This is a genomic window from Pseudoalteromonas sp. OANN1, assembly GCF_024124685.1.
Lineage (GTDB): Bacteria > Pseudomonadota > Gammaproteobacteria > Enterobacterales > Alteromonadaceae > Pseudoalteromonas > Pseudoalteromonas piscicida.
Window position 1 is genome coordinate 1 of sequence record NZ_JAMXSE010000026.1, and the last position, 92,068, is coordinate 92,068.

General features: G+C 42.9%; 84 protein-coding genes and 1 pseudogene. 39 read left to right on the forward strand and 46 right to left on the reverse strand.

What is annotated here, in order from left to right; genetic code table 11:
* From NH462_RS18615 to NH462_RS18625, 3 genes are all read left to right on the forward strand, one after another.
* Nucleotides 1-601 (forward strand): IS110 family transposase (locus NH462_RS18615; protein ID WP_253107150.1); only part of this gene is annotated, 601 nt, incomplete at its 5' end.
* Nucleotides 602-1,173: 572 nt separating this feature from the next.
* Nucleotides 1,174-2,373, forward strand: a complete 1,200-nt coding sequence (locus NH462_RS18620; RefSeq protein ID WP_253107152.1) for an RsmB/NOP family class I SAM-dependent RNA methyltransferase — start codon at nt 1,174-1,176, stop codon at nt 2,371-2,373.
* A gap of 8 nt (nt 2,374-2,381) precedes the next feature.
* Nucleotides 2,382-2,633, forward strand: coding sequence for a DUF2999 family protein (locus tag NH462_RS18625; protein ID WP_039496508.1), 252 nt, complete (start codon nt 2,382-2,384; stop codon nt 2,631-2,633).
* Nucleotides 2,634-2,700: 67 nt separating this feature from the next.
* Here NH462_RS18625 and NH462_RS18630 read toward each other — a convergent pair whose 3' ends face one another.
* The gene (locus NH462_RS18630; protein ID WP_253107262.1) at nt 2,701-3,123 is read right to left on the reverse strand and encodes a hypothetical protein; all 423 of its coding nucleotides are present in this window, start codon (nt 3,121-3,123) and stop codon (nt 2,701-2,703) included.
* Nucleotides 3,124-3,509: 386 nt separating this feature from the next.
* Entirely contained in the window at nt 3,510-4,499 is a 990-nt protein-coding gene (locus NH462_RS18640) for a hypothetical protein (protein WP_253107154.1), read from the reverse strand.
* A 140-nt stretch (nt 4,500-4,639) separates the two neighbouring features.
* Between NH462_RS18640 and NH462_RS18645 the strand changes: the two genes are divergently transcribed.
* A complete protein-coding gene (locus NH462_RS18645) occupies nt 4,640-5,524 on the forward strand; it encodes a DMT family transporter (protein WP_253107156.1) in 885 nt (294 codons plus the stop codon).
* 171 nt (nt 5,525-5,695) lie between these two features.
* On the opposite strand, the gene NH462_RS18650 is transcribed toward NH462_RS18645, so the two are convergent.
* Both NH462_RS18650 and udk read right to left on the reverse strand, forming a co-directional pair.
* On the reverse strand, nt 5,696-6,919 hold the full coding sequence (locus tag NH462_RS18650; RefSeq protein WP_010369948.1) for a NupC/NupG family nucleoside CNT transporter: 1,224 nt from the start codon (nt 6,917-6,919) through the stop codon (nt 5,696-5,698).
* Nucleotides 6,920-6,931: 12 nt separating this feature from the next.
* Entirely contained in the window at nt 6,932-7,561 is a 630-nt protein-coding gene (udk, locus tag NH462_RS18655) for a uridine kinase (protein ID WP_010603723.1), read from the reverse strand.
* 308 nt (nt 7,562-7,869) lie between these two features.
* Between udk and NH462_RS18660 the strand changes: the two genes are divergently transcribed.
* From NH462_RS18660 to NH462_RS18680, 5 genes are all read left to right on the forward strand, one after another.
* Nucleotides 7,870-9,081 (forward strand): phosphopentomutase, encoded by a 1,212-nt coding sequence (locus NH462_RS18660; RefSeq protein WP_010369944.1) that lies wholly within the window; start codon nt 7,870-7,872, stop codon nt 9,079-9,081.
* A 14-nt stretch (nt 9,082-9,095) separates the two neighbouring features.
* A complete protein-coding gene (gene deoD / locus NH462_RS18665) occupies nt 9,096-9,797 on the forward strand; it encodes a purine-nucleoside phosphorylase (protein WP_253107157.1) in 702 nt (233 codons plus the stop codon).
* Between the two features lie 460 nt (nt 9,798-10,257).
* Nucleotides 10,258-11,223 (forward strand): hypothetical protein, encoded by a 966-nt coding sequence (locus NH462_RS18670; protein WP_253107158.1) that lies wholly within the window; start codon nt 10,258-10,260, stop codon nt 11,221-11,223.
* Between the two features lie 69 nt (nt 11,224-11,292).
* The gene (locus tag NH462_RS18675) at nt 11,293-12,033 is read left to right on the forward strand and encodes a ferredoxin--NADP reductase (RefSeq protein WP_253107159.1); all 741 of its coding nucleotides are present in this window, start codon (nt 11,293-11,295) and stop codon (nt 12,031-12,033) included.
* 4 nt (nt 12,034-12,037) lie between these two features.
* The gene (locus NH462_RS18680) at nt 12,038-12,940 is read left to right on the forward strand and encodes a hypothetical protein (protein WP_253107160.1); all 903 of its coding nucleotides are present in this window, start codon (nt 12,038-12,040) and stop codon (nt 12,938-12,940) included.
* On the opposite strand, the gene NH462_RS18685 is transcribed toward NH462_RS18680, so the two are convergent.
* Nucleotides 12,918-13,796, reverse strand: a complete 879-nt coding sequence (locus tag NH462_RS18685) for a tetratricopeptide repeat protein (RefSeq protein ID WP_010369934.1) — start codon at nt 13,794-13,796, stop codon at nt 12,918-12,920. The genes NH462_RS18680 and NH462_RS18685 overlap by 23 nt on opposite strands.
* 77 nt (nt 13,797-13,873) lie before the next feature.
* On the opposite strand from NH462_RS18685, the gene NH462_RS18690 reads away from it, so the two are divergent.
* Complete coding sequence (locus NH462_RS18690; RefSeq protein ID WP_253107161.1) at nt 13,874-14,611, forward strand: transporter substrate-binding domain-containing protein; 738 nt, start codon at nt 13,874-13,876, stop codon at nt 14,609-14,611.
* Between the two features lie 51 nt (nt 14,612-14,662).
* Here NH462_RS18690 and NH462_RS18695 read toward each other — a convergent pair whose 3' ends face one another.
* The 4 genes from NH462_RS18695 to NH462_RS18710 all read right to left on the reverse strand — a co-directional run bounded on the left by NH462_RS18695 (nt 14,663) and on the right by NH462_RS18710 (nt 18,161).
* Complete coding sequence (locus tag NH462_RS18695; RefSeq protein ID WP_253107162.1) at nt 14,663-15,247, reverse strand: hypothetical protein; 585 nt, start codon at nt 15,245-15,247, stop codon at nt 14,663-14,665.
* 237 nt (nt 15,248-15,484) lie between these two features.
* Complete coding sequence (locus NH462_RS18700; RefSeq protein ID WP_253107163.1) at nt 15,485-16,390, reverse strand: histone deacetylase; 906 nt, start codon at nt 16,388-16,390, stop codon at nt 15,485-15,487.
* 39 nt (nt 16,391-16,429) lie between these two features.
* Complete coding sequence (locus tag NH462_RS18705; protein ID WP_010369923.1) at nt 16,430-17,056, reverse strand: response regulator transcription factor; 627 nt, start codon at nt 17,054-17,056, stop codon at nt 16,430-16,432.
* Nucleotides 17,049-18,161, reverse strand: coding sequence for a histidine kinase (locus NH462_RS18710; protein ID WP_010369919.1), 1,113 nt, complete (start codon nt 18,159-18,161; stop codon nt 17,049-17,051). The genes NH462_RS18705 and NH462_RS18710 overlap by 8 nt, the downstream gene beginning before the upstream one ends.
* Nucleotides 18,162-18,390: 229 nt before the next feature.
* Here NH462_RS18710 and NH462_RS18715 point away from each other — a divergent pair, with 229 nt between their 5' ends.
* The 3 genes from NH462_RS18715 (at nt 18,391) to NH462_RS18720 (ending at nt 22,078) form a co-directional block, all read left to right on the forward strand.
* Complete coding sequence (locus NH462_RS18715) at nt 18,391-21,156, forward strand: methyl-accepting chemotaxis protein (RefSeq protein ID WP_253107164.1); 2,766 nt, start codon at nt 18,391-18,393, stop codon at nt 21,154-21,156.
* A 178-nt stretch (nt 21,157-21,334) separates the two neighbouring features.
* Nucleotides 21,335-21,532 (forward strand): hypothetical protein, encoded by a 198-nt coding sequence (locus NH462_RS23075; protein WP_366034090.1) that lies wholly within the window; start codon nt 21,335-21,337, stop codon nt 21,530-21,532.
* 63 nt (nt 21,533-21,595) lie between these two features.
* Complete coding sequence (locus NH462_RS18720) at nt 21,596-22,078, forward strand: hypothetical protein (protein WP_010369905.1); 483 nt, start codon at nt 21,596-21,598, stop codon at nt 22,076-22,078.
* Between the two features lie 71 nt (nt 22,079-22,149).
* Here the strand turns inward: NH462_RS18720 and NH462_RS18725 are convergent, their stop codons facing one another.
* Nucleotides 22,150-22,896, reverse strand: coding sequence for an alpha/beta hydrolase (locus NH462_RS18725; protein WP_253107166.1), 747 nt, complete (start codon nt 22,894-22,896; stop codon nt 22,150-22,152).
* A 63-nt stretch (nt 22,897-22,959) separates the two neighbouring features.
* Nucleotides 22,960-25,548, reverse strand: coding sequence for a M1 family metallopeptidase (locus NH462_RS18730; RefSeq protein ID WP_253107168.1), 2,589 nt, complete (start codon nt 25,546-25,548; stop codon nt 22,960-22,962).
* A 497-nt stretch (nt 25,549-26,045) separates the two neighbouring features.
* Between NH462_RS18730 and NH462_RS18735 the strand changes: the two genes are divergently transcribed.
* The 3 genes from NH462_RS18735 (at nt 26,046) to NH462_RS18745 (ending at nt 29,212) form a co-directional block, all read left to right on the forward strand.
* Complete coding sequence (locus NH462_RS18735) at nt 26,046-26,948, forward strand: LysR substrate-binding domain-containing protein (RefSeq protein ID WP_017217645.1); 903 nt, start codon at nt 26,046-26,048, stop codon at nt 26,946-26,948.
* Between the two features lie 168 nt (nt 26,949-27,116).
* Nucleotides 27,117-28,823, forward strand: coding sequence for an alkaline phosphatase D family protein (locus tag NH462_RS18740; RefSeq protein WP_253107170.1), 1,707 nt, complete (start codon nt 27,117-27,119; stop codon nt 28,821-28,823).
* 152 nt (nt 28,824-28,975) lie between these two features.
* Complete coding sequence (locus NH462_RS18745) at nt 28,976-29,212, forward strand: hypothetical protein (protein ID WP_253107178.1); 237 nt, start codon at nt 28,976-28,978, stop codon at nt 29,210-29,212.
* A gap of 2 nt (nt 29,213-29,214) precedes the next feature.
* Here NH462_RS18745 and NH462_RS18750 read toward each other — a convergent pair whose 3' ends face one another.
* Entirely contained in the window at nt 29,215-29,655 is a 441-nt protein-coding gene (locus NH462_RS18750) for an MgtC/SapB family protein (protein ID WP_253107180.1), read from the reverse strand.
* Nucleotides 29,656-29,757: 102 nt separating this feature from the next.
* Here NH462_RS18750 and NH462_RS18755 point away from each other — a divergent pair, with 102 nt between their 5' ends.
* The gene (locus NH462_RS18755) at nt 29,758-29,916 is read left to right on the forward strand and encodes a YqaE/Pmp3 family membrane protein (protein WP_010369885.1); all 159 of its coding nucleotides are present in this window, start codon (nt 29,758-29,760) and stop codon (nt 29,914-29,916) included.
* A 45-nt stretch (nt 29,917-29,961) separates the two neighbouring features.
* On the opposite strand, the gene NH462_RS18760 is transcribed toward NH462_RS18755, so the two are convergent.
* The gene (locus tag NH462_RS18760) at nt 29,962-30,567 is read right to left on the reverse strand and encodes a LysE family translocator (protein WP_253107182.1); all 606 of its coding nucleotides are present in this window, start codon (nt 30,565-30,567) and stop codon (nt 29,962-29,964) included.
* A 218-nt stretch (nt 30,568-30,785) separates the two neighbouring features.
* Here NH462_RS18760 and NH462_RS18765 point away from each other — a divergent pair, with 218 nt between their 5' ends.
* Nucleotides 30,786-32,138: a hypothetical protein gene (locus NH462_RS18765; protein ID WP_253107184.1), complete on the forward strand. Its 1,353-nt coding sequence runs from the start codon at nt 30,786-30,788 to the stop codon at nt 32,136-32,138.
* A gap of 100 nt (nt 32,139-32,238) precedes the next feature.
* Complete coding sequence (locus tag NH462_RS18770; RefSeq protein WP_253107187.1) at nt 32,239-32,691, forward strand: GNAT family N-acetyltransferase; 453 nt, start codon at nt 32,239-32,241, stop codon at nt 32,689-32,691.
* A gap of 12 nt (nt 32,692-32,703) precedes the next feature.
* Here NH462_RS18770 and corA read toward each other — a convergent pair whose 3' ends face one another.
* From corA to NH462_RS18790, 4 genes are all read right to left on the reverse strand, one after another.
* Entirely contained in the window at nt 32,704-33,660 is a 957-nt protein-coding gene (gene corA / locus NH462_RS18775) for a magnesium/cobalt transporter CorA (RefSeq protein ID WP_253107189.1), read from the reverse strand.
* A gap of 85 nt (nt 33,661-33,745) precedes the next feature.
* Nucleotides 33,746-34,237 carry a GNAT family N-acetyltransferase gene (locus NH462_RS18780; RefSeq protein ID WP_253107191.1) on the reverse strand — a complete coding sequence of 164 codons (492 nt, stop codon included), beginning with the start codon at nt 34,235-34,237 and terminating at the stop codon, nt 33,746-33,748.
* On the reverse strand, nt 34,234-34,857 hold the full coding sequence (locus NH462_RS18785) for a TetR/AcrR family transcriptional regulator (RefSeq protein WP_029215706.1): 624 nt from the start codon (nt 34,855-34,857) through the stop codon (nt 34,234-34,236). The genes NH462_RS18780 and NH462_RS18785 overlap by 4 nt, the downstream gene beginning before the upstream one ends.
* A gap of 3 nt (nt 34,858-34,860) precedes the next feature.
* Nucleotides 34,861-35,721: an alpha/beta fold hydrolase gene (locus NH462_RS18790; protein WP_253107193.1), complete on the reverse strand. Its 861-nt coding sequence runs from the start codon at nt 35,719-35,721 to the stop codon at nt 34,861-34,863.
* A gap of 415 nt (nt 35,722-36,136) precedes the next feature.
* Between NH462_RS18790 and NH462_RS18795 the strand changes: the two genes are divergently transcribed.
* The 7 genes and pseudogenes from NH462_RS18795 (at nt 36,137) to NH462_RS18825 (ending at nt 41,448) form a co-directional block, all read left to right on the forward strand.
* Nucleotides 36,137-37,012, forward strand: a complete 876-nt coding sequence (locus NH462_RS18795) for a helix-turn-helix transcriptional regulator (RefSeq protein ID WP_253107195.1) — start codon at nt 36,137-36,139, stop codon at nt 37,010-37,012.
* A gap of 272 nt (nt 37,013-37,284) precedes the next feature.
* Nucleotides 37,285-37,530, forward strand: a pseudogene (locus tag NH462_RS18800) (helix-turn-helix transcriptional regulator); the annotation flags it as partial.
* A gap of 177 nt (nt 37,531-37,707) precedes the next feature.
* Nucleotides 37,708-37,875 (forward strand): hypothetical protein, encoded by a 168-nt coding sequence (locus NH462_RS18805; protein WP_156150909.1) that lies wholly within the window; start codon nt 37,708-37,710, stop codon nt 37,873-37,875.
* On the forward strand, nt 37,872-38,498 hold the full coding sequence (locus NH462_RS18810; protein ID WP_045965562.1) for a hypothetical protein: 627 nt from the start codon (nt 37,872-37,874) through the stop codon (nt 38,496-38,498). The genes NH462_RS18805 and NH462_RS18810 overlap by 4 nt, the downstream gene beginning before the upstream one ends.
* 258 nt (nt 38,499-38,756) lie before the next feature.
* On the forward strand, nt 38,757-39,620 hold the full coding sequence (locus tag NH462_RS18815) for a helix-turn-helix transcriptional regulator (protein WP_253107197.1): 864 nt from the start codon (nt 38,757-38,759) through the stop codon (nt 39,618-39,620).
* Nucleotides 39,621-39,665: 45 nt separating this feature from the next.
* Nucleotides 39,666-40,529 carry a helix-turn-helix transcriptional regulator gene (locus NH462_RS18820; protein WP_253107199.1) on the forward strand — a complete coding sequence of 288 codons (864 nt, stop codon included), beginning with the start codon at nt 39,666-39,668 and terminating at the stop codon, nt 40,527-40,529.
* 40 nt (nt 40,530-40,569) lie between these two features.
* The gene (locus NH462_RS18825) at nt 40,570-41,448 is read left to right on the forward strand and encodes a helix-turn-helix transcriptional regulator (protein WP_253107201.1); all 879 of its coding nucleotides are present in this window, start codon (nt 40,570-40,572) and stop codon (nt 41,446-41,448) included.
* Nucleotides 41,449-41,519: 71 nt separating this feature from the next.
* Here NH462_RS18825 and NH462_RS18830 read toward each other — a convergent pair whose 3' ends face one another.
* Both NH462_RS18830 and NH462_RS18835 read right to left on the reverse strand, forming a co-directional pair.
* On the reverse strand, nt 41,520-42,107 hold the full coding sequence (locus NH462_RS18830) for a Fic family protein (protein WP_253107203.1): 588 nt from the start codon (nt 42,105-42,107) through the stop codon (nt 41,520-41,522).
* Complete coding sequence (locus NH462_RS18835) at nt 42,097-42,252, reverse strand: hypothetical protein (RefSeq protein ID WP_171039512.1); 156 nt, start codon at nt 42,250-42,252, stop codon at nt 42,097-42,099. Before NH462_RS18835 ends, NH462_RS18830 begins: the two co-directional genes overlap by 11 nt.
* 231 nt (nt 42,253-42,483) lie before the next feature.
* On the opposite strand from NH462_RS18835, the gene NH462_RS18840 reads away from it, so the two are divergent.
* Nucleotides 42,484-42,984: a hypothetical protein gene (locus tag NH462_RS18840; RefSeq protein WP_253107205.1), complete on the forward strand. Its 501-nt coding sequence runs from the start codon at nt 42,484-42,486 to the stop codon at nt 42,982-42,984.
* 146 nt (nt 42,985-43,130) lie between these two features.
* On the opposite strand, the gene NH462_RS18845 is transcribed toward NH462_RS18840, so the two are convergent.
* Nucleotides 43,131-43,364, reverse strand: coding sequence for a hypothetical protein (locus tag NH462_RS18845; RefSeq protein WP_010369844.1), 234 nt, complete (start codon nt 43,362-43,364; stop codon nt 43,131-43,133).
* An 88-nt stretch (nt 43,365-43,452) separates the two neighbouring features.
* A complete protein-coding gene (locus NH462_RS18850) occupies nt 43,453-44,352 on the reverse strand; it encodes a LysR family transcriptional regulator (RefSeq protein ID WP_010369842.1) in 900 nt (299 codons plus the stop codon).
* 110 nt (nt 44,353-44,462) lie between these two features.
* Here NH462_RS18850 and NH462_RS18855 point away from each other — a divergent pair, with 110 nt between their 5' ends.
* The 3 genes from NH462_RS18855 to rsgA all read left to right on the forward strand — a co-directional run bounded on the left by NH462_RS18855 (nt 44,463) and on the right by rsgA (nt 47,927).
* Nucleotides 44,463-45,326, forward strand: a complete 864-nt coding sequence (locus NH462_RS18855) for a type 1 glutamine amidotransferase domain-containing protein (RefSeq protein ID WP_253107207.1) — start codon at nt 44,463-44,465, stop codon at nt 45,324-45,326.
* A gap of 10 nt (nt 45,327-45,336) precedes the next feature.
* Entirely contained in the window at nt 45,337-46,491 is a 1,155-nt protein-coding gene (locus NH462_RS18860) for an iron-containing alcohol dehydrogenase (protein WP_253107209.1), read from the forward strand.
* Nucleotides 46,492-46,883: 392 nt separating this feature from the next.
* Nucleotides 46,884-47,927 carry a ribosome small subunit-dependent GTPase A gene (gene rsgA, locus NH462_RS18865; protein ID WP_253107211.1) on the forward strand — a complete coding sequence of 348 codons (1,044 nt, stop codon included), beginning with the start codon at nt 46,884-46,886 and terminating at the stop codon, nt 47,925-47,927.
* A gap of 174 nt (nt 47,928-48,101) precedes the next feature.
* Here the strand turns inward: rsgA and NH462_RS18870 are convergent, their stop codons facing one another.
* Nucleotides 48,102-48,857: a hypothetical protein gene (locus tag NH462_RS18870; RefSeq protein ID WP_045965579.1), complete on the reverse strand. Its 756-nt coding sequence runs from the start codon at nt 48,855-48,857 to the stop codon at nt 48,102-48,104.
* A gap of 436 nt (nt 48,858-49,293) precedes the next feature.
* Between NH462_RS18870 and NH462_RS18875 the strand changes: the two genes are divergently transcribed.
* Entirely contained in the window at nt 49,294-50,478 is a 1,185-nt protein-coding gene (locus NH462_RS18875; protein ID WP_253107214.1) for a serine hydrolase domain-containing protein, read from the forward strand.
* A 67-nt stretch (nt 50,479-50,545) separates the two neighbouring features.
* On the opposite strand, the gene NH462_RS18880 is transcribed toward NH462_RS18875, so the two are convergent.
* The 16 genes from NH462_RS18880 to NH462_RS18955 all read right to left on the reverse strand — a co-directional run bounded on the left by NH462_RS18880 (nt 50,546) and on the right by NH462_RS18955 (nt 65,896).
* Nucleotides 50,546-51,517: a transposase gene (locus NH462_RS18880; RefSeq protein WP_253107215.1), complete on the reverse strand. Its 972-nt coding sequence runs from the start codon at nt 51,515-51,517 to the stop codon at nt 50,546-50,548.
* Nucleotides 51,518-51,681: 164 nt separating this feature from the next.
* Nucleotides 51,682-52,455 carry a M48 family metallopeptidase gene (locus NH462_RS18885; protein WP_253107217.1) on the reverse strand — a complete coding sequence of 258 codons (774 nt, stop codon included), beginning with the start codon at nt 52,453-52,455 and terminating at the stop codon, nt 51,682-51,684.
* On the reverse strand, nt 52,418-52,804 hold the full coding sequence (locus NH462_RS18890; protein WP_010369828.1) for a membrane protein: 387 nt from the start codon (nt 52,802-52,804) through the stop codon (nt 52,418-52,420). Before NH462_RS18890 ends, NH462_RS18885 begins: the two co-directional genes overlap by 38 nt.
* A 19-nt stretch (nt 52,805-52,823) precedes the next feature.
* Entirely contained in the window at nt 52,824-53,048 is a 225-nt protein-coding gene (yidD, locus tag NH462_RS18895; RefSeq protein ID WP_010369825.1) for a membrane protein insertion efficiency factor YidD, read from the reverse strand.
* Entirely contained in the window at nt 53,041-53,265 is a 225-nt protein-coding gene (locus NH462_RS18900) for a DUF4177 domain-containing protein (RefSeq protein ID WP_010369821.1), read from the reverse strand. The genes yidD and NH462_RS18900 overlap by 8 nt, the downstream gene beginning before the upstream one ends.
* Before the next feature lie 374 nt (nt 53,266-53,639).
* A complete protein-coding gene (locus tag NH462_RS18905) occupies nt 53,640-54,356 on the reverse strand; it encodes an aspartate/glutamate racemase family protein (protein WP_010369817.1) in 717 nt (238 codons plus the stop codon).
* A 63-nt stretch (nt 54,357-54,419) separates the two neighbouring features.
* Entirely contained in the window at nt 54,420-55,553 is a 1,134-nt protein-coding gene (locus tag NH462_RS18910) for a PepSY-associated TM helix domain-containing protein (protein WP_253107219.1), read from the reverse strand.
* Nucleotides 55,554-55,704: 151 nt separating this feature from the next.
* The gene (locus NH462_RS18915; protein ID WP_253107221.1) at nt 55,705-57,810 is read right to left on the reverse strand and encodes a TonB-dependent siderophore receptor; all 2,106 of its coding nucleotides are present in this window, start codon (nt 57,808-57,810) and stop codon (nt 55,705-55,707) included.
* A gap of 64 nt (nt 57,811-57,874) precedes the next feature.
* On the reverse strand, nt 57,875-58,717 hold the full coding sequence (locus NH462_RS18920) for a response regulator transcription factor (RefSeq protein ID WP_253107223.1): 843 nt from the start codon (nt 58,715-58,717) through the stop codon (nt 57,875-57,877).
* A 93-nt stretch (nt 58,718-58,810) separates the two neighbouring features.
* Nucleotides 58,811-60,676, reverse strand: a complete 1,866-nt coding sequence (locus tag NH462_RS18925) for a S8 family serine peptidase (RefSeq protein WP_017217619.1) — start codon at nt 60,674-60,676, stop codon at nt 58,811-58,813.
* Between the two features lie 455 nt (nt 60,677-61,131).
* Nucleotides 61,132-61,287, reverse strand: a complete 156-nt coding sequence (locus tag NH462_RS18930) for a hypothetical protein (RefSeq protein WP_253107226.1) — start codon at nt 61,285-61,287, stop codon at nt 61,132-61,134.
* A gap of 159 nt (nt 61,288-61,446) precedes the next feature.
* Entirely contained in the window at nt 61,447-62,232 is a 786-nt protein-coding gene (locus NH462_RS18935) for a DNA-binding domain-containing protein (RefSeq protein ID WP_253107227.1), read from the reverse strand.
* Complete coding sequence (locus NH462_RS18940; protein ID WP_253107228.1) at nt 62,225-63,055, reverse strand: DUF692 domain-containing protein; 831 nt, start codon at nt 63,053-63,055, stop codon at nt 62,225-62,227. The genes NH462_RS18935 and NH462_RS18940 overlap by 8 nt, the downstream gene beginning before the upstream one ends.
* A gap of 85 nt (nt 63,056-63,140) precedes the next feature.
* Complete coding sequence (locus tag NH462_RS18945; protein WP_253107229.1) at nt 63,141-63,599, reverse strand: hypothetical protein; 459 nt, start codon at nt 63,597-63,599, stop codon at nt 63,141-63,143.
* Nucleotides 63,600-63,995: 396 nt separating this feature from the next.
* Entirely contained in the window at nt 63,996-64,988 is a 993-nt protein-coding gene (locus NH462_RS18950) for a helix-turn-helix domain-containing protein (protein ID WP_253107230.1), read from the reverse strand.
* A complete protein-coding gene (locus NH462_RS18955; protein ID WP_253107231.1) occupies nt 64,988-65,896 on the reverse strand; it encodes a GGDEF domain-containing protein in 909 nt (302 codons plus the stop codon). Before NH462_RS18955 ends, NH462_RS18950 begins: the two co-directional genes overlap by 1 nt.
* 349 nt (nt 65,897-66,245) lie before the next feature.
* On the opposite strand from NH462_RS18955, the gene NH462_RS18960 reads away from it, so the two are divergent.
* The 3 genes from NH462_RS18960 (at nt 66,246) to NH462_RS18970 (ending at nt 72,042) form a co-directional block, all read left to right on the forward strand.
* Complete coding sequence (locus tag NH462_RS18960; protein WP_253107232.1) at nt 66,246-69,035, forward strand: TonB-dependent receptor; 2,790 nt, start codon at nt 66,246-66,248, stop codon at nt 69,033-69,035.
* A gap of 201 nt (nt 69,036-69,236) precedes the next feature.
* Nucleotides 69,237-70,496, forward strand: coding sequence for a metallophosphoesterase (locus NH462_RS18965; protein WP_253107233.1), 1,260 nt, complete (start codon nt 69,237-69,239; stop codon nt 70,494-70,496).
* A 139-nt stretch (nt 70,497-70,635) separates the two neighbouring features.
* Complete coding sequence (locus NH462_RS18970; protein WP_253107234.1) at nt 70,636-72,042, forward strand: hypothetical protein; 1,407 nt, start codon at nt 70,636-70,638, stop codon at nt 72,040-72,042.
* A gap of 76 nt (nt 72,043-72,118) precedes the next feature.
* Here the strand turns inward: NH462_RS18970 and NH462_RS18975 are convergent, their stop codons facing one another.
* The 5 genes from NH462_RS18975 to NH462_RS18995 all read right to left on the reverse strand — a co-directional run bounded on the left by NH462_RS18975 (nt 72,119) and on the right by NH462_RS18995 (nt 79,089).
* Nucleotides 72,119-72,721, reverse strand: a complete 603-nt coding sequence (locus NH462_RS18975) for a hypothetical protein (protein ID WP_253107236.1) — start codon at nt 72,719-72,721, stop codon at nt 72,119-72,121.
* 33 nt (nt 72,722-72,754) lie between these two features.
* Nucleotides 72,755-73,696 carry a hypothetical protein gene (locus tag NH462_RS18980; RefSeq protein ID WP_253107238.1) on the reverse strand — a complete coding sequence of 314 codons (942 nt, stop codon included), beginning with the start codon at nt 73,694-73,696 and terminating at the stop codon, nt 72,755-72,757.
* Nucleotides 73,697-73,709: 13 nt separating this feature from the next.
* The gene (locus tag NH462_RS18985; RefSeq protein ID WP_253107240.1) at nt 73,710-77,618 is read right to left on the reverse strand and encodes a hypothetical protein; all 3,909 of its coding nucleotides are present in this window, start codon (nt 77,616-77,618) and stop codon (nt 73,710-73,712) included.
* Nucleotides 77,615-78,640, reverse strand: coding sequence for a DUF4150 domain-containing protein (locus NH462_RS18990; RefSeq protein ID WP_253107242.1), 1,026 nt, complete (start codon nt 78,638-78,640; stop codon nt 77,615-77,617). The genes NH462_RS18985 and NH462_RS18990 overlap by 4 nt, the downstream gene beginning before the upstream one ends.
* A 233-nt stretch (nt 78,641-78,873) precedes the next feature.
* A complete protein-coding gene (locus NH462_RS18995; protein WP_233525271.1) occupies nt 78,874-79,089 on the reverse strand; it encodes a heavy-metal-associated domain-containing protein in 216 nt (71 codons plus the stop codon).
* 172 nt (nt 79,090-79,261) lie between these two features.
* Between NH462_RS18995 and NH462_RS19000 the strand changes: the two genes are divergently transcribed.
* Together NH462_RS19000 and cueR are read left to right on the forward strand one after the other, a co-directional pair.
* The gene (locus tag NH462_RS19000) at nt 79,262-81,640 is read left to right on the forward strand and encodes a heavy metal translocating P-type ATPase (RefSeq protein WP_253107244.1); all 2,379 of its coding nucleotides are present in this window, start codon (nt 79,262-79,264) and stop codon (nt 81,638-81,640) included.
* Nucleotides 81,641-81,645: 5 nt separating this feature from the next.
* Nucleotides 81,646-82,056 carry a Cu(I)-responsive transcriptional regulator gene (gene cueR / locus NH462_RS19005; protein WP_010369762.1) on the forward strand — a complete coding sequence of 137 codons (411 nt, stop codon included), beginning with the start codon at nt 81,646-81,648 and terminating at the stop codon, nt 82,054-82,056.
* 78 nt (nt 82,057-82,134) lie between these two features.
* Here cueR and NH462_RS19010 read toward each other — a convergent pair whose 3' ends face one another.
* From NH462_RS19010 to NH462_RS19020, 3 genes are read right to left on the reverse strand one after another with little or no spacing between them, the layout of a single operon-like run.
* A complete protein-coding gene (locus NH462_RS19010) occupies nt 82,135-83,430 on the reverse strand; it encodes a pyridoxal phosphate-dependent aminotransferase (RefSeq protein ID WP_253107252.1) in 1,296 nt (431 codons plus the stop codon).
* Between the two features lie 49 nt (nt 83,431-83,479).
* Nucleotides 83,480-84,688 carry a cysteine desulfurase family protein gene (locus NH462_RS19015; protein WP_253107254.1) on the reverse strand — a complete coding sequence of 403 codons (1,209 nt, stop codon included), beginning with the start codon at nt 84,686-84,688 and terminating at the stop codon, nt 83,480-83,482.
* 58 nt (nt 84,689-84,746) lie between these two features.
* Nucleotides 84,747-85,607 carry a hypothetical protein gene (locus NH462_RS19020; RefSeq protein WP_253107256.1) on the reverse strand — a complete coding sequence of 287 codons (861 nt, stop codon included), beginning with the start codon at nt 85,605-85,607 and terminating at the stop codon, nt 84,747-84,749.
* Between the two features lie 634 nt (nt 85,608-86,241).
* On the opposite strand from NH462_RS19020, the gene NH462_RS19025 reads away from it, so the two are divergent.
* From NH462_RS19025 to NH462_RS19035, 3 genes are read left to right on the forward strand one after another with little or no spacing between them, the layout of a single operon-like run.
* Nucleotides 86,242-88,116, forward strand: a complete 1,875-nt coding sequence (locus tag NH462_RS19025) for an FAD-dependent oxidoreductase (protein WP_253107259.1) — start codon at nt 86,242-86,244, stop codon at nt 88,114-88,116.
* On the forward strand, nt 88,103-89,866 hold the full coding sequence (locus NH462_RS19030) for a thiamine pyrophosphate-binding protein (RefSeq protein WP_253107260.1): 1,764 nt from the start codon (nt 88,103-88,105) through the stop codon (nt 89,864-89,866). Before NH462_RS19025 ends, NH462_RS19030 begins: the two co-directional genes overlap by 14 nt.
* Nucleotides 89,859-91,634, forward strand: coding sequence for an FAD-dependent oxidoreductase (locus tag NH462_RS19035; RefSeq protein ID WP_253107261.1), 1,776 nt, complete (start codon nt 89,859-89,861; stop codon nt 91,632-91,634). Before NH462_RS19030 ends, NH462_RS19035 begins: the two co-directional genes overlap by 8 nt.
* Nucleotides 91,635-92,068 lie beyond the last annotated feature (434 nt).

The window sequence follows — 92,068 nt, forward strand, 5'->3', positions numbered from 1 at the left end:
TCAAATTCGAGGTTTGCTACTTGAGTACGGCATTGCCATTACTAAAGGTATCGAAAATGTTCGCAAAGAAGTGGCTGCTTTGTTAGGTGAGGAGCGAGTATTGACCGCGAGCTTTAAACAAGTGCTTAGCCAACTCTATAAACTCCTACAAGTGCTTGATGAAAGTATTGAAACGTACAATCAACAGATAAAAGAGCAAGTTAAAAACAATGAGATATGCGTCAATTTACAGAGTATTCCGGGCATAGGGCCAATAGTTGCAAGTAGTTACTTTAACGAAGTGGGTAATGGTAGTGGTTATACAAAAGGGCGAGATGTTTCAGCCTCATTAGGTCTCGTGCCCAAGCAACGTAGTACGGGTGGAAAATCAGTTTTGCTCGGGATAAGTAAGCGTGGTAATCGATATTTGAGATGTTTACTTATTCAAGGGGCTAAATCGGTTGTATCGAGAGCAAAGTATAAAACAGACCAACTGAGTCTTTGGATAAATCGACTTGTACAAACGCGAGGGCATAATAAAGCCTGTGTCGCTTATGCCAATAAAATGGCTAGAGTGGCCTGGGCAATTACAGTATCAAAAGAGGCATATCAAGCAAGATAAGTAGATTTCTTTCACCGAATTGCGAAAGTGACTGAAGTAGATGACATAACAGGTCAAACCGGCATATTGAAAACCTGTCGAGCTCAGGGGTAGCTAAATACCGATAACCTGATTAGGGCAATATGCGCGATTTACATCTAGGTCAGAGTTTCAAATAAAACTCATTAACAGACCGTATATATGACAGCAATCCTGTCCCTGTTATTTACTAAAGAAACCTTGCAATAAGGGAGGAGACCATATATGAGCTGCGGATAATTAATGTCTTTCTAGCAGCCAGTTTTAGCGCTAACTGCGTTGAATTCACTTCCAATAGCCAGCTATTGGTGCGTAAATTCGCCTTGTTTTCCCTAAAACTCTCTGGCTAGACAAGGAAATAATTTAATATTATTTTAAAAACAATGAGTTAGTTCATTTCTTATCCAAACCTCAGGTTAAATAAGCTAATAGCTGTGGGGCTTACTATATTTGCCCCACAACTTTTAAGATTCTTGCCAAAGATCATAAACTCCAATTGAAGCCCTTTGGTATGCGCGCTAAAATAGTGTTTTAGCAATAATCGAGACCATATCGTGTCTGTAACTCGCTCGTTAGTCCAAACTCTGTCTGAGTGCATTGAACATGTGCTAGATACTTCTCTTCATGCCGATAAAGCATTAACTCAATTACTACAGAACAACCCTCAGTGGAACCTTGATGAAAGGCAGTATGTGGTGAGCAATTATTACCATATCTTCCGCTTTAAACGGTTACTGGCTTACCTACTTGAGCATGAAGAAATGCCGCTAGATGGCTTTGGCTACTGGTTAACTTGCCAAGTCGTTACAGCGCAGCCGCTTCCAGAGTGGGTGGATACCGAGCGTTATAATCTGGAAAAGCTGCAAAGCTTAATTGAGCAGGCGCCTCAAGCCGTTCGTTTATCTTTACCTGATTGGTTAAACGAGGTCGCGCATGAGCAACTGGGTGAGCAGTGGCCAGCGGTTGCATCCGCGCTAAATCAAAGTGCTCAACAATATTTGCGAGTCAATAGCCTAAAAAGCGATATTGCGACAGTAATAGAGTCCCTAGCAAAAGAAGGGATCAAGGTTTCACAGATTGCGCTTGATTCTCATGTCGCGCTAAAAGTAGAGTCCAATAGCCATCTGTTCCGCTCTCAAGCATTTCAGTCTGGTTGGTTTGAAATGCAAGATGCAGGTTCTCAGCAAATAGTGCCTTTTTTAGAAATACAGCCCGGCCATAAAGTGGTTGATGCCTGTGCAGGCGCTGGTGGCAAGAGCTTACATATAGCTGCGCTAATGGAGAATAAAGGTCGCTTGTTGTCTATGGACATCCATGAACATAAGCTTGAAACACTAAAACAACGAGCGAAACGTGCAGGTGTGCATGTTGCTGAAACGCGCGTTATTCAAAACAATAAAACCATTAAGCGCCAAAAAGAGAAGTTTGATCGCGTGCTATTGGATGTGCCTTGCTCTGGTCTTGGTGTATTAAAGCGGAATCCAGATGCAAAGTGGCACTTGAATTCGCAAAATTTAGACACACTTATTGCTTTGCAAACCGATATTCTGGCGCGTTACAGTCAAATGTGTAAGGTGGGCGGCAAACTGGTGTATGCAACTTGCTCCATTCTTCCTTCTGAAAATGAGCAGCAGGTTGAACGCTTTTTGGCAAATAACCCCAATTGGCAGCTAGAAGACTCACTACGTTTACTTCCAGGAGTAAATTCAGAATTTGACGGTTTTTACGCCGCACGATTAGTAAAAAATAGTTAGGAAACAAGATGAACCCAATCATTGCATTACTTAAAGAGCACAATATTTCGGATGAACAGATCCAAGCGGTATTTACCCAGCTGACTGAAAATCCAATGATGGCGATGGCGACTATTCAGCAACTCGGTATTCCACCCGAAAAACTTCAACAGTTGATGGCTTTGGTAATGCAAAATCCTGCACTGATCAAAGAAGCAGTTAACGAATTAGGTCTTGATTTTGAAAAGGTTGAGGCTGCAAAAGCACAGCTAAAACAGTAGTATTAATGGCTATGCCCTAGACAAGCTCAGACTTGTCTAGGGCATAGCTAAATAATTCACATGCAGATCAAATCTTGTGAGTAAAACCACTGTATACCCCAAATAAAAATGTAAGAATTGCCGAAAATAGTGTCGAGCCTATCGCGTAGGCAAGTATTGCCTTACCCCAATTTTTCCACTTTATTAGCTCATTTTCCGCCATTTTATAGTTAAGTATTATGCTGTACAAACCAGAAAATAAGAGCGAAAAAATTGCGTAAAGCTGCTCGGCGAAGATACCCAGCATTAGTGGAATTGAGAATATCAGTATGCTTAGGGTTAGAATGAGTAGGTGTCCTATAGCGTACTCCAGCATTGTGTAGGGCGCAGAACGATACACTAGCTTAGAGGATAATCCGAGTAAGAATGCCAGAATAAAGACGCGATAAATGTGCGTTGCTTCATATAGTGCGATTTCAGATTGCCATTTGAGCTGCTCTTTCGATTCCAAAAGTTGACTGCTGGATATGAAGCTGATTTCAAGTAGGTGCGAGGCAAGCACGATCACGGTGAGTAGAATAAAACTAAACTTGAAGGGATTACCAAAGCGACTTCTCTGTCCATTTAAGTATCCAAGAATGGTCTTAAAAGGTCGAAGTAATAATCCAAAAAGCAATTTAAAAAAGGGGGACTCGAGTTCAAGCAGTGCGCTTTGAAGCAAAATGCGTAAGTGTTTAAAGGTCAATCTCGACGCTTTTTTCTGTCCGCAACCTGAGCAGTACTCGCCAACAAGTTGAGTGTGGCAATTTAAACAGTGCGATTGATTGTCAAAATTTGAGTGTTCCATAGATGTATTTATTATTTTTTCTTATCGACGAATGCTACCTTTTTTTGTCTCTAATAATCAAACAATATAGGTGTTAAGGCCCACTTTTCCAATACCCCATCTGAACTTATCGTCGTAAGCACATTACTATCGGAGATGTGTACATCATAAACGGTGCTGCCCAGATTCAGTTGTGCTATTGGCCAACTGACAATTTCTTTTCCCAACGTTAATTCCCATAGCGAAATATATCCCTTGGAAGAGGTGGTTAGCAGAAACTTGTCGTTAGCGACGAACTGTGCACTTCGAAAAAACTTGAAGCGCTGAGGATAGGATAGAGATAACACTGCTTGACCTGTGCGCGTATCAATGAATTTTTGGTCTTGCAGGGCGTCTGATACGAACAGCCAGTTTTCATTTTGCGATAATGCCAAACTGGTAATACGATGAGGCAGCTCATAATCTACAGTGACTTCTTTACTAGTTAACTCAAGCTTTTTAGCGTGACCGTCTAAAGAGGCCGAGTAGAGCGAGGTCAAGTTACGATTAAAAATCAAATGTGTAATGCTGCTTTCATGAAGGTTTATTCTGGTGATGATTTGCTCATCTAAACTCAAAAGTAGTATGCTGCCGTCATTGTAGCCAAGGACGATAAACTGCTCGTCGCTGGACCACAGGGCTTTGGTAACGCGGATAAACGAGTCAAACCCAGGTAATGGATAACTGACAACTTCGTTTGAGTGCAATTGCCAGATGTTGAGTTGGGTGTCCGAAATACTCAGAATACTGCGCTTGCTCGGCGCTATTAAAGCGTCACGAAAAGTAAGTTGGTATTTACTTCCTTCGATTTGTCTAATCAGCTGTTGGCTTTGGTTATCCCATACTTGTAGTAAATGATCGTTAATGAGTAGTAAGGTTAGCGCAGCGTCACTAGAAAGTTGGGCGAGGCTAACCGGCAACTGAGTCAATTGTATTTGCTCTGTTGGCGCTAGAGTTTGCCTTTTGCTACATCCTGTGAGGATAATCAAAGCGACTATCATTGTGTAAAAAGCGAGTCTCATTCCATACCTTAAGTTTTAGCTTTTCCCTCTTTCTCAAAGAAAGTTAAACACTTCCTAATGACAGTACCAAAAATGGCTTGTGCTGTATTTATATATCGGCGTAAGGTAAAGCTTCATTAATATTAACCTTGGAGTATGTAGTGAAAGGGTTTCTTGGTTTAGTGTTACTTGCCGCAATTTGGGGTGGCTCATTTTTATTTATGAAGGTGGCTGCCGGTGTCCTTGGTCCTGCTGTACTCATTGAATTTAGAGTCTTATTTGGTGCGCTAACGCTCGCCGCGGTTGCTTTAGTATTAAAGCGCAATTTACATTTTTGGCAGTACAAAAAGCACTTTCTAATCCTCGGACTGTTTAACTCAGCGTTACCTTTTATGTTATTTGCTTATGCAGTGCAAACGCTTGATGCTTCTATGCTCTCAATTTTAAATTCAACCGCGCCATTTTGGGGTGTGTTAATCAGTGTGTTTTGGCTAAAAGTGCCGACTCAAAAGTCGGTGTGGCTAGGTTGTGGATCTGGGATTGCAGGTGTTATCACGCTAGTTGGGTTGGATAGCACCGTATTGAACGAAGGTGCATGGTTACCTATTATTGCAACGCTGTGTGCGACTCTGAGCTATGCAGTGGCCTCTCATTACACCAAAACGGCACCAAAAATGAGCGCATTTAATCATGCCCATGGTAACTTATGGGGCTCTGCCCTATTGGTATTGCCTTTTATTTGGTTTATGCCAATGAGAGAAACGCCTGACTCTACAGTGATAAGTGCAGTAGTTGGACTTGGCATATTATGCACGGGTTTTGCCTATATTCTCTATTTTAAATTAGTCGAGGATCTTGGCGCTGCGTCTGCTTTATCCGTTACCTTTTTAATTCCAGTGTTTGGGATTTTATGGGGGCATCTTTTTTTGCAAGAGCAAATCGGTGCTAACACAATCCTTGGCAGTATTTTAGTCTTGCTTGGAGTCAGCCTAGTAACTGGGTTACAAGAAAAGATATTTCCACCAAAAGCGATGAAGGAGCTGTAGGTGAGAGGTGCTGGTCACTTAACATGGTGCTGTCAAAAAAGCGTTTCTCAGAAACGATAAAAGGGCCTAAAAGGCCCTTTGGTGAAGTATCGTTCAAGTTAGTGTGGTCACTTTAACCCCTTAAAGCAACCAACCAATTGTTTTGCAACTGCGGCTTATCTCAATAAGTTTCTAAGCTAGCGAGAGGAAGAAACCTGCAATTGCTGCACTCATGAGGTTAGCCATAGACCCTGCTAACACTGCTCTGAGCCCTAGGCGAGCGATATCCTTTCTACGACTTGGGGCCATACCACCAAGTCCGCCTAGTAAGATGGCAATCGACGATAAGTTAGCAAATCCACATAAAGCAAATGTGACAATCGCTTGAGTGTGCGTGCTCAACGTATCGCGATAATTCATATAATCTAGGTAGGCAACAAACTCGTTAACCACCAATTTTTGGCCGATAAAACTACCTGCCGTCACGGCTTCCGACCAAGGTACCCCAAGTAGCCAAGCAACAGGGGCAAAGACGTAGCCTAAAATTTCTTGTAGCGTCAGTGTTGGGTAATCAAAAATTCCACCAATACTGCCTAGTAGACCGTTTAGTAGCGCAATAAGTGCCACAAACGCAAGTAGCATCGCACCTACGTTCAGTGCTAAGTGCATACCGCTTGATGCACCAGATGCTGCAGCATCAATTACGTTTACTGGTTTATCATCACCACTATCTACATCAGATAGATTTTCGTGTGGCTTCTCGGTTTCTGGCACAATCATTTTTGCCATTAAGAAGCCACCCGGGGCTGCCATAAAGCTCGCGGCAATGAGATATTTAAGCTCAACACCAATCGCCACATAGCCCGCCATAACGGAGCCTGCCACCGTCGCCAAACCGCCAACCATAACTGCAAACAACTCTGATTGCGTCATTTTTGGAATAAACGGTTTTACGATCAAAGGGGCTTCCGTTTGACCGACAAAAATATTTGCCGTAGCTGAAAGCGACTCTGGTCGTGACGTTTGTAGCAGCTTTTGCAAGCCACCACCTAAAATTTTAATGATCCAGTTCATGATACCAAGGTGATACAACACAGCAACGAGTGCTGAGAAGAACACGATCACTGGTAACACCTGAATCGCAAAGATAAACCCTAGCGAGTCTTGTTTGGCTAATGGCCCGAACAAGAAACCGATACCGTCGTTAGCATAGCTAATCACTTTGGCAACCGCGCTAGACATTGAAGCTAATACATTTTTGCCCGCTTCAATAAAGAGTACAAAGCCACCAATAAGGACTTGCAATAAAAATGCAACGCCTACGGTACGCTTATTAATAGCACTGCGATTTGTTGAACACGCAAATGCTACGCCTAGGAGCATCATCATGCCCACTAAGCTCATAATTGTTGTCATGCCAATTTCCCGTTATTCTTGTAGCAAATATTTTATTTTACTTTTAATAATATCAATCGCAACGCGATTCATACCGCCACGGGTCACAACCAAGTCGGCATTATGCTTGGATGGCTCGATAAACTGATAAAACATCGGTCTTACCGTCGCCTGATATTGTTCTACCACAGATGACAGACTTCTTCCTCTGTGCTCTATATCTCTTTGCATGCGACGCAGCAAACAAATATCCAAAGGTGTATCAATGAACACCTTGATATCAAACTCTTCACTTAATGCAGGATCGCTCAGTAGTAATATACCCTCAACGATTAGTATCTTAGCAGGGTTTACTATTCGGGTTTTATCACTACGTGTATGCTGTCCGTAATCGTAGGTAGGAACCTCTACGGATTCACCTAGGCGAAGCTTAGTTAAATGCTCGCGTAACAACTCGTGTTCAAACGCATCAGGATGATCATAATTCGTTTGAGTACGATGCTCTATAGGTAAATGCGATTGATCTTTATAATAGGCGTCCTCTTCGATTACCGCGATAGTGCCTGAGGCAAGCTCATTTACTAATTCGTTGTAGATCGTTTGACTAAAAAGAGACTTACCAGACGCAGATGCGCCAGCTATGGCTATAATAGTTCGTGTCACTAAAGTTCACACCCAGCAGTTGTTTATGTTGGAAGATCACAATAGCAAAAAAGACACGATTAATCTCTTTTGCCTCGCTTAATGAGCAAATTTAACGGGTTTGGCGGACTCAAAACAGGACTTATGTCCGCTTAAGGGCGACAGAGCTAAATTAGCAAGATCGCAGCTTTTCGTGAATTTTGTGACTATTTTATGACAGCGGACTTATGTCCTGTACGATTTTTTTAACCAAACATAAAGTAACCAACGCTTAAGGTAACCATGTATTTAAGAATAAATAACAGCCTGAGCAGTATAGAGAGGTATCTATGGCAAGAGCAATCATTTTAATGGCGGATAGCCTAGGCATTGGCGCAGCACCGGACGCAGAAAAGTTTGGAGACGTAGGCGCTAATACTCTCGCTCATTTATTGCAGGCGTATAAAGAAGAAAAAGGACAAGCGTTAGACTTACCTAATCTTTCTAAACTAGGCCTTATTGCAGCATGTGAAGCTGCAGGTAAAGAAACTTGCGCTGTGGCGCAAACCATAGAACCAAGTGCTGCTTGGGGATATGCAAAAGAATTATCGAGTGGTAAAGACACACCGTCTGGCCACTGGGAAATGGCAGGGGTGCCAGTATTGTTTGAGTGGGGTTACTTCCCAAATACTAACCCATGTTTCCCACAAGAATTTATAGATGAATTGTGCAAACGTGCAGACATCCCTGGCATTTTGGGTAACTGTTACGCATCGGGCACAACGATTTTAGAACAGCTGGGTGAAGAACACGTGCAAAGCGGTAAGCCGATTTGTTACACCTCAGTTGATAGCGTCTTTCAAATAGCCGCTCATGAACAATCGTTCGGACTTGACAAGCTTTATCAAGTATGTGAAATCGCACGGGCACTGCTTGATGAAATGAATATAGGACGAGTGATTGCGCGGCCATTTATAGGCACTTCAAGTGCCGACTTTATTCGTACAGGTAATCGCCGAGACTATTCGGTATTACCACCTTCGCCGACTGTGCTAGATAAGCTAGCCAATGACGGTGGCGAAGTAATTAGTATTGGTAAAATTGCAGATATTTATGCGCATCAAGGGATCACGCAAAAGCATAAAGCGCCTGGTCTTTTGAATCTGCTAGCGAAGACAAGCGAAGTGATGGAGACAGCGCCAGACCATAGCCTTATCTTCACCAACTTAGTTGACTTCGATGAAAAGTTTGGTCACCGCAGAAATGCAGTGGGATATGCAGAAGCACTTGCTGAATTTGACGCATTTTTACCGGAAATTATTGCCAAACTAAAAGCTGGCGATTTGCTTTTAGTGACTGCCGACCACGGTTGTGACCCAACCGCAGAAGGTACAGATCATACGCGAGAGTACGTGCCCGTATTGGCATATACACCGGGTATGAACAATACTCCGTTAGGAGAGAGACAAAGTTTTGCTGACATAGGTCAAACGCTTGCCCAGTGGTTTGATTTAGATGCAACGCAGTACGGTGAAGGCTTTAAGGCCGAGATAAAAGCCTAACTAAAGGAAACAATATGAGCACTCCACACATTAGCGCAAAGCCAGGTGATTTTGCAGAAACGGTATTAATGCCGGGCGATCCACTAAGAGCAAAATACATTGCTGAAAACTTTTTGGAAGATGCTCGTCAGGTAACTGACGTTCGCAACATGTTTGGTTTTACTGGTACTTACAATGGTAAGCCAGTGAGCATCATGGGTTCAGGCATGGGTATTCCATCTATGTCAATCTACGCTCGTGAGCTTATTGTTAGCTTTGGTGTTAAGAACCTGATCCGCATCGGTACATGTGGTGGTATTAGTCAAGACATCAAGATCCGCGATGTGATCTTTGCGCAAGGCGCGAGCACAGACTCAAATGTGAATCGTGCTCGTGTACGTGGCTATGACTTCGCTGCAATTGCTGATTTTGGTTTGTTAGAAAATGGCGTAAACGCTGCTCGCCGTTTAGGTATTGAAGCAAAAGTTGGTAATGTTTTCACTACAGATACTTTCTATCAAGCCGATGGTGAATTTTATAAAGAATTAGACAAGCTAGGCGTCATGGCTGTTGATATGGAAACAGCTGGTTTATATGGCGTAGCGGCTGAATATGGCGCCAAATCGATGGCACTATTCACAGTAAGTGACCATGTTATTACTGGTGAAGCAACGCCGCCAGAAGAGCGTCAAAGCACGTTCAATGAAATGGTTAAAATAGCGCTAGAGTCAATTTAATACAATTTAAAAAAGTTCCTTGGTAACGTAATCGCAGAGTTTTGGAGACACGCCTAAAACAACGCGAATCACACCCAAAAAAGCCGCTTGAAGCGGCTTTTTTTTTGATCTTTGTCCATCCAAAATTCCTTCGACTAGGGCCTGTTTATCTTTCAAGTTTGTTTTTGCAGCAGTTTGGTTGGTATTTATACAAGGCAGAGCCTGCGTAGCATAGTTGTTCTATGTGAGTCAGGCGATAACAAAGTAGAAATGCCAATCAAGCGCTGCCCTTTGGGTTCACCTGAGTGCGCTTTGTTCATTGTTGCTCAACTTTTGCCTAGATTACTAGGCGGCAAGTTGAGCGCCGCTACCAAAACACACTCAGGAGAACAAAAGTCAAACAGCAAAGGTCAAAAGGCCCTAGTTTACACTACATAAAGGTGGTAGAGTTTTTCTAATGATAAGGTATTGGTATTGAGCGATGACGATTTTTGTTCTGGGCTTTTTAGCGTTGATGGCGAATGCAGAAGTTGACTTAAATGAATTTGAGTCGCTGGTCAAAAATTCGCCTGGTGAAGCGCTTAAGGTATACCAAAACGCGATTGCTCAGGAAGATCTTCCGGTTCAAGATTTATATCAACTTCATTATCAAGCGATTAGAGCAAGTGCCAGCACATTCAATAACGCCATTTTTATTAAGGCACTAGATACGCTTAAAGCACCACCCTTCAAGACTTTTGCGGACCAAGATAAGGCGAAAATTCTGACTAATATAGGTGTAGGCTATCGTCGTCGTAATCAAAATGAGCAAGCGATTTGGCATTATCGATGTGCTATGAATGCTTCAGTCAGCTCCCAGCACAAGTCTGCATTAAAAGTGAATATAGCAATTGCCTATACTCGGATTGGTCAGCCAGCTGTCGGATATAACCTTTTAAAAAGTGTGGATCAAGAACGGTTGCCAAATTTTATGCAAGCAGGGCTGTTAACTGCACTTGGTAATGCAACCTTTGCAAAAGGAGAGGCTGATGAAGCACTTAGCTATTTTATTAACGCGGCGACCCATTACGCAAAAGATGACAACTATAGAGCCGTGAAACAAGTGTCAATCAATAGTCTTGGGATATACGTACTCAACTCTGACTTCTCCAGCTATCACAAAGCGCTTGCTAATATTGCTGCGGAACCTGCCCTAATAGAAGATAATCAGCATTACCTTGGTTGGTTGCGGGAGTTGGTACAACAGCTAGAGCAAAACAAACAAGCCTTAACCGTGTCGACAACAATGAAAGCCTATTCGCTTGGCGCTGCGAATGCAGGATATGCGTCCATGGTGAATGCGCATATCGACAAGTTTAATCTGTCGCTGCCGAAAGTCACTTCACAGATTATCGTCAGAGATCCGCTTCCAGTTGAATTAGGAAAAACCTGGTGCCCGAAACTTTGACAAAGCCAATTTTTTTGCCATGGTTATGTTATCGTTAAATAAATACGGCTTGTGAGTTTTGGAGAAATAATGTCGCAATGGGTAAAAGGAGAAATCGTCGAAATCACACATTGGACGCCCACATTATTCAGTATCAGATTTAAAGTGGATATCGCACCGTTTAAGGCTGGTCAATATACTAAATTGAGTTTGCAACAAGGGGAAAAGCGCATCGCGCGAGCATATTCTTTTGTAAACGCGCCGTCAGAACCAATTCATGAAGTCTTGTTAGTTGAAGTGCCCGATGGCAACCTTTCAGTGCCTTTACATCAGCTACAAGTCGGTGATGAGCTCAATGTAGCTTACCAAGCAAACGGTTTTTTTATACTAGATGAACTACCACCTTGCGATACGCTTTGGATGATAAGTACAGGTACGGCGGTTGGCCCATTTTTGTCTATGCTCAGAGAAGGTGACGTGTGGCAGAGGGTTAAACAGGTGATCCTTATTCATGGTGTGCGCCTAAATGCAGATTTGTGTTACCATGAAGAGCTTGAGCAGTTGCAACAACAAAGAGATGGCTTTACTTATGTGCCGCTTGTTACACGGGAACAGCCTGAAAACGGTTGCCAAGGCCGTGTCACTGAACTGATCGAAAACAAGCAATTATTAACCTACCTAGGCTATAAGCAGTTTCCGGATAATAGTCATTTTATGCTTTGTGGTAACCCCGAAATGGTGAAAGAGCTAAGTGCTCAGTTGCAGAGTATGGGGTACGAACGCCATAGGCGAGCCAAGCCCGGGCAGATCACCGTTGAGCAATATTGGTGATCCTATGCAGGCTCGTGTTATGTATCTCTTATGCTTATTATTGCTGGTAACCGCGAATACTGTTTCTGCAGAGCCAAAGGTCATTAGGGTCGTGGACGCAGCAGAAGAAAATGGCACGCCGCAGAATCAATATTTTTTGTCAGTCTTGCGCTTAGCTTTAGATAAGTCACGAGAGCAATATGGCGAGTACTGGATAGAGCCGATTGATTTACCAATTAATCAATCACGGCAATTTAAGGAATTGCTAAAGCACAATGTCGATGTATTCTGGACGGTCTCAACAGCCGCTAGAGACACTCAAGCAAAGCCAGTGGCCATTCCCATAGCGTTTGGCAGTTTTGGTATAAGGGCACTGGCAATGAACGTGGCCGACAGCGGCAAGCTGAATGTGCATTTATCATTAGCTGAGCTACAAAAGTTCAACGTTGTCTTGGGGCAGGACTGGCCTGACGTTCAGATTTTTGAAAAAGCGGGTTTTACGGTAGAGAAATATGTTGATGGGTTGGCAGTTTACAGAGTGCTTGCAAATAGCGCTGGTAAAATTTTTCCACGAGGTGTCATTGAAGTCGTTCCTGAGCTTAAGGCGTTTGATAACAAGCAAGTGACTTATGGTGAGAAAAACCTGCTACTCTACCCTTCAATGGTGTACTTCTATGTCCGTAAAGACGATATTAAACTGCATAAACGTCTGGAATATGGTTTAGCGCAAGCATTTGCAGACGGCTCTTTGGCTGCACTTTTCTACGATAGTAATATGATGGTTGAGCTGAAAAAACACTTTAATTTGCAAGGGGCTACAATCCATCAAATTGAAAATCCGTTGGTTATCTCTAAAAAGCAGCTCGACGTGATTACACAATTACAAATCGAGCTGCTAAAACAACTTAACTATTCACCAGCTCGTTAAAGCTCTGGTTATCTGCAAGACTTGCAAACGCTGGCTCGTGTTGTAACTCGTTCTTTAAGTTAGGCGCATATTCTAAAGCCATACGGATGTCGGCCATCGCATCTGCATGCTTATATAGCATGGAGTAAGCACACGCGCGCTGCCAATAGGCATAGCCATAGTCACTGTCAATTTCTAATGCTTGATTACACAAAGCAATTGCAGTGTTGGTTTGACCAAGCTCTAATAACGCATCGGCTTTGTAGGCAATCGCCTCAACATCTTCCGGTTTGCGATTTAGGATCTCATCGTAAATTTCAATTTTAGAATTCATGTCACTCTCAAGATTTGCCCGCATCCACAGAGAGTGTACTTCATTCGTTATAGATATTTTCTTCTGGTTATTGAGGATTTCCTCAGAACGTTCGCGTAATTTCTCTTCAATAACCTGAAGGCGCTTTTCATATTCGTCGGTGATCGTGCCAACGCGCAGGCTAACGATATCTTCTACTTTACTCTTAATATCTCTAAAAGAAGTCCAACCAACGACAACTAAGATAGACGCAGCTGCTGTGATCAAAAAGAGCACATTATTGATGGTATCTGTGGTGTAGGTAATTGCGCGATCTGCAGTATCTAGCTGAGAGTGGCTGATTTTTTTCTCTATATCAGCTCGTAAGCGCATTTGATCTTCTCTGACTGCTCTTAATTCATCAAGAATATAACGCTCAATTAAGGGCCTATACATGGGCTCTTGTAATTGTGATAAAGCTTGTTGTTGTTGGTTTTCTGTCGGCTTTTTTGACGTTGCCTGTTCATTCGCCATGCTCGTAAAACTACAAGCGACGAGAAGGATAAATAGTACTATGCTTTTCATATTGATGTTCTTGAAACTTTATATTCTTAATATGGTGCATGAGTTAAGGTGGAATTGCAAAAAGCGGAGAAGAAATATTGGCTTATGTAATAAAATTAGCGATTTATAGCCTGATTATACTCTCTTTAACGAGTTTGAGTGCCTTTGCAAAAGATCTACTCGTGGTAACCGAAGAGTGGAAGCCGTACAACTTCACCAATGACAAAGGTGAGGTTGTTGGGAGAGCAACAAAAAAGGTAAGGGAAGTGCTTGCTGCTGCTGAAATTGACTACGAGATAAAAGTTTACCCTTGGGTACGGGCAATGAAAATTGCCAAAGAGCGCCCAAATACAATGATTTACTCTATTTATCGTACCGCTGAGCGTGAAGCTGACTATGAATGGGCATGCCCTTTGATCCGCCCTGTGGGCGTGTATTTCTTCAAGCTTAAAACGCGCAAAGATATTCAAGTGGCTTCATTGGAAGATGCCAAGCAATACACTTCTGCAGTAGTAAAAGGCAATATCTATTATGATTTTTTGATTCAACACGGGTTTACTCAAGGAGATCATTTGATGGTCGCCGCCGACTCCAAAAGCTTTTACAAACTCTTTTTCAAAGGACGGATAGACCTTGTAATGTCAACGGAATACATCATGAGTGAAGAACTTAAAACCGCAGGGCTTAACGATGACGAAGTTACGCCGCTTTTAGAAGTGACGAAGGCAAGTCAGCAGCGTGGATGTATGGCATTTAGCAAGGATACAGATCCGATGCTCATAGACCGAATTAGGCGTGCACTGGTAAAGCATAATCAAGAATTTGTTGGACCATAATAGGCAATCCTTAGGGAAAGATTGCCCATAGTGACAGGGCACTAATCAATATTAGTAGCTAAGCTCAATTTGACCAACTGCCACGCTGCCTTTATCCCACGTTGTTCTGCACTTGAGGTCCAAAACAGCGCCACTTTCGTAGTTATTATTTAAAGTGGTGGTATGGCTAACAAATTGCTCTTCTGCTACGTTTGGATCAGATATATCAGTCCAATAGAAACCTTTACCTGTCTCTCTAAACTTGAACCATTTATCGATACCGCCGTCGCTCACTTTACGAATCTTTGAAACCAAACAAAAGGCATTAGTACCAGTTAGTCCTTTAGTTGTTCCATGAACGGTTAGCGTAAATTGGCCAATATTGGCATTTAGCGGCACGCTACAGTTGAAGTAACGCTCTGTTCTTAAGTAGGCAGGATTGAAAATAAAGTAGCCATTTTCCGTGGCGCCCGCTTGTTCGCTGTGTTTTTGTGTTAACGCCTCTAAGTTACCAACCGCATTCGCATGTTTAGTGAAAGCAGCAGCTTCCAGTTTACTGTCTAAAGCACAGTTATTTGCACCTGAGTACAACTCCACAGTAGCGTAAGCTGAGTTCGCAGCGAATAATGAAGCGATAATCGCAAGTTTGGTTTTCATACTAATTCCTTGTTTTAGTTAGCGAAGTGGGTACATTAGCAGGGTGAGCTATTCGTGTAAATTAAATGTTCTTTAAATATTGATGAATGTGTTTTTTTAGGAAAGTAAGAAGAAAAGCGCACCACACGGTGCGCCTAATCAGTGCCATGGTGAAGGGGAAATTAACTAAAGGTGTTACACCAATCAAACCCTTCATAATGATAAACGAATGAGCAAAATAAAAAGATCATCATTTTTTTAAAGTTTTGCAGCTTGTTGCACTACAATCGCGTGGCGCTTTGCTAATCTTTGGTGATCTTTATCGTATCCGCCACCAATTACGGTCGCGACAGGGACACCATGCTTTTGGCATAAGGTCAGCACCAGTGCATCTCGTTTCGCAATGCCAAGCCATGAGATATCCAATTTACCTAAGTTATCACCTTGCCAAACATCGACACCAGCGTCGTACAGCACAATATCTGGATTTAGATCAACCAATAATGACTCAAGCGTATGTGCGACTATTTCTAGGTAGTGTGTGTCACTGATCCCTACTTCTAAGCCAATATCTAAATCGCTAGCATGTTTACGAAACGGAAAGTTTTTCTCGCAGTGGATCGAGCAGGTATAAACATACGGGTTGTGCTTTAGCATAGCGGCAGTGCCGTCGCCTTGATGAACATCCAAGTCAAAAATGAGGGCATTGGTGATTTGATTATTTTCGAGCAGATGTGTGGCCGTAAAGGCGAGATCGTTTACCATGCAAAAACCAGAGCCAAAATCATAGTGTGCGTGGTGCGTGCCTCCGGCTAAATGGCATGCAATACCATGTTTAAGCGCAAGCTCTGCAGTTTTTAGCGTTCCAAGAGGCGCAGTAAAAGTACGTGCCATAAGCTGCTCCGACCAAGGCAAGCCGATACGGCGCATCATTTTAGCGTTGAGTTGATCACGCCATAAGTCCCAAATATATTGCTCGCAGTGCACGCTTTCAAGTGGCGATGGGTCGCCGGCTTCAGGGCTATAAACATTGTTGTGAATGAGCCCTAATGCGTCTACTTCATGGTAAAGACGCGCAAATTTACTCATCACGAAGCGGTGCTTTGGATCAAAATTGAATGAGTAATTAGCGTGATAAACTAGTGGTAAATTTGGGTTGTTCAAAAACGGCTCCGCAAATGGCGATATGGCAGTGTAGCAATATCAATCCCCGAAGCCGAGCGCTTTAGCTTTTAGTGTTGCTTGTGTTCTGTCTCGTACCTGTAGTTTTGCGAGCAAGCAAGAAACCGAGTTACGGATGGTACCTTCCGCTTTATATAAAGTATTGGCGATTTCCTTATTGGAATATCCTTTCGCGATTAGTTTTAAAATATCCTTTTCTCGTGTGGTGAGCTTATCTAAAGTGGGGTCAGGTTTTAGTAAGGTCTCAGCAAGCTCATCTTGGATGATGAGTTCACCTTGATGGACTTGTCGAACGGCATCAATTAACTCTTCTAAGTCCACGTCCTTAAGAAGACAGCCTTTAGCACCAAGCTCAAGGGCTAATTTTAGCTTTGCAGTGTCGTTGAAGGTAGTGAGGATTATGACTTTAAAGTTGATTGCCAAAGGCAAAAGCTCGGTGAGTACATCGACACCATCTAGCTCAGGCATTCGCATATCTAAAAGCACAATGTCAGCTGTAATTTGGTTTAATTGAACCTGTTGGATGAACTCACTGCCGCTGCCACAACTTCCAGAACAAACAATGTCACCACTTAGCGAAAGCAGTGCTTGCATACCCTGGCGCACAAGCGCCTGATCATCGACTAGGTAAACTGATATTTTAGCCATTTGTCGTCCCAAAATGGATAGTTAATGTTACGCCTTGATGAGTTGACACATCAAGACTGCCGCCGAGTTCTTGGATCCGTTCCTGCATACCAGCCAGACCATTTCCAAATCGAATACTATTTAAGGTAATGCCGTTGTCGCTTATTTGTACTTTTAGTCCTTGTTGACAATACACTCGTACTTGCATTTTATCCGCCTTGGCGTGCTTCAAGGTATTGGTGATGGCTTCTTGGCAGCATTTTAGGATGCAATTGGCATAACTTAGTTTCTCGAGTAACGGGTGATGTTCATAGTCGAGTTCAATGTTAAGACGAGGGATAGATTCAGTGAGCCTCAGCAATGCATCATGGAGATCGATATGCTCGTTGCTACGCTTGTCGCTGACTAAATCGCGAATACATTTTAGGGTGTCTTTAGCTTGCAAATAACAGCTATCTAATAGCTCGGTTAATGGTGCAGCCGCAGTTCGTCTTGCGACATCTAAATTTACAATTAGACTGGTTATTTGATGTCCAACGTCGTCATGTAACTCTCGTGCTAATTGAAGCCGCTCTTGTTTAGCAATACTTTGGCTTAACAGAGATTGCGTTGCAGATAGCTGGCTGTGGGCGAGTTGTAGCGCTTCTTTGGCTTCTTGTTCTTTTTGCATTCTTTTACAGACCACGTACGCAAATAACTGAAAACAAGCAAATAACACAGCGTTGAGATATTCAAAACCATGTCCCCAAAAAAAGTATTGCGACGCAACATATAAGCAGGAGGTAATTAGGATATACCCAAGCGCAAAACTTAAAGGAACATAAAAAGCAAGGATCCCAACGAGTTTTACGTTGTAAATGAGATGAATTGCGGCGGGGGAAGTAAGGTTAATTGACTGGATCAAAAGCGCCAATACAAACAGCATTGAATATCTAACCTTGTAGCCATAGTACTTTTCGGATTCATTGATACATAAAAGCACGAGGACTAAAACACCGATATGCTGTACCCAAGGCAGCCATTGTGCTTTTTGCTGAGCATAAATCAAACTTGGTATTGCAACGGCTAACCAAGTGAAAATGGTTGTTACCAACCAAGCCGTCGGATAGCGAAAAAACGCCGACATCTACTTACTCCGCTAAAAACCTGCTCCGCAGGTATTATTCCTTTATTCTCTTGCGAACCTATCCTAGCAGATATTTGTGACTCTGTGATGATGACGAATGTCATAAGTTTTACATTGTAAATCAAAGTGCAATAACGGTTTTTCACCCTTGATACTGCATTGATTTGTAGCACCACTATTCCTGTTCTATCTTTATGTAACAATCTTTTCATAATTAGGGATACTCAGAATGAAAAGTGTTAAGGCAAAACTTATTTCTGCGGTAACTGCGGGTTTAGTGGTAATGCTCATCGGTGCGATGATTACTGTTTGGGTGATGAAACGCGTCGCGGAGCAGTATGACAGCATGATAGACAATGAATTGGCTGCTCGCGAGCAAATAAACATAGTGCTCGATGATTTCAAAACCCAAGTACAAGAGTGGAAAAATGTACTCATTAGAGGAAGCGATCCTGCCCAGCTAAATAAATATTGGTCAAGATTTGAAACCAAAGAAGCTGAGGTACAAAAGCAACTCAGTTCAATTGTTTCAGCCTATACGTTACCAACTACCCTAGAAAATAAGTTGCGCGAATATCAAAAAGAACACCTCACCTTAGGACAAAAATATCGTGAAGCGGTGGAACTATTCAAAAGTTCAGGCTTTGATATTAGCCTTGCTGATGCTTCAGTAAGTGGAATAGACCGCCAAGCAAGTGTTTACTTACTTGAAATTAATAAGCAAATTAACGCGTTAGTAGACACGAGAACGAGTGAAATTGTCGCGACAAAAAACCAACTTATCTTTTTTAGTACCCTAGGACTCTTTATTGTTGCGCTTGTGACTTTAGGATTACTGACTTGGTATATGCAGCATTTAATCACTCGTCCAATCCGCCGTGCATCTGATGTGGCAAAGGCAATTGCGAGTGGTCGATTAGACAATGAAGTCGTTGTACACAGTGACGATGAAATAGGTAACTTACTGACAAATTTACGACAAATGCAAACTAGCTTACTTGATGCGACTCAAAAGTTAGAGCTACAAGCAAAAGAAAACTTACGGATCCGTTATGCGCTAAATAACGTGGCCGCGCCCGTGCTTTTATGTGATGACAGTAATCAAGTGATCTACGTAAATGCACAATGTGATTCTTTATTTGATCGTTACCGCACTGCGTTAAACGTGCCGATTGAAGTCGTTAACCATCCAATTCCCAAAGCTTTACTTCACAGTTCTAAAGCACTGAATCAGGCTGCGGGTCAATTAGTACGACAGTTAGAATGGGAGTGGTGCGTAGGTGACATAATCATTGCGGCAACCGCCAACCCGGTTTCCGATCAAAATGGTAGGGTGTTAGGTACGGTATTTGAATTTAAGGACTTAAGCCAGACAAGACGTGCGGAGCAACAGGTTGAACAGCTCATCAAGTCAGCTTCCGATGGCAAACTAAGCGAACGTCTAAACCTTGAGGGATACGTTGGCTCCATGAAATTAATAGCCAGCGGACTTAACAAACTACTTGATGCTGTTGAGCAACCCATTAGCCAAACAAAACAATATCTTACTTCGCTTTCAAAAGGAGAAATTCCCGAGCGGATTAGCGGTGAGTTTAAGGGTGAATTTGCACAAATACATATGGCCTTACAGCGCGCCACCTCATCACTATCGTTGCTTATTGAAGATACTTACAGCTTAGTTGCTGCAGCAGGAGAAGGGGAGCTCTCTACTCGCGCAGATGAAGCCAAGCATCAGGGGGAATTTCGAAAAATCATTCGTGGTGTCAATGAAACACTTGATGCGGTCTCTAAACCCGTAGCTCTTACTAGCGGGTATCTAGAAAGTATCGCAAAAGGAGAGTTACCCGCCTTAACGAATGATGGTTATAAAGGAGAGTTTGATAGCATCTATCAAAGCCTCTTTGCTTGTGTTGGTGCGATAAAATTGATGCTAACCGATGCTGAAAAGCTTGCTGAAGCGGCCAGTGAGGGAGACTTGCATCATAGAGCAGACGCCAGCAAACATCATGGCGCATACGCCAGCATAATCACAGCCATGAATGAAACGCTGGACTCAATTGAAGCTCCACTTAAGGAGTGCATGAATGTGATGGATGGGCTGTCTCAGGGAAATTTAACTCGCCAAGTTGAAAAAAGTTATGCGGGTGATTTTGCGCTGCTGAAACAATCGGTGAATACCAGTGTTGGCAACTTAGCTAATATGATGCAAAAGCTACTCGCCATGGCCGAATCCATCACGGTTTCGGTACAGCAGATCACCACAGGCATCGAAGAGTTAAGTGAACGGTCCTCTTCTCAAGCCGCATCTATCGAAGAAACACGGGTATCAGTTGGTGAAATCACCGAAACCGTGCACTCAAACGCCAGTAATGCGCAATCGGCTAATCAATTGGCAATTGAAGTGAACCAGCAAGCACAGCAAGGTGGAAAGGTAGTTGAGTCAACGATTGAGGCAATGACCGAAATTAGTAAGAGTGCTAAAGAAATACTTACCGTCATTGAGGTTATTGATTCTATCGCGTTTCAAACTAACTTATTAGCGCTAAACGCCTCTGTTGAAGCTGCAAGAGCCGGAGAAAAAGGAAAAGGTTTTGCGGTCGTTGCCTCAGAAGTGAGAAATTTAGCGCTGCGCAGTGCAAGCGCCTCAAAAGACATTTCTGAGTTGTTGGGAAGCAGTAACATCAAAGTGAAGCAAGGGTCTAAGCTGGCCTCAGAATCCGGCGAGACGCTAAAAACCATCGTGGAAAGTGTGTATGGACTTGCATCGCAAGTGCAAACTATCGCAGAGGCCTGCAATACGCAATCGAGTGGTATTGAGCAAATTAATCTAGCCATTAAGCAAATTGATGGTATCACGCAGCAAAACAATACTTTGGTAGAGATGACGAATGCATCGGGGCTGTCATTGTTGAGTAAAGCCAATGAATTGCGAGAGATGGTTGAGCAGTTTGATATCGGCAAGACTAAAGCGGAGTTGATGAAAGTGGTGAGCTAAAGATCAGCAAAATCTAGGGCCTGTTGATCTTTCAAGTTTGTTTTTGCAGCAGTTTGATTGGTATTTATACAAGGCAGAGCCTGCGTAGCATAGTCATTCTATGTAAGTCTGGCGATAAAGACTTTGTGCTCCTGCAAAGTCACCTTACCCCACATCCTTGTGGGGCAACACAGAAGAAATGCCAATCAAGCGCTGCCCTTTGGGTTCATCTGAGTGCGCTTTGTTCATTGTTGCTCAACTTTTGCCTAGATTACTAGGCGGCAAGTCGAGCGTCGCGACCAAAACACACTCAGAAGAACAAAAATCAAACAGCAAAGGTCAACAGGCCCTAGCACATACGGTTGCTAACTTTATTGTTTTTAGGAACATCACGTGACATGATTGGATAATCTTGGTGGCTTTTTAGCCGCTAACAATGTTTAGGGATAAGGCATAAACCATGGTTACACCGATCATCATTATTCTGTTACTTTGCAGCCCGTTATTACTCGGTATTATCTATTCAAAGGTAAGAGGCGTACAGGTAGAGACAACAACGCTTGCTTGTTGGGGTCTCGGTATCGCATTTATGTTCTTTTTTATTGGCCATATCGTAAAAGCACAGGGAATGGTAGAAATGTTACCTAGTTGGGTGCCGTATAGGCTTCCTTTGGTGTACTTCACTGGTGTCATCGAACTCGTAGTAGCGATTCTGTTATTTATACCTAAATATCAATTGCCTACAGCAAAAGCGGCTATTGCCATTTTTATCCTGTTTTTTCCTGCAAATGTGTATGCCGCGCTCAACAGCGTTGGCCTGGGAGGACATCAGTGGGGGCCAGTTTACTTGCTAATTAGAGCACCACTGCAAATCATATTGATTGCTTGGGCATATTTTATGTGTGTAAAACCGCTATCAATGCCAGTGGCTGAAATTAAATAAAGCTCGGCTTAAATAGAACATATAAACAAAAAGAGGAGTGAAATTTCCTCATTTCTCTCTGTGTTTTGCGACTATTGGTCTTTTACTTTTTCATTCCCTAGGCAAGGTTTTCCAGCTAAATGATCAGCCAAAATTTGTGCTATTTTGTCTGTTAGCCAGCTCGGACCTTCGTCAGTCATGTCGTTGTGTTTTGCATTCGCTATCGTGACAACACAATCCTGATATTTTTGCTTTTCTGCACGACTTGGCAACACTCCTTTGTCTGCCGGAAAGTCACTTGCTCGTATCGACAATACCTTTACATCAAGGCTTCTCGGTAATGGCACTCTGCGATGGTCTAGCGTAATGATATGGTTTACAAATATAGCGCCGTGATTGATTAACCATGCTGAAATGTCACCGCCATTAGAATGGCCAATTAAAAGGGCATGCTCAAAATCAAAGGTGGTGAACTTTGGCTTAAAGTAATCGTGAATAAACACTAGCGTATCAGCGCCCCGTTGCCAGTTTTCTGCGCGTGTTTCATATAAGTTCCCTTCGACGGAAAGAGGAGGATCAGTTGCAAGCTCATGGCCTACAGTAATAACCAAATATCCTGCTTGGTTTAGCGCCTTGGTCAAAAATTGATATTCGGTATGAGACACACCATAGCCGGCGCTTAGCAGTGCAACGGGACAAAGCGCTGTAGTTGAGCAGTTATCGGTATTGGATGGTTGATGAATTTCTACAGGAATTGCTCTATCACGAGCGGGATCAATCACGGTTTCAGCGGCTAAGGTGAATGGCAGACATAGCAATAATAAAAATGAACGTAACATATTTATCCTAAAAAATAGTGGCGCCCAGCAAAAGCCAAAAGCGCCACAACTGGTTGGAGTCTTTTACAGATTATTCAAAAATTGGTTAACTGAAGCCAGCTCTCTTTGCTTTTGCATAATGCAGGTATTTGTTGCCAATTCCAGTTGCTTAAGTGATTTACTTAAGCCTTCTATCTCGTTTTGCATTGGCCCAAAAAACTGCTGCGCTTGTTTTAGCGCATCTGCGTCACAGTACGAAAATAGGTAAAAAGGTAGCTGTGGCTTGGCAAAAGGAGGGAAGCGTTCCTTTAAGCGCTCAAAGTGCTGATAAAACCACTTTTGATAAAGCGCTTTTCGCTCATCGCCTTTACCATTCCCGCTTAATATGTAATTAAAGTCGGAGGCAGTTACATGCTCGCTTAGGGCATAATCTAGTACTTGTTGTTGCAATTCTTGAGGACCAAAATAACCCATGGCAAGCAATAGATTAGTACGTTGAGTTGGGTTATTAGTAGTTTCAAAAACCTTTTTGTACGACTTCAACAGCTCAGCATCACCGTAGTAAGCGGCTATTTGCAGGAAACTTCTCGCCAAGTAGGGGTCAACTTTATCAGGTGACGTTAAATATAAACTCGCTTGTTTTTTGGCATGCGTAATAATGGTTTGATGCTTGGTCTCGAAAGCCAGTGCTCTAACCAATGCTGCACGTATTTCCGATGTGGCAGCTGGTTCATTTGCATTTGCCTCAAGTCCATATCGAGAAAACGCAGGCTCAACATAAGTCGTAAAAAGCTTTTTCCAAAGTAGCTTATTTGAATCGTCTTCATACTGTTTATGTTGTGATAGTAATTGAGTAAGAGCGGCCTTTGCTACCTTGGGATGAGTATCGTTAATAAACTCACTGAGCGTTAACATCAACGCGTTGGCGTTTATTTTTCCAGACTCCATCAGCGCGTCAACATTGCTTAGTAAGTCTAATCTCTCCCGCTCGTTTAGCTTGTTTGGGGCATGTGATATTAGGCTTGCGAGTTGAGACTCAGAAAGATCCCAGCGGTAATAACCTGTCGCATTGTCGTTTGGTAAGATCCACTCTGGCTCAAAGTCTAATTTAATCTGTTGTTTCTTGGAGTCTAGAAGTATTGTCTTAGTGGCCGTTTTGTCACCTTTACCATAGCGCAGTGTGATGGGGATATGCCAAGTTTGTGCTGCCGCTTCTTGCCCTTTTATTACAAAACGTTGTTGGGATAAGGTGGCATTCTGACCATCTAACTTAATCGTCAAAAGTGGAAACGAAGCTTGTGATACAAATGAGTTTAGCACTGTCGCAACATCTTTATTAGACACTTTACCCAGCTCATCCCAAAGATCTTTGGCTTCTGCATTTTTATAAGCAAATTTACGGATATAATTGCGCATGCCTTGCTTGAATACTGCTTCCCCAAGCCACTGCTCAACCATGTAAAGTACCGCGCTACCTTTGCTGTACGCAAGTCCCAAGCCGTCTGTTACATCAGACTCTGTAATAACCGGTTTGCGGATCGGTGAGGTAGTTGCTTGAGCGTCATAGGGCATGGCCCTGTGTTGAGATAAGGATAAATTTGTCTCTAGCTCAGGAAACAGCTGTAATGTGATCTTTGCAGCCATCCAAGTGGCAAATGCTTCGTTTAACCACAGGTCATTCCACCATTTCATCGTAACTAGATTACCATACCATTGGTGTGCAAGTTCATGAGCAATAACGTTTACATGCGAAGTTTGGGCTTGTCTTGTCGACGTTGCTGGATCGATAAGTAATATGTCTTCTCGGTAAGTCACAAGGCCTGCATTCTCCATTGCACCAAACGGAAATTCAGGGACTGCGACTTGGTCTAGTTTTTTATAGACATAGGGTAAGTCAAAATAGTCTTCAAGTGCTTTGAGTATCTTTGGTGTGTTTTCGATGGAATAAGCGGCGAGATTTGATTTCTTTTGTGGGGTAATAATATTACCCGGAACCGACATCCCTTTAACATCAAGCACTTCGAATGGACCAACGGACAAGGCAACTAAATAAGAAGGAAGGGGCGGCGTCTTGTCGAAATAGTGGGTGGTCATGCCATTTGACTTTTTGATCTCTAAAACAGGCGTGTTAGCGAATACTTTTTGATCGTCAGGGGCGGTAATAGTGAGTTGGAATGGAATTTTATACTCAGGTTCATCGAACGTTGGTATTGCTCTTCTTGCATCACTCATCTGAAACTGAGTAAATAAGTAAGGCACGCCATTGTCTATGGTTTTATAGAGACCGACGCTGTTGCGATTGTAAGGGGCGGTATAGTCAATAGTAAGCGTGTAGCGACCCGGTTGCAGTGTTTTTTCGCAACTCAATCTCACTTTACCGGTTTCGAGCATTTTATCTCTGAGCTCACACGACGCTTTTCCGACTAACTCAGCAGTGTTGATCGCATAGTCTAAACCGTTGAGCTCAATAAACTGAGTGGCTTTGAGCACCTCAAGTTTTATAGTCGTGTGTCCTGAAAAACGCTCCTTAGATGGATCTAAGTTAAATGTGACTGCTTGTTCTATCGGTTTAGCTACGGTGGCTAAACGATGAAGTTCAGCATTAGATTGGGCATCAACAGAAGCGCTAGTAGCTAGTAAAATAGCACTGCATATCAGAGATTTAGATAGCATAAAAATCCTTTGTCCATATTTGTTATTGTTGGTTTATATTGCTAATCAATGTGCTGTATGTTGTCACTAGGTGTGAACAAAACATAATGAGCGCAATGTTCCATTTACTTTAACAAAACTTGTTGCAAAAAGAGTGTGGATAAAGGTTTACTATCCGATCAATATTTAAAATGTTAATTAATATCAATGATTTGTAGCGGTGGGCTAGTCGACTTTTTGTGTAACAAAAATTGTAACAGGCTCCACTGTACTTGATTATGTTCCCACATATTGAAACTACTTATGTTTCACTGTGTGTTCTAACTTCAGATAGGCTCCGATTATATTTAACCAGTGTAATAACCGTGACTTTGGCTTTGGTTTGCAATAATTCATTGTTGCTCCTGTCGTCGTAGTGAGTAACCTGAGTTCAGGTTAAGTAATTTATGACTGTATCTTGGATCAAAATATGGCAGGATACCAACGATAGTTAATTACAATTAATATAAGTTGAGCTTATGGATAAGAGGTTAAGGCATTTAAGTGCACTACGCTGTTTTGAGAGTGCAGCTCGGCTCCAAAGTTACACCCAAGCTGCACTCGAATTGAACATTACGCAAGCGGCAGTAAGTCAACAAATGCGGCAACTGGAAAATGCACTTGCAGTTAAGCTTTTTGTAAGAAAAGGCCGCAATATGCACTTAACTGAAGCCGGCGAAGTGTTGTTAATGTCTACTCAAAGTGCGTTTAAGCGCATTATTGGGGGATTAAATCAAATTCAAACGCAAGAATTGGCTGGTAGCTTGACCATAACGTCAACCCAGTCTTTTTGCTCTTTATGGCTAATGCCTAACCTAAGCTCGTTTTACGAAGCTCATGACGACATCCAAATTCGTGTGCTTGGCTCTAATCGCTTTGAAGATATTCGTTTAAATCATATTGATATCGCGATCCGGTTTTCTACTAAGAAAGAGTTAGCGTGTCCCGCCGGACTTGAGCAGTTATATCTGGGGGAAGATAGCAACTATCCTGTTTGTTCACCAAGCTACAAAGAAGCGCTGCAAATTAAGTCTCCCAGTGATTTAGCAAGATGCAACCTTATTCACCACGACGATGACAAAGTAAGCTGGGAGCAGTGGTTTGAGTCTCAGGGGATATGCGGCTCAAGTATTTGTGCCAAAGGCCCACACACTCGAGTCTCTTCTAATGACATGGCACTGAGTGCAGCGCTTAAAGGCCAAGGTGTTGCAATCGTCTCCAAAGAGCTATTTTTAGACTTTCAACAAGCTGGACTTATTGTGCAGCTTTTTGATATCCCTCACCCTGTGGTATGGCAACGCTATGTGTTATTCGATCCCTATTCACCAAAAAGAGCTCGGATCCAAGTATTTATTGATTGGCTTATTAACCACTTGCCATAAGACCTAGTTATGACTCATTAATTGAGCCACTTTCGTATTATTTCATGAATGCGGAAGCAAATGTGAACTTGAAATAAATATTAAACTAAAATTTAACATTGCCGAATTAGACTCCGTTCCCGCAAGGAAAACTAGCAAGGATGCCAACATTCAAATACCGAGGAAACGATGAAAACTTATACTCTCACGCCAGCCGTGTTGATGCTCATGAGCAGCGTCGCCAATGCAGAACCTGAAGTTCACTACGAGTCTTGTAAATCTACTTTTAACTATCTAGCCGCACAGTATCAAGGGACGACGGATAAAAATAATTCAGGTTCGCAGTGGTGCTATTTAAAACAAAGCATTGAAGGCGCAACATGGGGTCATGTCAGAACAGAAACCATTCCAGAATTCAAAACGGTAACTGGAAAAGCGTGTAAAACGCCATCGGAGTATCAAGGCGAAAAATATTATGGCTGTACAACCCGAAATCACACCGCACCTTGGTGCTATGTTGAAGAAGGCGGCTGGGAAGAATGCCAGCCAGAAGCGCCGCCAGCGCTTTTAGCTCACACTCAACCCCTACAAAGTAAGCGATTAGATAGAGTTGCACTTGGCTCATGTTTCAAAACCAAAGGAGATATGCCCGAAGCGCTTGCTAAACTAATTGGTCAACAACCGGACCTATTTCTTTGGTTAGGGGACAATATCTACGCAGATACCACCGATATGGCAGTGATGCGCCAGAAGTACGATGATAAAAAGAACAATAGTGAATATCGCAAGTTTTTAGAGGCTAAGATCCCAGTGATGGCGACTTGGGATGACCACGATTTTGGTTGGAACAATGAAGGCAAACATTATCCACAGAGAGTAAACGCACAGAAAGAATACTTACGCCACTTTGATGTTGATAAGGCTGACCCAAGACTAAACGGTCAAGCTGGTATTTACGAAGCCAAAATGCTGGGTGGCTCGGGCGAAACCACACATGTGATCACATTGGATGCCCGTTACTTCCGCTCTCCAACCTTTTCAAGTTACGGTGCGTGTGAAGGTGAAAGTAGCACCATATTGGGAGAGGCGCAGTGGCAATGGCTTGAGCAAGAGTTACAAAAACCATCAGAAATCAAGCTCATTGCAAGCGGCATTCAAGTACTGCCTCCGCTGCATCAAGGCAGAAGTAAAACTAACTACTGTGCTTATGGAGACGGCAAAACATTTAATGCTGCCATCGCGTCATTAGAAGAAACAAATATGTCTGGCACTAGTTATGAGTCTTGGGCTGAAATGCCAGCGCAAAGAGAGCGTTTGCTTAGGTTGGTACAGAAATCAGTGAACGAAGGTAAGACTAAGGCCGTTGTGTTTTTGTCTGGCGATCAGCATTGGGGAGAGCTTTTGCAAAAGACTATTCCCGCAAGCAGCACATATGGTCAAGCAGTTAACGTCTACGAAGTGACCGCATCAGGGTTTGGTCAAAACTGGCCTTATCATATCGAAAACCCATTAAGGTTACCGATTTACGCAGATGACAAAGGGGATGGCAATTTTGCCAAAGCATGTCAGTTACCGTTCAAATATGCAGGTGTAACCTACCAAGGTTGTATCACGCGAGACAACGATAAGCCTTGGTGTTATACCCAAGTGGATGATAACCAAAAAGGCATCGAAGGTGAGTGGGGCAACTGTGCGCCAGCAGGTGCCAGTATTCCAACCGGACGAGTTGGTGCAATAAGCAAAGACATCGCAAAGTTAACAACATCTAACCGCCATTTGATTAATAAATCGGGAAGTAACTACGGCTTGATAGATATAGATTGGCAAAATCGTGAACTGAAAATGTCTATTGAAACGGCAAACGAGGAAGCGGTTTCAACTATTATCAAGTTTTGATGTTTCGTTATTAGCTGAGCTTAGTGCTCAGCTAATAAGATAGTAACTCTTTGTAAACTATCGAAATAAAATGTATATTGCGTGCAATCTAGGAAGAAAGCAGGTAAACTGCACTTCGGATAGTACCTCAGGCAAATTAAAAGGACATTAATTTGAAATTTGTTATTTCACTTTTACCCGCACTTTTTTTGACTAAATTAGTTTTTTATCTTACTGGTTTTGAATATTTTTTATTCGAAGATCCCTTTGACTTCGGTAAATTGCTTATCGATATCAGCGTTTTTGGATTCTTTTATTTTATCGCTATTTTAGCTTACGAGTACTTCTTTGGTGAAAAGTTAGAGCTCAAGCGCCAAGTCTCAAGCAAAAGAACGAAAGGTTCAACGTAAGTCTATTGAGAGCTCGAAGGTTTTTTATAAGGCTCTAGTAGGCGAAACACCAAAAACCCAACCGCGCTTAATACAATTGCGATTTCATATCGTTGGTATGCGCTTGAGATCCCTATTGCCCCGGTTAACCAAATACCTGCTGCGGTTGCTGTACCATGTGTGGAATTATCATTTTTCACAATAGAGCCGCCACCAATAAAGCCAATTCCAGTAATGACACCGTACATTACTCTTGCTTGTGCTTCATGTGATTCAAAGACGTCCATACTTGTTAAAATAAAAGCACAACAGGAAATAGCGACTAATGGGAACGTTCTAAGCCCCGCGCTATCGGAACTACTTTCTCTATTAATAGCCAAAGGTAATGTAAGTAAAAACGCAAAAACAATTTGGTAAAAGTGATACCAAATGAGTGCTAAATCAAGATTAACCCAATCTGGCATTTTTTATCTCCTATACTGTTATTGGGTTAATGCAAAAGGCATTCCTTTGAATTGGCATAACCCATGCAGAATGAAAGCGTCTATAACTTTTAGGAGAGAACAATGGATTTATTGAGGATCATCATTGCAATTCTGCTTCCACCACTTGGTGTATTCTTACAAGTCGGTCTTGGCGGGGCTTTTTGGTTAAATATTTTGCTTACATTGTTGGGTTATATACCAGGAATTGTGCATGCAGTGTGGGTGATTGCCCGTCGGTAAAAAGCGGACAACAAGTAACAATAACACGGTAATCTTTGCAGGGGATTATCCTGCAAAGATCTCTAACACGATTGGCATTACTGAAAGCACAAGTAATGTAGCCATCACAAAATTAAACCATCTAAGGCTTTGCTCATTTTTTAATACATGTTTCAGCGACGAACCAAACACCAACCAGATCCCAACACAAGGAAATGACACCAACAGAAAGACAATGGTGATCATCAAATTTTGACTCATAAAGTCTGCGCCAGCGGAGGTATAAGTTGAAATAGCACCTATTGCTACAATCCATGCTTTTGCGTTTACCCACTGAAATAGCGCGCCTTTTAAAAACGAAAAAGGTTGAGGGTTTGAGTCTGCATCAGTTGTGGGTGAAGATATCGCGACAAGGTAAGCAAGATATAGAAGATAAATGACGCCAATGCACTTTAAAATAAAGTGCAAACTAGGAAATAGCTCAAATAGCCGCGCAAAACCTAAGCCGACCAGCAAAAGCATAATCGAAAAGCCCACACAAATACCGCTTAACAGCGGAATGCTCCTCTTTAAGCCAAAATTAACACCAGACGTCATTACCATAATATTGTTTGGCCCTGGCGTTACGGAAGACGCAATAGCAAATAAAGTGATAGCAACCAAATAGTCCATTAAGTAGTCCTTTTTAAATAGTCTGGGTGTTACATCAAGGCATTTGTTATCTTGAGAGTGTCTTTTGTCTGGTAATGCCAATTGGATTTCATACTTCACTATTGGGTTTGTGTGTAAAATAGTCAATAGGTGATTAGTCGAGGTGTTGTTTTTAGTTTTGTTATAAGATAACATATTTAAAGTTATGGTATAACATAAATAAAAATAGGATCTCTCTCATGGTATTAAAAGGTAAACTTTTGGCAGTTGCCATTTCTGCAATTCTTCTTTCTGCATGTGGTGGTACTGAACACACAATCGTAAAAGTAGACCCGCCAGCCCAAGATAATGGCAACGATGACGATGGTCATGATGATCACGATCATGGAGATACTATAGCAGACGCAAATGGTCGTCTGTTAGTTACTAGCGCTGAAAGTAACGTTGTGAATGTGTACTCAACGGCGGATAAATCACTTATCGACTCGATTGGCGTTACCCACTATCCAAAATATGTATATAGCTCTGAAAATCACCGCTTTGCTGTCTTGGTACAACGTGACCAAGGTTTAGTGGAATTTATTGATGGTGGCTTATATGAAGAAGAACACGGCGACCATCACCATACTCATGAAGAGGCGCCAGCTCTTGCTTCGTTCCATTTAGAGTCAGTGAAGCCAACACACGTTACGGTGGGTGAGTCTGGTATTGCTGTGTTCTCTGATGGTGACAAAGACAGCCAACAAAATGCCAGTGCTGCAATGTTTAGTGAAGCGCATATTAGCGGCGAGCAAAGCGAAGTTGCTGCATTACATTACGACACTTACATGCACGGTGCGGCGCAAGCTAGAGGCGAATTTCTAATTAGCACGATCAGAGACCCTCAAACTGAAACTTCTCTACCCTCGCAAATTGGTTTGTATCATGCGCATGGTGACCATTTTCATCAAGAGCAGGTATTTAACGTAAGCTGTCCTGCACTTCACGGCAGCGCACAAAATGAAGAAGCAGTGGCATTTGGTTGCGGTGACGGTGTTGCGCTTATCACTCAGCAAGGCGAAAGCTTTAGTGCAGTAAAACTAGCCAATCCAGATTACTTTGCTGACGGACAGCGAATTGGCACCCTTAAAGGCCACCATGATGCAGAGCAGTTTATCGCATCAGCAGGTAATGATGTGCTGATGGTTGACCCAGAGCATGGCCATATTGAGAAGCTTGAATGGCAAGTAAGTGATAACTATCGCATTGCTAGCTTTGGATTTAGCTTTGCGGGTGAACATGTTGTGGTGATGGATACCGCAGGTAAACTCAGCATTTTTGCCGGTCATGATCATGATGGTGAGCACCATTTTGAAGCAGCAGGTGAAGTACAAGTTAGCGATGCCGATTTAACTACGATGCCAGAAGGTCACGGTTTCCAAATTACATTCTCTCATTCAGAGCAAGCGGTATATGTGAGCGATCCAATTGCAAAACAAATCAAAAAGTTTGATTTAGAAGAAGCCAAACTAGTAGACACGTTTGAACTAGATTACGTACCAGAAAAACTAGTATGGCTTGGTATTGCAGCAGAGGAGTCTCACGACCATTAATACTTAGCTAACTCATGTAGTCCCTGACAATTTTTAACACTGTAGATAGTGGCTTTGCCACCTTAGTTAAGCTAAGGTGGCTTTTTTTAAGGAAAAAAATATGAAAATTAGACCAGCCACCATCAACGACTTAACCACTCTTCTAGACCTAGAACAGCAAGTGATCGAAGCGGAGCGTCCGTTTAACCCAACAATCAAATCGCAAGACGCCAAATACTATGATCTCGAAAAATTACTCACTTGTTCGAATACGTTAGTGGTGGTTGGTGAAGTGCCAGAGCAAATAGTGGCGACAGGGTATGTGCAGATAAGAGCATCTAAACAGCAGCTACAGCACACGCAGCATGGTTATCTTGGGTTTATGTATGTAACACCTGAGCATCGTGGTAGAGGTTTGAATCAAGCGATCATGGAGCACTTAATCGCTTGGTGTAAAACCCAAAACGTCAACGACTTTTACCTTGATGTATACAGTAGTAATGCCGCTGCAATCCGTGCTTATGAAAAAGCGGGATTTACACCTTGCCTGCTGGAAATGAAGCTACACCTCTAGATTGACCAAAGATCACAGCCAACCTTTGTGTTTAAAGAATAAATAAGGCGCAAAACCAGACAGCAGCATAATAGCAATGGCAAAAGGGTAGCCCCAGGCCCAGTTTAGCTCTGGCATATTATTAAAATTCATCCCATACACACTGGCAACCACTGTGGGTGGCAAAAATACGACAGAGGCAATGGAGAAGGTTTTAATAATTTGGTTTTGTTCGATATTGATAAAACCCTGCGTAGAATCCATCAAAAAATTCACTTTATCGAAGAGAAAGGCGCAGTGCGACATTAAGGTTTCGATATCTCGTGTAACCTCCCGTAGCGTTTCTCGCTCCTCAGATTGCACCCCCACATGACGCATTAAAAACGAGATATTGCGCTGCGTATCCATCAAACATAAGCGCACTTTACCGTTGGCATCTTCTAGCCTTGAAATACGACTAACAGCTTCTTCTAGATCTGAGTCTTCTTCCTCAAGCACATAGGCACTGAGCTTTTCAAGCTGGTGGTGCATATCCTCAAGCATGTCCGCATGGTTTTCGACTTTTTGGTCGAACAAAGTCACTAACAGCTGTTTTGGGTTATCGCACGCCACTTGCCCTTTACGCGCACGCAGTCGCAGCAACCTAAAATCCGCAAGCTCGTCATCACGAATGGTTAATAAGCAGTTCTTTTGTAATAAGCAGGCCACGGTCACCGTATTAAAACGCCCGTCATTGGGAGACATAAATAAAGCGTGTACATGCAGACCTTCGCTGTCGATAAAACAGCGCGAAGAGGCTTCGATTTCCTCTACGTCATCCGCACCAGGAAGGGTAATATTTAGCGTGTTTGCCAGAGTAACTCGCTCCTCCTCAGTGGGATTAATAGTATCTATCCAATGGGCGTTTTTGATTGCTATTTCAATCGGGGTGTCGGTGCTTGGTTCCATTTCGGAAATTACACCGTGTTCAATCGAAAAAAACCTTAGCATCTCATTACTCTACACGACGACTCTTTGGCAAAGTATAAGAGTGAATGTAATAATCAACAATGACAATCCAAGGATTATCCGCAGATTATTCAGCTTGATAGGTGTAGATATTACGCGCCGCAACCGAGTTATTCATGATTGTTGTGTAATTAGCAATCAATTTAAAACCATGGCGCTGAAATAAATGATTTACCGCTAAGGCATCTACTCGACAACGAGTGTGGATAGGTTGGCGAGTAGCGGCTAAGGTGTCTTGTAGTAATTGCTTGCCAACTCCTTTGCCGCGAATATTCGCATCAACCATAAAGTTCGAAATATATAGGCCTGACGTAAGATCAAAGCGCGCCTTATCTTTAAAATGCGCGATTGGCACTAGCGACAAACTGCCTATAAGTTGCTTTGTTGAGTCATCAAAAATAACACGTACTTCGCCTTCTTCGATTTCCTTTTCCATAACCACGCGAATGGCTGCTTGGTCTATTTCTTCATTACGTGGTGGCGCTGAAAAGGTCGCGATGTATAGCTCAGTAAGCTGCTCAACAATATCAGGGTTTGGGGTAGAGATTATTTCAATCATGCAGATACGCTCCGTGTTTTTGGATCAGCTTGGTAACTTTCAAGTAAGTGCTCAATATTACGTTTAAACAACTCGCTGGCATGTTCTGTTAGTACCGTATTTTTCGCTATCGCATGGCCTAGATACAAGTTGTATAGCTCGTACGCCGCGCACTGCGCATCAAGCTCAGGATGGAAAATACCGCTTTCTATCCCTTGCACGATTTTATGCTTAATATAGCTAAATAATCGGTTATGTTGCTCGGTAACTTTGGTATGAATAGGGCTGTCTGTATGGCAATTAAACTCAACCAACGCTTTGATAAACGGGCAAGTTGAATGTGGCTCATTAAATAGTTCACGAGTCCAGTCGGCCCAAATAGAAAAGAGCATTTTGAGTTGTACAAGGGGATCTTGGTGTCGTGCCGGTGCGACGACATGCAGCATAAATTGATCTTCACAGTAATCGAGGATCGCCAACTGCATATCTTCTTTACTGTCAAAATGCGAGATAAGCCCGCTGCGAGACAAGCCACAAAGCTTGGCCATAGAACCAATAGTGACCTCTATTAAGCCATATTGGCTACTAAAGCGCATACCTTGCTCTAAAATGGTTTGTCTCGTTCTCTCGCCTTTATTCATCACTTATGCAGTTATTCTTTGAGTAATACGTTGAATAACGCCAGTATCGCCTAAAATGCGGCGATGTCCAAGGCCTGAGGTTTGGATTAAACGCTCAGGAGCGGCTGCGATAAGCGACTCTACGTGTTCAAATGGCGCAAATCGGTCCTCGGTATCGTGAATAAATGTCGGCTCAAACTTACGTACACCGTCGTGGAATTTATCTCGGATCAAATGCCAATGCGTGCCATATCTTGTGGTGATAGCGCCCAATACTTGGTGTAGCATTTTTTCAGAAATGCCCGCTCGCGCGACGCGCTCAAACATCAGCTCAAAAAACTGCACGGGAGTTGCAACATTAATAACCACGCGATTTTCTAGGCGATAATCTGGTAAGTTCATCAGCGCCACAGCGCCCATAGAATGCCCCACCAAAGCCACGATATCATGGCGATCGGCTTCTAGCTTCTCAATCAGGGTATCCAGTGCTTCAACAAAAGCCAGCAAATGGGCTTGCTTACCATGAGATTGTCCATGACCAACATGATCAATCGCCACAACGCAAAATCCCGCTGCAACGAGTTCTGGGATCAAAGTATCAAAGCAACTGCTGTTATCGGCCCAACCATGACTTAATACGACGGTCTTCGGGCCAAGGCCAAACACGTTTACATGAACGCGACCAAGCGAGGTAAGAATATTGAACTCACCATTGGGTTTTTTATTTTTAAACTGATACTGACGCTTACCATGCGGACTCATCAGTAGTACCTGGCCTAACCTCGCAGTAATAGGTGGCGCAAGCGTGCACATAAGCCCTGTGACACCCCGACTTATCTTGGTAATAAGTGAGCCGTCTTTGTCGTTAAAGTAGCTGAATTTCATCCTGACCTCTAAAAAGAACACTTGTACTTTTATTAAAATAGAACAACTGTACTTTTTTGTAAAGCATAACAATCACCTTTTAATATTGCAGCTGGTTTACCCTGCGACACACCTCCGCGTAGGAGCTGGTTTACCCAGCGATCTTTTTAATACGCCGGCTGCGGATTACTCACAGCTTATCAGGTTATATAAATACTCACGGCTATGAGGGCATATCCTCAATAAGGTTTGTCTTTAAAGAACGGTTAAGCGTGAAAAACGATAAAAATATTTCAAATTACGTAAAGTTGGTGAAGTATTGAGTGTTTTATTGTTTTTTCATTGCAATTTATCGAGAGAAGCTTGTCTTTATATTTAACTAAATGTAATGTTTGGGTTAATTTCAAGGGAGCTAACGTAAAACAATGGTGGACAGATGCAAACGCCAGAGGAATATGAGGTAAGCCAGCGGATAGGTAGGTTAATACTTGGGTTAAAGCGTACCAGAGGTATGACCCGAGAAGATGTCTGTAAACGTTTAGGTATAGGCTCGCGCACGTTAGACAATTACTTAAACGGAGTGAGCTCATTTAAACTTGGGACATTGTTAAAGTTTGCGGATCTTTGCAAGGTAAAGCTGGCTGATATTTTGGATGATACCGAGGCGCTGAAGCGCTTGTATCCTGAGAATTTTAAAGACAAAGGCAATATCTTTTTACTATTTATGAGTTCTATTGTCAGCGTTTTAGTATTTGAAGTTATCTTCATTGCACTACTGATCTTGTTATTTTTTTATGCGCGTAATGACAAGAATAGCCAAAGCATTGTTGCAATTTTTATATTTGCTTTTTCGTTGGAAATCGCCGTTGTTTACTGGCTTACATTTGTATTGATCCCAGCTATTGAAAGCTATTACATTGAAAATATCTATGCTTTTGCAACTCAACTTTTACTGAGTTTACTGCTGGCGCTAATGATCAAATACAGAATGTTTTTAGGTGCGTGGTTTACCAAAGGGAATTCAGCCAGTATTTTTGAGAACAACCAAGTAGATGCGCCGCTTTATGCACTCGCATGTACGTTAGCTTTGATTGATTTTGCCGCATTGATGGAAAACTTTATCCGTAACCTAGAGCATTTAGGTATAGATGAAGAAGTTGCCAAACCATTTTGGGAGCTGACCTTTATGTTTGATTACTTTGCTTATATTAAGGCCGTGCCTTATCTGCTCTGTATGTTTGTTTTATACGCAGGAATAACAGCGCGTCGTAAGCAGGTTTTAAATAAAGCAAATGCTGCGCCTACACAATAAGGTGAAGATTTTCCCATAAAAATAGAGAAGTTTGTGTGTTTTTTAATTATTGATTTTAATGGTCTGCAAAACAACAAATAAGCAGGTTTAGCGAGGGTTGCTTAAATCAATTGATACCAAAAATTCAAATGTAATGATAAGTTTGTTTCTGTTTTGGGTTGTTTTACGAGTATGCACCTAAAAATAGTACTGTCATCTACTTGTCTTTATATTTAACTGGATGTAAACTTTTGGTTAACTTGGTTGGGGTGATTGAGAGATATGGTGGGGCGATGCAGACGCCAGAAGAATACGAGGTAAGCCAACGTATCGGCCGACTGATACGGGGGCTAAAGCGCAAAAAAGGGATGACCCGAGAAGAGGTTAGCCGGCGTTTAGGTGTGGGTGACAGGACCCTTGATAACTATTTAAATGGCTCTAGCTCCTTTAAGCTTGGGACATTGCTTCGGTTTGCTGAAATCTGTAAAGTAAAGTTATCAGATATTTTAGAAGATACAGATAAGCTCTCTGGCCTGTATGGAGAAAAAAGTGAGGAAAAGAACAATGAAGGCTGCACAGAAAAAACTAATAAAAATAGCCCTTAGTCACTCATTGTGTAAGCAAGTTGCTGGTGGCGTAGGCATGACCACTGGAGGGGGGCCAGGAGAACGACGGGAAGCCTCATCACTAGAAAAGTCGAATTGTTGAGGTGTATTTTGAAAAGTTTATATAGCCTGATGTTGCCAACGAGTCAAAAGAAGCCCACATATAAAACTCTTTGTCGCTCGGTTTGTGAGCAAATCTATGGTGGCACGGGTTACGGTAAAGGGGATGGTGCCAAGCCACAGGCAACTGAAAAACCTGAAAGTGAGGTAGGTGCATGAAAAGTTTGTTTAATTTAGCTTTGTTAACGAGTATTGCAGCTGCACTATCGATTACTTTTATTAATACCTCTTTGATAGAGCTAGCAGTACCCATAGCTCTGATTATTTTAGTTTTTATGTCTAAAAATGATCATAACAGTCAGATGCTTACGCTTTGTTTTGCCTTCGTGTTTGTAATAACTTCAGTTGCCATGTATGTGTTAGATGCAGTAATTAAACCAGCAGAACCTAATGTGTTTTATCAGAACATTTATGCTTTCTTGATAAATCTATCATTGAGTTTAATCTTGCTTTTTCTACTCAAGCATAGAATGACAGTTGCTGTATTACTCACACGCGGCAAATCAGCTTCTGTATTTGAGAAAAATTATGCTGAAGGTCCACTTTATTTACTGGTTTTGTTTCTTGTGTTCGTAGACCTGATGGCTTTGTTAGAAAACTTTATCCGTAACCTTGAGCATATCGGCGTAAACGAGGAAACGGCGAAGATTTTCTGGGAGTGGACTTTCTTTTATGATTACTTTGAATACCTCAAAGCAGTACCTATTTTCTTGTGCGTTGCACTTTTATACGTTGGATTGATTGTCCGGACTAGAAGACAACCAATCCAAAGCCAACCTTAAACCCAAGGAAGCGCAGTATCCTCACTTGTCGTGATACTGCGTTTTAGTATTTGTAACTGAGATGAAATTTACTATTTAAGAACAAGAATTTTTAATTTTCCTTGTTTGTAATTTCGATTCAATATTGTTCGCTTCTCTCAATCCTAAGATATGAACCGCTTAATCATAAACTGCCCTGAACATTTACTTGTCTTTATATTAAACAAAATGTAATGTTTGGGTTAATTTGGTGTTTTGATTAAAGGGAAAAACGGGGCGATGCAAACGCCAGAAGAGTACGAAGTAAGTCAGCGCATAGGGCTATTAATAAAGGGTCTTAAGCATAAACGCGGGATGTCACGAGAAGATATATGCCGCCACCTCGGGATTGGCATGCGAACGTTAGACAACTACCTCAATGGTGTTAGCTCTTTTAAGCTTGGTACGTTAATGAAGTTTGCCGATCTTTGCAGAGTTAAACTCGCCGATATTTTAGATGATACCGAAGCGCTCTCACGACTGTATCCAGACAATATGAAGGACAAAGGGAGTATTCTTACACTGCTTTTTGGTTCTCTTGCAACGGCAATGCTTTTTGAATCAATCACTTTGTTTTTGTTAATTATATTGCTTTGCTATTCATACAAAGATAAAAACAATCAATGCATGGTCGCAATTTTTGTAGTGATCTATGCATTAAGTAATGCATTTGGTTACTGGCTTAAATACGTTGTTTTTCCCGTTGCTGCTAATTACTTCATTCAAAATGTATACGCTTTTTCAATAAACTTGGCACTAAGTTTATTTTTGCTCTTTTTAATTAAATATAGAATGAAATTTGCGGTGCTTATTACGCGAGGAAGGTCTTCCGAAGTATTTGAGAAGAGCCTTGTTGAAGCTCCACTTTACTTCCTTGCTCTGATCCTAGCCGTTGTTGATTTTTGTGCGCTAATAGAGAATTTTATTCGCAATTTAGATCGATTAGGAATGGATGAAGAGAAGGTAAAAATATTCTGGGAGTTGACCTTCTTCTATGATTATTATGAATACCTTAAAGCCCCGCTGATGTTGCTTAGTATAGCACTTCTCTATGCAGGAATACTCGCGCGGAAAAGAAATACGCAGCAGCCCCAAAGCGCGTAGTAATAAGTTGATTAGTAAATTACGGGATAAGGAGGTGGCGGGCTGATGCAAACGCCAGAAGAGTACGAAGTAAGCCAGCGCATAGGACTATTAATAAAGGGTCTTAAGCATAAACGCGGGATGTCTCGAGAAGATATATGTCGCCACCTCGGGATTGGCATGCGAACGCTAGACAACTACCTCAATGGCGTTAGCTCTTTTAAGCTTGGTACGTTAATGAAGTTTGCTGACCTCTGCAGAGTCAAGCTTGCCGATATTTTAGATGATACCGAAGCACTCTCACGACTATATCCGGACAATATGAAGGACAAAGGGAGTATTCTAGCCTTGCTAATGACTACGGTAGTAAGTGCTACAGTTTTTGAGCCGATCACCTGTATTTTACTTTTTGTCTTAGTTTATTTATGTAAAGAAGATCAAAATAGCTTATCGCTAACTTTGATTTTTGCTGTTGTGCTTTCACTAGATGCAGTAATGGTATTTTACTTAAAAAATATTGTTTTTCCGGTGGTTGAAAGCTATTACATCGAGAATATTTATGCCTACGGTGGTCAGTTAATCTCAAGCCTACTGCTGTTATTTCTGCTCAAGTATCGAATGTCACTTTCAGTTTTTTTCACACGTGGTAAATCAGCCTCGGTATTCGAGAAAAATTACGCGGAAGGGCCATTATATTTCTTAGCTATAACGTTAGTGTTTATAGACTTCTTTGCATTGATGGAAAACTTTCTTCGTAATTTAGAGCGCCTAGGTGTGGATGAGGAAGCTGCTAAAATATTCTGGGAAGTTACGTTCTTTTTTGACCACTTTGCGTATCTAAAAGCTTTTCCGACACTATTGTGCATCACTCTGTTGTATATTGGATTGCTCGCACGTAAGAAGAGCCACCAGCAGCTATCATACTTTTAATAACAATAATTAATTATTAGATTCAGGAAATGGTAGGTCGATGCAAACGCCAGAAGAGTACGAAGTAAGCCAGCGCATAGGGCTATTGATAAAGGGCCTCAAGCATAAACGCGGGATGTCACGAGAAGATATATGCCGCCACCTCGGGATTGGCATGCGAACGCTAGACAACTATCTCAATGGTGTTAGTTCCTTCAAGCTTGGTACGTTAATGAAGTTTGCTGACTTATGTAGAGTCAAACTCGCTGATATTTTAGATGATACCGAAGCGCTCTCACGACTGTATCCAGACAATATGAAGGACAAAGGCAGTATTCTTACGCTAATCTTGGGATCGGCTTTTGGCGTAATTATTTTTGAATCTACTTTATTTATCTTATTATTGGTTTTGTTCTTTTACTCTTACAAAGACAAAAATAGTCAGCTGTTGACGCTTTGCTTTGTAGTAGTATTTTTGTGTTCAACGGTAGCTGTTTATGCGCTGGTAAATGTTATTTTCCCAATTCTTGATAGTGGATATCATAAGAATATCTGTGCGTTCACCATTCAATTTTCGCTCAGCCTTTTATTACTCTTTTTGCTAAAACATCGGATGGCTTTTGCGGTGTTGCTTACCCGAGGAAGAAGTGCCTCTGTGTTTGAAAAAAACTATGCGGAGGGGCCATTACATTTCTTAGTTTTGACCTTAGCGTTAATAGATTTTTTTGCGTTAATGGAGAACTTTCTGCGCAATCTGGAGCATTTAGGTATAAACGAAGAAACCGCAAAGGTGTTCTGGGAAGTAACCTTTTTTTATGACTATTTTGCTTACTTAAAATCAGTGCCTATGTTGCTGTGTGTCGCGGTACTTTATATCGGGTTTATAGCTCGAAGAAATGCTCCGCTACAAGTTGGGTATCTTGAGTCAGCACCAAAATAGGGCTGTTAACATATCGTGCTGTATGTGGATTAGCACTCGCTACAATTAAGGCATTAAACGTATGGGGTAAGCTATCTCGTCGCGAGTGTTAGGATGGTGTTTAGTGGATTTAAATTACCGTAATAGCCATCTATATTTGCTTGAACCCATTCATCTTTTGATATGTCTGGCCAATTGACAGAAAAGCCTAAGAAAAATAGTAGCTCTTCAAAGAAAAAACGTTGAGTTCTACCATTGCCCTCTCTAAAGGGATGAATAATATTTAATTCACAGTAGATATCTGCAAGCTGGGCTAAGATTTCTGGTTTAGCTGCGTTTATATCCAATGTTTCAATTTGCTGGAACTGCTTTTGTACTTCAACATTGATTCGTGAACAAGTACAAAACCGAGTTTCCCCTTTGGAAATGTCAACAGTTCTAATCTCACCAGCCCAATCATATACATCTTGAAATAAATACCAGTGGAGATGTCGTAAATGATTTAAACTAAATTGGTGGAGGGATTTGATTTTAGAAGAGTATTTACTATATCTAAAGGCGGTAAACGCTAGCTCAGCTTCCGCTAACTCATTTGCATCTGTAATATTAAGCTTATTAACTAGTACGTCAGATTTTGTATAACAATAACTATCCTGAGCAACGCCGTATTTATCTCGCATATTTTGCTTTTAAATCAGCAATTGATCTGCTCAAGCTCTCTTGTTTAAAACTTAGACCTTCGTATTTAGCGCTTATTTCAAAGTTGCTCATTTTAGGTATAAATGTTTGAACATTTTTTGCTTTTTTCACCGAAGTAACAGCCATAAATCCACCTCTTGTCTGACTTCTTAAGTATAACTTAGCACTATAGTTATGCCAATAGTTCAAAACAGCCCGCTTCTTTTACTTACACCCTAGCTTAGCGTATATGAAGCACCATTCGACTTTGATAGTTTGATATGATATTTGACAATTAATGATGACTTAGGCTCTTTGCAAAGCTAGCTTCCTGTGTGGGTCACTTTGTCTATGTGCCTAAAAAACTCAGAGGACAACATGTCTAATAAAAGTCTTAGTGCTCGAATTCTTGCCTATAAAATGGCATTTGCAAGTGGCGAACTGCAGAGAACCTATAAGGATCTCGTCTCTATTGTTCAAAGTCTCAGAGCTGAATTCAGTAAGCAGTATAAAGGCCAGTTTACAGTCGCAAACGTGTTACACGGATATATTGACTTTACATACTTTTATCTACAAAACGATTACCTTAAAAAACACAAACTCAAATTGGCAGTAGTGTTGAACCATCAAGAGGTGCAATTCGAACTTTGGCTCCTTGGGCAAACAAAGGATGTTCAAATTGAATATTGGACAAAGTTACAGGGTATCAAATGGGTGAATCAAGAGGTTATGCCTGAGTGGTCAATCTTTGAAATTTTAATGCTTGCTGACCCTGATTTCGACAATGTAAAAGCGCTATCTGAGCGGATCCACGGTGTGTTTGCAGAACTGTCTGAGGAGATATTTGCTACATTGAAGGCCTATCAGCAGCACACATAATATTATGATTTTTCGCAGGTTATCTGCGCCGTAAAGCTTAAGTTGCTAATTTCTTTTCAAACTTTAACTCTATTTCTAGCGAAAAAAAGAGTGCTAGTAGTAGCACTCTTGTCAATGCAAAACTCAACAGCAATAACCTTTAGTTGCTAGTCCATGCTTGGGGCACTGGAGTACACCAACTCAATTAGGTTATTCATCGTTCTTGATTTTTGCATATAAGCTTTTTCCATATGGGCAAGCTCTTGTAGTTCAAATAAGGTCGTTTCTACGAGTGCCAGCCATTTTTCTGTGGTGTCTGGTACCGCTTCACTTTGCTTTGTTGCTTTTTTTAGTGCGTCGTAATAAATAGTTAAGTCACGATATTGGCTTTGATAGTCCATTGTTGTTCCAACCCGTCTCTTTTAATTTACAGCAAAGTAACAGGAATTCTCAGCAGAAATCTGCGGAAAATAATTTTTTTACAACTTTTTAATTCGAAAGATAATTAATATTAGCAAAGGCGGAGATCACATCTTTCGCAAAAGCAATGCGAGGGTGTTTTAACGCGCCCTTTTTCCATACCAAATAGATGTTGTTTTCAGGGCCTACGGGGCCAAGTTGGATCAGTTCACCTGCTTTTATGAGATCTCGGCAGAGATAATCGGGGAGGACGGAGTAACCTATTCCAGAGCGAATAATGTTAGCAATTGCTCTAATGTCTGGACAAATAGCGATGACGTTAGAGTTGCAGCTCGCATTAAATACACGGTCAAAGTATTGTCTAACCAAAGGTAAGTCTTGATCGTACGTGACGACATTATAGCTTGAGAGTAAGTCGGCGGTAATATCGCTGTCTTGAATTTCTCTGCCCTCTAAACGGTTCATCACTAGCCACAATTGCTCTTTGTCTAGAACGAGATAGTCAAAGGTTGTGGGATCTGGCGCAGAGGCGGCAATGGCGATGTCTGCGGTGTCGTTTATTAGTGCGTCGAAAATGTTAATTTTATTGCCAATATGAAGTACCACGTTAATGTTGCCCGCTTGCAATAAGTTGGCGATTTGTGGACCGGAGACAAAGCTTAAATACTCCGCGGGGCCAGCAATATTTAGTGTGCCAAACACCGCATTGGAGCGCGCTCTAATTGAGGTGATCTTCTGCTCTAAAATATCGATATGACCAGATACCTGCAGCGCTAAGTCATGTGCCGTTGGCGTCGGCTTCACGCCTCTTGCTTGGCGTTCAAACAGGGCTTTTCCTACTACTGCTTCCATGGTTTGAATATGTGCCGTGACAGCCGGCTGCGACATCCCCAAATTAGCTGCAGCCTTGGTGATATTTTTGCAGCGGTATACTTCCACAAAGGTTTTTAGTTGGGTGAGATGAGACATAAAACACTTGAGCCATAAATATTCTGATTGCTCTTGCCAATTTATCCGAATTCTCCTGCGCCTGCAAATCGCCTAAACTCGTCGATATTGAACTGGTATGAGGAGCCGGGATGAAAAAGGGTATAGTGAATACGTTGGTGTGGGTGTCATCGTTATTGGGTGCAGCACTTACGCTTAGCGCTCATGCAAGTGAAGGTGAGGTATTAGTGTTACTTTCGAGCGAAACCTCGATGGAACTTGCCAGTGGTGAGACAATAGAAACAGGTTACTACCTCAATGAGTTCGGTATACCTGCAAAGGCGTTGGTGGATGCTGGATATAAACTGGTATTAGCAACACCAAAAGGCAATGCCCCTGCTGTTGATCAAAAATCAGTGACGGTTGATTACTTTGGCGGTGATGAGACTAAATTACAAAGCATCAAAAAATTTATTGCTAACCTGCCAGATATTAATGATACCGCAAGTTTTAGCGAGATCCTTGCAGCGGGGTTAGACGAATTTGATGCGGTATTTATTCCAGGCGGACACGCACCGTTAATTGATTTGGCGAATAATCCGCAGGTGGGTGAAATTTTGCGCCATTTTAACCGTGAGAATAAACCAACAGCCGCGATTTGCCATGGCCCGATTACGTTGCTTTCGGCACAAAGTGAACCAAAAGCGTATTATAAGAGTTTAACAACACCGTCACCTGTTCAAGCGAAAAACTGGATTTATGACGGATATCAAATGACGATATTTTCGAACCCAGAAGAACAAGTATTTGAAAGCACGTTAAATGGCGAAAAGCTCAACTTTTACCCAGCAGCAGCTATGTCTCAGGCTGGAGGAAAAATGCAGTTTGCAAATGCATGGCAGCCAAAAGTGGTTGTTGATAGAGAGCTAATTACAGGGCAAAACCCGTTTTCAGACACATTACTAGCAGAAAAGCTGCTAGAAATGTTAGCGAAAGAACCGAATATTAAACAGTAAGGAATTGAACATGCTTAATTTTGTATTTAAAAATCAAACCGAAATTCTTTTTGGTAAAGGCCAAATGAGTGAAATCACCTCACGTTTACCAGAGGCTGCAAAGGTGCTGCTACTGTACGGCGGTGGTTCGATTAAAAACAATGGCGTATACGACCAAGCCATGAGCGCATTGACAGGTGTTGAGGTTGTGGAATTTGGTGGCGTGGAGCCAAACCCAACATACGAAACGCTAATGCAAGCGGTCGCGACGGCAAAGCAAAATGATGTGAACTTTATTCTTGCGGTTGGTGGCGGCAGTGTGATTGACGGCGCAAAGTTTGTGGCGGCAGCTTTTAATTTTGACGGTGAGCCTTGGGACATTTTGGTAAAAGGCGCAAGCTTTAGCAACCCATTGCCGATTGGTGCTGTGCTTACTTTACCTGCGACTGGCTCTGAGAGTAACGGCAACTCAGTGGTTACTAAAAAGGCAACCTCGCAAAAGCGTGCGTTTTCGTCACCAACAGTGCAGCCGCAGTTTGCGGTACTTGACCCAGAATACACCTATTCACTGCCGCCTCGCCAAGTGAGTAATGGGGTAGTGGATGCGTTTGTTCACGTGATTGAGCAGTATTTAACGTATCCAGTAAATGCGCCACTGCAAGACAGATTCGCAGAAGGTATTTTACAAACGCTTATCAGCGAAGGACCAAAGGCGTTAAGCGAGCCTAACAATTATGATGTAAGGGCAAACGTTATGTGGTCTGCAACTATGGCGCTAAATGGCCTTATTGGTCAAGGCGTACCACAGGATTGGTCAACGCATATGATTGGTCACGAGCTAACGGCGTTGTATAACCTTGACCACGCGCAAACGCTTGCGATTGTATTACCTGCGGTGATGTATGTGCAACGAGACAAAAAAGCCGAGAAAATCAAGCAACTTGGTGAGCGTGTATTCGGTATTACAGCCGCTGACGAAGCACAGCAGATTGACCAAACGATAAAAGCAGTTCAAGACTTTTTTGAGTCGATGGCGGTGCAAACGCGTTTAGCTGATTATCAATTAGACGAAAAAGTAGTACAAGAAGTTATCGCTAATCTAGAAAAGAACGGCATGACGGCGCTAGGTGAGCACGGCGATATTGATTTAGCGAAGGCGAAAGAGATTTTAATGCTGGCGTTGTAAGCTTATTAAAATCACAAGAGCAGGCGGATCAGCGTCTGCTCTTATTTTAGCCCAGATAACATACAAAAAAATTGCGTGATTGATATCGCTTTAAACACAAAACTTTTATCTATTATTGAAATTAGTTGCGTGAAATACTTGGTTTACCTCGCCTATCTTCAGTGCTAATCTACGGCGGTATTCAAAAAAGTTTAAGGAGAATTTGATGATTGTTTTATTGAGCCACCCGGTAAAAGTTGTAGCTAGGTGTGATTAGTAGACTCTAACTTTCGTCTCTTCTAAATTCTTACTCCTTTTACCCGGTGTGATGCCTAACAGGCTTCTCCGGGGTCAATGATATTCATTAACCCTGCTTGATTTTTGCAGTCTTTCTGCATTTTTGAGATTTTATAATGAATACATCTTATTCGCCAACACAGCTTGGTTGGCAAGCATTTTTTCAACAGCAACTGACACTAACAGAATTGGAATCATCAAATCTTGGCCGCGTGATAGCGCACCACAGAAGTAATTATTTAATCCAGTTGCAATCTCGGCAAATTTCTTTAGCTACTCATGTATCACTGCCTAGTATGACGGTTGGTGATTGGGTTTTGTTAGATGAAAATTATCAATTTATTAGGCTATTATCCCGCAAATCGGTTATTTCAAGGAAAGCTGCTGGCAGTAAAGTCGCGGAGCAATTGATAGCCGCAAATATCGATTGCCTGTTTATTGTTTGCTCGCTAAATCGGGATTTTAATCTAAACCGGATCGAACGTTACTTAGCACTGGCTAATGAAGCGCAAGTGGAGCCAATTGTTGTTTTGACTAAGAAGGATTTGGTTGACGGTTGGCAACAGCAAGTACAACTCGTTCAGGAGTTGGACCCATTTTTGACAGTCGAAGCGATAAATGCGTTGGAGCAGAGCTCCGTTGAGTGTCTAAAAGCTTGGTGTAGCACGGGAAAAACGTTGTCATTTGTAGGTTCATCTGGTGTGGGTAAGTCCAGCTTGGTGAACACACTGTTAGGGTGTAAAGAGCAGCTCACTGGTTCAATCCGTGAAGATGATGCAAAAGGGCGGCACACGACAACCGCTCGCTCGTTACATTTTATGGGCAATGGCTCAGTGTTGCTCGATACGCCAGGAATGAGGGAGATCCAACTAGCCGACTGCGAACAAGGGGTCAGTAAAACATTTGCTGAAATTGAAGTGTTAGAAAGTGCCTGCCGTTTCAGTGATTGTTCGCATCAAAATGAGCCCGGATGTGCTGTTCAGCAAGCGATAGAGAATGGAGAGCTTGAAGTTAGGCGCTTCAACAACTTCATAAAACTAAGAAGTGAACATCAAAGAAACAACGCCAGCCTAAAAGATAAGAGAGACAAGGAAAGAGCACTTGCAAAGAAGTATCGTTTTGTACAAAGCGATACTAGAAGACTAAAAAAGGGCTACTGAGCAGTACTAGCTAGTTCTGTTTTATCTTAAACCAAAGTGGACTCGCTCCACTTTGGTTTCGTTTTTCTACGCTAAAGTACGGCTAAAGCGAAAGCGGCTAAAAAGACACCCATTTAAATTTAGAAGAAACAGGGTGAGGCATTTAACGCTGTGACTACTCAAAAGCTATGTAAACTAAAAAGTAAACTCTAGATCTTTAATAACCCTTGATTGGATACCCCTAATTAAACTATTGTCTTTAAGTGCACCAGAAAAGCTGCCTGTTCTAACTCTCTGAACTTCCATATCAAATTCACATGGTTTTGAAGTTGCAATCTGCTCTAGATCTATGAGGCTAGCGCTTTTTGCATTGAATGTATTGCTTGTCGAGTTTCCAAACTGTGTTGAGAAAGAGCCTGTCACTAACCCGCCCGTATTATTCGGGCATGCATAGTTAACGATAAGAGATGTCTCACTCGCTAAGTCTATTCCATCAATATGAATTTCAATATCTTCATCATATCGAAAAGTTTTCTCTGCTTCGGGGGTAAGTATCAGGAAGCCTAAGGGAAGCTCAACTGACGCTGAAGCATTTTCTTCCTTCTTCCGATTTAACTGGATAGTATATAGGCTGTTACCAGTTACAACAGAGGATCTGCCCTCGTAATCAATATCTAGAATGTCAGTATCTTTAATCAATTGGATCGTCTGACCATTTACGATCGCTCTTAGTGTATCGCCTTCGCTTAAATTTACATTAGAGCCGAACGAGTCCCCAACATTTAACTCGGCCACAATTCGGGCTCTTTCTCCATTTGAATTTATTGATATATCCGCACTAATTGCGTTTGTTTTCAACAGATCAGATTCTGTTTCAGATGTGCAGGCCGTGAGAAATGTGCTGATACTGGCTACTGTTATAGGTAGTAGATAAAGTTTAGATGGTTTCATTTTTTACCCGTGATTCATTTAAAAACAGATTCTCCAATTTAGAAACATAGATTGCAAGTTAAAAAATGTAATGGGATTGTACGGTATAAGGAAACAGTCAGTGTTAATAGCTGGAGTTATTTAACAACTTTTCAGTGCATTAATGCTATTCCTGTTTATGATTCACGGCTTTTGCCGTAGCTGCTCAATGCGCTGCTCAAAACTTGGGTGTGTGCTTATCCAACTATGTTGCTCATCGCTTCTCGGAGAGAGAATGTTAAAAAGACACCCATTTTTAAACGGTGACGCTAAAGTGGGTGTCTGCATATGCCAACAATACAGGCGATAGAGTTAGTTTGATGTTTGAAACTTAATTGTCGTCAAAGCAAACTTTTTAAGACCTCAATACGACAATAATATTTTAGCGTTTGAATATTAAGGCTGATATATGAGAGTCATGAAAATCACACTGGTGGCAGCTCTGGTTACTGTGGTGAGTTGTGCAGAACAAAAGTTGAAAGCTGTAGCACCAGATTATGTAAATAAACAACGAGTGTTCGAGCAGAGTATTCGCGAAATTAATGATAGCGGAGTGAGTAGTGAAACAGCGAGTACACTTCAATCCAGAATGAGCACATACCGCGTCCCTGCGGTTAGCATTACAGTTTTTGATAATAATCATATTCTTTGGTCGAAAGGTTACGGCGTTACAGATGAGTACTCAAAAGTGAATGTAACGCCGGATACGCTGTTTCAGGCTGCTTCTATTTCTAAAGCTGTAACGAGCTTTGGTGCTTTTAAGATGATAGAGCTAGGTCGTTTTGGACTACATGAAGATGTAAACAGTAAGCTTACACGCTGGCAGGTCCCCAATAATAAATTTACTAAAGAAAATAAAGTGACACCCAGTCGAATTATGAGTCACACTTCAGGGCTCAATGTACAAGGGTTCGCTGGTTATGGCAGAAACCAAAAAACTCCTTCGCTCGTACAGGTTTTACAAGGGAGTGAGTTGAGTAATTCCCCATCAGTTAGAGTGTTTCAAACACCAGGGAAGTCTGAGTTTTATTCAGGTGGTGGCATGACAGTTTTGCAACTGTTGATGGAAGATAGTAGTGGGCTGCCATTCTCTGAGTTATTGGAAAAGCAGGTATTAAAGCCCCTAAACATGAATAACAGCTCTTTTAAGCTAGCGTCGCTGAATCTGCCTCAATATAGAGTTGCTAAAGGTCATGATTTACAAGCAAATATGATCGCTGGAGGTTATCGGCTATATCCTGAAAAGGCAGCTGCGGGGTTATGGAGTACTCCTTCTGATTTAGCATTATTTATGATTGCTCTAGGTAAGTCCTATCGTGGTGATGACGAAAGCTTATTATCTCCACATCTTGCGAAAGTCATGCTTACTAGAGTTCCCGGTGCTGGTGGCACAGGAATAGGACTCGATGGAGAAGGTAACGCTTATAGATTTAGACATAGTGGTGGGAATGCTGGGTATACTTGTTATGCCGTGTCTTTTGCTAGTGTTGGCCGAGGTTTTGTCGTTATGACAAACTCAGACAATGGCTTTCAATTAATCCATGAAATCTCTAGAGCCATTTCTGAAGTTTATGATTGGCCTGCATTATGGATGCATGAATAAGCAAACTATGTTGCTTCTCGCTAAGGCGCAATTGGTCTAGGTTCTCAATTATCAATTGATTTGATGATTAACCAAAAAGTACTACGCAATTGGATATATTTGAACGCCGTTGAATTGAGAGTGAATCACAATATTTTTGCTTTGCTGCTGAGTTACCAGCAGCTCCATGGATCACAGTACTAAATTGTGTTGTCAGGGTTATCCAGTTCTTAGAGGTTAGATTTAACCTGTCTAAAATCGGTTGTTTGTTTTTAATGTAACCTATTTTGTCACTTCTTATGCAACGCCCTGTGAGTTCGACCAGTTCGATATATGATGACAGCTCAAGCGGTATACCTTTAGGCATATGCTTTCTCGGATTGCCAGCAAATCGGAATAGTGAGCGAGGTTGCTTACCTTGTTTGGCTAATTCAATACGCTTTTTTACACTCGTGTATTTAGATTCTTCAGGTAGCTTAGCTAGGTTAGCGCGAATGGGATTTAGATCAACATAAGCCATGCACGCAGCAAGTGCAGCTTCATCAAGTAGTGCTTGTGATTTGAAGCGCCCCTCCCAAAACCGACCTGTACATTGGTCTTCTCGATTTGCTCGTCGTGCAATATACTCATTAAGAGTTCTCATAAACCAGCTTATACAGGTTATGCGTGATCGATATATATTGATAGTGTTATCAAGTATTGATCTTTCCGCATCTGATAATGGCTCATTACGAATAAACTTATGTGTGAGCCAATTGCCTTTAAACTGCTTGTGCCAGCGAATGATAATAGCTTTGTCAGTTAGACGTTTGGCTTTTTGAATATCAACGTGCAGAACTATATGAGTGTGGTTATTCATAACCGCATATGCACAGACATCAATGCAAAACGTTTTTTTAAGGGCGAGTAGCTTTTCTTCGACCCAATCTCTGCGATGCTCGTAAGAACGCCCAGTGGCTATGTCCTGACCGCAAAGGTAGGCTTGCCTAACGCAGCGAGAAATACAGTGATAATATTTGGTTTCTGATAGACAAATTTGTCGGCAGCGTGCAGTGGCCATATTAGATACCTTCAATCCTTTGAATGTATGTTAAGAGTAGATTGCCTTAGTCAATTTAACAAATGAAATACTAAATGGTAAATGGGTGGGTGTCTTTTTAAAAGTTGTTTTAAAAGCTTGTACTGAGCAGAATTTAACAAGACACCCACTTTAACCTGTAAGGATCATGGCTTTTGTCGCAGCTGCTCGATGCGTTGCTCAAAGCTTGGGTGTGTGCTTAACCAACTATGCTGTTCGTCGCTTTCCTTGGCGAGCTTTTCGAATATAGAGATCATTGCGTTACTATTACCATACAGCGTCATTAGCTTGTTGTGCGCGTACAAATCAGCCTCGAGTTCAGCTTGCTGAGAGTAATTTTGGTTAATACCTAACATTGCGCCCTGCATCATTAGATCTGAGAGCGCAGAGATGTCACCCAATACGACACTCAAACTGACAAATACGATAGACGAGCTCACAAGAGATTCCATTACGTGATTATGCTCAACATGGCCAATTTCGTGGAGTAACACTGCGCTAAGCTCTTGTTGAGTCGATGCCAGTTCGACCATGTTATCGGTGATCACAATGCTACCATTGGCCAGTGCCATGGCATTGGCTTTATCTTTCCATTGCCTAAATTCAAGTTTAAATTCACGTTCACTCGATGCATTGGCGCTAAGCAATGAGACAAATAAAGCGCGAGTCTCTTGCTGTTTGATTTCACTTAATTTTGATTCAGAAAATTCCGAGTTATCTAGCTCGTTTAGGCTTCCTTCGTCGATGATTTGGTAGATTTGTTTGGGCAATGAGGCCGAGATCTCTTTAGCGAAGTAAGGCACGCCTTTGGTATAAAACTGATAACCACTAAATAAAACGACCACAACCGTGGCCGCTATAATCCAAAGCCACTGCGTTTCTTTAGATTGCTTGATTCTGTTGTGTATCTTTGAGCTCATCTAGTACTTCTCGCATTACATCGATGTTGTATTTTCTCACTATTTTTTGGCTGTTAAATAACTGAGGTAGCTCAATTAAACACACTAAAATTAGCAGAACCCAGCCATAAAAGAGAATAAATACAAGCCCTAAGAGCATCAAGGTGAGGTTAATTACACCTCGTGCTGTTTTACCCAGATAAAAGTGATGTAAACCTGCGGCAAAGAAGTAATTGAGTACGGCGTAAGTATCAGGATCTTTTACTAGCTGTTCTTCTAGTTGGTAGTACTGCTTGCGCGCTTCAGGACTTAGCTGAGCAACTTGGTTCCTCAACGCTTCTTCTTGTTCTCTTAATGCTATTTCGTCCATGCAAACTCCTAGGATTAGGTTACGGTAGGGGGTCTGACTTTATTTCAATACAATCTGGGTCATTGCAGCGCTTGATACGGCAAAAGCCGATACGCACGCCTTTAAAGAAGCCGTATTTTTCGATTGCTTGATAGGTATATTCAGAACATGACGGCGTAAAATTACAACTTATATTGAAGTGGGCTTTTGCTCCACCATTCGCTTGATAGCGGCGAATGGCAGACAGAGCAAAGCGTTTAAGCACGTTTACGACCAAGTGTTAAGATCACGGCTTCGCGGCTCCAAAACAGCATAAAACGTTTGTTTTCGATAACTTGGAAAACAAGCTGCCAGCCATCTTGCGCTTCCATATTTAAAGTTGCTTCAAGCTTTTTTAACGGTAATCCACTTGAGCCAAGTAATAGTGTGCCGCAGCCACCTTCAACTACATGGATAACTTTATATTCGTCGTATTGGGTCATAATACATCCCTGATTTAATTAGGCCTGTTGACCTTTCAAGTTTGTTTTTGCAGCAGTTTGATTGGTATTTATACAAGGCAGAGCCTGCGTAGCATAGTTATTCTATGTAAGTTAGGCGATAACACAGTAGAAATGCCAATCAAGCGCTGCCCTTTGGGTTCCCCTGAGTGCGCTTTGTTCATTGTTGCTCAACTTTTGCCTAGATTACTAGGCGACAAGTCGAGCGTCGCGATCAAAACACACTCAGGAGAACAAAAATCAAACAGCAAAGGTCAACAGGCCCTAGAGTAAGTGAGATTTTATTCTATAGGAGCCAAGTAATCGCGACAATAGCGATTTCGTTGTTATTTTTTTAATTACAACAAAGTTTGATATTACTCATAAATAAAGCAAGACGTTACCCCAAGTGACCACTCTACAACGGCTTCAGCATGAAGCTTGGTAGTGTCGTAAAGAGGAACTTGAGTATGCACTTGTTGAACGAGCAAACCTATTTCTGTGCAACCTAAAATTACCCCTTCAGCCCCTTGTTGATAGAGTGCATCGATGATGTCTAGATAAGTTTGCCTTGAGCTTGCGTTGACTTCACCGCAACATAATTCGTCATAAATTATGTCGTGGACCAAAGCTTGCTGGTCCCCATCAGGTGTTATGACCTCAATGCCGTGAAGGTCTTGCAATCGTGCTTTATAAAAGTCTTGCTGCATCGTAAACCTCGTACCTAATAGTGCGATGCGTTTTACGCCGTCGTCTTTAAGTCGCTTCGCGGTTGCGTCGGCAATATGCAGTACCGGTAATCCTGACGCTGCGCTAATTTCATCTGAAATTTTATGCATGGTGTTGGTACAGATCACAATGGCATCTGAGCCTGCAAGCTTCAACGACGTAGCAGCGCCTGCCAAAATGGTGGTCATTTTCTGCCAATCACCAGCTGCTTGAAGCTCTGCAATTTCGGCAAAGTCGACGCTATACAAGCAAAGCTTAGCACTGTGTAGCCCGCCAAGCTTTGCTTTAACGGTTTGATTGATAAGCTGGTAGTAGTTTTGTGTTGACTCCCAACTCATACCGCCAATTAGCCCAAGTTGTTTCATAGTGATTGCTCGTTATTTGCTGATAATAACGACAATAACGGATTTGGATCGAAACTTGAACCGTCAGCTTAAGGCGAGTTGACGGTTTTTCTTACTCTTGAGTTTTTTACGCTTTCTTTGCCACCATAAATATAACCCAGTAAAACCAAGCAATACGGGGGCGAGTCCCATAATGCACCAAATTACTTTACTGGTAAGCCCTGCAAAGTGGCCAAAGTGAAGTTTTCTAAAACTGTCGATTACCCGGTCTACAGTAGACGCCGTTCGAATATCGTAGGCAAAGGTTTGTTTACCAGATTGCGCGTCAAAGCTAACCGTTGCTGCATAGTTACTAATGAACGGGTTGGCATCGGCAACGCTACCAAAAATGGTAATGTTGGTTTGCTCTGGCTCAAATGGAAATAGCCAGTAGGTTGGTTTAAGTCCGTTAACCGCACGATGGCTTTGGGTCATCATGGCATCAAAATCTAATGAGTGATTAAACATTGCGTGGCTGACAATATGGTGCTCATCTTCTTGGTGTTCAAAAGCCTCGTGATAATACTCCACTGCATTAAAGTAAACGCCAGTAATGCCGAGCGCGAGCAATACTGGCGCACTCCAAATGCCAATTACCTTATGTAGGTCGCTCATCATGACGAGCCGAGGAGCTTGTCGCCTAAAGCTAAAGAATCGCCGCCAAAAGCGTCGGTATATCACTAAGCCAGATACACCGAGCAAGGTAAAAAGTATAGCCACTGCTAAACCAATAACGACACCCATGTGTGGAAAGGTTTTACTCACATCATCGAGTAGTAAGGTGTAATGTAGGTGAAGAATAAAATCGGTAAAGTCGCTGTGAATACCCACAGGCTCGCTTAGCATTTTGCCTGCGTACGGATCCAGATACGTTTTAAACCACGTGTCTGTGCCATGCTTTAATAAATAGACTCTATCAGCTTCGTAGCTGTCATCGAATATTTCCCAGCTACCAATTTCATAATTTGGATGGGTGTCTGCGACATAGTTAACGAGCGCATTCATGGGCTGACGTTGGACGTTTTGGTCCTGATAAGTCAATGTCGCTTGCTTTGGAAGTAATAGGCTATCTATCTCGAATTTAAACACCAACATGCTACCTGTGACAGACATAACGGCGAGCGGCAGTATCGCGATTAATGCCATTGCACTGTGCCATTTAAATAGTGTTTTACGCATTGTTTTCCTTTGAGTTAAAGCTAAATGAGAATGAATAAAGAGATGAATTAATAAGGACACCCACCTCAATGCTTGCTGGAGCGTTAAGGTGGGTGTCCGTTTAAATCATCCGTCCCTTTAAATCCTTTCGTAAGCTCTCTTAGGTGAGAGATTAAAAGCGGTAATGGAGACCAACATCGGCTTTGCGCTCAGCACCCATCCAGCAGTTGCTTTCGTCATAGCATGCGCCAACGTATCGCTTGTCACTGAGGTTACTAATACTAAAAGTGATCCTAGCTTGCTCGCTGAGTTCATAATCAAAGGCGATGTCGAATAAGGTATAGGATGGCACGGTATCTGAGTTGTATTTACCAACATAACTCTCGCCAACATACCGAGCACCAACACTCACTTTAAGTGCGTCTAGCAAGTTTGGATAATAGTTCAACCACAGCGATGCGGTGTTATCAGCCACCCATACTAAGCGTTTCCCCACCAAATCGTGGTCTAATTCATTTTTAGTGACTTTCTGGTCTAGATGCGTGGCATTAAACTGCACATCGAGTTGTTGGTTAACGGTGTGAGAAGCCTCAAGCTCAATACCTTTGGACTGGATTTCACCGGCTTGAGTTTTCGTGACAAAGTCTTTGCTGTTAATGATTTCGTTCTGCTTGGTGAGATCAAATACCGCAAATGTTAGCTGTGTATCGCGAGATTGATATTTAACGCCAAGTTCCCATTGTTCTGCTTCAGTTGGCTTGAAGGCTTGTTGAGTTACGCTATCTTCTCCTGCAACGGGTTCAAATGACTGACTATAGCTTACGTAAGGTCGCCAACCAGAATCCAGCTGATAAAGTGCGGCAATTCTTCCGGTGAGTTGGGTGTCATCAATATTTGATTCCGTTTGCCACTCGGTGCCAGCGTAGTTTTTATCAGCAGTAACATCACTGGTGAAACTATCGTATCTAAGACCAGCCAAGAGGGTTAGCGCTGATATTGTCACTTCGTCTTGGATGTAAAACGCACGGTTACTTTGTTCAATATCGTGCGCTTCGGTATAGAAGTTAAGTGGCAAAGCGCCTACATCAAACGCTGCATAATTGGGCGCTGCTAGATTAATACTTGGCGTGCCAGTCCCGAGTGTATCCCAATATCCTACGGTTGAGCTTAAGGTTTTGTATTCAAAACCCAAGAGCAAGTGATGTGATGAGCCACCAACCGTAAAGTTAGTAGACAATTGGTTGTCTAAAACATAGCCATGTTGCGTTTCATCGGTTTTATAGGCTGCACGGGCAAGTATGGTGTCGCTATCAGCAGTTAAGTTTTGGTTGTAGGTATTTTGCTGCAGGCCTTCTGCATCGGTGTAACGCCAATTAGCAAACAAAGACCAATCGTCGGATAAATTATGCTCCAGCTTTAGCCCTGCCATTAGCGTTGTTCTATCAAAATTAGACCAATTGATATCGCCTGCAAATGCATCGGCATCTAGATAACCGTAACTTGCACGAGTGAGTGTACCAACACTATGTAGGGGAGTGGACGGTATGGCTTTGGGATCATCTTGGTAATAAAGTTGTGCTGTTAACGCCGTATCATGATTCGGTTGCCAGCGCAGTGAAGGTGCAAATACCGTGCGCTCTTCTTCAGTTGTTTTTTGCTGGCCATCACTTGTTCTTGATAGCGCAATGGCACGATAGCTTAATTCATCGGTGATCACACCTCCATGATCAACGCCGATTTCTTTGAGCGCTCTGCTACCGAGTCTTAGGCGAACCTGGGTTTGCTCAGTGCCATTGGCAAGCTTTGCGATTTGGTTAACCATGCCACCTGGCGGTGCTGAGCCATAAAGTACTGACGCTGGACCTTTTAGCACCTCAATGGTTTCGGTGGCAAAGGCATCAACTTGAGGATATAAATTCCAAAGATTGTTAGATTGCAGTTCTAGGCCATCGTAATAGTTTCGATAAGATTCAAAACCGCGAATAGTGTATTGGTCAAAAATGGTGACTGTACTGCGGCTTTCTGGTGTGATACCAGAAACATAGCGCAACGCAGCATTGACCGAGTCAGCTTGGCGTAGCTGCAGGGTGTCTTGATCTATATGAGAAATAGAAAAGGGCGCGTTGATTGGTGCTAAAGACGACTTTGTTCCGGTACTTTTGTATTGGCTGCCCTGAACTTCTATTCTTTCTAACTCATCTTTTTGGCTTTCATTGGCGCTGGTGGTTTGAGAAAGCAGTGAGAGGCACACTGCAGCATAGAGCGTGTTAATTTTCATTGTTCTACTACTATGGATAATGAGAGTGATTCTTATTATATATATTTGTATGGTTCAGTTTTGTCTAAGAGTGCACTCGTTGTGAAATTTGCTTGGGTGAAAGAGAAAATAATTGCTTAAAACGGCGGCTGAAGTGCGCCTGATTTTTAAATCCGCTATCAATAGCAATTTGATTTAATGATGAGGAACTATTGAGTAAGTCAAAATAAGCGTGAGTGAGCCTGGTGCGGATCAGATATTCACTGGCACTCAGATCAGATGCGGCAAAGAGTTTGTGAATATAACGTTTTGACCAGCCAGAGTGCTCACATAGCATGTCGATACAAAATGCTTCATCACTTGCATGTGTAGAGATGAGCCGTTTTAAATCCGCCAGTGGCGACCTTGGTAATTGGGTCGGCTGGCAAGCGCTTAGCTGCAGTACAATTTCATCTTCAAGCCATTTTGCCGCTGTTAAATTTAGCGTTGTGGCGGTTAAGGCGCTTTTGAATAATGTTGATAGACCAGAGGGAATTGTCAGTGCTTGTCCATGCAAAAGCCGCTTGCCGGTTCGAGATACGAGCCAATTGATTGGAAAGTTGAAGCTAACGGCGTGGTATTGTGTAGGAAGGTGAAAAACATGTTTTTGATTTGCTTCAAGATAGATTAACTGCGTTAGATCCGCACGCTGCAAGGATTGCTCAGTCAGCCACCAACCATTTCCTTCAGAGATAAGGATCAAACTACCATAGTTTTCAGGCATCATCGCCGCAGTTTGCGCAGTGCGATGGTAAATAATGCCATCGAGCTTTACTTGCGAGATACTACTACAGATGAGCGGCACTTCGGTGTGTAGTTCACCGTCAGACACATGGTCATAAAACCCTTGATGTAATAATTGGCTGTAGAGATCTAATACAATACTCATTAAAAACAAAAATGGCGGCTCAAACGAGCCACCACTGTACTTGTTTTTTCAATAAACCCCAAACGAAATGAGATTTATTTGTAATAAAGCCAATTAGTAGCTTGCAACAAGCGTTACGCCAGAGAAGCTAGAGTAGCCACGTAACTTGATGTAATAGGTTGCACCTTGACCTGAACTTAAACTACAAGATTCATTATTACCATTTAAGAATGGACGACAGTCATAGGTTGATGTCGTAGGTGCCGCACCTTTACGAACATACAAGTCTGCATCGCCAGAACCACCAGAGCTTGCTACTGTTAATGTTACATTTGCTGGAACATCAATGGTGTATTGCAACTCTTGGCCAGATGCACCAGCTAGACCACTTACTGGGATGCCATTTTCTAAGCAATTACTACCACAGCCACCTGGATCAGATGAGTAAGTACCTGTGAGGGTCGCATTTGCATACGCAGCGTAACCATTTAGCATCACATACCAATCACCTGCAGTCGGATTGGTGAAATCGCATGATTCATTATTACCATCCAGATAGGGGCGGCAAGCGTAACTATTCAGCGTTGGTTGAGAGCCTTGCTGTACATACAGGTCGGCATCGCCAGTACCACCAGCAAGTGAGAAGTTCAGTGCGCTAGCGCCTGCTGGAACAACCAACTTATAGAAGGTTTGCTGACCAGATGCACCAGATGCACTGACGCCTTGGCCATTAACTAGCTCTGTGATTGGATCTGGATCTGGGTCCGGATCAGTGCCATCAGCTAGTGTATAAAGTAGCTCGTTAGGTGAACCGCTTTGTGGGTTAGAGACTTTACCTTTTGATGAGCGTTGGCTCAGCAAGCTATCAATTTGTGACGGGCTTAGACTTGGGTTTTCATCCAAATATAGCGCAACAGCACCCGCAACGTGCGGTGCGGCCATCGAAGTACCGCTGATGGTATTGGTTGATGTATCTGAGTTATACCAAGCAGAAGTAATACTTGAACCCGGTGCATAAATATCTAGACAGTTACCATAGTTTGAGAAACTAGAACGGGCATCGCTGCTTGTGGTTGAACCCACAGTGATTGCATTGGCTGCACGTGCTGGTGAGTAATTACAGGCATTGCTATTGTCATTACCCGCCGCAACAACAAAGCTAACGCCTGAGGCAACTGCGTTATTTACTGCGTCATCAACCGCTTGAGAAACGCCACCACCCAAACTCATGTTAGCAACAGATGGGCCTGATGCATTGTTTTTAACCCAATCGATACCAGAGATAACGCCTGAATATGAACCCGAGCCGTTACAACCCAATACTCTTACGCCAACGATATTGACGTTTTTCGCTACCCCATATTCACCGCCACCAATTGTGCCTGCAACATGGGTACCATGACCGTTACAGTCTGTTGCATCATTATCATTATCAACAAAGTCATAACCATGTGATGCACGGTTACCAAATTCATTGTGACTAATGCGAACACCCGTATCGATAACATAGGCCGTTACGCCAGTACCATCAAAATCATAATGGTAGTTTGAGTTTAGCGGTAGATTACGTTGATCGACGCGATCTAGACCCCAAGTTGGATTAGCTTGGTCGCCGCTTGCTGTGATAGCTGGGGTCACTGTAACCACTTGGTCTTGTTCGATATAGTCAATATTTGGGTTATTAAGCAGACCTTTTAGTTGCTTTGCCGATGCGTTAATCACCACACCGTTTAGCACGCCACCAAACTCTTTTGTAATGCTTACGTTATGTTTATTCTGTAACGCTTTAGCTTGCTTATTAGCGAAGGCTGCAACCGCTTTACTGTCTTTGACATTTAAAACAGAAGGTGTTGTGAACACCACAATATACTGATCATCGATTGCTTTGTTTGACTCTACGCTAAGTATTTTAGCGGCTTGTGCGTTGACTGAAGTCAAACCCGCTAATACTGCAAAACTAATAGCACTTAATTTACGCATTTTGTTGTTCCTTGCATGTTGTTTTGTTTAATTGTGTTTACCAATCTCAAGGTTATGAACTTATCTAGCTGCTGTAGATGCGTTATTCACCAAAGTTCAACGCTTGATTGCGTTTGTTTTGAGATAATGAACAACGCCAGCTAAATAAAAATTGCACATAATTTCGACTGGTTACACTAGGATAGAAGTAAAGTTTAAAAAATAAACAAAAAATATAAAAAAAATTTACAATGTGTTTTTTAATGCATAGATTAGCTGACCAAATAAGCGAGAGATTTATGCTTGTTCTTTATATATTGTAAATAAATACAATTAGTTAATTTTGATTTTAGGGAGGGGTAACGCGACAGGGTAAGAGGAATAAATAGGCTAGAAAAATTCCAAATAAGTATAGGGTATGTGATTTTTTGTTAATTTATCTTTACATTTAAGCTTGGTTTTTGACTTTTGAATTGTTAACAAGGACAATGCCAATCAAGGTGAAAACCATGCTTATTATCAAACTTGGTTGATACAGCTTTAACTTCTCTTTGATCCTCATTTTCCATGCCGCTTTGTTGAATATCGCGGTTATATAACCTGAGGTTTGGATAAGGAATGTTCCAACTCATTGTTTCTAAAGAATAACTTAGTTTTTTCCTTGTCTAGCCAGAGAGTTTTAGGGAAAACAAGGCGAATTTACGCACCAATAGCTGGCTATTGGAAGTGAATTCAACGCAGTTAGCGCTAAAACTGGCTGCTAGAAAGGCATTAATTATTCGCAGCTCAGGTTATATAGCAACTTTAAAGCCACTAAACCAACCCAAATTAAGCCCTTTTTGCAGTAACTGCATCACCATTGCTGTGCCTTGTGCTAAATCATCACTTTGCTCAGCTGCGTATTCACAGACAAAACTAAACGGCAGCGCGTTCTTCATGCTTTGTAGACAAGCAAATTCGGCTTCCGTTAACGAGTGATACCCAGTGCGCATATCGCGCTCTCTGGCGAGTATCCAGTAGTTTGGTTTTGTCGACACTTCAGGGACCGGTGTACTGTTCTTTAACGCTTGCCAGCTGTCGACCGCATTATGTGTAAATTCCAATAAGTGAACGCTGGGGTGAAAAGTAAACTGCAAGTTTGGAAATTGTGCTGCTGCAATTTTTTGTAGGTGCACAAGTCCCAATTGAGGCGCATCTTCTGCGTCAAATGCACTGAGTAATGTACGTTCAAATTGTGCGATTTCAGTGAGAATAGGGTAGAGCTTAAATGGCTCAAATTGACTTAAATATTCAGGAAGCGCGTCGCCAAACTGGCGCAATGAAGTCGAACGCGAAGGAAAGTGCTCTAGATAGCCCGAGAACATCTCATCAAACAGGGCATCACCCAAATAAAAGCCAAGAATTTCATGATCTTGTTCTAACACTTTTTTTAATCTGACGTGGTAAGCGTTAGTGTATATTTGCGCACGTTGTGCGACATTTAGGCCACTTTGATATTCAATTTCAGCTATTAATTGGCTGTCATCGCCTTTTAGCATTGCAATAAAGGCGTGTTGCAGCGCGGCGAGATCAGCCATATGTTCTCCAACTGCTAGGGGCTATTCCTTTGGCTAAGTTCAGCTCTTGTAATAATCCCGCGAGTTCAGGAAAGTTATCATCACGTTCAATCATGGTGTTAATAGGGGATCTGTTTTGAGTGTATTGGCGATACAAACTCCACACCTCTTCGCAAATAGGTTGGTCATGCGTATCAACAATATGTGTCCCAAAATCGCTATGGCCAGCCAAGTGAATTTGTGCGACCGCTTGTGTTGGTATGGCGTTTAGGTAAGTCATTGGGTCGAATTGATGATTGCGTGAGCTTACATATACATTGTTGATGTCGAGCAATAACTGGCATCCGGTACGCTGGTGTAATTCGCTCAAAAACGCCCACTCTGTCAGCTCAGATTGTTTGTAGTTTAAATAACTTGAGACATTTTCAAAGATCATTGGACGCTCAAGGTAGTCTTGCACTTGTTTGATTCTTGCGGTGAGATGTATCAGCGCTTCTTCAGTGTAGGGAAGTGGCAATAAATCATGGCTATTAAATTCGCCTAAGCTGCTAAAGCAAAGGTGATCTGACACCCATTCGGGTTCAACCCGTGCGATGGTGCGTTTAAGTTGCGCAAGGTAATTCATATCTAGGGGCGAAGTACTGCCTATCGACATCGATACTCCGTGCATCACAATGGGGTAGTGCTCTTTAATCTGCGAGAGGTAATACCAAGGCTTGCCGCCGTCGACAAAGTAATTTTCAGAGATAATCTCAAACCAATCTACTTGGGGTCGGGTGTCGATAATAGCGTCAAAATAACACGTGCGTAGGCCAAGACCAAAGCCCAGAAAGGGTACTGACATAATTGCGCTCTTTTAATGCATTGTGCGTGTTTATCTATTGCAATAATAATCTTGATAGATAAACACGCGCCGAGGTTAAAGCTTATTAGCTTTCCGCTTTACCACCAATGTCAGCACAGGCCTTTGCTGGCATGCTGACAAATCCAGTCCCTTTGCAAGAAGCGTGTCCCGCACAAGCATTACTTGCTGTTTTACAATCGTTATGGCCTCCGCAAACGTTGACATCGTGGCAGTGCACAAGGTCGGCCTTTGCGACACTGCCAACCCATGCGTCTTTTTGATTGCCACCGACATCACTACACGCTTTACTCGGCATGGCAACAAAGCCAGTGCCTTTGCAAGAAGCTTGTCCTGAGCAGGCATTACTCGCGGTTTTACAATCGTTATGCCCGCCGCAAGTATTGACGTCATAACAATGCACTAAATCTGTTTCAGCTGTCGCAGCTGTCGCAGCTTGTGCGTTTGTGGAATTGTTTTCTGTGCTATTACAACCCACTAAACCCGCTACCATTATCGCCATTGCAGCGCCCGTTAATGCTTTCATTTTTTTAATCCTCTTTGTTATCTATTAACGTGCTTAGCTTCGGCCAAGGGGCTGCTTATCTTTCAAGTTTGTTTTTGCAGCAGTTTGATTGCCATTTATACAAGGCAGAGCCAGCGTAGCATAGTTGTTCTATGTAAGTCTGGCGATAACACAGTAGAAATGGCAATCAAGCGCTGCCCTTCGGGTTCACCTGAGTGTGCTTCGTTCTTTGTTGCTCAACTTTAGCTTAGCCCACTATGCGGCAAGTCGAGCGCCGCGATCAAAACTCACTCAGAAGAACAAAAATAAAACAGCAAAGGTAAGCAGCCCCTGGGATTATCGAAACGTAGTCACGTTATAAAAGACCTAGTAACCGCAAGATCCATTTCAGTGTAGAAGAAAAAATGGGGGATAAAGTTAAATCTTACGAAAATAGGAAGGCGTTAATCCCGTCCAGCGCTTAAATGCACGGCGAAAATTAGTAATGTCGCTAAACTGTAAAGCGGTTGCAATTTGTTCATTGGAATAGCCTTGCTCGGTCACGTAAAACATGGCTTGTTGACGATGCAACCTGTCTTTTTCGTTAATAAAAGTAGTCTGATGTAGCTTGAGTTTGCGTTTAAAAGTTGCAGCGCTCATGCCCATCATTTCAGCGATTTGCTCACTATGATATTTAGGATATTTTAATTGTAAGCGGTGCAGCTGGGCGAGAAACCCACGCTGTGGTGAGGGCAAGCCCTTTAACTGCCGAGCCACTAAATAAGGGAACGTACCAATTTGTTGCTGAGCTAAAGCTTGGTTACTCATTACAACGGCAAAATCACTGTGATCAAAGCTGTAAGCTAGATGTATATGGCTTAAGTATTGCGCGATTTGTTTTGGCTTTGTATACGGAAACTGCAATGTCAAGGCGGTTTCTGGGCTGCGCCACTTAAGATAGCCACAACAAAGGCTTGCCATGGTTTCGCATAAAAATCGGGTGATCGCAGGCTTACCTTCTGCAATGGCGGGTGAAAACAGTAAATGGCAGCTTGTTTCTGTCTGGAGTTTTCTAACGTGGTAAAAAGGCAATATATCCAAACCTTTAAGCAGAAGTACTTTGAGTAATTGCTGTATGGTGTGGCAATTAAATAGCAGCTCGGCATGGTGACTGATCAGCGTATTAAGTAGGTATTGGCCGTAAATAAAACTGACTTCCTGACAGCTCGCCTGACTGACAAGGTTGCTTACTATTGTTTCAAACTGCTCATAACTAATGCAGGTTGGATTAGCGTGCAGATCGGTATAAAACAATTTACTGCCTTTCAAAATGATGTCTGCATGTACACCGCGCTGAGAAGCCAGCTCCACCAAGGGGAGTGCAAAATAGCGACTCGCAAGTTGTTTTGTTTGGCACTCAAAATAGGACATTAAGCCGCGGCTTCCTTGGCCTGATTCAGCTCGTTCACAAGCGCTGCTATCAGAGATTCAAATTCACGGTGTTTGTCATCAACTTCGATACAGCTCCATCTCACTGCACTATATTGCGGCTGGTTTTCACCGTCATCATAGTTGGCATGGCGAGCGATAAATTCTGCCGCACGGTTGGCAAAAGCTTGGGCTTGAACATGATTGGTTTGTGGGTGAACGACCACAAATTTATCCGCTGCAAAACGGCATAGCAGATCACTCTCACGCATGCTCAAAGAGAGCATATCGGCAATATCGCGCAGTAACTGATTACTTTTTTGCATACCATGCTGGCGAGAATAAGCGGCAAAATCACATATATCGAATAGCGTTAAGCAAAATGGGCTATTGCCATTGGCAAGGCGGGATTGTTCGTGGCGAACTTGATTTTGCATATACTCTACGCTGTAAAGGCCGGTGACAAAGTCGGTCATGCTGTGGTCACGATAAAAACGCTCTTTTTTCATTAAGGTTTGATTGAATATGCTTTGTTCTTTATACCAGTAATAGGCTGAAATACTCATCAGCACCATGCCAAAGCAAGCAGGGATCGCTTCAAAACTGGTTAAATAATGGGGCGTGAATACCACCATCTCATCCAAAAAATCCCACAGCATAGAAACATACATGGTACTCAACCCTGCAAACAGTAGGTTAGTGACGAGCCCTTTTGGTCGAGTGAGCAAGGTCACCGCAATCCAAATCAGTGTCATCAGTGTGAGGCCGCCTTCACCAAGGCTATCGAGCCAATTGACGTCCGACAGTGGTCGCAATACTGAGGTATAGGCCGTGATGGTAATGGCAACCAGTGTGAGTAGCACTAGTAGCAACCACCGCGATTGATGCAGTAAAAAAGGCTGAAGTTTCATATTTGTTGTCTAGTCAAAATGTAGAGCGATATAGTAAAAATTTGCGCTTGGTGCTGATAGGGTCAATTTAGCTCAGTAAAGGCGATGTTTTTATGACAAAAACTGCAACACTTTTGCATAACAGCAGCTAGCAAACCGATTGTTATTCAGAGTTCAGGTTAAATATCGTTGCCAAAGTCCTAAGGGCTGGGGGTCATATCGGCTCAAATTCACGAGTTCGGCTGGCATAAATGCCCTGTTAAAGGCTGCAGCGCACTCAAGTGAAATAAAAGCGTCACGTTTTCGCACTAGGGTAGTCGCGACGTTTTAGCGGGGCGCTAAAATCCTACTCAACCTGTGCGAGCAAATAATGAAAAAAAATCTACCGACACGCTTTACGCTTTCTGCCGTTGCGATGATCTGCGCTGGACTGACGTTAAGCTCAGCTGCAAATGCTAACACCCTAACAGGGCAAGTTAGTTCCGCATCGCAAAAGAGCCACTTTCAAGGAGCAAAAGTGGTGATCAAAGAATTAGACAGAACCCTTATCTCTGAGCGAGATGGCCGCTTTACGGCAACTAATCTCCCGGCGGGTAATTATACGCTTGAGATAAGTTATCTTGGCGCTGAAACAGTGACTAAAAGCATCACAATTACTGATAATCAAGTCACCGATGTTCAAGTACAGCTTGGTTCTCAATCGGGCCAAATGGACGATATTATTGTTGTAGGGCAAAGAGCCGGACAAGCAGGTGCACTAAACCGACAAAAAAATGCTCTGTCACTTAAGTCGATCGTCAGCGCGGATTCCATCGGTCAGTTGCCGGATCAAAACGCAGCAGAAGCACTGCAACGTCTACCTGGACTTTCTATTCAACGAGATCAAGGTGAAGGCCGGTTTGTGGCAATTCGTGGGATCGACCCAAATCTCAACAACGTGACCATCAATGGTGCCAACGTGCCTTCTCCTGAAGCGGGCGTGCGCTCGGTGGCGATGGATGTCATCCCAAGTGAATTGGTGCAAAGCCTAGAGGTGAGCAAAACGGTCACACCGGATATGGACGCATCAGCTGTGGGCGGTAGCATCGAAGTAAAAAGCCTCAGTGCTTTTGACCGAGAAGGGCAGAGCTACAGTGTAACTCTACAAGCGTCACACAATGAACAGGTGAGCGAGACCAGCCCAAAAGCGTCGTTTAGTTTCACCGATATTTATACCGCAGGCAAAGAGATGGAAGTTGGGGTTGCAACGGCGGTATCTTGGTTTGAGCGTGAGTTTGGTTCTCATAATATGGAAACCGACGGCGGCTGGATGGAACTAGAAATGGACGATGTGAACTCAGGAGAAGAAGTGAGCTTCTTTGGTGCTGAGGAAATGGAGCAGCGCCACTATCGTATTACGCGAGAGCGTTTAGGAGCGGCACTGAATCTTGATGTGCATCACAAAGGGTTTAACAAATACTACTTACGCACGCTCTACAGCAAGTTTTCTGACGATGAATTTCGTCAACGCAATGAGTACAAGTTTGACAAAGGCGATGTATTTGCCGATGAGCTAAGCCAAAATGCGGCCTATTTCTCAGGTGCAGAAATGGATAGAGATACCAAAGACAGATATGAAGAGCAAAGCATTTTATCTGTGGTTTTAGGCGGCGAAAACTTAGTGCAGGATTGGTTTATTGAATACAGTATTGGCTACTCGAAATCAGATGAAAGCGAGCCAAATCGCTTGGATACCTCATTTGCTGGAGAAGATTTTGCGTTAGGGTATGTACTGGATGGTAAGACACCTACGCTTGCAGCGGATGAAGCTTCCCAGCAGCTTAGCAATTTTGAAATCGATGAAATTGTATGGGAGAACAACCTAAGTGAAGATGAAAATACCAGCTTTAGACTGGACTTAACTAAAGACTTCACTTTACTTGGTCACAATGCGCAAATTAAATTTGGTGGTAAATATGCTGACCGTGAAAAGTTTAACCGCGTTGACGCCAAACTATATGACGGCGGCTTTGATGACCTAACGGCGAAAGACTTTGCCGCCAATGAGCCTAAGTATGAGCTTGGGGCCTTTGGTCCGGGTTTAAGTCGCGGCCAGATCCGCGACTACTTCTACAGTAATCGCAGTGCCCTTGAGCTAAACCAGCTTGAAACTGACATTGAAACACAAGGCCGCTCATACACCAGTGAAGAAACCGTCACCGCGCTCTACGCCATGCTGACGGTCGACATTGATAAACTCAATGTTATTGCAGGCTTTAGATACGAAGACACAGATTATGCAACGAGTGGTAATCGCGTTGAACTCATTAATGATGAAGTGAATGACGTTGAGCGCGTCGAGATCAACCAATGGCAAGTTGAAGATAGCTACGACCATTTATTACCAAATTTAACATTACGCTATGAAATCAGCGACAAGCTGATCACCCGTTTTGCCTATACACAAACTCTTGCGCGTCCAAGCTTCGAAGATGCAGCAGCATTTCAAATCATAGAAACAGAGACCACAGAAGACGATGGCGAAATTGAAATTGAGCGTAAAGCCGAAGTCGGAAACCCAGACTTAGACCCATACAAGTCAACAAACTATGACTTTTCCGTAGAATATTACCCCGGTGCGATAGGCGTGTTATCTGCAGGCGTTTTTCACAAAAACATCGATAATTTTATTGCCAAAGCTGAGGTGCAAGATAACGGTCAGTGGCAAGGCTATAAAGAAGTTATTCAAAGCGTTAATGGCGGCGCCGCTGAACTTACAGGGGTGGAGCTTGCGTACACGAAGAACTTTCAAAACGGTTTGATGCTCTCAGCTAATGGTACATTTATTGACGCTGATGACAATCTACCAAATCAATCCGACACCGTGGGCAACCTGATGTTTGGTTATGAAAATAGCCAAATAAGCGCAAGGTTAAGTGCGTCGTACAAGAGCAAAAGCTTTTTGTTTGAAGAGAACAAGCAGCGCGTTTTCCAAGACGACCATCTGCAACTCGATTTCAGCATGAAGTACTTTTATACCGAGCAAACTCAGCTTTACTTCAACGCGATTAATTTAACCGACGAGCCGATGAGTATTTATCAAGGCGACACTCGTTACAACTACCAATACGAAACCTATGGTCGTTCATTTGAGCTTGGAGTAACGGTAACGTCCTTCTAAGAGATCAGTAAAGGTGGGTGTCCTAGTAAAAGCATTTCTTATATTTATTTAAAAGGTGTATTAAAAGGACACTCATCATATCGAGCTAGAGTCTTAGGTATAGGATGTATTAAAAGGACACCCACCTTATTCAGGGTATTGGCAGCGGGGTATTGGCAGGACACCCACCTTATTTATATGCAGGAGGATGCAGTGGTAACAATGAAAATAACATCAATAGCATTACTATTCGCGCTTAGTGGCGCAGCGCAGGCCGCAGAAAATATTAACTTTCTGGCTTTTGGTGATGGCGGCTATCACCCAGATTATCCAAAAACAAAGCACATTAAATCGCCTAAAAATAAGGCTGAATTTATTGCTGCTGAAAAGGCGGATTGGTTAGAAGAACATCGCCCGCTCGAAGAGTTTAATCATGCGCCTATCTATATTTATCCGGGAACCGAAACCGCAACGGAGGAAACCGGTGCGTTGGTGGTTGGACAGGCAATGGCCTCTTTGTGTGAGAAAAAGCCATGCGACTTTGCTATTCAGCTTGGTGATAATATCTATCCTGATGGTGCGGCGGCTAACGATGGCAAAGATGACCAAAAGCGTATGGATGACTTGATTTTAGGGCCGCTAAAGCCACTACTTATTCAAAACCCAGAGTTGGTTGTGTACTCAGCATTAGGCAACCACGATTGGAAGACGTCTCGTCGCGGCGTGAAATTACAGACCGAATGGATGGCTAAGCAAGCTAATTTTCACATGGATGGCAAAGGTTATTACAGCTACACCTTTGGTGAGACAGGCAATAATGTCGAGTTTTTTGTACTTGATACCAATATGCTACTCTCAGGTCAGCATTATTACGAAATTCCACTAAAACCGGACGGTAGCGAGCAGGGATTGGCGAGTGCACTGGCAAGCGGACAAGCTGAAGTAGAAGACATTGAGAAGCACGAGCAACCTGTCAATGGGGAAGATCACAGGCAATTGGCTTGGCTTGCATACGGGCTTAAAAACTCAACCGCAAAATGGAAAATTGTATATGGACACCATGTACTTTGGTCGATTGGTGGCACTAAATATGACGAAGCACATGTATTACGCCGCTTAATCTTACCCGAACTATGTGAGTACGCAGATGCATATATTGCAGGCCATGAGCATGATCTGGAACTGTTAACGGACGACTGCTCGCGTGTACTTCCCGGAAACACAAAGCCTAAGTTACCACTTATTATCAGTGGCGCCGCATCAAAAATGCGCGGTACGCATACACCGCTTGCTAACTATCAAGAAAAGCGTTATCCAGAGTACGACCTAGTCTGGAATAAAGCTTTTACTTGGGGCTTTGCGCATATCGAATTAGACAACCAAAAAGACATGCTCAATGTGTCGTTTTACTCAACGCCAAACGATTTAAGCGGTCAGCTGGTGCCAGAGCAAAGCTTTAGCTTCGCTCACCGCAGTAAGTAACGGATCAGCAGGCGATAAACATGCGGTTTTAAGCATTTAAAAAGGGTGAAATACAGATTAAATGTAATGCTGTGTAATTGATGACTTCCGTTTTGATGAACTAGATTTAACAGGAGTTTTACATCTTAAGGAAAGCATCATGCTACCGTCATCAATTACACGCACTAAACTCCAACTACTTGGAATGTCATTATTGCTTGCTACAAGTACACTGGCTGCGCCAAGTGCGCTTGCTTACTCGAACGATACTTCTTGTAAACCGAATAACGATTGGTTTGGCAGCCCTGTGCCAAACCCTCCTGAAGGTGCAAATAGTCCGTTTGCATTTAAAGACGGTAAAGATCTCTCGACAAACTGCGATTTTCATCAGTGGTCGTGGAATAAGTTTCTTTATTTAACGCAGCCTGACAAGCGTGCTCCTGGTGGCTTGTTGATGTTTGGTTCTGGGTTTTGGCAGGTTGATAATGCGCTAAAACCTTATTTTGCCCCTTGGAATGATTTATTAAATCCAACCGGACTTCGCCCCGCAAATGTGTTGATCCTTGAAGATATAAATCAAGCTGGATCAGATGGCGTTATTTACAGCAAGTTTGGTGGGACGCCCGTACATTATTCGATCCACGTTAACGACACTTATATGAAGTCAGCAACCTCCCACCCTAAAGCAGATAGCAAAGCTGAATTTGCTGTGGGGTCGGTTGAGTTAAAGGTTGCTTGGATGGATGTCAAAGCGCTGCAGCAAGTCTATCCAAAGCTTGATTTAGCTGAGCATTTTTATATTCGTAAAGCGGTTTACCAAAAAGACAATAAATATAGCGGTACGGGAGAAGTAGCGCTCGTTGGCATGCATGTTGTCGGTGTGGTTGAAAATCACCCAGAGTTTATTTGGGCGACGTTCGAGCATAAATTGAGTGCACCAGATTACTACAGCTCTGAGGGAAAGTTTAAGAAAAGCACGGCTTACTTACAGCAAGATAAAGTAGTGAGTAATAGCCATGATCTGCTATTTTATCGGGGCGGAACTGAAGTGCAAAATGCACATTTAACGTATCCAGCTTCTGAAACTACGACCAACACGTTTCGTTTATATCAGTACGGCGTGCCAAACGGCAATCCATATATAGCGGGTAATAACCCTGAGCTGGTGGGGAGTCAGACACAACAAGCTCAAGATGAAACTAACTTCAATAATATTACTGAACTAAATAGCTTAGTGAATGTAAAACTGGAACAAAGGAATCCAGTTTGGAGTAACTACTTTTACGCCGGATCAATCTGGCTGAGCACGCAAGATTACGATTTTGCAAATGGCATTAGTGGCAATATCGTGGGTAAGGGAGCCAACGAGGCGTTACGCGGCTCATTGGCGGTTGCCAATATTACTATGGAAACTTATACCCAAACTTTCAGCGATGTCACTGGCAGCGAGCCACAAATTAAACCAGCTAACTGTTTCAGCTGCCATGGTATAAGTGCAGGTAAATCAACGATGCAAGTAAGCCATATTTACAACAACTATTTAAAGTTAATGCAAAAGAGTCAGTAAATCAGGTTTCCTGAATGCGCACGGGCTCATAGTAGTAAGCCACCGATTTTAGCGGTGGCTTACTACTTCAAGGAGTTTAATCAATTTGCTTTGTGGGTTGCTTTATCTTTTGCATTAGAAAGAACAAAAGTCCTATAAAAACGATATTGATGAAAGCCATGATAAGGGCTACTTGATCCTCTGAGTGCCCGCGAAAGTCAGACAGCAAATCAGCAAAGATAAACAGGCTATAAAACGTACCTGCTATATTTAAGCCCCATCCTACAAAACGGGATGTCTTTACAAGCTGAGTGTAATCGCTAAGCTTTGCCATAATAAAGTGATACCCATACATCACACCTACGGCCGCCATCATTAAGCCGACTGCTGCATTGTCGCCTCGTTTATTTAAATAATATGCATCAAAACATAAAGCACCAACTGCAAATATGCCTATCAAAATAACAATGGCCTTAATCAAAAATTCAGCGACTGGGTTGGGCTCTCGCTTTGTTGAAACTTGAGATCTTGTCATCGTAACTTGCTGACCATTTCGTATTACTTGTTGCGGCTGTTGTTGATAAGCTTGACCATATTTGGGTTGTTGATTTTGCACACTCACATCAGTGATTGCACGAGTAGGCGTTCCTTCATCTAGAATATGCTCAACGCATTTCTTAATTAACTTTTTTATTGTCACAAAAACTCCTTGTTATAGAGATTAATTCGAGTATTACCAAAACACTTTATCTAACGGACGGTTATTTTTTAAGTCATAAAAGGGGGCTTGTTTTACTAAATCTTCGCCTAATATTTGAATATGGTCTTGGTGGTCAAGATAGGGGCTCTCTATCGTTTCTTGCCAACCCTTATAAAACGAACTTGGTATGGGCTGAGTGGTATCCATAAAACGGTGGATTTCACTCCACAGCTGCACGCTGCTATCCATGTCCTTTGGCTCCCAATCGGTGGAATAAAGCGTTTGGCGCTTAAGTGTTTTTGGGTATCGCTGTGGGGCTAAAAACGCCAAGTTATGCATCACACCTTTACCCGAGGAGACCTTTACAATATACAGTTCAACTTCATCAAGTGTTAACGAGAAGCTCCCTTCGTTATTGCCAATGGGAAAAGTGACAAGGCCTGTATTTCGGAAGAAGTCGACCCTTAGCACTTCAGAAGTATAGTGTTTAATTCTATGAACTCTATAAAAAACGAAGCTCGCAAACGCCACTAACCCAATCATAAGGTAAAGGATATGAGGCTCAGACTCTTTCAAGTATACGGGGAGACAAACAAGCGCAAATATTGAGGCCATATAAGCAAAAACGATATTCGCTAGTTTCCCAGCTCGCGCAAAGTCAGCTCCGCCTAATGCGATACGTTGGTTCGATGAGAGCACGTTATTATCTTGCAAGACAAAGTCTGCTTTACTATTTACAGCCACTTTTTGCATGCCTTTACTAATTTTAAAGTCTCGTGGTATCGAGTCTTCTATTTTTAGCAGCGGTGTTTCTATTATCGGCCGATCATGCACTACCTTATCTACAGGCGCCGGAGGAGCTAACGTTTGTGTCTCCTTTTTACCCTCAGTTTCCATCACCTTTTCAACAATTTTCTTTACCAAAATTGCTATAAAAGCAAGAACTGATTGATTAGATTTTAACTTGTCTCTCATGGGTAGCCTTTCGTTAATTTAGGATTCGCTGCAACACGCCCGCAGGGCTCATGCCATAATCTTCGATTTCGACGTTAATAACTTGCTCAGCCCAAAGGTCTGACTTTTCTATATTTCCTTCTTCGTCTCTTTCTGATGCAGGTAACCTTAACTCTTGAGATGAACCAGAGTATATTGTTGCTCCTTTGCCTTTAGGATATTTTCGACACCGCATTCTGATTTGAATTTTAGAATGATTGAATTTATCAAAATAGGGATAAAGTGCACTTTCTTCAAATTCAATAATTAAACCCGTTAAACTAGGATTAACGATGATATTGGTATTTTGCCAAAAGTAATCTAATGCGGTTTGAGCTTGTCCCGTGGGTGCAACAGCAATTAACGAGCTCCAAGGTTTTCCAGCTAATAGTGGGCGAATGTCTAGCTGAATGTCTAAGTAACCAAGCTCTGATTCTGGAATATGACCTGGAATTTGCACATTAAACTTTGCAACTTGGAACTTGCCTTTGGAGGTTACCTTGTCATATATCCGAGAGGGAGTGTGTAATTGTACAACAGATACGTCACTAAATATTTTTGGAGAAAATAACTGATCATAGAGACTATGAAGTGCATATTCGGGGTTTGTCTTCCAGCAGTAATAGGGGTTGTCACCAAACCAATCACGCTCGCCACCACCATATGCGTCACTGCCCCACGGGCAAGCTTTAATCCAAGCTTCTAGTGGTTCATCGCGTAATAGATAATAAATACCGTATCCAAGTACTACCAGAATGAGTCCTACATAGCCCAGTTTACTCATGGGATTTAAAATAACGCCTCTGGTAATCGTGGCAAGTATGGTTGGCGCCGTTTCAACTGCTAGCGCGACAAAGCCTGCTGTTGCAATACTCAGGCCTGCAGCGCCACCAGAGTCACCGCGTTTAAACGCGTAATAGGCATCAAAGCCTGACAACCCAGCACTATATGCAGATGCTAGGAGGTTTAATCTAGCTGTCCATGTAATGATGTTTGCTTTTTTTGCAAACTCAGGACCAAACTTACGAACGGCGCTGAGATTTCCTTTCGCCATTTTGTACTGTTGAAATTCTTGATATTGGCGCAGGCTAGGTAACCCAACTTTCATCTCTGTGACCATTGAGAGAGTAGAGAAATGAATCGCCGCTAGATCAGCAATACTACCCATGAAGTCAACGAGTTTTCTATCTCCACTAATATCCCAATTCAAAAAGGCTTGTCTAAAGTTAGCGACTTCAAAGATATATACAATACCGAGTATACCCGCCATTCCCCCCTTTAATGACTGCCCAGATACAGATTCTGTAACGGCCGCATTTTGCCATTTTTGTAAATTTGCGAGCCTATCAGACAACTTTTTAAGTGTTGCATGTTGATTATCTAGCTCTGTTGCATACTGTTTTGCCTCTTCTACAGCCGTATCATAAATTGCTTGGGCTGTTGATTCTGCTGACTTGGCTGAGACATCAGCACCAGTAATTTTTATCAAATATGCAATGGTTTTGTTTTTGCTTTCTATCGTTGTGATGGTTTCCGCTTGATTGAGAGACTGGGTTAGAAATTCAAGTCGTTTGTTTAAATTTAGTACGTCTTCTAACGATAGTTTGAGCTTAGAACCTCTATATCCAACGTCTATTTTGCGTTTATTACTGCCGCGAATAATTTGGTTGAGTTCTTTAATTTGCTTTTCTGCAGCCAATTTTCGAGACTGAGGATCAAGTGGCATATACCCTTCAGGAAAATTCCCGTTGAGGTAATCTTGCACTCTCATTTCCACTTCAACTAAGTACCCAGGTGCTGATATATCGACCAAGCGCATCAAAGGTTGCAACACGTCCGCTTTTGCATCAATGAGCTTTGCAAACGGATACTTCTTCCAAGCATTGTTTACCTTCACAAAAGAGTTGACCTGTTTTCTAGAACGACTGACTGCAACTTTTGCTTTAGCAAATTTAGCCTCTAACTCTCGTAGACGCGCACGTTCCAGTTCTAATTGTTGATCAAGCTGCGCTCTGCTCATTCCGTGTTCTTGCTCTGTTAAGTTTTCAAGCACACTCTTCTTATACTCATACTCAGCACGCTTTTCTTGTAACTCTTTAAATGCTTTTGCTTTTTCTCTTTCAGCGTTGATAAGGGCTTGTTCTGACTGCGCTATCTCATGTTGTGTTGCATCCATTGCCTCACGAGTTTGGGCCTTTTGTTCCCCAAGCGTTCCCGTATGTGTAGAGAGGTTATAAGCGGCCTCTGGAATTTCGAATAAACTGCCAGCTAAACCCATAATCACTTGGGAGAGGCGGCGCCCCATTTGCTCACTCTCTTCTTGTGGCAAGACGGCTTCTTGATCATGGATCTTTTGTATTTTGGCGCTAGTTAAAGGCAATGCAAAGCGATCATATTCCGCCTTTTCGTAGTCATGTAGTTTGTCGCCTGTGGGCTTTGGAAACAAAAATTGGGTGATTTGCTTAGCTGGTTTTGTTGGGTGTTGACCCAGACATTGCAGGATAAAATCTTGCCCCTGATAGCCTGAACTTAACTCATGCCAAAACTCTTTGTCTGTATTAAGGTGTGCAAGCGGTGCGGCTGGGTGAGGCTTTAACGCGAGAAATACATCGGTGACCAAGTCGTATGCTTCAAAGAACCTCAGATCTGATTGGTAGGCATAGTCTTTGAAGCATTCAGTAAAACCTGCACTAAGAGATTCTTGGTTTAAGAACTCGACTAGTTCGTCAGAGATTTCTGCAATGCGGCGAGCAAGTTTTTGGAAGGTCTTTTCTTCCAAAAACTTAAAGAATTTATCTTCCTCTAAATGAGAAGTGCGCCAGTCTTTTAATTTATTGGCAAAGTCGACTGCGTCTTCATCTGACTCTACAAGCTTCTCTCCACTGCTTTGAATTTCAATGTCTTTATCTAAAATCGAATCGGCTTGGTGGTAAAAAACCTGCGCCATAAAGCTGGCGAGCTCATACTTAGCTTGTTGTTGCAGATCAATTTTACCGGTTGCACTATCTAACCCTGATAACTTGTTGAGTAAGTGCTGAATATCCGTGGTGAGATCTTGAATTTGTGACATGAAATATCGAGCCACATGGATCCCGTCAAAAATCGGCACTTGGGCGATTTTATCGCGCTCGGGAAGGTGCAGCTTTTGATGAAGTGTCGGGGTGTTAACAACTTTGCCTTGGTCGTTATAGCCTGTGGCAAATTGCCCTAAGTTATCCAGCTTAGTCATGCGCTGTGCTCTGAGCGCTGCTGCACCTTCAGGGGCAGGGCAATGTCTTTCTTCGTCAGCGAGTGGCGTGCCGGTATTTAAACGCGGATCCTGCTCATTAAACCCGCCAAACAACAAGACTTGCTCCCATGACCACTGTACTTCAGACCATGCGATTTCTACGCTTACTTCGTTGCCATTTAGTTTATGCGGGACGAGAATGCTGCTGGTTGGCTTACAAGTTGCTGCACGCGTGCCTTGCGGTCGTGAGTTTGGCTTACTGGCCGACTTTTTCCAACTTAAAAAACCTTTTTGCCAATACAAATTCACATCTGAGAATAGCGCCGGAGCGTCAAAGTCTTCAGGTTCGATAACTTGTAGCTCACGCCATAAATAGCCATCGACATAAATATAGATAAATCCGCTGGTTACTGGAGAGGCTGATTGTAGTTGCTGTTCTGGCGTGTCGTATAAAAATGGATAAATGTGCACCAGCTCAATGTCGGCATCGCTGCTTTGTTGGTCTACCGTGTTTGAAGTGTAAAGGGGGACCTTATAATAGCCTTCTTTTGTGCCATCAACCGAGGTGTCTTTGAGCATCAAAGAGACCACTTCTTTGTCGCTTGCATAGCCCTCAAAAACAAGTTCTCTAAAATTACTGTTAGTATTGGTTTTGGTTGGTAAAGTGTGGCTCATCCTATCTTCACCTCTTCATCGCTAGGTTTGCTACTACCCGACACTTTTATATTGATCTTATTCGTACCGTCTTGGTTTAATGGCTCAGCGCCAAGCACTACATCAAAGCCTGCAGGAGTCGCACCGCCGGGCTGGCTCAATGGTGCGGGGGGCGTGTTTTTATTATTAGATACCATTAAATCTCCCTGCCTAACCGCCGGTTTTCCCTCGATGTAAACATCAAAGCTGCCTTGCAGAAACTCTGCTTTTTTACCCAATGTTCGGCTAGCGATACCTTTTTTATTACCAGGTTGATCTCCCGTACTTTTTGAAAAGTTAGACTTGATATTGGCCGCACCGTTACCTTGAATTTTTACTGAGCTGGCAACGCTTGCGGCGTCTGATGAGCGGGCGATGTTGCCATAAGGAATAGGCACAACCACTTTGCCTATCTTAGTCAAACAAACGTCTACTGTGCATAACACACCGCCGCTGCCGCTATGCACAGCGGTTCTACCGTTAATGAGAACGTTCGCGTTTGACACGATAGACGCTTGTCTGGCTTCGGCTTCAAAATCTCTGGCAACATCACTCTCAGTTCCTACTTGCCAACCCAGCTTAAGGGTTACCAAGTCTAAGAATGCTTGTGGGTCGCTAATTGGCAGACTCACATCCATCCCCGTTATTGGCTCAATATGCGGTAGAACAGCCGTTTGGTTTTGTTCATCCCACTGTGGTGGGTCGATGATGTAGTCAGGAATAAACGCATTGACCATTTGGCCTAAGGTAAAATCGCCGTATTTGGCTCTTTCGATTTCTTCTAAAAAGGCTTGCTCTCCCGCAGCACGGTCGGGAAATATCGCAATACGGTAGGCTTGTCCCAGCGCTTGATTTCGCTTTGCACTAATATTTAATGGCAGTAGGGCTGGATTGTTGTGTCTCCAAGAAGCTGAACCTGAGGTTCGTAATTTGGCAGTTTGCGCGTCGACATTGTATTGCACGCTCTGGGCTTCGTTGCCTGCACCGGCGCCGATAAAGCTCATTGTGTTGTCCTTAAATTATTCCTTTAGTCGCAGTTGTATTGATTTCACCTAATACAAACGGCGTAATTGTTCCGCATTGTCTGCGCTTTGTCAAAGTGTGAATTATTGTGAGCGTTTATTAACGTGAGCTGTATAAAACAAGTGCGAGTGGCAATAAAGGTGGAAGTGAGTGGATAAACCACCTTACTAATGCAAAGTGGTTTGGGTCGACTTGGATTGATAAGTTCTGGGAGTTAGGCAAAGCTTTCGTTGATGAGTTCTGCGTTATAGCCTGCATTACGAATAATAGCGATAACCTCGTCTTCTCCTTTGGTGCTTGAAATTTCAACGATTTTATCATCGAGGCGGACATTCACTTGCGCTTGGCTATCAGCCGCTTGCATTGCTTCTGTGATTGCTTTTACGCAGTGACCGCAGACCATTTTTTCTACTCTTAGTCTTAACATCATTATTTCCTTTGTGGATTAAAGAGCTTGCACTGTGAAGCTTCCCTTGATGGTAAGGTCAACTAATATTTAACAATAAGCTTCTGTTAGATGAATGAACAATTTTGTTTGACCTTACCATGAGGGTAAGGGTTAGTGTCCAACAATGAGAATTAACGCGTTTGCGGAGATAGAAATGGACAAGGTAATAAAATTTAATGTATCAGGCATGACATGCGCCTCATGCGTTGGCCGAGTTGAGAAAGCCTTAGAGAAAGTGTCTGGCGTTGTCAGTGCTAGTGTTAATTTAGCAATGGAAGCAGTGTCGGTAGAGGGCAGTGCGGAAGTATCAGCGTTGGTGAGTGCGGTAAAAGATGCCGGCTACAAGGTCAATACCAGTGAAGTGCAATATCAAGTTAAAGGCATGACTTGTGCGTCTTGTGTGAGCCGAGTGGAAAAGGCGGCGCAAGCATTACCGCAGGTAATTAAAGCTGAGGTCAATTTAGCGACTGAAAAGCTCACCTTAACTTTAGTGGCAGAATTACCGTTCGCTGAAATAGAAGCCCAGCTTAACGACGCCGGTTACACCGTGGTGCAGCCACAAGCAGGCTCGGATGAGTCAAGCGAACAAGTGGCAGCAACTCCCTTTTATCGCGCTGATTGGTTCCCAGCAGTGGCGTCACTGACACTCACCCTACCTATGGTGTTACCCATGTTTGCCATGCTGTTTAACCAAAACTGGATGCTTCCGGCATGGATGCAATGGGCACTGGCAACACCTGTTCAGTTTTATTTTGGAGCGCGTTTTTATCGTGCCGGATGGGGAGCGATAAAAGCAGGGACGGGGAATATGGATTTGCTGGTGGCTATCGGCACCAGTGCAGCGTATGGCCTTTCAGTGTATTTATGGTGGACATTCAGCGGTGAGCATGACGCTCCGCATTTATACTTCGAAAGCAGCAGTGCCGTGTTGAGTTTGGTACTGCTGGGTAAGTACCTTGAACACAGAGCCAAGCGGCGTACAACCAGCGCCCTTAGAGCGCTTGAAAGCTTAAGGCCAACAACGGCTATGGTCTGGCGTAATAACAGTTGGCAAGAAGTCCCAGCTGGGGCAGTAAAAAGTGGCGAACGACTATTGATCAAACCTGGTGAGCGTATACCGGTTGATGGCGTTGTAGTTGAAGGTCACTCACAGGTAGATGAAGCGCTTATCAGCGGTGAAAGCGTGCCTGTTTATAAAGCACAAACAGATAAAGTTACTGGTGGTTCGGTGAATCTTGATGGCGTGCTTGAAGTGGATGCAACGAGTGTTGGCGCAGAATCGACCCTAGCCAAAATTATTCGTTTGGTTGAACAAGCACAAGGCGCGAAAGCACCAGTGCAAGCGTTGGTGGATAAAGTGAGTGCGGTATTTGTACCAGCGGTATTGGTGATTGCGCTCATTACATTTTTTGCATGGGGGCTCAGCACAGGAGATTGGCCAACAGGTATTCTGAATGCGGTGGCTGTTCTTGTTATTGCTTGCCCGTGTGCGCTTGGTTTAGCTACACCTGCCGCGATTATGGCAGGTACAGGCACTGCCGCGCGCTATGGGATCTTAGTAAAGGATGCTGGTGCATTGGAGCAAGCAACTGCCATCGATATGGTGATTTTTGACAAAACGGGCACGCTTACGGTGGGCAAACCTGAGCTTAGCAATATGCACACTTTTACGTATCATCAAGACGACGTGTTACAGCTAGCGGCATCGTTACAGCAATACAGCGAACACCCGCTTGCCAAGGCTGTGGTCAATAAGGCACAAGAAAAGCAATTGTCATTACTTCCTGTAAGCGACTTTAAAGTGGTGGTGGGTAGAGGCGTTAAAGCACAATACCAAGATAAAACAGTCTATTTGGGGAGCGGTTTTTGGATGCAAGAGTTAGGCTTAACCTTGCCTGCGCTACCAGAAGAAATACCCGGCGCTTCTTTATCTTGGTTAGTGAGCCAAAATAGTGAACTGAGTTGCGAGTTTTTGGCGCTATTCTACTTTACTGACGAGCTTAAAGCTCATGCCTATACCGCGGTCAAACAGCTTAAGCAGCAAGGAATTAAAGTTGCAATGTTGACCGGAGACAGCCAAAGTAGTGCACAGTACAATGCTAAATTGCTGGAGCTGGACGATTATAAAGCGCAAGTACTGCCAGAGCACAAAGCTGAGTATATTGCTAATGCCCAACAGCAAGGTTACTGTGTGGCAATGGTCGGCGACGGGATCAATGACGCCCCAGCGCTGGCACAGGCTGATCTGGGTATCGCAATGGCAACCGGTACGGAAGTGGCGGTAAGCGCGTCGGCAATGACGCTGATGCGTGGCGAGCCAAGCTTAGTGGCATCTGCTTTAGCGATGGCAAAATTAACCTATCGCAAAATCAAGCAAAATCTATTTTGGGCATTTATCTTTAATGTCATTGGCATTCCATTGGCAGCACTGGGTTACCTTAACCCTATTTTTGCAGGTGCGGCGATGGCGGCCAGTAGTTTACTAGTCATTAGCAATGCGTTGTTATTGCAACGTTGGCAACCAAAGGAGTAAACGTCATGGAAAAACTGATCACAATCGGTGAAGCCGCGCAGCGTACAGGACTCTCTGCAAAAATGATCCGCCATTATGAGGCAAGCGGGCTACTAAAGTGCAGCAAAAGAAGTGAAGCGGGTTACCGGCTGTACGACTCGCAACAATTACAATTACTAGGTGTGATAAAGCAAGCACGAAAACTGGGGTTTCCTATTGCGCAGATCCAGTCTTTACTCGATTTGTTACAAAACCCAGACCGTACTAGCCGTGAAGTCAAATCGATAGCGCAGCATCATTTGAATGAGATTGAGCATAAAATCAATGAACTTCAGCAAATGCGTGAGACCTTGAAACAGCTGTCGGACAACTGTAGTGGTGACGAAAATGCAAACTGTCCAATTTTAGATGGGCTTTGCCAAAATAGCCTAAAGTAGCCGAAGGTTAGAATAGGCAAACGTTAAAAAGCCAGTCTTCAATAAAGAAGACTGGCTTTTTTGTTGTCCAGAATAGCGCTAAGCCTCAAGTAATAGTCTTGACTGGGTAAGTGCGAGCAGTGCACTTTGTAATCTTGGCAGCGCCGCTTCAATTTCACTCGGTGAAATAGTGCAAACGGCAGCGCGATACCAAAGCTGTGACGCTTTAGAGCGACAGCCAAAGCTGGCGAATGGCACAAGTGCTAACCCTGCGCTATCAATTAAATAACGACTAACTTGAACTGCATTTTCGAGTACGTTTCCGTCGGGTGTTTCCATATTGATGGCGTCGATCTTCAAGGTCATATAAATGCCGGCATTTGGTATAAATGAATCGATTGCCATGCCTGCGCTTTTCATATCCTGAACACCCTGATGCAGTACCGCCATTGAGGCTAATATTTTTTCTTTAAAGCCGGCTAAATAACTTTGTAGGTAGGCTTCATTTTGAAATAACACCGCAGTGGCAAGTTGCTCTGCCGTCGGGGCCATTGCACCTATATGTTCTTGGATCACCTGCATTTTTGCTATCACTTCGTGTGGGCCTGTCGCCCACCCAACTCGAATACCTGTTGCGGCAAAAGCTTTGGTGCCGGCATCAACCACTATTAAGTAAGGCTTGATATCTGGGCAAAGCGACGCCGGATGATAATGCTCAACCTCTTGCATTGTCAGCATCCAGTACACTTGGTCGTAGATAACATAGAGTGGTTTGGCGTTTATCGCTCTGCGGCGCGCGTTTTCTGCGACAACCATGTCGCAGATTTCACTGAGCTGTTGCTTTGAAAACATGGAGCCGTTAGGGTTTTGCGGTGAGCATAAGGTGATAAGGCGCGCGTCAGATATATGCGCTTGGAGCTGTTCCGCTGTAGGTAAAAACTGATTTGCTTCGCTGGTTTCAATTGGCACGTGCTTGCCACCACACATGGTGGTGTAAAACATGTTATTCCAAGAAGGAACAGGGTAGATCACCTTGTCATCTGCGCTCACTGTAGCGAGCATTGCAGAATACAGCAAAGGTCTTGCACCGCCAGAGATCAGCATCTCTGTGTCTGGGTTGTAGCTGACGTTAAAGCGCTTTTTAGTTTGTTTTGCTACTTCATCGCGAAGTGATAACACCCCCTCAAGCGGGGGATAATCGTTATGCTTGTTCTCGTAAGCTTGCTGGATCTGTGCGGTAAGGTAGTTGGGCATCGGAAATTGTTGCGTGTCAAAATCTCCAATGATCAAATCACAAATTTCTTTCCCCTTTGCAAGCTGCTCCTGCACGTAAAACTCAAGGTGAATAATGTCTGAGTAATCAAGTGCATTGGCTAAATTCGATAAGTTTTCCATTGTTATATTTTTCTCCTTAAGTATTTGATTGGGAATAATTTAGTATTATTTAGAGAAGTAAAGTTAGCGCCGCGACTTCTCTAACCTTGTTGAGTGCGAAGTCAATTTCGGCTTCTGTAGTATGCCTGCCTAGACTAAAGCGTATGGTTGCCTGTGCCAGTTCATCCGATAGCCCAAGTGCGGTTAATACGTGGCTTGGCGATAGGTTGCTTGACGAACAAGCTGAGCCAGTACTGACCGAAATGCTTTTCTTTAATAAGCTCAGCATTTTTTTACCGTCGGTGTCATGAAAAGAGACGTTACAAACATGCGGGAGTCTTTCTTCGCTTATGCCATTGACTTGCACCTGTTGTAGCTCCAATAAACCATCTTCTAACTTGTCCCTTAGCTGTTCAACTTTGTCAATTGCGCCATTTCTTAGTTCTCGCTGTGCAAGTTCCACTGCCTTGGCAAAACCAACAATGCCAGGTACATTTAACGTGCCACCGCGTAGCCCTTGCTCGCTTCCACCACCGGTGATCTGCGGTCTAATATCAACCACTCTACTGCCATGCTGATGTCTTAAATACAGGCCGCCAACCCCTTTAGGGCCATAAATTTTGTGTGCCGAGCAAGTTAAAATATCAATAGGGCAAGTGGTTAGATTGATATCGACCTTGCCTAGCGCTTGTGTGGCGTCAGACATAAATAGAATGCCATGTTGCTGTGCAATAACGGCAATGTCGTCGATTGGATTAATGGTGCCGATTTCGTTATTTGCGTACATCACGGTGATTAAAATCGTTTCAGGCGTGATTGCGGCCTTCATTGCGTCGATATCAAAGCTGCCATCTGGTAACGGCTCAAGATAAGAAACGCGAGCGCCTTCCTGTTCTAGATCTCTAAGTGTTGCAAGCGTTGCTGGGTGTTCAATCGACGAAGTAATAATGTGCTTGCCTTTGTGATTACAAGCACGAAACACGCCGCGGATCCCTAAGTTGTTGCTTTCAGTCGCGCCAGAAGTAAAGATAAAATTTTCAGGTTGTGCGCCAAGGGCATCTGCAATTTTTTCACGCGCTTGTTCGACCGCTTTATGGGCGTTCCAGCCATGTAAACCATACATGCTTGCAGCATTACCAAAGTCGTTACAAAAGTAAGGTAACATGGCTTGTAAGACAGCTTCGTCGCACGGTGTTGTGGCGTTATGATCTAAATAGATAGGAAAGCGTAGCGACGCTTCAGTAGTGGACTTACTCTCTAGTGCTGTAATGAGTGACATAAAAAATCTCCGTATAAAATTGGGGCAACAGTCAAATTGAAGCGGATAAATGCGTGCGTTACGCTTCGCAAGTTTCGGCTAGGGTGCTGGTTTGGGTGTTAATGGAATAATCTTCCATATCAAAGTCAGACAAGAAGATATTGGAGATCTTAACGATATTGTCGCCAAGGCTTTCATCTTGTAGGAAAATTCCTAACGCTACTTCAGTACCGTTTACGACTTTGTGAAAGTCATCCATTTCAGAGAAGTCCATAATGTGGAATACTCCTGCCTGAGGGTTCATTTTCAGTGCTTTTTGGTATGTATCTTTATAGTGCTGCGCCATGATAAGCGGGCATTTTGCCGTCCATATATCCTTATCTTTTGATTCAGCTAAAACGATGTCTACTCCCTTACTGTTTTCGAATAGAATTTTAGTTACACCGTTGCTCGTTGCGAGTGACAATTGTGGGAAACTTGCTAAATCTTGCGCGATGATTTTACGTAAAGATTGGATCCCGCGGTTTTTACAATTGCGCTCACCTTGAAGTACTAAACGGTCGCGTTTTACAATGCTGTAATCATTTAATACGGCTTCTAGCTCGTCAGGTAATGGCGCAAGTCCTTGGCTGTCGGTGGTCATTGCTGGGGATGCAGAAATATCACAAGACTCACTACCGCACTGTAAGCCCAGATCGTCTATCAACACGCCAAGCACCACTTTAAGTTTTTTCTTGTGCTCTAGAATCGCGTTGTTCGCGACATTTAACACCTTTACCATTGAATCTATTGAGAATTCGGTAGCGGAATAACGCGGATCAAAATGCCCACCTTCTAGATAAAAGGCGGAGACAGTCGGGTAGTGTTCAGCGACATCCATACGGATCATCTCTAGGAGCTTTTGCTCTACTTTTCCAACCATTTTTTCTTTTAATTTCATTTCGTTAGTCTCTATCTGTAGTTGTGTTAAAGGTGTTTAATACCTTTGAGTAACGGCCTAATTAGTTTGTTTACCGACAAGCATGTGCCAAAGCGGTAACGCACGAAGTAATTAATTTCCATGCCCTACTAACAAAGTGAGGTTAATAAAAAGTCAACTTCACCTTAAGGATGAATCTGCCAAGTTAAATAACTGTAAAGATTGCCACGGTGGTAAGGTCAATGTTTGTTTGCGTAAAAATTGAGTTTTTTAGAAGTTTTTTTGTGAAACTTTCATTTCAATTGTTTTAATCGAGTCAGCGCCAATTGGTGAAAAAGAAAACCAAGATTATGCTAAGTGACTTGTTTGATTAATAAACATCTTTTAGGCGGAATAAGAAATCAGTAGGACTATGCAGATTTCTTCACCGAGTTGAGTCATTGCCGTTTGCACGGCATTTGCGTTAATCAAAATAAATGCGATTAGCTAAGCATTTTGGCTAAAAACATTGGGTTACATATCTATGCTTGTTTAGGGAAAAGTGGTTTTTGCAGTTGCTGTAATGTCTCTGTAATCTCTTGTAACTCGGTGTAATAGATAAAATCACGACCCTTAAATATGCTTTTAAAGTAATAGCTTAAAGGAGCATATTAAAATGAATAAAGAACTAGATATTGCCATTGTGGGTGGCGGTGTATCGGGTGTATATAGTGCATGGCGTCTTCAGCAAGAACTTGGTGATACACATCGCATAGGCTTATTTGAATATAGCGATCGTATCGGTGGTCGTTTGTACAGTCGCACGCTTCCGGGGTTGCCCAACGTTGTGGCTGAGCTTGGTGGAATGCGCTTTATTCCTGACGATCATGTGATGGTGAGTACGCTGGTGGATGAGCTAAAACTCCAAACCAAAGACTTCCCAATGGGCTCAAAGCTGCCGTTATACCCCTCAAATGCAGAAAGCTCTCCTGAAGCAGGCAGTGAAAACAACCTCTTTTACCTGCGCGGACAATATTTTAGATATCGTGATTTCGCCGAGTGTCCAGATAAAATCCCATACAAGCTTGAAGAAACAGAGCGAGGCTATGGACCGGAAGATCTTCAAGTTAAAGTCATGAACCTCATCTGCCCGGGATTTGCCGATATGTCTCTTGCAGAGCAGATGAAAGTCAAAGTGTTTGGCAAGGAAATCTGGCGCTTTGGCTTTTGGAACTTGCTTGAGCATGTGTTGAGTAACGAAGCATATCTTTTTATGAAAGAAGCGGGTGGCTACGATGCTAATGTGGCGAATGCCAGCGCGGTTACTCAGCTGCCTGCCACTGAATATAGTGATGATACGGTATTTAAAACACTCAAAGATGGTTTTCAGGCGTTACCGCTGAAGCTATGTGAAGAGTTTGCAGCGGCACCGGGCTGCCTGGATCGCTGTAAGCGCGTTAATATGTTGCATCGACTTGCAAAAATTGAGCTGCATGATTGTGGCGAGTATCGTTATGAACTCACTTTTCAACCAACACAAGTGAATGGCGGTGGAAAAGTGGTCGATAAAGATGCTCCAGCATATAGCATCAAAGTGAAGCGGCTTATTTTGGCTATGCCAAGGCGCTCGCTTGAGCTGATTGAATCGCCGTTCTTTGACGACCCTTGGTTGAAAGAAAACATTCCATCAGTACTTATCCAAAAAGCGATTAAGATGTTTATGGCTTACGAGCAACCTTGGTGGCGCAGTTTGGGGCTTGTTGCTGGTCGCTCTGTCACTGACTTACCAATCCGTCAAACTTATTACATGGGCACGGAATGCGATCAAAAAGAATGCCTTGAATACGAGACCAACGAAAAAGGCGAACAGGTATGTAAAGTAGAGCATACCTATGGTGAGCCTAATACCAACTCGCTGCTAATGGCTTCTTACAATGATATTGGCACTATCCCTTACTGGAAAGGTTTAGAAAAGGGCGAGCATTACCAAGGCTATATGCCAGCCTATGGGGCACAAGGCTATACCGAAAATGAGATAGTACCTAAAAACCAGTATCAAATTACCACCGGGATGGTGGAAGCGGCACATCGCCAAATTCAAGCGTTACATAATCAAAAAGCACTCCCAATGCCATATTCAGCAATCTACCAAGAATGGGGAGATGATCCTTATGGCGGTGGCTGGCATGAGTGGAAAGCCAATTATCGTCTCGATGAGATCATGTGCAGAATGCGCCACCCTGTTGCGAGTGAAGAAATCTATATTGTTGGCGAAGCGTACTCCTATGAACAAGGCTGGGTTGAAGGGGCGTTAAATACGGCTGAATCAACATTGGCTGAGTTCTTTGCTTTACCAACGCCTAATTGGTTATCCAAAGACAAAGCCCAGTATGAACAGTGGCTTGAGTCACACCACAACTACTTACCAGTAGATTGCCGTAAAGGTGGGTGCTCATGTCAACATTCTGAGCAACAGCCAAATGCCAGTTCAGATACGCTAGACGAAGTCACAGAGTTCGCTTATCGAGGTATTAATCATGAGTACCGCTAATTTTACGGTTGCCGACCATTTACTGTGGCGATTAAAGCAGTTGGGCCTTGATAAGGTGTTTCAAGTGCCAGGTGACTATGTGCAAGAATTCATGACTGCTCTTGATAACTTTCCTGGTATTGACGCAATAGGTGATGTAACCGAGCTAGGGGCAGGCTACGCGGCGGAAGGATATTCAAGATACCGTGGAATTGGCGCGGTGTCGGTGCAATATGGCGTTGGCACGTTCAGTGTATTAAACGCCATCGCAGGCGCTTATGTCGAGCGTAATCCTGTTGTCGTTATATCGGCAAGCCCATCGGCTGAAAACCGTGTAGATATTGAAGAAACAGGCGTGTTATTTCATCACTCTACCGGTGACTATAGCGCTGATAAAAAGGTGTTTGAAAACGTCACTGTCGCCAGTGAAATTCTTTCGGATCCTGCTTCTGCTCCTGAGATTATTGATAATGCGTTACGCCTTGCCATGAGTGAAAAGCGGCCTATTTATCTAGAAGCATGGCAAAACGTGTGGGGCGCAGCTTGTGATAAACCAGATGGCCATTTAGTGATCCCAAAACCTGCATCTAATCCTGCGATGATGGCAAGTTTACTCGATAAAGTAATCAACCGGCTCAAAGAGGCTGAGAAGCCATTGGTATTATTAGGCATTGAGATCACGCGGCTTGGCATACAAAGGGAAGTCGAGAGCTTGCTCTGTAATCTCAATATTCCGTATACCACGACCACGCTAGCCAAATCAGTATTAAGTGAGGCGCAAGGGCTTGGGAAGGAGTTGTTTGTTGGCACCTATGCGGGTGAAGCATCATGGCCTGAAACGTTTGATTTTGTTAGCAAACGAGATTGCATTTTAGCGTTGGGAGCGATATTCACCGACGATTACCTGACCATGTTAAAAACGCAAGGTAACGAATTGATCCGCGTGAATATGGGTGAAGCAAGAATTGGTAACTGCGAGCGCTTTAGCGGTATCGATTTAGCACAGTTTATTGATGATTTAACGGTGTATATTGAGCATTATCCGATGCAGCATCGTGCGCATTGCTCGTTGCCGGAAAATCCCTATTTGAATAGTTCCGTACATGATTGCGATGCCATCAGCTACGAAAACTTCTTTTGCACATACCAAAAGCAGCTAGCCCAATGCCAAAAGGTGCGTGACTTCAACCTTATTTTAGGTGAAAGCTCTTCGCTTTATATGGCGGCGCGTTTAACTGGTATTGAAGAAAGTCGCTTTATTAGTGATGCAGCTTGGGGGTCGTTAGGTCATGAAACCGGTTGCTCACTTGGCACAGCCTTGGCTGATAATCGACGTAGTGTTGTGGTTGCCGGCGACGGTGGGTTTATGATGATGTGCCAAACACTGTCTAGCATTAGTCATAACAAACTCAATACTGCAGTGTTTGTAATGAGTAACCAAGTGTATGCAATTGAGCAGTCGTTCGTTGATATCTGTGCGTTTACTCCTGCGGGGGCATTTGCACCATTTGATGATCTGCATCGTTGGGACTATAAATCATTAGCGAATGCGTATTTTGTCGAATATTTGAATGTAGAGACCGTCGCAGATCTAAATGAGGTTTTTGCTGCGCTTCATGAAAACCCATGTAAGCCGTACCTCATTAAAGTCAATATTGATAAAAAGGATCTCGCACCGGCGATACAAGATCTCGCCGAAGCCATTACGGGTAACAAAGTGGACGACTGTCCATGTGGAAATAGCACAGCGCAAGGAAACAACAATGCCTAAACAATCCAATAAACCAATCCCTGAATCTCAGTTAGAAGAAGCACAAAAGCGTATCGACCGCTATTGGCGCGCGACACAAGGATTTATACTCGCGTTAGAAAGCAAACATGGTTTTTCCGAAAAGCAGTTACTTACGTTATTGCCAACGGGTGATACTTCGATGGAGCGCTTTAGAGAATATCAAGCTAAAGCGCTTATATTTAACACACGATTTCAGTTTTCGCCCTCGGTGATTGTGATGTGTAATAACACCGATGATGTGATGCGCGCCTATCAAGAAGCGATAGCCTATAACTTACCCATTCGAGTGCGCTCTGGCGGTCATGATCACGAAGGGGAGTGCAGCGGCACTGATGTGGTGCTACTGGATTTAAGCGGTTTAAAAGACTTCTCCATTGAGAAAGAAGGCGATGACTATATCGCACATATTGGCTCGGGCTATCGGTTCTATCAATTAGTACCAAAGCTTGCTGAATCTGGTTACAAGGATATTCCGCCGTTAACTATTCCGCACGGCACTTGCGCCACGGTTGGGTTAGCTGGGTATATTCAAGGCGGTGGTTGGGGCCCGTGGACGCGAGCAAAAGGGATGTGCTGTGAGTCACTCGTTGGTGCGACTGTTATTTTGCAAGATGGCTCAAGAGTTGAAGTCTCTGAAACCGAAAATAAGGAGATTTTATGGGCACTGCGCGGAGGTGGGGCGTTAAGTTATGGGATTGTGACAGAGTTTAGAGTCAAAGCTTTTGAGCTACCTGACGAAATCCACCGCTTTGAAATTAACTGGAATAATGAGGCAGTTGGCTCTACAGACTTAGCAACTTGGCAGCTGCTCAGCCAGTGGGAAGATGCGATTAACGATACAGGAAAGGATACCGAGAACTTAGTTGGTACTAACCTAAAAATCAACGCCATACCAGATATTAGCGAGAGTGAAAAATCATCTGGTTACGAAAAAACGTTAGCGCACCCAAGCACTATGTACGGTTATTGGCAAGGCTCCGAAAAGGCGCTGCTTCAGTTTGCTAAGCAGTATTTTCCCACTGCTAAAGTGCAGGTGACGGGCACGGACACCAAGCAGAATTATAGCGAAGCATTGATGTCTGACTGGTCACGAAACTCCTTGGCTAATCTCAAAAAAGTGGGATTAAAAGGAACGCTAGCTGCAAGCCTTGATGGCGAACCATTTACACCAGATTTTGATGCCCCAGCGCCACACAAGATCACCTCAAAGCTAGTGCGTGAGTCTGGCCTTACCGAACAAGGCAAGTTGGCGCTATTGCGTTCACTCACATCGCCTTTACTGTTTGCACAAAATGCTCCACTTGGACTATTTAGTTATGTCACTTTAGGTGCGATAGCGGGTAAGTTTTATGCTGAAGACACCCGAGAAGAGGCTAAAGACCGTGTTGCCTTCCCGTATACTACAGCGCAGTACACCATTCAATACCAAACTTGGTGGAATACCGAGTTAAAATACGACGGCAGTTACGACAGCAAACGCCTCGGTCAAGCAAATCCAGTATACCGCTATGTAAACCGTGCGCTTGATTGGATTGACGTTAGCCGCGACACCACCATTGAAGGGGCATACGGCGCGTTTATCAGCTTTAAAGACGCATCCATCCCGACGAAAACCTACTTCCAAGAGAATTATGAAAAACTCATTGAAATCAAAGAGGAGTATTCGGGTTTCACAGTTAAATTAGACTGTGGTAAAGAGGTTTACGTTAACTTTAATCGCCTAAGAACCCGTAAGACAATTATTTAACAGTGCTAAATGTGAAGAGCAAAAAGCCAGTATCGGCTTTTTGCTCGGTTTCATCTTTAGGTAGGAGCTGTTTGACACAGCGATCTTGTTGTTTTTATGTCGGGCTTTGGGCTTAGGTTAGAGGGATAAATTCTTCAACGAGTATTTGTCGAAGCACATAAACCCTCGGTGGATAAACCGCCTTATATGGACTCCTCCAATTGTACAAGCCATTTTTTGCATCATTGGTGTGATTGCGTGCTTATATCCGGGCTCTTGATGAGGTGCTACCTCGGCCTCTTTGATGTATTCGCGCCCTTGTACCTTATCTCCCACGCGGTATTTGTATACACCTGCGGTTTAACAGGCTCTCAAGGGTGGGTCTCACCGCTTAATGCTCTATCTTGGCTTGTTCAATACTGGGGGTAATCTCAGTATGCTTTCTGCTTTTACGT

What these genes read in the sequence shown, in the direction of transcription:
- NH462_RS18855 (WP_253107207.1), top strand. Translation starts at nt 44,463, where the DNA reads ATGAAAAAGGGTATAGTGAATACGTTGGTGTGGGTGTCATCGTTATTG.
- NH462_RS18990 (WP_253107242.1), bottom strand. Translation starts at nt 78,640, where the DNA reads ATGAGCTTTATCGGCGCCGGTGCAGGCAACGAAGCCCAGAGCGTGCAA.
- NH462_RS18955 (WP_253107231.1), bottom strand. Translation starts at nt 65,896, where the DNA reads ATGAAACTTCAGCCTTTTTTACTGCATCAATCGCGGTGGTTGCTACTA.
- NH462_RS18945 (WP_253107229.1), bottom strand. Translation starts at nt 63,599, where the DNA reads ATGAAAGCATTAACGGGCGCTGCAATGGCGATAATGGTAGCGGGTTTA.
- NH462_RS19010 (WP_253107252.1), bottom strand. Translation starts at nt 83,430, where the DNA reads ATGGAAAACTTATCGAATTTAGCCAATGCACTTGATTACTCAGACATT.
- NH462_RS18670 (WP_253107158.1), top strand. Translation starts at nt 10,258, where the DNA reads ATGACGATTTTTGTTCTGGGCTTTTTAGCGTTGATGGCGAATGCAGAA.
- NH462_RS18780 (WP_253107191.1), bottom strand. Translation starts at nt 34,237, where the DNA reads ATGATTGAAATAATCTCTACCCCAAACCCTGATATTGTTGAGCAGCTT.
- NH462_RS18650 (WP_010369948.1), bottom strand. Translation starts at nt 6,919, where the DNA reads ATGACAACAATTATGAGCTTAGTGGGCATGATGATGCTCCTAGGCGTA.
- NH462_RS18905 (WP_010369817.1), bottom strand. Translation starts at nt 54,356, where the DNA reads ATGAAACAACTTGGGCTAATTGGCGGTATGAGTTGGGAGTCAACACAA.
- NH462_RS18965 (WP_253107233.1), top strand. Translation starts at nt 69,237, where the DNA reads ATGAAAATAACATCAATAGCATTACTATTCGCGCTTAGTGGCGCAGCG.
- NH462_RS19015 (WP_253107254.1), bottom strand. Translation starts at nt 84,688, where the DNA reads ATGTCACTCATTACAGCACTAGAGAGTAAGTCCACTACTGAAGCGTCG.
- NH462_RS18765 (WP_253107184.1), top strand. Translation starts at nt 30,786, where the DNA reads ATGGTATTAAAAGGTAAACTTTTGGCAGTTGCCATTTCTGCAATTCTT.
- NH462_RS18875 (WP_253107214.1), top strand. Translation starts at nt 49,294, where the DNA reads ATGAAAATCACACTGGTGGCAGCTCTGGTTACTGTGGTGAGTTGTGCA.
- NH462_RS19025 (WP_253107259.1), top strand. Translation starts at nt 86,242, where the DNA reads ATGAATAAAGAACTAGATATTGCCATTGTGGGTGGCGGTGTATCGGGT.
- NH462_RS18850 (WP_010369842.1), bottom strand. Translation starts at nt 44,352, where the DNA reads ATGTCTCATCTCACCCAACTAAAAACCTTTGTGGAAGTATACCGCTGC.
- NH462_RS18920 (WP_253107223.1), bottom strand. Translation starts at nt 58,717, where the DNA reads ATGAGTATTGTATTAGATCTCTACAGCCAATTATTACATCAAGGGTTT.
- NH462_RS18815 (WP_253107197.1), top strand. Translation starts at nt 38,757, where the DNA reads ATGCAAACGCCAGAAGAGTACGAAGTAAGTCAGCGCATAGGGCTATTA.
- NH462_RS18910 (WP_253107219.1), bottom strand. Translation starts at nt 55,553, where the DNA reads ATGCGTAAAACACTATTTAAATGGCACAGTGCAATGGCATTAATCGCG.
- NH462_RS18980 (WP_253107238.1), bottom strand. Translation starts at nt 73,696, where the DNA reads ATGAGAGACAAGTTAAAATCTAATCAATCAGTTCTTGCTTTTATAGCA.
- NH462_RS18740 (WP_253107170.1), top strand. Translation starts at nt 27,117, where the DNA reads ATGAAAACTTATACTCTCACGCCAGCCGTGTTGATGCTCATGAGCAGC.
- NH462_RS18785 (WP_029215706.1), bottom strand. Translation starts at nt 34,857, where the DNA reads ATGAATAAAGGCGAGAGAACGAGACAAACCATTTTAGAGCAAGGTATG.
- NH462_RS18835 (WP_171039512.1), bottom strand. Translation starts at nt 42,252, where the DNA reads ATGGCTGTTACTTCGGTGAAAAAAGCAAAAAATGTTCAAACATTTATA.
- NH462_RS18705 (WP_010369923.1), bottom strand. Translation starts at nt 17,056, where the DNA reads ATGGCTAAAATATCAGTTTACCTAGTCGATGATCAGGCGCTTGTGCGC.
- NH462_RS18825 (WP_253107201.1), top strand. Translation starts at nt 40,570, where the DNA reads ATGCAAACGCCAGAAGAGTACGAAGTAAGCCAGCGCATAGGGCTATTG.
- rsgA (WP_253107211.1), top strand. Translation starts at nt 46,884, where the DNA reads ATGAATACATCTTATTCGCCAACACAGCTTGGTTGGCAAGCATTTTTT.
- NH462_RS18820 (WP_253107199.1), top strand. Translation starts at nt 39,666, where the DNA reads ATGCAAACGCCAGAAGAGTACGAAGTAAGCCAGCGCATAGGACTATTA.
- corA (WP_253107189.1), bottom strand. Translation starts at nt 33,660, where the DNA reads ATGCTAAGGTTTTTTTCGATTGAACACGGTGTAATTTCCGAAATGGAA.
- cueR (WP_010369762.1), top strand. Translation starts at nt 81,646, where the DNA reads ATGGAAAAACTGATCACAATCGGTGAAGCCGCGCAGCGTACAGGACTC.
- NH462_RS18625 (WP_039496508.1), top strand. Translation starts at nt 2,382, where the DNA reads ATGAACCCAATCATTGCATTACTTAAAGAGCACAATATTTCGGATGAA.
- NH462_RS18735 (WP_017217645.1), top strand. Translation starts at nt 26,046, where the DNA reads ATGGATAAGAGGTTAAGGCATTTAAGTGCACTACGCTGTTTTGAGAGT.
- NH462_RS18750 (WP_253107180.1), bottom strand. Translation starts at nt 29,655, where the DNA reads ATGCCAGATTGGGTTAATCTTGATTTAGCACTCATTTGGTATCACTTT.
- NH462_RS18870 (WP_045965579.1), bottom strand. Translation starts at nt 48,857, where the DNA reads ATGAAACCATCTAAACTTTATCTACTACCTATAACAGTAGCCAGTATC.
- NH462_RS18790 (WP_253107193.1), bottom strand. Translation starts at nt 35,721, where the DNA reads ATGAAATTCAGCTACTTTAACGACAAAGACGGCTCACTTATTACCAAG.
- NH462_RS18860 (WP_253107209.1), top strand. Translation starts at nt 45,337, where the DNA reads ATGCTTAATTTTGTATTTAAAAATCAAACCGAAATTCTTTTTGGTAAA.
- NH462_RS18840 (WP_253107205.1), top strand. Translation starts at nt 42,484, where the DNA reads ATGTCTAATAAAAGTCTTAGTGCTCGAATTCTTGCCTATAAAATGGCA.
- NH462_RS18675 (WP_253107159.1), top strand. Translation starts at nt 11,293, where the DNA reads ATGTCGCAATGGGTAAAAGGAGAAATCGTCGAAATCACACATTGGACG.
- NH462_RS19020 (WP_253107256.1), bottom strand. Translation starts at nt 85,607, where the DNA reads ATGAAATTAAAAGAAAAAATGGTTGGAAAAGTAGAGCAAAAGCTCCTA.
- NH462_RS18935 (WP_253107227.1), bottom strand. Translation starts at nt 62,232, where the DNA reads ATGGCTGATCTCGCCGCGCTGCAACACGCCTTTATTGCAATGCTAAAA.
- NH462_RS18970 (WP_253107234.1), top strand. Translation starts at nt 70,636, where the DNA reads ATGCTACCGTCATCAATTACACGCACTAAACTCCAACTACTTGGAATG.
- deoD (WP_253107157.1), top strand. Translation starts at nt 9,096, where the DNA reads ATGAGCACTCCACACATTAGCGCAAAGCCAGGTGATTTTGCAGAAACG.
- NH462_RS18685 (WP_010369934.1), bottom strand. Translation starts at nt 13,796, where the DNA reads ATGAAAAGCATAGTACTATTTATCCTTCTCGTCGCTTGTAGTTTTACG.
- NH462_RS18915 (WP_253107221.1), bottom strand. Translation starts at nt 57,810, where the DNA reads ATGAAAATTAACACGCTCTATGCTGCAGTGTGCCTCTCACTGCTTTCT.
- NH462_RS18960 (WP_253107232.1), top strand. Translation starts at nt 66,246, where the DNA reads ATGAAAAAAAATCTACCGACACGCTTTACGCTTTCTGCCGTTGCGATG.
- NH462_RS18940 (WP_253107228.1), bottom strand. Translation starts at nt 63,055, where the DNA reads ATGTCAGTACCCTTTCTGGGCTTTGGTCTTGGCCTACGCACGTGTTAT.
- NH462_RS18830 (WP_253107203.1), bottom strand. Translation starts at nt 42,107, where the DNA reads ATGCGAGATAAATACGGCGTTGCTCAGGATAGTTATTGTTATACAAAA.
- NH462_RS18925 (WP_017217619.1), bottom strand. Translation starts at nt 60,676, where the DNA reads ATGCGTAAATTAAGTGCTATTAGTTTTGCAGTATTAGCGGGTTTGACT.
- NH462_RS18660 (WP_010369944.1), top strand. Translation starts at nt 7,870, where the DNA reads ATGGCAAGAGCAATCATTTTAATGGCGGATAGCCTAGGCATTGGCGCA.
- NH462_RS18995 (WP_233525271.1), bottom strand. Translation starts at nt 79,089, where the DNA reads ATGATGTTAAGACTAAGAGTAGAAAAAATGGTCTGCGGTCACTGCGTA.
- NH462_RS18710 (WP_010369919.1), bottom strand. Translation starts at nt 18,161, where the DNA reads ATGTCGGCGTTTTTTCGCTATCCGACGGCTTGGTTGGTAACAACCATT.
- NH462_RS18950 (WP_253107230.1), bottom strand. Translation starts at nt 64,988, where the DNA reads ATGTCCTATTTTGAGTGCCAAACAAAACAACTTGCGAGTCGCTATTTT.
- NH462_RS18730 (WP_253107168.1), bottom strand. Translation starts at nt 25,548, where the DNA reads ATGCTATCTAAATCTCTGATATGCAGTGCTATTTTACTAGCTACTAGC.
- NH462_RS18845 (WP_010369844.1), bottom strand. Translation starts at nt 43,364, where the DNA reads ATGGACTATCAAAGCCAATATCGTGACTTAACTATTTATTACGACGCA.
- NH462_RS18770 (WP_253107187.1), top strand. Translation starts at nt 32,239, where the DNA reads ATGAAAATTAGACCAGCCACCATCAACGACTTAACCACTCTTCTAGAC.
- NH462_RS18900 (WP_010369821.1), bottom strand. Translation starts at nt 53,265, where the DNA reads ATGACCCAATACGACGAATATAAAGTTATCCATGTAGTTGAAGGTGGC.
- NH462_RS18695 (WP_253107162.1), bottom strand. Translation starts at nt 15,247, where the DNA reads ATGAAAACCAAACTTGCGATTATCGCTTCATTATTCGCTGCGAACTCA.
- NH462_RS18755 (WP_010369885.1), top strand. Translation starts at nt 29,758, where the DNA reads ATGGATTTATTGAGGATCATCATTGCAATTCTGCTTCCACCACTTGGT.
- NH462_RS18795 (WP_253107195.1), top strand. Translation starts at nt 36,137, where the DNA reads ATGCAAACGCCAGAGGAATATGAGGTAAGCCAGCGGATAGGTAGGTTA.
- NH462_RS18720 (WP_010369905.1), top strand. Translation starts at nt 21,596, where the DNA reads ATGGTTACACCGATCATCATTATTCTGTTACTTTGCAGCCCGTTATTA.
- NH462_RS19035 (WP_253107261.1), top strand. Translation starts at nt 89,859, where the DNA reads ATGCCTAAACAATCCAATAAACCAATCCCTGAATCTCAGTTAGAAGAA.
- NH462_RS19000 (WP_253107244.1), top strand. Translation starts at nt 79,262, where the DNA reads ATGGACAAGGTAATAAAATTTAATGTATCAGGCATGACATGCGCCTCA.
- NH462_RS19030 (WP_253107260.1), top strand. Translation starts at nt 88,103, where the DNA reads ATGAGTACCGCTAATTTTACGGTTGCCGACCATTTACTGTGGCGATTA.
- NH462_RS18885 (WP_253107217.1), bottom strand. Translation starts at nt 52,455, where the DNA reads ATGAGCTCAAAGATACACAACAGAATCAAGCAATCTAAAGAAACGCAG.
- NH462_RS18930 (WP_253107226.1), bottom strand. Translation starts at nt 61,287, where the DNA reads ATGAGTTGGAACATTCCTTATCCAAACCTCAGGTTATATAACCGCGAT.
- NH462_RS18760 (WP_253107182.1), bottom strand. Translation starts at nt 30,567, where the DNA reads ATGGACTATTTGGTTGCTATCACTTTATTTGCTATTGCGTCTTCCGTA.
- NH462_RS18810 (WP_045965562.1), top strand. Translation starts at nt 37,872, where the DNA reads ATGAAAAGTTTGTTTAATTTAGCTTTGTTAACGAGTATTGCAGCTGCA.
- NH462_RS18890 (WP_010369828.1), bottom strand. Translation starts at nt 52,804, where the DNA reads ATGGACGAAATAGCATTAAGAGAACAAGAAGAAGCGTTGAGGAACCAA.
- NH462_RS18640 (WP_253107154.1), bottom strand. Translation starts at nt 4,499, where the DNA reads ATGAGACTCGCTTTTTACACAATGATAGTCGCTTTGATTATCCTCACA.
- NH462_RS23075 (WP_366034090.1), top strand. Translation starts at nt 21,335, where the DNA reads ATGCCAATCAAGCGCTGCCCTTTGGGTTCATCTGAGTGCGCTTTGTTC.
- NH462_RS18880 (WP_253107215.1), bottom strand. Translation starts at nt 51,517, where the DNA reads ATGGCCACTGCACGCTGCCGACAAATTTGTCTATCAGAAACCAAATAT.
- NH462_RS18985 (WP_253107240.1), bottom strand. Translation starts at nt 77,618, where the DNA reads ATGAGCCACACTTTACCAACCAAAACCAATACTAACAGTAATTTTAGA.
- NH462_RS18725 (WP_253107166.1), bottom strand. Translation starts at nt 22,896, where the DNA reads ATGTTACGTTCATTTTTATTATTGCTATGTCTGCCATTCACCTTAGCC.
- NH462_RS18715 (WP_253107164.1), top strand. Translation starts at nt 18,391, where the DNA reads ATGAAAAGTGTTAAGGCAAAACTTATTTCTGCGGTAACTGCGGGTTTA.
- NH462_RS18680 (WP_253107160.1), top strand. Translation starts at nt 12,038, where the DNA reads ATGCAGGCTCGTGTTATGTATCTCTTATGCTTATTATTGCTGGTAACC.